This window comes from Arthrobacter sp. 05T442, assembly GCF_056395945.1.
Window position 1 is genome coordinate 1 of record NZ_JBFTKM010000005.1, and the last position, 112,501, is coordinate 112,501.

Sequence of the window (112,501 nt, forward strand, 5' to 3'; positions counted from 1 at the left end):
ACATCACCGCCGGGATCAGGCCCCGCAGCGCCGCCCACCACGCAGAGGGCACGGATTACACCAAGCCGGCGCTGCCGGGACCGTCCGGCGATAATGGCCGGTCCCGGACGGGGCTGGGCCCCGCACCCCTCACTTCATATCGTCTAGGCCCGGCAAACCAGCGGCAGGGCATTCCTGACAGCGGCGCCGAAGCCGCTGCAGGACCAGGCCGAGAAGGCACAGGACGACGCCGGCCGCCCCCACGGACACGAAGCCCGCCGCAGGGCCGACGCCGTCGATGAAGAGCCCCGCGAGCGGCGCACCCAGCGCCACCCCTCCGGTGAGGGCCGATCCGTACCAGCCCATGGCCTCGCCGCGGCGGCTCTCCTCGACAAGTTCCGCGACTTTCTCCGAGGCGGCTGAGAGCACGGGCGCGCACAGCACCCCGGGCAGGAGCGAGAGCAGGCTCAGGGTCCAGGTGTCCGCCGCGAAGGCCATGGGGATAGTGAGGGCGGACATGCCGAGCAGGAGGAGGATCGGCGAGACGGTCCGGTGCATGGCGCCGTAGAGGACACCGCCCACTACCGATGCCGCGCACCAGAAGAGGAAGACGACGCCGATCTCGGCCTGGTGTCCGCCGGTCTGGAGGGCTGCCACGATTCCCACGTCCGTGCCGCTGAGGACCATGCCCGTCCCGGCGGCGACCGCGAAGACCGCGGCGACGCCGGCGGTGAACCAGCTGAAGTTGTGGATGACCTTGTGCCGCAGGCCGGAACCGCGCTGCCGCCGCTCCTCGGCAGCGGCAGCCAGCGGCGCGAACTCGGCCGCGGCCTCCTGCAGGTGGGCCGGCGCGGCGGCGACGACCGCGGCCTCCGCGCATTCGAGCTGCTCTGATTCGAAGCCGGGGTCCGCGATGGCGCTGCGCGTCGGCGGGTTGAACCACATGAGGAACAGACCCGATACAGAGGTGGCCACGCCCACCACGGTCAGGCCCACCACGGAGAAGCCGCCGGTGGCAACGACCGCCCCGACGGCGGGTCCGATCATGAAGACGAGTTCAGTGGAAATGGCGTCGAGGGCGAAGGCGGTACGGCGCTGTTCACCGGAAGCCAGGACCCCCAGCGACTGCCGCACCACGCTAAAGATCGGCAGGGTCAGCAGTCCCCCGACGAATACGAGCGGCAGCAGCAGTTCGTAGGACACATGGGGCACCACCGACCAGATGACGGTCTCGGAGATGACGGACGGTATGAGCGCCTTGCGCAGGCCCACCGTGTCCACGCGCCGGCCACGCCATGGCGCCCCGACAGCAATCCCGATGGTCATGACCGCGGCAGCGGCACCGGCTGCCGCATAACCCTGCCCCAGGGTCAGCACGATGTGCAGCGTCAGCAGCACACCTGCTGCCGAATGAGGTATGCGGGCAACCATGCCGACGAGCAGGAGCCGCCGGATGGGGCGCACGGCCAGCAGCTCCCGGTAAAGCGCGAAGTTCACGGACTACATCCTTCTGCTACTGCTCCCGGCAGCACCGGGTAGCCCGCGCCGGCCGTAAGCTATTGTGCTGCGCGCCGCAGCTTGATCTCGATCGAATCAACCCGCTCGGCAAACATTTCATTCCGGGCCCAGGCATTGTTCAGGGCACCCACGAGGGACTGCACGCCGGCGGCGTCGAGCCCGTCTTCCAGATACAGCAGCACCCGGAGCTCCGGGCCGGCACCTCCGCCGACCAGCTGCCTTCCGTCGGCCGTAGCCGAGGCAACTCCACCGCCTGGATGAATTTCAACACGACGGACGGCCGGAAAGCCAACCGCTGCGGCTCCCAGGGACTCCGCGAGGTCCGGGTCCTCGTACGACGGCGTCCACGGCCGCTGCTGCGCCAGCGCCCAGACGGCCGGCCGGCGCACCACGAACGTGAGGTCCGAGCCGGGGTCCAGTACCAGCAGCTCGGCTCCTTCCGCGACGGCCGAGAGGGCGGCGCGCGCCGCGTACACGGCGACCGGACGGGCCCCGGGGTGCCACGCCTCCAGCGCCGCCGCGGACGTGAAGACCGGCATCGCGGTGCGGCCGTCGGGCGCCTTGAGGGTCACGAGGGACATATCGGCCTGTTTGTCCCCGTGGAGATCCTTCCCGTGCGGCCCGGCCGCACCTTCGCCTTCCTCGGCGAGCCGGGCCACGATCGGCACGAAGACGCGTGCGCCGGCCAGGGCTTCGACAACTCCGGCTTCCGCGCCGCCGGCGGCCAGGGCCGCAATGGCTGCAAGATAGCCGGCGTCGGCCGTACCGTCGTCGTCCTCGAAATTGTGGATCTTCGCGTCGTCGCCCGCCAGGCTGCGTCCCGCCCAGGGCTGGCCGGCCGAGTCGGCCGGGCCGCCGGCGCCCGCCAGGGCCGCAGCGATGTGCCCGGGAAGATGCCGTGCGGGGGCGGCACGGCCGTCCGTACCCGGCTCTGCGCGCACTGTTCCTGAGGCGTCGGTCCCTGCCGGCGTGTGGTCCATGGCTGCGGGCCAGCTAGCGGCGGCCGGCGGCGTCAAGGGCCTCCGGCAGCGTGAAGTTGCCGTTGTAGAGGGCCTTGCCGATGATCGCGCCCTCGACGCCGAGCGGGACGAGGGACCGGAGTACCTTAAGGTCTTCGAGGCTGGAGATGCCGCCGGACGCAACGACCGGCTTGCCGGTCTTCTCCACCATCTGGCGCAGCAACTCGACATTGGGCCCCTGCAGGGTCCCGTCCTTGGTGACGTCGGTGACGACGTAGCGGGCGCAGCCGGCTTCCTCGAGGCGGCCGAGCACCTCCCAGAGGTCTCCGCCTTCCCGGGTCCAGCCGCGGCCTGCGAGGGTGGTGCCGCGGACGTCGAGGCCGACGGCGATCTTGTCGCCGAAACGTTCGATCACACGGGATGTCCAGTCCGGGTTCTCCAGCGCGGCGGTGCCGAGGTTGACGCGGGCGACTCCGAGGTCCAGCGCTTTCTCCAGCGACTCGTCATCGCGGAGGCCGCCGGAGAGCTCCACCTTGATGTCCAGCCGGCCCACTACTTCGCGCAGCAGCTCGGCGTTGGAGCCCCGGCCGAAAGCGGCGTCGAGGTCAACCAGATGGACCCACTCGGCCCCCTGTTGCTGCCAGTTCAGCGCCGCCTCCAGCGGAGTGCCGTAGCTGGTCTCGCTGCCGGCTTCGCCCTGCACCAGGCGCACGGCCTGGCCGTTGACGACGTCGACGGCGGGCAGCAGCTCGAGCACGGGCAGCGGGGTTTCGGTGGTCATAGTGGGATCCTCAACTTCTCAGATGGCGGCAGGTGGTCGGGACTGGTGCAGGGACCGCTAGGAGACGGGCAGCGTCAGGAGGTAGGCGGCCAGCAGCGACATTCCGGCCAGGACGTAGAACACGATCTGGACCCAGCGCGGACTCTTCTGCTGCCGGAAGGACAGTCCCCCGCCGACCAGCAGCCCGGCAAGGCCCATCAGGATCACGGACCACATCTAGGCGACCTGTCCGGGGTCGGTGGAGGCGGCGTCGGCAGTCCTGGGCCGCAGACTGTTGACCCAGTTGCGCAGCAGACGCGCGCCGGCGTCGCCGGACTTCTCCGGGTGGAACTGGGTGGCGCACAGCGGTCCGTTCTCGACGGCCGCGATGAACGGTGCGCCGTGCTCGGACCAGGTCACGAGGGGCGCTGCCATGCGCGGCTGGATCACGTCGAAGTCCCACTGTTGGACGCCGTAGGAGTGCACGAAGTAAAAGCGCTCGTTCTCGACGCCCGCGAAGAGCGTCGAGCCTTCGGGGACGGACACCGTGTTCCAGCCCATGTGGGGGACGACGTCGGCCGGCAGCAGCTCCACCTTGCCGGGCCACTCCCCCATGCCCTCGGCTTCGGTACCGTGTTCGACACCGGCTTCGAACAGGACCTGGAGGCCGACGCAGATGGCAAGTACGGGCCGGCCGCCGGCGACACGGCGTCCGATCATGCGGACAGCGTCAACGGCTTTCAGTTCCCGCATGACGGTTTCGAAGGCACCGACGCCGGGGACCACGAGGCCGTCGGCGTTGAGCACATCCTCCGGCCTGGCGCTCAGGATCACGTGGGCTCCGGCCCGTTCCAGTGCGCGGACGGCCGAGCGGACGTTGCCGGAACCGTAGTCCAGCACCGTGACGGTGGGCTTGCCGTCCGGGGAGGCCGGCCTGGTGCCGGCGGCCGGGTCGATGATGGCACCGTCGCGGAGCACGTTGCCCGTCACAGCGCACCCTTGGTGGACGGGATGCCCTCGACACGGGGATCAGGCTCCACGGCAGCGCGCAGGGCGCGGGCGAAGGCCTTGAACTGGGCTTCCACGATGTGGTGGGGGTCCCGCCCGGCGGTGACGTTCATGTGCAGGCAGATGCCGGCGTGCAGGGTGATCGCCTCGAATACGTGGCGTGTCAGGGAGCCCGTGAAGTGTCCGCCGATCAGGTGGTATTCCTGGCCGGCCGGCTCACCCGCGTGGACCAGGTACGGCCGGCCCGAGACGTCGACGACGGCGTGCGCGAGGGCCTCGTCGAGGGGAACCGTCGCCTCGCCGAACCGCCGGATGCCGGCCTTGTTGCCCAGCGCGGTGCGCAGGACCTCGCCGAAGGTGATGGCGACGTCCTCCACCGTGTGGTGAACGTCGATGTGGGTGTCGCCCGTGGCTTTGACGGTCATGTCGATCAGGGAGTGCTTGCTCAGCGCCGTCAGCATGTGGTCATAGAACGGAACCGAGGTGCTGATGTCCGAAACGCCGGTGCCGTCCAGGTTGATCTCGACCAGGACCGAGGACTCGCTGGTGGTCCGCTCCATTCGTGCGGTCCGGGCCTCGGCAGCGGGTGATCCGGTGTGGCTCATGTGGGTGTGTCCTTTGGAAGAAGGCATGGGTGCTGGGCAGTCTGGCGGGGCACGGGCTCCAGCTTAAGTCTAGGCGTGCAGCGCCGGGTCGCTGGTCAGGATGCGTTCGAGTGCCTCGAGGAACGCTGTGGTTTCCGTCTCAGTGCCCGCAGTGACCCGCAAGTGGCCGGGGATCCCGACGTCGCGGATGAGCACCCCGGCGTCCAGGAGCCCCTGCCAAACCTGGTGCGGGTTCTCGAGGCCGCCAAAGAACACGTAGTTGGAATCCGAGGCTGCCGGTTTGAGCCCCATCCGCTGCAGTTCGGAAACGATCCGGTCCCGCTGGCGCTTGATGTCCTCGACGTCGGCCATGAGCGCCTCCCGGTGGCGCAGCGCAGCCAGGGCGGTTGCCTGGGTGATGGCGGACAGGTGGTACGGCAGCCGGACCAGGCGCAGTGCGTCGGTGACCTCGGGTGCTGCGGCCATGTAGCCCAGCCGCGCGCCCGCGAGGGCGAACGCCTTGCTCATGGTGCGCGAGACGATCAGCCGCTCCCGGCCGGGCAGCAGCGTGAGGGCGCTGGGCGTGCCGTCGTGGGCGAACTCGTGGTACGCCTCATCGACAATCACGATGGTCCGGCTCGCTTCGCCTGCCGCGTAGACCGCCTCCACGACGTCGAGGCCGAGGCCGGTGCCGGTGGGGTTGTTCGGGGAGCACAGGAAGACGATGTTGGGCTGCAGCTCACGTACCTGCCGTGCCGCCGATTCAGCGCTGAGGCCATAGTCCGCCGCGCGCACCCCGATGATGTACTCCGTGTCAGTGCCGGCAGCCAGGAGCGGGTACATCGAGTATGTGGGAGGGAAGCCGAGCGCCGTGCGCCCCGGGCCGCCGAAGGCCTGGAGAATCTGCTGGAGCACCTCGTTGGAGCCGTTGGCCGCCCAGATGTTCTCTGCGCCCAGTCCGTGGCCGAGGTATTCCGCCAGCCCCTCGCGCAGCTCGGTGAACTCGCGGTCCGGATACCGGTTCAGTCCGACCGCCGCTGCGGTGACGGCCTCGGTGATGGCTGCGCGGACGTCGGCCGGGACACCATGGGTGTTCTCGTTGACGTTGAGCAGGATGGGAACGTCCAGCTGGGGCGCGCCGTAGGGGCGCAGACCGCGCAGATTGGTCCGGAGGGGCAGTCGGTTGAGGCGCTCTAACTGGTCAGTCACTTCAACAGTTTAAGTGAGAGGGCGACGGGCGCTGAAACTGTGACGCCTGGGGCCCCGTAGCGACCGGCTGCGGCGGCCGGCCACGGCGCGGCGCGCGGCTTCCGAATGGCTTCACCACAGATCTACAGGACTTCCGCACTGCTTGCGCATAGCTTCACCACTGATCCGCGGGACTTCCTCGCGGCTTGCGCAAGGATCCACGGGACTATTTGGACGGGACGAAGAGCTGCTGGCCCGGCATTACTCGAGCGGCCCCCAGGTTGTTCAGCTGCACGATGTCGGCCACGACATCACGGGGATCACGCTCCGGGGCCACCTCTCCCGCGATGGCCCAGAGGGACTCCCCGGGCTGAACAGTCACGGATACGCTGGGCGTCGGCGAAAGCTCGGAGGCCGACTCGGCCGCCTTCGCCGGAGCGTTGAGGAAACCACTGAAAGACAGGATGAGCGCGGCAAGAAGGATCAGCGGCACGCCGAAGAAGACGAACCTGCCACGCCGGGTCAGACGCAGCGGGGCCTGCTTGGTCCGGGCCCGGGCGGCCTGCACAGGCTCCGCGGATGAAGCGTGCTGGCGGGACGAAGTGGGCCGGCGGGTCGACGTGCCTGCGGGCCGGCCGTACTGGCCGAATGCGTCGCGGCTGAAAGTGTCGTGAAACGCGCTTGATGCTGACATGAACTGAGCCCTCCTGGACCATACGTTGCCGCCCGGCGTACTCCACCTACTCGCCGCCAACCGACTGAACCTTCGAACATAGAACCGAACTTGATGCTTCGCCCGGAAATTTCCGAATCGAACACATATTCGAACTTTGCTTCTTCTGTTTTAGCACTTACTAACGAACGTTGTCGAGACTCGCTAGAACAAATGTTTGAAAAAGCTTTGCGGCTGGCCTACGTTTGAGTCACAGAACAACCACTTCTGCAGTTGATCAGCAGGGTCTGACATTTCAGGCCGGAAGTTCCCGGCAGCTGCAGCCACGGCGGCCGGGCGGATTGGAAAGGCGTTGGCGAACATGGCAGCACAAGCCACCGGCGGCAGGGCCACCCAGCGGGGCCCACAGCCAGCCCGGGCCCCCAAGAGCCTTACCGTCCGGCAGAAGAAGATCCTGGAAACCATCCAGCGGTCCGTGACCGACAACGGCTACCCGCCGTCCATGCGCGAGATCGGCGACACTGTGGGCCTCGCCAGCCTCTCCAGCGTCACCCACCAGCTCTCGCAGCTCGAGAAGCTCGGCTACCTCCGCCGCGACCCCAAGCGTCCGCGGGCCATGGAGGTGCTCATGCCGCTGACCCTGGACGAGGGAAGCACCAGGATTTCGGGCGTGGAGAAATCCAGCAGCCTGCGGGCGGCGGGAGGGCGGTCAGTCTCGGAGCTCGCCAGCGCCACGGACACCGCGATGGTGCCGTTCGTCGGTCGCATCGCCGCCGGCGGACCGATCCTGGCGGACCAGGTGGTCGAGGACGTCATGCCGCTGCCGCGTCAACTGGTGGGCCACGGCGAACTCTTCATGCTCAAAGTCGCCGGTGATTCCATGATCGACGCCGCCATCTGCGACGGTGACTGGGTGGTCGTCCGGCGGCAAAGCGACGCAGTCAACGGGGAGATCGTTGCTGCACTCCTGGATGACGAGGCCACAGTAAAGACCTTCCGCCAGCGGGACGGACACACCTGGCTGCTGCCGCAGAATACCCAGTACGAGCCCATCCTTGGCGATCACGCCGTCATCATGGGCAAGGTCGTCTCGGTGCTGCGGTCGCTCTGACGCACACCGGCCACAGGGCATGAGGGCCCCGTTCGACATCGGACGGGGCCCTTCGAGTTCCTGCCCAGTTACTCGCGGAGCACGGGCCCGCCGGTCCCGGACGGCGCCGGCATCCCGCGGGTGCGCGGAGACAGAAGGAAAGCAACCGGGCGGGAAGGTCGCACTCCCCCGGCTGCGCCCGGCCCTGGGCTCCCGACCAGGCACCGGGCTGCCCGCCAGACCTACGTGGCGGGCTGCCCGGATTCCTTCGAGAGCCGCTCCAGCGCCGCGAGGGCAACCCCGGGGTCGGTGGTCGGCCAGAACGGTGGCAGGGCTGCACGGAGGAAGGCTCCGTAGCGCTCAGTGGAGAGCCGCGAATCCAGCACCGCCACGACACCCTTGTCCGACGTCGAACGGATCAGCCGTCCGGCTCCCTGGGCAAGGCGGATCGCGGCGTGGGTTGCCGAGACGCTCATGAAGCCGTTGCCGCCGGCCTGGGCCACGGCCCGGGACCGGGCGGTCATCAGCGGATCGTCCGGCCGCGGGAACGGGATCCGGTCGATGACGACGAGACGGCACGAGACACCCGGGACGTCAACGCCCTGCCAGAGGGACATGGTGCCAAAAAGGCACGTGTCCGGTTCGTCGGCGAACTGCCGCACGAGCGCCGTCATGGTCGAATCGCCCTGGCACAGGATGTCCATGTCCAGCCGCGGCCGCATGGCCTCTGCGGCTTCCTCCGCGGCGCGCCGGGAGGAGAAGAGGCACAGGGCCCCGCCGCCGGAGGCCTGGATGAGCTTCTCCAGTTCGTCCAGTGTCTCCGGGGAAGTGCCCCGGCCGGGTTTGGGCAGGTGCTTGGCGACATAGAGGATGCCCTGCTTGGGGTATTCGAACGGCGAACCGACGTCGACGCCGGTCCAGCTGGGCGCGCCGGGGCCGACGAGCCCCAGGCCGCCGGCAGCCGGTTCGAACGCGGAGCCGATTGCGAGGGTGGCCGAGGTCAGGATGACGGTGTGGTCCGCGAACAGGCCCTCGCGCAGCCGGCCGGCCACGCTGAGCGGCGCCACGTTGATGAGGGCCGGTGCCGTTTCGTCCGGCTGGGAGTAGCCCTGTGCCGGGTCGAAGGTGCTGTTGCGGGAGAACCACACCACTTCACGGTTCTCGCGGGCAGCCAGGAGGCGTTCGCACAGTTCCAGGATGACCATGAGCCGGGAGCGGGCGAGCTGGCGACCGCCGTCGGCCGTGGTGGCGCTGTCGCCCTTGGAATCGGAGAGCGCGGCGCGGCAGGCGTCGCGGAGCTGGTCCACGCAGTCCAGCTGTTCGGTGTTGAGGCCGTTGGGCATGAGTCCGCTCGGAACCCCCTCAATGGCAAGTTCGAGGTTGGACGCGGCATTGTTGAGCGCATCCACGGTGATGCCGGTGTGCTTGCGGGCCCCGGACGCGGCGACGTGGACCATCGCCACGGAAAGCTGGCCGGACACGGCGCCCGTCACGCGGTCCTGCAGCTCGTGGGCTTCGTCGACCACCACGACGTCGTATTCGGGCAGGACCGCGAGTCCCTCGAAGGCGCTGACGGCCAGCATGGCGTGGTTGGTGACGACGACGTCGGCGTCGGCGGCGTTCTGCCGGGCCAGTTCGCTGAAGCATTCCGCGGCGAGGGGGCATTTCTGCGCGCCGAGGCATTCCATCGACGTGACGGAAACCTGGCGCCAGGCCCGGTCGGTGACTCCGGGCATGAGCTCGTCGCGGTCCCCCGTGGCGGTCTCTTCGGCCCAGTCGCGGAGCCGGACAACTTCCTTGCCGAGTTGCGACGACGGCCCGCTCATGGCCGCGGCGAAGTGCGGGACGCTCGTGTCCTCCCCGAGCGAGAAGAGCTGGCCCTCGGAGGGTTCTTCGGAGGGGAAGCCACCCTCGAGCTTGTGCCGGCAGACATAGTTGGAGCGGCCCTTCACGAGGGCGATCTTGACGGGCCGGTCCAGGGCGGGGGTGATGGTCTTGAGCAGCCGGGGCAGGTCGCGGCCGACGATCTGGGTCTGCAGGGCCAGCGTGGCGGTGGAGACGAGGGTGGGTTTGTCGCTGACCAGGGAATGGGCGATCAGCGGGATCAGGTAGGCAAGGGATTTGCCGGTGCCGGTGCCGGCCTGGACCAGGAGGTGGTCGCCGGTGTCGATGGCGCGTGCCACCTGCCGGGCCATCTCGTGCTGGCCGTCGCGGCTTTGGCCGCCCATGCCGGACACCGCCCGGTCGAGGAGTTCAAGAACGAACTCCTCGCCGGCCGGCTTCTGCTTTCCTGACCCTTGGCGGTTGTCCGCCTCCGCGGCGGGGTCTTCCCCTGCGGCGTCGGCCGTGTCCGCGTCCGTCCCTGTCACTGCCGCCTCAGTCATTGCTGATGAAGGAATCCAGTTCAGCGGCGAGGCCCTCGCGCACCATCACGACGGCACGGGTACCCGTTTCCTCGTGATCGAGGCTCAGGATCTCGGCGTCGGTCTCGTGGAGCTTGTTGAGCAAGTCCCCGCGGCTGTAGGGGATCAGCAGCTCAAGCTTCACGCTGGGCCTCGGGATGCCCTCGCTGATGGCCTTGAGCAGGGCCGGAATGCCTTCACCGGTGCGCGCCGAGACCACCACGTGGCGCGGTTCGCGCTGCTTGAGCCGTTCAAGTACAAACGGATCGGCGGCGTCGGCCTTGTTCAGGACGATGATTTCCGGGACCTTGCGCGCATCCACTTCGCTGAACACTGTCCGAACCGCGGCAATCTGCCCTTCCGGATCCGGGTGGGAGGCATCAACGACGTGCAGGATCAGGTCCGAATCGGCCACCTCTTCCAGAGTGGAGCGGAAGGCCTCCACGAGCTGGGTGGGCAGCGAGCGGACGAAGCCCACGGTGTCGGCAAGGGTGTAGCCCAGCCCGTCAGCGGTCTCGGCCTTGCGGACGGTCGGATCCAGGGTGGCGAACAGGGCGTTCTCCACCAGGACTCCGGCGTCGGTCAGCCGGTTCAGCAGCGAGGACTTGCCCGCGTTGGTGTATCCGGCGATCGCCACCGAGGGAACTGCGTTCCGACGGCGGTTGGCGCGTTTGGTCTCGCGGGCCGGCTTCATCGCGGCGATCTCACGCCGCAGCTTGGCCATCCGGGTGCGGATCCTGCGGCGGTCCAGTTCGATCTTGGTTTCACCGGGACCACGCGAGCCCATGCCTGCACCGGCGCCGCCCACCTGGCCACCGGCCTGGCGTGACATCGACTCGCCCCAGCCGCGCAGGCGAGGTAGCAGGTATTCGAGCTGGGCCAGTTCGACCTGGGCCTTGCCTTCGCGGCTCTTGGCATGCTGGGCGAAGATATCCAGGATCAGGGCTGTCCGGTCAATGACCTTGACCTTGACGATGTCTTCCAGGCCACGCCGCTGGGACGGGGCGAGTTCGGCATCGACGACGACGGTGTCGGCGCCGGTGGACATCACGATGGCTTTGAGTTCCTGTGCCTTGCCGGAGCCGAGGAATGTCCCCGGGTCGGGCTTGGCCCGGCGCTGGACCAGGCCGTCGAGGACTTCCGAGCCGGCCGTTTCCGCGAGGGCCGCGAGTTCACGCAGCGAGTTCTCGGCGTCGGCGAGCGTTCCTTCGCTCCAGAGCCCGGCCAGGACTACGCGCTCCAGGCGCAACTGCCGATATTCGACTTCTGTGACGTCTTCAAGCTCGGTGGACAGGCCGGCGGTGCGGCGCAGGGCGTGCCGTTCCTCGAGATCCTGCTGGTCGCCGTCGTAGCTGGTGTAGACCTCATCCAGGCGGGAAATGGCTTGGGCCTTGCCGAGCACTGTCTTGGGCTCGCCGGCGGTGGCACCGGTGCTCTGGCCTGCCTTCCCGGCAGGGGTGTCCTTGGAGAGGATCCGGTCGATGACAGCCTGGATTTCCGCAGGACTCATGTCCTGGGATGCTGAATCGGGTCCGGTGTTGGGCTGACTGGTCATGGTCTCCTTTAAAGGTTCGGCAGTTTCAGAATAGTGCCCATTGCTGCTCTGTGGTGCGGTATTCGCGCTGGGCTGACGACTGGGGGTCATGCGGGCCTCCTGGGATGCCCGCGGCGGCCGTGCCGGGGGCATGGTGGGCTCCGATACGGAGCGGTTAACTAAGGGGAGGAAGAGGCGGCACGTTGCACCTCGCTGCGGGGAAACAGCCGCGTAGTACCTGACCGCTGAGCCGGCTCCGATAGCGGGCCGGCGGGATGCCGCCGCCCCAAGGCGGGACTCCAAGTGGTCCGGGCGCCACCGGGTGAGAAGAATCACTGCGGAGGCGCGCCGAGCGGAAGGTGACTACCTGCGTCGCTACGGGACGGGACTAAGCCCGTGCCGGCTACTTGGAGTTCAAGAACATGGATTTAAGCCTAGCAGACCGTTCGCGTGATCCCGGCCGGTGGCTCCGCCGGCGAGGCGTGCCTGTTTCGCGTGGAAATTCCCGGCCGCAGCCGGCTGCAGCCGGTTTCCCATACGGCCCGGGGGCCAACTAATCTGGCCCATTATGGAGTCTGCACACTATTTCAGCGCCCAGCCCGCCGGGCCCTTCACCCGCAAGCCGCTTTCTGTGGAGCTTGCCGGTGAGACGCGGCGGCTGCAGACGTCCTCAGGGATCTTCAGCCCGGATGGCATCGACAAGGGGACGGCCGTGCTGCTTGCCGACGTGCCTGCTCCGGCGCCGCAGGGAAACCTGCTCGATATCGGCTGCGGCTGGGGGCCCATTGCCCTGACCATGGCCCTCCGGGCACCTCATTCGCACGTCTATGCCGTGGACGTCAATGAGCGGTGCGTGACGCTCACGAACGAGAACGCGGCCTTACTGGGGCTGGACAACGTCACCGCGAGCACGCCGGAGGCCGTGGACCCGGACGTGCGTTTCGACACCATCTGGTCCAACCCGCCCATCCGGATCGGCAAGGACGAGCTGCACGCCCTGCTCCGGCTGTGGTTGCCGCGGCTGGCTCCGGGTGGATCCGCGTGGCTCGTGGTGCAGAAGAACCTGGGCTCGGACTCGCTGCAGCGGTGGTTGGCCGCAGAACTGGACAGCGGTTTTTCGGTGACCCGGGAGAGCACGTCGAAGTCTTTCCGGATCCTGCGGGTCAGGAAAGCGTCCCGCTAGCGACGATCACGGCGGGGCCGCTGAGCTCGACGTGTTCGCGCCCTTCCGTGCCGAGGAAGAACTTCACGCCCACGACCCCGCCCGGCACGTGGACGTTCCAGGCGTCGGGGGCGCCCTGCCCCGCCCAGTGGCGGATGGCGACGGCGGCGGCGCAGGCACCGGTACCGCAGGACTGGGTTTCCCCCACTCCCCTCTCGTGAACGCGCATCGTAATGGTCCCGACGCCGTCGTGGACCAGTGGCTCGGACGGAACGACGAACTCTACGTTGGTGCCGTGCGGCGGCCTGGGATCAACGTGGGGCGCGGTGAACAGCTCGGTGGCGTCCAGTTCAGCCAGTTCGGCCAGCGCCACCACGGTGTGCGGATTGCCCATGCTGACGGACAGCGCAGGCCGGGCAACCTCCAGCCCCTCGGCGCTGACCAGAGAGTCCATGGCGCGGGCGGTGGCTTCCCCCGGGAAGATGAACTCCCAGGGGCCCATGTCGACGGCATAGCCGGCGGCGGTGCGGACGATCGTCTTTGCCCCGCCGCGGGTGCCGATGGTCAACGACTCCCCGGCCGGCAGATCGACGAGACCCTCCGCGATGAGGAAGTGCACGAACACCCGGACCCCGTTGCCGCACATTTCCGAGAGCGAGCCGTCGCCGTTGCGGTAGTCCATGAACCACTCGGCGTCGGGGTGCCCGGTCAGCAGCGCCTGGCCCTCGGGCAGGAGCCGGGACGGGACCGCCCGGATCAGTCCGTCGCCGCCGATCCCGCGGTGCCGGTCACACAGTGCCACCACTTGCTCGGGCGTAACGGACAGCGAGCCGTTAGGGTCCGCAATCAGCACGAAGTCGTTGCCTGTGCCGTGGCCCTTGGAAAACTTCAGTCCGCTCAGGATTGCGGTGTCGCCGGCAGCGTTGCGGTCAGCGGCCAAGGCAAGGGATTCGTCCATGCTCCAAGGTTACCGGTCAGGCTGCGGTGCCCGGAAAAGCTACGCCCGGAGCACAGCGGCCCGGACTGCTACGCGGTTTCCGGGGCCGGCAGGGCATGGGTCGAAAGAGCCGGTCCGCACAGGGCCGCGGCTCCGGTCACAAGCCCGGGATCCTGCCAGTTGAGCCAGGTGATGCGGGGGTCCGCGCGGAACCAGGTGAGCTGGCGGCGCGCGAACTGCCGGGTCGCAACGATGGTCTCCTCGGCGGCCTGCCCGACGTCCGCTTCGCCGTCGACCACCCTGAGGAACTGGGCGTAACCCAGGGCCCTCGGTGCTGTCCTGCCCCGCCTGAGGCCGGCGGCGTCGAGCCGGCGGACTTCCTCCATAAGGCCCTCGTCCACCATGGCGTGGACACGGCGCGCGAGGCGTTCCCGGAGCAGTTCACGGTCCACTTCCAGCCCGATCTGCACGGCAGGCTGGAAGTACTCGCGGGTGGGCATAAACGAGCTGAAGGGGCGCCCGGTCAGTTCGAAAACCTCCAGCGCCCGGATGACCCGACGGACGTCGCCGAGCCTGCCGGCGGAGACGGGGTCGACCGCCTGCAGCCGGTCCCGCAGTGGCGCGGGCCCCGACGCTTCAAGCTCGGTTTCGAGGCGGCCGCGGATGTCCGGGTCCGTACCCGGAAACTCCAGGATGTCGAGGGCGGCGCGGACGTAGAGGCCGGAGCCCCCGGCGAGGATGGCCCGTTTGCCCCGGCTGTGGATGTCTGCGATCAGGGCCCTGGCCTGCTGCTGGAAGTCCGAGACGCTCGCTTCCTCGGTCACCTCCAGGATGTCGAGGAGGTGGTGCGGCACTCCCCTGCGTTCCGCCATAGTGATCTTGGCGGTGCCGATGTCCATTCCGCGGTAGAACTGCATGGAGTCCGCGTTGATGACTTCGCCGTCGAGTTCGAGGGCAAGCGAGACGGCGAGCCCGGACTTGCCTGAACCGGTCGGGCCGACGACGGCGATGACGGGCGGATCGGCCCGCTCGACGGCAGCCGGAAACGACGGCGGGGTCTGCGAGCGGACGTCTGCGGACGCCGCCCTGCCCGGCACCCCAGCGGTCCCGGAGGTCCTGGCTTGCGGTCCTGCCATGGGCTAGCGGCCGCGGACCGGCAGCGCAGGCATGCCCAGGGAGACCCCTGTCTTGCCCGCGGCGGCGCCCGGTACCGGGGCCCCGCAGGAATCCGCCTGCGAACGGTCCCAGGCATCCCCTGCGCGGGACCGCCGCAGGCTGTAGTCCTCCGCCGACGCCGGATCGGCGACGAGGTGGAACGCGGCAGCCTCAGTAATCGTGACTGTCACGAGGTCCCCCGGGCGGGGCACTTGGGCACCCGCAGGAACGGAGAAGTGGACCAGCCTCTGGTCGCGGGACCGGCCGGAAAGCCGGTGCGTCTCCTCCGCTTTGCGGCCCGGCTGGGCGGTGACCATGACTTCGACGCGGCGGCCCAGCTGGCGGCTGTTTTCCTCGGCAGCGATCCGGTCCTGCAGGGCGGTAAGGCGTTCGAAGCGCTCCTGCACCACGGCTTTGGGGAGCTGGTCGGGCAGTTCGGCGGCAGGTGTGCCGGGACGCTTGGAGTACTGGAAGGTGAAGGCTGTGGCGAAGCGGGATTTCTCCACCACGTCCAGGGTCGCCTGGAAGTCCTCCTCGGTCTCGCCGGGGAAGCCGACGATGATGTCGGTGGAGATCGCCGCGTGCGGGATCTTGTCCCGGACTTTTTCGAGGATGCCGAGGAACTTAGTGGAGCGGTAGGACCGCTTCATGTCCTTGAGGACTTTGTCCGATCCGGACTGCAGGGGCATGTGCAGCTGGGGCATGACGTTGGGCGTCTCCGCCATGGCGTCGATGACGTCGTCCGTGAAGGCGGCGGGGTGGGGGCTGGTGAAGCGCACGCGCTCCAGGCCCGGGATGTTCCCGCAGGCCCGCAGCAGCTTGGAGAACGCCTGCCGGTCGCCGAATTCGACCCCGTAGGAGTTCACGTTCTGGCCCAGCAGTGTCACTTCGATGGCGCCGTCGTCGACGAGGGCCTGGATCTCGGCCAGGATGTCACCCGGGCGTCTGTCCTTCTCCTTGCCGCGCAGGGCGGGCACGATGCAGAAGGTGCAGGTGTTGTTGCAGCCGACCGAAATGGACACCCAGCCGGAATAGACCGAGTCGCGTTTTGTCGGCAGGGTGGAAGGGAAGACGTCCAGCGACTCGAGGATCTCCAGCTGCGCCTCGTTGTTGTGGCGTGCCCGGTCGAGGAGGGCCGGCAGGGCCCCGACGTTGTGGGTGCCAAAGACCGCGTCGACCCAGGGCGCCTTTTTCAGGATGGCCTCGCGGTCTTTCTGCGCCAGGCAGCCGCCGACTGCGATCTGCATCCCCGGGTTGGCGGCCTTCACCGGGGCCAGGATGCCAAGGTTGCCGTAGAGCTTGTTGTCGGCGTTCTCCCGCACGGCGCAGGTATTGAAGACCACGACGTCGGCGAGTTCGCCTGAGGCGGGGACATAGCCCGCGGCCTCGAGCATCCCAGCCATGCGTTCGGAATCATGCACGTTCATCTGGCAGCCGAAAGTGCGCACCTGGTAGGTGCGGGACTGCGGCGCATCAGGGACCGGCACCGTCTCAGGCGCCGAAGCGCTGACTGCTGAGGGAGTGTTGCCGGCTGCTGGGGAGGGGATGGTCAAACTCACCTGTTAAGGGTACCGGGTTTAGGGGTACGCGCTCTGCACCGTAACCCTGGGGGCTTGCTGCCCGGGCTGGTTCAGTCGTCCGGTTCCGCGCGTCCGGCGGCGGCAGCGAGCACCTCGCCCACGATCCGGAAGGCCTGCGAGGGCTGGTACCCCTTGCGTGCGAGCATCGACGCCAGCCGCCGCGTCGTCTTGTCCCGTTCGCCACGGTCATCGGAGCCGGTGAAGCCCCTGAGCTTGCGCTCTACCAGTTCGCGGGCAGCCGCCTCCTCGTCCTCGTCACTGAGCTGCTCCAAGGCCTCGGACGCGGTATCAGGATCGATGCCCTTGTCCGCCAGCTCACGCCGCAGGGCGCCCCTGGCTAGCTTGCGGGTCTGGGACCGGCTGCGTACCCACATGTCCGCGAATTCGGCGTCGTCGATGAGGTTCACCTCTTCGAAGCGGTCCAGCACGGCCTCGGCAACGTCGTCGGGGACGTTGCGCTCGGACAGCTTGCGCGAAAGCTGCAACCGGCTCTTCGGGGACTGTGTCAGCTGGCGCAACACGATGGCCCGGGCCACCGCAGCAGGGTCGGCGTCGGGGTCCGGCTCCGCGCGCCGTGACCGGGAGCCCGCCCCGGCCGGCGCTGAGTCGCCATGGTCGGAGTCATCCGCGAACCCGGCGCCGTCAGGACCGGCGCCGGCGTCGCTCTTACCGACGCCGGTGCCGGGGTTCCGCTGCCGGAAACCTCCCGCTTTCCGCGGCCTCCCGCGGGAGGCCGCGGCGTGGGAGGGCGCGCCGTTAGAAGCCGTCAACGGCCTTCAGCTTCGGAGATGCCTCTTTTTCAGCCGGGGCCTTCACACCCACGCCGAGCTTTTCCTTGATGAGGCGCTCGAGTTCGGCAGCCAGCTCAGGGTTGTCGCGCAGGAAGCGGCGGGAATTCTCCATGCCCTGGCCCAGCTGGTCGCCGTCGTAGGTGAACCACGAACCGGACTTCTTGATCAGGCCGTGCTCGACACCCATGTCGATGATGCCGCCCTCGCGGGAAATGCCCTGGCCGTAGATGATGTCGAATTCGGCGATCTTGAAGGGCGGGGCCATCTTGTTCTTGACGATCTTGGCCTTGGTGCGGTTGCCGACGGAGTCCGCCCCCTCCTTGAGCGTCTGGATGCGGCGGACGTCGATGCGGATGGATGCATAGAACTTCAAGGCCTTACCACCGGTGGTGGTTTCCGGAGAGCCGAAGAAGACGCCGATCTTTTCGCGGAGCTGGTTGATGAAGATGGCGGTGGTCTTGGTCTGGCTCAGGCGGCCGGTGATCTTACGCAGGGCCTGGCTCATGAGGCGGGCCTGGAGGCCGACGTGGCTGTCGCCCATGTCGCCTTCGATTTCAGCGCGGGGAACAAGGGCGGCGACGGAGTCGATCACGATGACGTCGAGGGACCCCGAGCCGATCAGCATGTCCATGATCTCCAGCGCCTGCTCACCGGTGTCCGGCTGAGAAACCAGCAGGGCATCGGTGTCGACACCGAGTTTGGCCGCGTATTCGGGATCGAGGGCGTGCTCAGCGTCGATGAAGGCGGCGATGCCGCCCAGCCGCTGGGCGTTGGCTACTGCGTGCAGGGCCACGGTGGTCTTACCGGAGGATTCCGGACCGTAGATTTCAACGACGCGTCCGCGGGGCAGGCCGCCAATTCCAAGGGCCACATCCAACGCGATGGAGCCGGTCGGAATGACCTCGATGGGCGCACGGACTTCATCGCCCAGGCGCATGACCGAGCCCTTGCCGAACTGCTTGTCAATCTGGGCAAGCGCTGCTTCGAGCGCCTTTTCACGATCCGGGGCTGCGGCCATGGTTCACACCTCTAATGTTTACTCGCTGTGGAGCGGCCGTTGCGGCCGTTTATCTGTCATCACTGACGCTAATGGCACCCACCGACAAAGTTGCCGGCTGGCATCGCGCATGTGGAAAACGCTCTGAAAAAAGCATAGCCCTACCCGAACAGATATTCGAACAACAGGGCGGCGTGTCAGGTTTCATCGTCCGCCGGCTGCGGGCTGCCCCGGGCTTCAGGCTGCCGCCGGTCAGCGGGGTTTGACGTCGCGGCCCAGTCGACGCTCGGGCGGGACATCCTGGACGTCGCACAGGGCAAGCCAGACCTGGCGCGGCGGCACGCCGGCACCCAGCGCCTGGTCCGCCGTGCGTCCGCCCACCCCCGCCAGCACCAGCGAACTGCTGAGTACGCGGGAGTATCCGGCTCCGAACTCGTCGTCCATGAGCCGCCAAAAGTCACTGATTCGCACCGGTAAAGTCTCTCACGTGCCGGGACTCTAGAATGGTTGCCATGAGCAACTCAGCCGAGGACACCGGAATCTCCGGGAGTGCCGAGGACCCCGCAGAAGCAGCACTAACCGCCGTCGAGCACCAGATCAGCGTGCTCTGGCGCCGCGGCCGTTCCGTCTCCCACCAGCTCTCGCGGGAGGTCCATCCCGACATGGAACCTGCCGCGTACGGACTCCTGAGCGTGATCCGCCGCCAGGGGCCCATCCGGCTCACTGAGCTGGCCTCGTGCATCGGCGTCGGCAAGCCCTCCGTGAGCCGGCAGATCGCTTTTCTTGAAAACCTTGGCCTGGTGTCCAAGGAGGCCGATCCGCTCGACGGGCGTGCGCAGTCAATCCGCCTCACGCCCGAGGGCGAGGAAAAGATGCACCAAGTGCAGGACGCCCGGCGTGAGGTCTTCCGCGAACGGCTGGGGGAATGGCCGGTCGAGGAACTGCAGACCCTTGCCACGTACATCGCGAAGCTTAACGCGACATACGAGCGGGACGGCTTCCCCAAGGAAGAGTCCCGGTAGGCCGCGGTTCCCCAGGGAAGCGACCCGGAAGAAACGGGGCCGACGACAGCGCCACAAACGAAAAGTGCCCCCGGCGTGTCGCCGGGGGCTCTTTCATTGATGTAGCTGGTCCGGGCTAGCGTGCTCCGGAAAGGAGCCCCTTGGCCAACTCGTCGTTCAGGTCGGAGTTGAGCTCACGGTCCAGGTCACGGCCGTAGCGCTGCGCGAACTCCTGCGGGACGGTGTCCGGAACTGCTACGCCCTCAGCGACGGCGACGCGGTCACTGACTTCGCGGAGCATGCTGGAGAGCGGAACATCGAGGGCCGAGCAGATCGAGGAAAGCAGCTCCGAGGAGGCTTCTTTCTGGCCGCGTTCCACTTCGCTCAGGTAGCCCAGGGAAACGCGGGCACTGTGCGAGACTTCGCGGAGGGTACGGCCTTGGCGCTGGCGGACATCGCGGAGTACATCACCGATTTCGTGACGAAGTACAACCATCTTGCGCTCCTTCTGTTCGCTCTTTGCCTGATCGGCGAGGCCCACATCCTTCCAGCGGACAACGCCGTTCACGGATACGGGCTGCTTTACCATCTGTATCGCCTTGCTCCCTCGTACGTCGAGTCCGCCCTTAGCGGCGGACTATTAATGCTTTCATCCTAGGCGCCCCCATATTCGGAGGCGACACAATGTAACAACTATTCGGAATCAACTTTTGTTCCCAGCAACTTTACGCCGGGTAGCCTTTGGAAGATAGGGCTTCGAGCAGGCGCTCCAGGGCCGCGCCGCAGGCCAGGGCACGGATTTCCGGCCGGCTCCCCTCGAAGGCATACGCGTACGACGTCGCGCCCTCCGCCGTGGCGACGCCGACGAAGACCGTCCCGACGGGCTTGCCGTCGTGCGGCTCGGGGCCTGCCACCCCGGTGGTGGACACGCCGATGTCGGCGCCGCAGATCCGGCGTGCGCCCTCCGCCATGGCCGCCGCGACCTGTCCGTCCACGGATCCGACGGCGTCAAGGAGTTCGCGGGGCACGCCGAGAACGTCCGCCTTGACCGAGTTCGAGTAGGACACCACGCCGCCTTGGAGCATTCCCGAGGCGCCGGGAGTGTCTGCCAGCACGGCCGCCACCATGCCGGCCGTGAGGGACTCGGCCGTGGCAGCGGTCAGCCCGCGCTCAAGGGCACCGGTTACAGCCTGCCCGGAAATGCGGTGAAGATTCGGATGGAGAGTCGGATGCAGATTGGTCATGGCTTGCCTTCCCCTACCTGTTGTTTCTGTGCCCGGATGCCGCTGGCCCGCAGCTTCAGCGCCTCAATGACGTATTCGCCGCCGGTCCAGACAGTAATGGCCAGCGCTGCCATCATGACCGCGAAGGCCAGGACGCCGAGCCACGGGGCAAGGGACCCCAGCGGGATGACGTACAGGAAAATGGCGGCCGTCTGCACGACGGTCTTGAGTTTCCCGCCCCGCGACGCCGGGATCACGCCGTAGCGGATGACGAAGAAGCGCAGTGCGGTGATGCCCCATTCGCGGACCAGGATCAGGATGGTGACCCACCACGGGAGTTCATCCAGCACCGAGAGCATGACCAGGGCGGAACCGATGAGGAGCTTGTCCGCGATCGGGTCGGCGATCTTGCCGAAGTCGGTGACGAGTCCGCGGCTGCGGGCGATGTCGCCGTCGAGCTTGTCCGTGTAGATGGCAACCGCAAAAACTGCGGCAGCCAGCCAGCGCCAGAGCCCGTTCCCGGGGTGCAGCCCGGGGGCGTCGGCAATGAGGAACCAGACGAAGAAGGGCACCAGCACGATCCGCAGCATCGTCAGGATGTTCGGGAGGTTCCAGATCCGCGGTGCGGAACCGGCGCTGTCGGCTTCGGCGCTATTCACCCTCCTAGGCTACCGTCCGGTGAGGGACCAGGCGTCCTCGGAGCCGTCGTCGTCCTCACCTGAGGCGCCGCCGGGGCCGTCCCCGCCGTCGAAGTACTCCACGTTCTGGCCGCGCCGGTCCAGGTCCGCGGCCACAAGGTCCTCGGCATAGCCGCCCTGGGCGATGTTCGCGTTGGCATTCTCGCTCAGCGCTGCGGTCTGGGAATCGGCGACGGCGGGCGCCTCGAGGCCCTTCATGGCGGCCAGGACGGCGGCGAGGTCGTCAGGCTTGACCAGCACGTCGCGGGCCTTGGATCCCTCGGACGGGCCCACCACTCCCCGGGACTCGAGCAGGTCCATGAGGCGGCCGGCCTTCGCGAAACCGACGCGGAGCTTGCGCTGGAGCATCGACGTGGAGCCGAACTGGGTCGTCACCACAAGCTCGGTGGCCTGCAGGAGGACCTCGAGGTCGTCCCCGATGTCATCGTCGATCTGCTTCTTCTGCGCCTCGGGGGCGACATCGTCGCGGTACACGGCCTTGAGCTGGCCCTTGACGTGCTCGACCACCTTGTGGATTTCGGACTCCGTGACCCACGCCCCCTGGACACGCATGGCCTTGGAGGCGCCCATGGGCAGGAACAGGGCGTCGCCCTGTCCGATGAGCTTTTCGGCGCCCGGCTGGTCCAGGACCACGCGGGAGTCCGTGACAGAGGAGGTCGCGAACGCCATGCGGGAGGGCACGTTGGCCTTGATGAGGCCGGTGACGACGTCGACGGAGGGCCGCTGGGTCGCGAGGACCAGGTGGATGCCGGCCGCGCGGGCCAGCTGGGTGATGCGGACGATGGAATCCTCGACGTCACGCGGGGCCACCATCATGAGGTCGGCGAGTTCGTCCACGATCACGAGCAGGTACGGGTACGGCCGGATGACCCGCTTGGACCCCTCCGGCGGGTGGACCTTGCCGCCCCGCACCGCCTTGTTGAAGTCGTCAATGTGCTTGAAGCCGTAGTTGGCGAGGTCGTCGTAGCGGGCGTCCATTTCCCGGACGACCCACTGGAGCGCTTCGGCGGCCTTCTTCGGGTTGGTGATGATCGGCGTGATGAGGTGCGGGACGCCTTCGTAGGCCGTCAGTTCCACCCGTTTGGGGTCCACCATGACCATGCGGACCTCGTCCGGGGTGGCCCGCATCAGGATGGAGGTGATCATGGCATTCACGAAGGCCGACTTGCCGGCGCCCGTTGCCCCGGCCACCAAGAGGTGCGGCATCTTGGCCAGGTTGGCCACGACGTAGCCGCCCTCGACGTCCTTGCCGACGCCGATCACCATGGGGTGCTCCGTCCGCCGGGCGTTCTGGCTGCGCAGCACGTCCCCGAGGGACACCGTTTCGCGGTCCGTGTTGGGGATCTCGATGCCGATTGCAGACCGCCCGGGGATGGGGCTCAGGATGCGTACATCCGAGCTGGCGACGGCATAGGAAATATTTTTCGACAGCGCCGTGACGCGTTCGACCTTGGTGCCGGGCGACAGCTCGATCTCGTAGCGGGTGACAGTCGGGCCACGGCTGAAGCCGGTAACCTGCGCTTCGACGTTGAACTGGTTGAGGGTCTCGGTCAGGGAGGCTACGATCGCGTCGTTCGCCTCGGTGCGCTCCTTGGGAATGGAGCCTGGCGTCAGCACGTCCGAGGACGGCAGGGTGTAGGTGACGTCGCCGGCCAGCGAGAGCTGTTCGGTGCGTTGCGGAATCGGCGTGGGCAGCGGTGCCGGGGTGACGGGCTTCGAGGGCACCTGGGCGGCTGCCGCCACGGCGGCAGGGTTCAGGGAGCCGGCGGCCACCATGCCGGGGGTCACGAGCGGGATGGCCTCGGTGGCGTTCTCCCCCGCGGACGCCGCCACGGAACCTGCAGCTGATCCTGCAGCGCCGGCCGCCCCGAGGCCTTGCGCTGCCTTGATTTTTTCGACGGCGATCTCGGCCGGGGTGGGCCGGCGCACACCGGGGGCGACGGACTTGGCGCCCTTCGCGGGCGGGCCCGCTTCGTCGTCGTCGTCGATGACCGCATGCTCGAACGCTTCGTCGCCGACGTAGCCTTCGAGGGCGGCGTCGGCGACAGGGTCCTTGCCGAAGAGGCGGCGGCGCTTCTTCTTCGGGGCCGGGGCATCGTTTTCGTACAGGTAGCTGCGGTCGTGGCGGTCGTCGTCGTCGGCGTCGTGGTCTTGAAGATCGATGCCCATAAGGTGCTCGTACACGTCACGCAACCGGCCGGGGACGGCACCGAACGGGGTCGCCGTGACGATCAGCAGGGACGTGAACGCGAGGAGGCTGTACAGGGCCACCGGGACCACGGGGTGGATGGCCGCGAGAGGCGCGGCGGCGAGGTAGCCGAGCATGCCGCCGGCGCGGCGCAGGCCGTCGAAACCGTCCGCCACGGTCGGCTGGCCCCCGATGATGTGGGCCAGGCCGGAGCCGGCGAAGGCCATGATGAGGAAGCCGATGCCGATCCGGTTGTTGCCCCGGCTGTCCGCAGGCTGGCGGAACAGCCGGAAGGCGCAGACAAACAGCATGAGCGGCAGCAGCAGCGACATCCAGCCGAAGGTGCCGTTGACGATTCCGAACACGATGTCCGGGAACCATCCCTTGAACCCCCACCAGGCGAAGGTGGCAACGAACACGCCGAGCGCCAGGTTGAAGAGGGCGGCGCCGTCGCGGCGGTCCTCGGGCGCGAGGGCACTGACGTCGTGGCCGATCCGCCGGATTCCGGCGCCGACCACGTGGGCGATGCCCAGCCAGGCACCGGCCAGCACCCGCACCAGCCATGGCTGGCGGGCCTCAACGACGGCCAGCTGCCGGGTGCGGGCGGTGCCCGCAGCTCCCCGCGGGCGGCTCGTTTTGGATGCAGCAGTGCCGGAGCTCCGGCCTGGAGAGCTGCCTGATTTGCCGCTTGAGTTTCCTCTAGGCGCGGAAGAGGTGCGTGTCGCCATACCCGCCACGGTACCTGAAGCCGGGCCGGAAACCCCGAATTTCCGGGGCTCCGTGAACCATGTTGCATCCGCCGGCACACAAAAACGGCCCTCCCTGCCTGTCCGCAACCCGCGGGTTGCGGACAGGCCGGGAAGGCCGTCGCCGTGCGAAGCGAAGCGGTTACGCCTCCAGGACCACCGGGATGATCAGGGGCTTGCGGCGAAGCTTGCGGTTGACCCAGGTGCCGACGACACGGCGGACAACCTGCTGCAGCTGGTGCGTGGTGTGGTCCGAGCGGTTGAGCACGGCTTCTTCCAGGGCGGCGTTGATCTTCGGGATGATCTCGTCGAACACGGAGTCGTCCTCGGCCACGCCGCGGGCGTGGATCTCGGGCCCGGAGACGACCTTGCCGGTGGCGCGGTGGATCACAGTGATGATGGAGATGAAGCCTTCATCGCCGAGCGTCTGGCGGTCCTTGAGGTCCGCTTCCGTGACTTCGCCGACGCTGGAGCCATCGACATAGACGAAGCCGACCTCGACCTGGCCGACGATGTCTGCCTGGTGGTCCCGGAGGTCAATGACGGTGCCGTTGTCCGCGAGGAGGATGCTTTCCTCGGGGACACCGGAGTCCAGGGCGATCTTGCCGTTGGCGATCAGGTGGCGGGTTTCACCGTGCACCGGCATCGCGTTGAGCGGCTCCAGGATGTTGTAGCAGTACAGCAGCTCGCCGGCGGCGGCGTGACCGGAGACGTGCACCTTGGCGTTGCCCTTGTGGATGACGTCGGCGCCGAGCTTGAGCAGGCCGTTGATGATGCGGAACACGGCGTTCTCGTTGCCCGGGATCAGGCTCGAGGCGAGGATGACGGTGTCGCCCTGGCCGACGACGACTCGGTGGTCACCGTTGGCCATGCGGGACAGGGCTGCCATCGGCTCGCCCTGGGAACCGGTGGACATCAGCACCACGCGGTTGTCCGGGAGGTTGTCGATGTTCTTGATGTCGACCAGGATGCCCGGGGGCACGTCGAGGTAGCCGAGCTTCTCGGCGATGGCCATGTTCCGGACCATGGAGCGGCCGACGAAGGCCACCTTGCGGTTGTGGTTGGCGGCGGCGTCAAGGACCTGCTGGACGCGGTGCACGTGCGAGGAGAAGGACGCGACGATCAGGCGCTTGGAGGCCTGGCCGAAGAGCCGGTCCAGGGTGGGGCCGATTTCCTTCTCGGCGGTGGTGAAGCCCGGCACGTCGGCGTTGGTGGAGTCCGACATGAACAGGTCCACGCCTTCCTCCCCCAGCTTGGCGAAGTGGCGGAGGTCCGTGATCCGGCCGTCGAGCGGCAGCTGGTCCATCTTGAAGTCGCCGGTGTGCAGGACGGTGCCGCCGGAGGTGCGGAGGAACACGGCCAGTGCGTCAGGAATCGAGTGGTTGACGGCCACGAATTCGCACTCGAACGGGCCGAACTTCTGCACCTGGCCCTCGGTGACGGTCTGGGTGACCGGCTTGACCCGGTGTTCCAGCAGCTTCGCCTCGATAAGGGCCAGCGTCAGCCGGGAGCCCACCAGGGGAATGTCGGCGCGCAAGCGCAGCAGGTACGGGATGGCACCGATATGGTCCTCGTGGCCGTGGGTCAGGACGACGGCGACGATGTCCTGGAGGCGGTTCTTGATGTAGGAGAAATCGGGCAGGATCAGGTCGACGCCGGGCTGGGTCTCCTCCGGGAAGAGGACGCCGCAGTCGACGATGAGCAGCTTGCCGTCGATTTCGAAAACAGTCATGTTGCGGCCGATCTCCCCCAGTCCACCGAGCGGAACGATCCGCAGGGTGTCCTTGAGCAGTTTCGGCGGCGTGACAAGGCCGGGAAGGGCGGTTTGGGTCATAATGCACTACTTTCCAGGCGGTTGCCGGACTGGTCTTTACTCGTCAGTTGGAACACCTGATCAGGAAAAGACCATTCCGGCTTCCGCCAAGTCCTCGCGGATGGTTTCGATCCCAGCTTCGTCCGGCTCCACGAGGGGCAAACGGACAACCGAGTTGGGCAGGATTCCCTGCCACTTCAGAACTTGCTTCGCAGCAACAGCACCCTGGATATGGGTCATCACTGCACGGACCACGGGGTCCAGTTCGAAATGTATGGTGCGGGCGGTGGCGAAGTCGCCCGCAAGTGCGGCGTCGATCATGGCGCGGAACCGCCGCGACGCGACGTGAGCGGAGACGCTGACCAGGCCGACGGCGCCGGCGGCCATCCATGGAAGGGTCAGCCCGTCGTCGCCGGAATAGACGTCGAGATCCGTGTTGGCCAGCACCCGGGTGACGGCGGCAAAGTCGGCCTTGGCGTCCTTGAGCGCAACAATGTTCGGGTGGTCCGCCAGCCGGATCATGGTTTCGGGCAGGATCGGCACGCAGGACCGGCCGGGGATGTCGTAGACCATGACGGGCAGATCGGCGGCGTCGGCGATGGCTTCAATGTGGGCCTGGATGCCGGCCTGGCTCGGCTTGTTGTAGTACGGAGTCACGATCAGTTGGCCGTGGGCGCCGGCCTTGGCGGCACGCTTGGCCATCTCGATCGAGTGCGAGGTGTGGTTGGTGCCGGTACCGGCAATAACCTTCGCACGGTCACCGACAGCCTCGACGATGACGCGGAAAAGCTTCTCTTTTTCGTCGTCTTCCAGGGTGGAGGTTTCCCCCGTGGTGCCGGAAATAACGAGGGCGTCGTTGCCGTCGTCGACGAGCCTGGTGGCCAGTTCCGCGGACTGCTTGTAGTCGACTTCACCGTCGGTGGTGAAAGGCGTGACCATGGCGGTCACGAGGGTCCCGAACGTGTAAGAGCGAATATCAGAGTCAGCCATATGAAAAACGTTACCTTGTCTGCGGCAGGTTAGAGCAATGGCGGTGACGTGATGCACGTCAAACGCGGCCGCCCTGGTGTCACTTTACGGGCGTCCGGCAGCGGTCCAACGCGCCGTGCTGCAGGGTCGCCGTCAGCACCTCGGTCCCGGTCGAGGCGGCCTGGCGGATGACGAGCCCGTCCGGGCCCCAGAAGCCGCTCAGCCCGCAGGACGGCCCCAGCGGGGTGGTGCCGCCCAGGTTTGCCAGCACGCCGAACATCCGGTTGTCCATGGCGCGGGCTCCGAGGTGCAGGGCCAGCCGCTGGTCTTCCCCGGCCGTGTAGAGGGCCGAGACGGCGTAGATGTCCGCGCCGGCTTCCGCGGCCGCGCCTGCATGGCCGGGGTGGGCCGCATCGACGCAGATGGCCAGGGCGATCTTCCAGCCGTCAAGATCCAGGACAGCCGGAGCCGTGCCGGCCGTGAACAGTTCTCGTTCCTGCCCGTGCAGCCTCGTTTTGAAGCTCGGTTCGACGTCGCCGGACGGGTGCACCGCGAGCGAGGCCAGGCGGGGCGTTCCGTCGTCATCCCTGAACGCGGCACCGACGACAGCCGTGATGCCGCTACGCCGGCAAATTTCCCGGATGCCGTCCAGCCGCGGATCGTCGTGGACCACCCACTGGAAAGGAGCCGCGAGCACGTCCAGCCGATAGCCCATGAGTGAGAGTTCCGGGAAAATCACCAGACGGGCTCCGTGCGATTCAGCGTCTTCAATCAGGCGGACATGCTCGGGCACATTGGCGGTGAGGCCGCCGTCGAGCGCCTCGTATTGGATGGCGGAGAGCGTCAACGGGCTTATCACCCTGCCATCCTAAGCAGATGACGCAGAGGGGGAATCCCCGGCTGAGGGTGCCGAGCAGTAGCGGGCGACCGCGGCTTCCCGCAGGCCCTCGGCCCAGCCGGCGAGCCGCTGGGCCGCACGGACGTAGTGGAACACTTCGGTTGGCGTCAGCGCGTCGAGGTCGGTCTCGGCGAGCCGGCGCGCAAGTTCGGCCCCGGGCGGCTGCACCGCGAGCGCTGTCCCTTCCTTTTGCCACTGGACGTCTTCGGCCGGTCCGCCGGAAACCAGCTGACGGAAAAGGAAATCAACGACGCCCGGGCTCATGGCCTTGAGGACGCCGGGTCCGCCGGGGCCCGTCTGGCCATTCCCGGCAAGAGCCGGGTCCTTGAGGGTGCCCCGGACCGCGTTCCTGTCGGCACCCCTGTCGCCACTCCTGTCGCCACCACTGGCGGCGTCCCTGGCGTCCCTGGCAGCGTCCCTGACGGCCGAGCCCCGGGCTGCGGGTTCTGATGTGTTGTCCATGGACTCATGGTATTCGAACATATATTCGAATACAAGGTGTGCCCGGGTGATGTGAATATCACCCGGCGGCCGGCACCGGGGACGGCCGCCGCCCGTGCCGGTCATGAGACGATCGGACGATGACCCCGCGCGGAATGGCTACTGCTTCCCGGACCGCCAAAGGCCAATCAGCCGGCGTGCGGCTGGCCGGTATCGACGCCGCCCGCGGGCTGGCGCTGCTGGCGATGATGGCAACCCATGTCCTGCCCACCTTCGCGTCGGATGCGCAGCTCACCCCCACATGGGTCGGGCTCACGTTTTCCGGCCGCGCCTCGGCTCTGTTCGCCGTGCTGGCCGGCGTCGGTTTGGCGTTGTCGACGGGAAAGCAGCGGCCATTGGAAGGCGCGGCCCTCTGGGCGGCCCGCCGCGGCGTTGCCTGCCGCGCCCTGGTGGTGGGCGCCGTCGGACTCTGCCTGGGCGGACTGGAAGTCAACATCGCCATCATTTTGGTCCATTACGCGGTGCTGTTCCTCTGCATCCTGCCGTTCCTCGGACTCGGCATGAAGCGGCTGCTTGTACTCGCGGGCGCCTGGGTCTTCCTCACCCCCGTCCTGGCCTACCTGCTGCGGCCCTGGCTCCTGTCCCCCACGCCTCCCCTGCAGCTGGGACACAATCCCGGCTGGGAGGATCTGTCCACTCCGGGCCGGCTCCTGGGCGACCTCTTCCTGACCGGCTACTACCCGGTGTTCCAGTGGATCGCGTATCTGCTGGTCGGCCTCGCCCTCGGCCGGCTGGCATTGTCGAAGGCCGGCGTGGCGGTCCTGCTGCTGGCAGGAGGCACGGTCGTGGCAATACTCGCCAAGTGGCTGGGCGTTGTCATGATGGAGGACTGGGGCGGCCGGGCTGCGCTCCAGTCACGGCTGGCTGACCCCGGGTACCCGCTCGATAGCCTCTTGCAGGTCAATCTCGCGGGCATCCAGCAGTCCGGCTCCTTGTGGTGGCTGGCGACCAGTTCGCCGCACGCCGGCACGACGCTGGACCTCGTGCACACGTCCGGGGCCGCGGCCGCCGTCATCGGGGCATGCCTCTTGCTGGGCCGCCTCGGCGAATGGGTCGAGCTCGATCTGCTGCTCCCGCTGCGGGGCATCGGGGCCATGACCTTGAGCCTCTACGCTGCCCATATCTGTGTCATGGCCGCCCTCCACGGGCAGCCGCTGCCGCCGGGCTGGATGGTGGAGGGCGTGTACTGGGCCCAGGCCGCCGTCATGCTGGCGGTCGGCGGGATCTTTGCGGCGCTGGCCTGGCGCGGCCCGTTGGAGTGGGCGGCGCATGCCGCCAACCGGCTCGGTCGGTACCAGCCCGCCCGCCTCCGCTAAGTCACAGGCGAAGTCACGGTCAAGACACGGGTCGTAGACGCGTCAGGCGTTCGACGCCCCGGCGCGGAACAGCCGCACGGCGTCGCGCATGGAGGCCCGGGCCCGCTTGCGGTCGCCGGCGGCGTCGTAGGCGCAGCTGAGCCGGAACCAGGAACGCCAGTCCTCCGGGGCCGCTTGGGCCTCGGCACGGTACTTCTGGAATTCCAGGTCTGCGGCCTCGCGGATGATGCGCCCGGCCGGCGTGCGCGGCAGTGTGTCCTCGGGCAGGCCGCCTTCGGCTTCGAGGATTTTCGCGAGCCGCTCCGTGCGGGCACCGAACAGAAGCTCCCGGACCAGGGCCCAGGCCCCGATGGCCGGCAGGATGAGGTAGGCCACGCCGATGGCCTTGGCCACGAGGTTGGCGTCGGACATCAGGAGCACCGAGCGCTGGAAGGACACCACCAGGTAGAAGACGAGCAGCAATGTGACCGCGCCGACCCAGATCTTGGTGCGGTTGGATTTCAGGGTGGTCAGCACATTTGCCACGGCGTTCAGAGTCCCAGGTCCAGGTAGCCGTCGAGGCCCACCGTGAGGCCCGGCTTGGCGCTGACGTTGCGGACGCCGAGCAGCACGCCGGGCATGAAAGAGGCGCGGTCGAAGGAGTCGTGCCGGAAGGTCAGCTGCTCCCCCGGGCCGCCCAGCAAGACCTCCTGGTGCGCGACGAGGCCGCGGAGCCGGACGCTGTGGACCCGGACGCCGTCGACGTCGCAGCCCCGCGCGCCGGCGCGCTCCGTGGTGGTGGCGTCCGGGCTGGCGGCCACCCCGGCAGCGGCACGCTCGGCCGCAATCAGCTGGGCCGTGCGCACAGCCGTCCCGGAGGGGGCGTCCACCTTGTCCGGGTGGTGCAGTTCGATGACTTCAACCGACTCAAAGTACTTGGAGGCCTTGGCCGCGAACGCGGTCGCCAGGACGGAGCCGAGGGCGAAGTTGGGGGCGACCAGGACACCGACGCCTGGCTGCGTGGCGAGGAGCGCCTCGAGCCCGGCCAGGCGGTCCGTGTCCCAGCCGGTAGTGCCGACGACGGCGTGCATGCCGTGCTCGACGGCGAAGCGGACGTTTCCTTCGGTGCTTTCGGGGACGGACAGGTCCACCACGACCCGTGCGCCGGCGTCGACGAGGGTGTCCAGGGGGTCGTTGCGGCCAAGTGCCGCGACGAGCTTCAGGTCGGGTGCGGCTTCCACGGCTTTGACGGCCTCGGCGCCCATGCGCCCGTTGGCGCCCAGGACGGCGACGGCGAGTTGTTCGGTCATGGCATCAACCCTACCGCCGGGGCCGTCGCGTTCCTGAACCGGCGGATTGGGTTACAGACCCGACGGGCCGACAGGCTACCCGCCGGCGCCGACCCATTCGACTGTGCCGTCGGCGAAGAATTGTTCCTTCCAGACCGGAACCTGTTCCTTGATCCGGTCCACGAGCTCGGCGCACACCGCGAAGGCCTGCCCCCGGTGCGCGGCCGAGACAGCGCAGACCAGGGCCGGGTCGCCGATGTCCAGCATGCCGATCCGGTGGGCTGCCCAGATCCGCACCGGCTGGGCCGGGCCATCCGCCCCCGCGGCCGAGTGCTCGGCGGCCAGCTGCGCTACGACGTCGGCCATCACCTGGTGCGCCGTCGGGTGCGCGCTGTAGCTGAGCCGCTCAACAGGCTTGCCGCCGTCGTGGTTCCGGACCACGCCGCTGAAACTCACCACGGCGCCGGCGGTGTCCGACTCGACCGCCGCGATGGCCTGGTCCACGGAGATGGGCTCGGCGCTGAGGACGGCGTGCACGACTTCGAATCCTGATTTAGTGCCCATGGCTGCCTTCCAGCTGGTCGCAGAGGTGTCCGAGGATGGGATCCAGCACGCCCAGGCCGTCCATGACGCCCTGGGGGGACCCGGGAAGATTGATGATGAACGTTTGTCCGGCGGCGCCGGCGTGGCCCCGGCTGAGCATGGCCATAGGCGTCTTGGCCGTGCCGGCGCGTCGGATGCCCTCCATGAGGCCCGGAATTTCGCGGTCCAGAAGGGGAAGGGTCTGTTCCGGCGTGGCGTCGGTGGGGCTGAGGCCCGTGCCGCCGCTCGTGATGATGACGGCGGGCTGCTGGGTCAGGAGCGCCCGGATTGCGGCGCCGACGCTCTCGCCGTCGGGAACCACCAGCGCGGGAAACGGTTCGAAGCCGTGTTCGGTGAGCCAGTCGATGATGACGGGGCCGGTGAGGTCGTCATAGACGCCGGAAGCCGCCCTGGTGGAGGCGATCACGACGCCGGCCTTCCGGCCTGTGGCGTCGCCGTGGCGGTGGGGTTCGGGCATGCTCACAGTGTCCAGTCCCCGCTCTTGCCGCCGCTTTTGGCCAGCACCTTGATGTCGGTCAGGACCGCGTGCTTGTCCACGGCCTTGATCATGTCGTACACGCTCAACGCCGCAATCGACGCCGCGGTGAGTGCTTCCATTTCGACCCCGGTGACGCCGCGGGTCTTGACGGTGGCGAAGACGGTGACCGATTCGGCGTCGAGCTCGAAGTCGACCGTGACCTTCGTGATCGGCAGGGGGTGGCACAACGGGATGAGGTCGGGGGTCTTCTTGGCGGCCATGATGCCGGCCACGCGGGCGACGGCCAGGGCATCGCCTTTGGGCAGGCCGCCCGAGCCAAGGAGGACCAGGACCTCCCGGGTGCTGCGGACGGTCGCGGTGGCCGTCGCCTCCCGGGTCGTTTCCGCCTTGTTGGACACATCCACCATCTGCGCGGAACCATCCTGGCGCAAATGGGTCAGGACTGGCGGGGCCGTTGCCGCGGTTGCTGTCTCGGCGTTCTCTGCTTCGTTCACAGTATCCATACTTCCACTTCGGCGCCCGCGGCGAGCGCCGCTGTTCCGTCAGGCACGTGGACCAGGGCGTTGGAGCGCGCCAGCGCATGGACCAGGTGGGAGCCTGCGCCGCCTTCGAGCCGTACCGTCCCCTCGGACGTCAATGTGCCGCGCCGGACCTGGTGCTTGGCTTGCGGAGACGTCAGCGGCCCGTCCAGCCGGGCCCGTACCACGGTCCGCGGCGCCGGCGACCCGAACAGCTCCGAAAGCACCGGGCGCAGGAACATCTCGAAGGAAACCAGGCAGCTCACCGGGTTACCGGGAAACCCGAGGACCGGAACGCCGTCGAACCTGCCGATTCCCTGCGGGCCGCCGGGCTGCATTGCTACGGCCCCGAAGTCGACGTCGTGTCCGGCCATGGCCTGCCGGACGACCTCGTAGGCGCCCTTGCTGACACCGCCGGTGGTGACGATGAGGTCCACGGCCGGGGCATGCCTGCGCAGCAAGGCTGCAAGCTCCTCGGGCCGGTCGGTGGAGATGCCGGTCCTTGTCACCTGCAGTCCGGCCTGGCGCATCGATGACTCGAGCAGTGTGCCGTTGGAATCGTAGATCTTGCCGGTACCCAGCGGGCTTCCCGGTTCGACGACCTCGTCGCCGGTCGTGACCAGCAGGATCCGGAGGGCGGCATGGACGGGAACCTCGGTGAACCCCAGGGCGGCCAGCAGGCCCAATTGCCCCGGGCCCAGGAACGTTCCGGCGGCGAGCGCCAGCTCCCCCGCGCGGATGTCGCTTCCGGCGTCGCGGACAAAACTTCCCGCCGCGGCGGCAGGCAGCCTGACGGTGGCCGGTTCACCCGGCTCGGGGAAGGCGTCGGGGACTGCTTGCTCAATGGGCACGACGGCGTCGGCTCCCGGCGGCATCATCGCACCGGTCATGATGGGGGCGGCGGTGCGGGGTTCGAGGTCCGGCGGTGCGGCACCGGCGGGGACGGGCGCGACGACGCTGAGCTCCGTGCCGCCGTCGGGTACGTCCGCGCTGCGGATCGCGAAGCCGTCCATCTGGGAGTTCGCGAACGGGGGCAGGTCCAGCGGGGCCAGGATGTCGGCCGCGAGCCCGCGGCCCAGGGCATCCAGGAGCGGGAGCCGCTCGATCCGCTCCGGGGTGCGGAGCGGGGCCAGGAGGGCAAGCACCTTCCCGCGGTGGGCTTCGACGGTGACGTGCCGTGTCGGGGTGCGGTGCATGAGGCGGTGACCTTTGGCTCGGCTGGCTACTTCACGTCAACTGTAACCGTGTGAAAGCCGGTGGCTCCGCTGGGTGCCACCGGGGCGCGGTCTTCCACTTGCGGGACGCCGTCGAGGTCCGTGGCGCGGACCTGGATTTCGTATTTTCCCGCGGTCAGCGGCAGTGCCAGCTTCCACTGATACCAGGTGTCCTTCGAGATGCCGGGCGCCAGCTCGGCGTCCTGCCAGGCGCCGCGGTTGACCCGCAGTTCCACCTTCCCGATGCCCGTGTGCTGGGACCAGGCGACGCCGCCGAACGCCACCGTCCCGGCCGTCACGCTGCGGCCGGCCCCGGGCACGTCGATTCGGGAGGACGTCTTGATGGGTCCGCGTTCGGACCAGCCCCGTGGTGTCCAGTAGCCGGCGTCATCGGCGAAGCGCGTCACCTTCAGCTCCGTCACCCACTTGGTCGCCGAGACATAGCCGTAGAGTCCGGGCACGATCAGCCGGACGGGAAACCCGTGCTCGAGCGGCAGCGGCTCGCCGTTCATGCCCACCACGAGCAGGGCGTCGCGGCTGTCCGTGAGGGCCTCCAGCGGTGTGCCCGCTGTGAAGCCGTCCGTGCTGCGGGACAGGACCATGTCCGCCCCGGGCTTTGGACCAGCCATGGCCAGGAGTTCCCGGACCGGCCAGCCGAGCCAGCGGGCGTTGCCGATCAGGTCCCCGCCCACCTCGTTGGAGACGCAGGCGATGGTCATATGCCGTTCCGTCATCGGTTTGGCGAGCAGGGCGGGGAAGTCGAGCTCCACTTCCCGTTCCACAAGGCCCGTCACTTTGAGTGTCCACTGATCCGGATCCACGAGCGGCACGCGCAGCGCGGTGTCGATCCGGTAGAAGTCCTTGTTGGGGGTGACGAGCGGGCCAAGGCCGTCCAGCCGGATCTCGGCCCCCGCCGGGACCGGCGGCGCGGGCGAGGCCGCCGCGGGGAGCGCCAGTTTGCTCCGTACCTCACTGACGACGGCGGCTGCCCCCCTGAGCGTTGAGGCGAACACCCCGGCCACGGCCGCGGCCGCCGCCGTTCCGCCGAGCGCCTGCAGAAAGCGGCGCCGGCCGGGTTCGGACGGGGCTTGGGGCTCCGCCGGTTGGGGCTGGACCGTCAGGAGCTGCCACTCCCCCAGCCGCCGTATCAACCAGCGCAACAGTGTCATGCCCACAAGCGCGACAAGCACGGGGACGGGGATGGCATTTGCAGTCAGCTCGGCCCGGGTCAGCACGGCCACGAGGCCCACAGCGCCGAACACGGCAATGACCGCCACTCCCGCGAAGCGGCGGCGGACTTCGAGGGCTCCGGACAGGGCCGCCAGCGCGGCGATGACCAGCGCCATGCCGCCCAGCAGCGCCAGCTTGTCCGCCGTGCCGAAAACCGAGATCACCCATTCCTTGACGCCGGGCGGGACTGCGTCGATCACGGCGCCCCCGACGGCAGTGACGGGCGATACGGCCGGGCTGACCAGTCCCGCGGCGAGTTCACCCAGCACCACCGCGGCACCGACAGCGACGAGTCCGGCAGCTGCGGCCCACCAGGTCGCGCCCCGGTTGTCGCTGGCGGCCTTTACCGGTGGAATCTGGGTTGTGTTCACGCTTCCAGCATAGGTTCGGGACCGGGTTCCGGCACGGCTCCCTGGGCCGGGCCGGACCGGGAGCGGGCCGGGGGATGCCGGGGGGAACAGGCCGAGTGGCCGTTTCCCGCGGACCGGCGGGGATCCCTGCCTCGACAGGCGTGATGCTTGCCCTGAACTGGCGTAGCCTGACTTTATGACAGTTCAACTGGGCATGCCCCAGCCTCGTGGACAGGGTGACCCTGGTGCGGCCGCCTCCGGGACACCAGAGCTGACCGGGCGCCCGGCCGGCATGCCTGCCGGGCTCGTGGACCGCTACGGCCGCCGCGCCACGGACATGCGGCTCTCCCTCACCGACAAGTGCAATCTGCGTTGCACCTATTGCATGCCGGCCGAGGGCCTGGAGTGGCTGGCCAAGCAGGCGGTCATGTCCGCGGAGGAGATCGTCCGGATCGTGCGGATCGGCGTCGACACGCTCGGCGTGCGGGAACTGCGGCTGACCGGCGGAGAGCCCCTGGTGCGGGCGGACCTGCTGCAGATCATCGCCGCGCTCCGCCAGGCCCACCCCGACCTGCCGATCTCGATGACCACCAACGCCGTCGGCCTGGACAAGAAGGCCGCCGGACTCAAAGCCGCGGGACTGACCAGAATCAACGTCTCGCTGGACTCCCTGCATGAAGAAACCTTTGCCAAGCTGACCCGCCGGCCCTTCCTGGACAAGGTCCTGGCCGGTGTGGACGCGGCCTGGGCTGCCGGCCTGGGCCCCGTCAAACTCAACGCTGTACTCATGCGCGGGATCAACGACGCCGAGTCCCCGGCCCTCCTGGCCTGGGCCCTGGACCGCGGGTATGAGCTGCGTTTCATCGAGCAGATGCCGCTCGACGCCGACCACGGCTGGACCCGCCGGAACATGATCACCGCCGCGGAGATCCGCGAGCTGCTCTCCACGGACTATGTCCTCAGTTCCGATCCCCGGGCCCGCGACGGCGCCCCGGCGGAACGCTTCGAGGTCCGTGCCCGGATCCCCGGCACCGGCGAGGCCACCGGGCCGGTGCTGGGCACCGTGGGCATCATCGCCTCCGTCACGGAGCCGTTCTGCTCGGACTGCCGCCGCACCCGCATCACGGCCGAGGGGAAGATCATGAGCTGCCTGTTCTCCCGCGAGGAAGTGGACCTGCTCGGGCTCCTGCGCGAAGGCGCCAGCGACGAACAGCTCGCCGAACGCTGGCAGGACGCCATGTGGATCAAGCCCAAGGCGCACGGCATGGACCACGTCGGCCTGGACGCCCCGGACTTCGTCCAGCCGGACCGCAGCATGAGCGCTATCGGAGGCTGATTTCCCGTGCACGTACGTTATTTCGCTGCGGCGCGCGCTGCCGCGGGCGTGGAAGAAGAACACTTCGATCTCCCCGACGGCGCCACCGTCGCCTCGGCGCTGGCGGCCATGCTCGCAGTGGAACGCCCGGAGCCGCCGGCGGGAACACCGCCGCTCGCCCGCATCCTCTCCAGGTCCAGCTTTCTGCTCAACGAGGTGGCGGTGCGGCATCACTCAGTCGCCCTGAAGACGGACGACGTCGTGGATGTCCTGCCGCCGTTCGCCGGCGGCTGAGCACCTGTCCGGCAGCGGGCGTCCTAACTCAGGCGCGGACTGCGCCGCCCTCGGGGAGGCGCCGGCAGACCGACCTCATGAAGGGGGTGAACTCGACCGCCTGGCCGAGCCGGAGGCCGGCCGCGTGCGTCAGCACGCCGTCGTCCACCCGAAAAGTGTGCCTGGAGGTGCCCCGGTCGCTGCGCCGCTCCATGGTGAGGGTGCCGTCCTGCCAGCTGGCACGCGCGGGCGCTTCCGGGGGCAGGCCCATGCTGTTGACGTGGTACCAGAGGGTGTCCGGATGGTCGGGGTCCATGGTGAAGACGCCGTGGCCCTCGGAGCGGGTGCCGTCGGCCTCCGTGTGCCGGTAGCTGTGGGTGACGGCCAGCCCGGCGGCTGCCCGGGCGAAAGTCAGCTCGGCGTCGGCAGCACGCGCCGGGCCCCAGGGAGTGGCCTCCCAGTGCGTGGTTCCGGTCCAATGACCCAGGAGCGCCTCAAGCGCCTCGTGTGCGCTGCCCGCCAGTGGCCGGTCCATGGTTCCTCCCGAGTGACCCCGCCCCCATCATCACGCGGGGCACCGGCCATGTAAAGGTGCGCCGGCCGGTCACAGGGGGTGCCGGCGGCCTCAAGGCACGGGGGAAGCTCAGAGCCCGAAGGTCTCGGTTTCCTCGAACGGGCCGACCACCGTGACGGTCCGCGGTGCGGCCGCAAGCTCGCGGGCCAGAACCTGGACCTCGGCCGAGGTCACGGCCTTGATCAGCCGCAGCGTCTCGTCGATGTCCTGATACTCGCCGGAGACCAGCTCCGCGCGGCCCAGCCTGGACATCCGGGACCCCGTGTCCTCGAGCGCCAGCACGATTCCGCCGCAGAGCTGTCCGACGGCCTTGCGGAGCTCGTCGTCGGAAATGCCGCCCTCGGCCAGCTTGTCCAGTTCCGCGCCGAGGAGGTCAACAACCTGCCGGACTTTCGACGGCGTGCAGCCGGCGTACATGCCGAAGTAGCCCGCATCAGCGTAGGAGGAGGCGAAGGAGTAGGTCGAGTAGACGAGACCGCGCTTCTCGCGGACCTCCTGGAACAGCCGCGAGGACATGCCCCCGCCGAGGACCGCGTTGAGCACGCTCATGACGAAGCGGCGGTCATCCGTAGCGACCAGCGAGGGGCAACCCATGATGATGTTGGCCTGTTCCACCGGCCGCTTGACCACGTGAAGACCGGCCGTGCCTGTGATGTCGGCACGTTCGGTGGGGCGGCGCTGCACCGGCGTCGCGGCCGGGTCAAGGCTCCAGCCGGCCGCGTGGAGGGCGTCCACCACGAGGGAGCAGACGACGTCGTGGTCCAGTCCGCCGGCGGCGGTGATGACGAGCTCATCCGGCCGGTAGTAGCGGCGGTAGTGGTCCCAGACGGAGTCCCGGGCGACAGCGCGGATGGCATCCGGCGTGCCGCCGATCGGACGTCCCAGCGGGTGGGTGCCCAGCACTGCGGCCACGAAGTGCTCATGCGCGACGTCGGTGGGATCGTCGCTGTCCATCGCGATCTCCTCGAGGATGACATCGCGCTCCTGCTCCATCTCCTGCGAATCCAGGACGGCGCCGGTGATCATGTCCGCGATGACGTCGATCGCCATCGGCAGGTCGGTGTCGAGCACGCGGGCGAAGTAGCAGGTGCTTTCCTTCGCGGTGGCGGCGTTGGATTCCCCGCCGACCTCGTCGAAGGCCGAGGCGATCTCCAAAGCCGTGCGGCGCTTCGTGCCTTTGAACAAGAGGTGCTCCAGGAAATGCGTGGAGCCGTGCTGGCCGGGGGCCTCGTCGCGGGAGCCGACTCCGACCCAGAAGCCGATGGTGGCCGACCGCTGGCCGGGCATCGCCTCGGTCAGCACACGGACGCCGCCGGGCAGCACCGAGCGGCGCACCACCGGACCGCCGTCGGCGCCGTGGATCAGGGTGTCAGCGTGCTGGTTCTGCTCTAGCGGCAGGGGGACGACAGTCATCAAGGCCTTTCAGGGAAAACGTGCCAAATCTGCCTGCAATCGTACCAGCGGGTTAACGCCAGCGGGGCCGGTGGAGTGATCCACCGGCCCCGCTGCTTGGTTCAGGAAACGCTACTCTGCGGACTCCACGGAGACCTCAGCGTTGTCGGCGTCCCCGGAGCCTGCCTCGTCAGCCACGACGGGCGACAGGGAGAGCTTGCCGCGGTCATCGATCTTGGTGATTTCCACCTGGATCTTCTGGCCCACGGAGACGACGTCCTCGACGTTGTCAACGCGCTTGCCGCCGGCGATCTTGCGCAGCTCGGAGATGTGCAGCAGACCGTCCTTGCCCGGGGTCAGGGAAACAAAGGCGCCGAAGGTCGTGGTCTTGACGACCGTGCCCAGGTAGCGCTCGCCGATTTCCGGGATCTGCGGGTTGGCGATGGCGTTGATCGCGGACCGTGCTGCGTCGGCAGACGGGCCGTTCGTCGCGCCGATGTAGACAGTGCCGTCGTCCTCGATCGAGATGTCGGCTCCGGTGTCTTCCTGGATCTGGTTGATCATCTTGCCCTTCGGGCCGATGACCTCGCCGATCTTGTCTACCGGGATCTTGACCGCGATGACGCGCGGCGCGAACTCGGAGAGCTCGTCCGGGGTGTCGATCGCGGAGTTCAGTACATCCAGGATGTGCAGGCGGGCTTCGCGGGCCTGCTTCAGGGCGGCTGCCAGGACCGAGGCCGGGATGCCGTCGAGCTTGGTGTCCAGCTGGATGGCCGTGACGAACTCGGCGGTACCGGCAACCTTGAAGTCCATGTCGCCGAAGGCATCTTCGGCGCCGAGGATGTCGGTCAGCGCGGCGTAGCGGGTCTGGCCGTCAACCTGGTCGGAGACCAGGCCCATGGCGATACCGGCAACGGCGGCCTTCAGCGGCACACCTGCATTGAGCAGGGACAGCGTGGAGGCGCAGACGGAACCCATCGACGTCGAACCGTTGGAGCTGAGAGCCTCAGACACCTGGCGGATGGCGTAGGGGAATTCCTCGCGGGAGGGCAGCACCGGCATGATGGCGCGCTCTGCGAGGGCACCGTGGCCAATTTCGCGGCGCTTCGGGGAACCGACGCGGCCGGTCTCGCCTGTGGAGTACGGCGGGAAGTTGTAGTTGTGCATGTAGCGCTTGCGCGTCACGGGAGACAGCGAGTCGATCTGCTGTTCCATCTTGAGCATGTTCAGCGTGGTGACACCCATGATCTGGGTCTCGCCGCGCTCGAAGATGGCCGAGCCGTGGACGCGGGGCAGGACCTCAACCTCGGCGGTGAGCTGGCGGATGTCCGTCAGGCCGCGGCCGTCGATGCGGATCTGGTCCGTGAGGATGCGCTGGCGCACGACGTGCTTGGTGACGGAGCGGAAGGCTGCGGACAGCTCCTTTTCGCGGCCTTCGAACTGGCCGGCCAGGGAAGAGGTGACCTCGTCCTTGAGCTCGTCGGACGCTGTGTCGCGTTCCTGCTTGTCGGCGATCTGGAAGACAGCGGCCAGCTTCTCGGCCGCAGCGGACTCGACAGCGGCGTAGACATCGTTCTGGTAGTCCAGGAAGACGGGGAACTCGACGGTCGGCTTGGCGGCGCGGGCCGCTAGGTCGGACTGGGCTTCGCAAAGGGCCTTGATGAACGGCTTGGCAGCTTCGAGGCCTTCGGAGACAACCTCTTCGGTCGGGGCGGTGGCGCCCTGTTCCTTGATGAGGTTCCAGGAGTTGTCGGTGGCTTCGGCTTCAACCATCATGATGGCGACGTCGTCATTCTTAACGCGGCCGGCAACGACCATGTTGAAGACGGCGTTCTCAAGCTGGGAGTGCTTCGGGAACGCAACCCACTGCGAGCCGTGCTCGTCGGCGACGAGGGCAACGCGGACGCCGCCGATCGGGCCGGAGAACGGCAGGCCGGAGAGCTGGGTGGACATCGAGGACGCGTTGATCGCGACGACGTCGTAGAGCTCGTCCGGGTTGATGGAGAGCACGGTGACGACGATCTGGACCTCGTTGCGCAGGCCCTTGACGAAGGCGGGGCGCAGCGGGCGGTCCATCAGGCGGCAGGCCAGGATGGCTTCCGTGGAGGGGCGGCCTTCGCGGCGGAAGAATGAGCCCGGGATGCGGCCGGCGGCGTACATGCGCTCTTCGACGTCGACGGTCAGCGGGAAGAAGTCGAAACCTTCACGCGGGTGCTTGCCGGCGGTGGTAGCGGACAGCAGCGCGGTCTCTTCGTCGATGTAGACCATCGCTGCGCCGGCTGCCTGCTTGGCAAGGCGGCCGGTTTCAAAGCGGATTACACGCTTGCCGAAGCGGCCATTGTCAATGACTGCTTCTGAGAACTGGATTTCGGGACCCTCCATAGAGAGTCACCTCCGTTTCATGGTTCACGGAGCCCAGCCGCATCAACCCAGTCCAGCATCTGTCGACTGGACTGCACTGCACCCGGTCATCGATCGAGACCCACGGGCTAAGGCTTCACTCTTTGAAGCCGTTCCCGGAAGTCACTACCGAAGACCGCGAATGCGTGATGCGGTTGATCCTCCTGTTGAGTTTTTGTTTGAAGAAGGCGGCCCTTTCCGTTCCGGAAGGGCCGCCCCTTAAAGCTGACTAGCGGCGCAGGCCGAGACGCTCGATGAGCTTACGGTAGCGGGTGATGTCAGTGTTCTTGAGGTAGGTCAGCATGCGCTTGCGACGACCGACCATGGCCAGCAGACCGCGCTGGGTGTGGTAATCGTGCTTGTGCACCTTCATGTGCTCAGTGAGATCCTTGATCCGCTGAGTCAGGACTGCAACCTGGACCTCCGGCGAACCGGTGTCGCCCTCGGACGTTGCGAAATCCTGAATGATGGACGTCTTTACAGCGGCTTCAAGTGCCACAATAACTCCTAGAGATGTGCCGTGAGGCCCGAATCAGTAACTCACTGCCGGGGTTGCTGCGCCGGAGATCCTCCTCCGAAGAGAGGGTTGCCCGTACACAACAAGAGCCAGCCGCCACGGACTGCAGCCGGATCCAACGTTTAGTTTACCGGCTTGCCGCCAATGTTGTCGAAACCGCCGGCCGCTTCGCCCTCCAGCCGTTCCCGGATGGCTGCGACGCCGCGGTACAGCTCGGTGAAAGACGTGCTCAGCGGCGACAGCCCGATCCGGATGCCCTGCGGCGCCCTGAAATCGGGGATGACGTCCTGCTCCCACAGGGCTGCGGTCATTTCCCGGAAGGCGGGGTGGTCCACGGTGATGTGGCTGCCACGCAGTTCGGGGTCCCGCGGCGTCCCGAGGGTGACGCCCGCCGGGGCGAGCCACGCGTCGTGCAGCTCGACGGCGAACGCCGTCAGCAGCCGCGACTTCTCCCGGACCGCGGCCATGCCGGTTTCTTCCAGCAGGTCCAGGGTGCCGCGCATGGCGAGCATGCCGAAGATCGCCGGGGTTCCGCTCAGGAAGCCGCGGATACCGGACGCCGGTTCGTAGCCCGGGCCCATCTCGAAGGCGTCCTTGCGGCCCATCCAGCCCCAGATCGGCTGCTGCAGCCCGGGCAGGTGCCGGGCGTTGACGTAGGCGAACGCGGGCGAGCCCGGGCCCCCGTTCAGGTACTTGTAGGTGCAGCCGGCGGCGAAGTCGGCGTCCGCCGCGTCCAGGGCGATCTCCACGGAACCGGCGGAGTGGCACAGGTCCCACACGACGAGCGCTCCGGCGTCGTGCACGGCGGCCGTGATCCCGGGCAGGTCGGCAAGGAAGCCGGAGCGGTAGGCGATCTGGCTCAGGACGACGACGGCGGTGGCGGCCCCTGTTGCGGCCCGCACCTGCTCGACGGTCACGCCGGAGGCGGGATCGGCGTCGATCCAGCGCAGCGTCAGGTTCTCCTCGCGCGCGATGCCCTCGATGAGGTAGCGGTCCGTGGGGAAATTGTCCGTGTCCAGCACGATTTCGGTGCGGGCCGGGTCAGTGACGGCGGCCAACGCGGCCCGGATCAGCTTATAAAGCACCACCGTGGTGGAGTCGGCGATGATGGTCTGTCCCGGGGCGGCGCCGAGGACAACACGGCCCAATTGGTCACCGATGGCCTGCGGCAGTTCCAGCCATTCCTCGTCCCAGCCGCGGATCAGCCGGCCGCCCCAGCTCTCCTGGATGAAGGTGCCTACGTCCGTGACCGTGCGCTTGAGCGGGCGGCCCAGGGAGTTGCCATCAAGGTAGGACAGCGCCGTGTCGGTGCCGATGAAGTGATTGCGGTACGCGGCGAGCGGGTCGGTGGCGTCGAGGTCCTGGGCCTGCTGCCACAAGAGGTCCGTTGCCAGGGTGCCGGCGCCGATGCTCACTGGCCGATCTCCGTGCGCACGGCGAAGAGTTCAGGGAAGAACGTCAGCTCGAGGGCCTTCTGCAGGAACGCGGCGCCGCTGGAACCGCCGGTGCCGGACTTCATGCCGATGGTGCGCTGGACGGTCCGCAGGTGCCGGAAGCGCCAAAGCTGGAAATTGTCTTCAAGGTCCACGAGTTCCTCGCAGGCCTCGTAGGCGCCCCAGTTGTCGGCGGCGTTTTCATAGATGTACTTGAACACCGGGACGAGCTCGGCGCAGAACTCGTGCGCGTTGGACACGTCGCGTTCCAGCAGGGAGGTGGGGATGTCGAAGCCCTGGCGGTTGAGGTAGGCCAGGAAGTCGTCGTAGATGCTCGGCGCTTCGAGGAGCTGGCTCAGCATCCCGTGGGCCTCGGGATCGGCTTCGAACACCGGCAGCATCTTGGCGTTCTTGTTGCCCAGGAGGAACTCGACCGCGCGGTACTGGCTGGACTGGAACCCGGACGAGTTGCCCAGGAAGCCACGGAACTGGGAGTACTCGGTGGGGGTGAGCGTGGCCAGCACGGACCACTGCTCGGTGAGCGTCTTCTGGATGTGCTTGACCCGGGCGATTGCCTTCAGGGCCGAGCCCAGGTCGTCGGAGCGCAGCCAGGCCGCAGCGCTCCGGAGCTCGTGCAGCACCAGCTTCAGCCACAGCTCCGTAGTCTGGTGCTGGATGATGAACAGCATTTCGTCGTGGTGCTCGGGGGTGCTGACGGGCTGCTGTGCGCTGAGCAGGGTGGGCAACTGCAGGTAGGACGCATAGCTCATCCGGGAACTAAAGTCGCGGACAATCTCCCTGTCCAGCTCCCTCGTGTTTTTTTCAATGGTCACGTCTCTTGCCTTCCTTGCCAAGTGGCTGTGAATTAACGCGCGGACCGGCCGGTGTCGGCGGCCCGATCCCGCCTGGCGGCCCGGTGCCCGGAGCCGGGCCGGAAATCAGTGCGCAAACAGGATGTCGTGGGCCTGGACGACGTCCAGGCGCATCTGGTCTACCAATGCTTCAGGGCCACGGTACGCCACCATGCCGCGCAGCCTCGAGACAAACTCCACCACTACTGTCTGGCCGTACAGATCGAAGTCGTCCGGGGATTCTTCCGGACGGTCGATCACATGGGCCTCCACCTGGCGGCTGACGCCATCGAACGTGGGGTTGGACCCGACGGAGATAGCGGCGGGCCAGCGGGTGCCGGCCTGGTCCACGAGCCAGCCGGCGTAGATGCCGTCCGCGGGAATGTAGCCGCTCGCCGCGGACGAAAGGTTGGCTGTGGGGAAGCCCAGGTCGCGGCCGCGGGCGGCGCCGTGCACGACTTCGCCGCGCATCCGATGCGGGCGGCCCAGGACGGCGGCAGCCGTGGCGACGTCGCCCGCCCGCAAAGCCTCGCGCACCCAGGTGGACGAGCAGCGGCGGTCAGCGCCGGCGTCGTCGTGGATGGGGAAGCCCTCGGACCCGAACTCGCTGATGACCAGGACTTCGAAGCCGAGTTTCTCCCCCAGGTCCTTCATCGTGGACAGGTCGCCGGAATTGCCGCGACCGAAGCGGGCGTCGTGGCCGATCACCACATGGCTGGCTTTGAGGCTGCCGACCAGGACCGTGGCGACGAACTCTTCCGGGGTGAGACTGGCGAGTTCCAGGGAGTACTTCATCACCAGAACGGCGTCGAGTCCGAGTTCACCGAGGGCCACCAGTTTGTCCTCCAGCCCCATGATCAGTTCAGGGGCGGATTCCGGGCGGTGGACCTGCGCGGGGTGGGGGTCGAAAGTGATCGCGACGGCGCGGGCGTGGTTTTGGCGGGCCGTGCGGATGAGCTGCGAGAGCACCTGCTGGTGCCCGCGGTGCACGCCGTCGAAGTTGCCGAATGTGACAACGGAAGGACCAAAGTCCGCCGGGACTTCGGACGGATCGTTCCAGATGTGGACCATCAACCTCGCCTTTTGCTACCTGCCATGAGCTCTCCCGGAGCAGCGGTGGCGGCTCCGGAACTCTCTTAGATTACCTGCAAACACCTGCGGTCCCCGACGGCCGGGGCCGGCCGCCCGGTCTCTGTTGCGCGCGCTGGTAGGGTCATTCCATCGATGCCGGACACCGGCCACGCGCAATGGTGGGGGACATTATCTTGGGACACATCCGCATTTCACAACGCCTTGCCGCTGCGTGCCTGGTTCTCGCGGCGGGAGTGCCATTGAGCGGTTGCGGCGGCCAGGCAGCCGCAGCAACGGTTACCGCGGGGGCCTCGGGTGCCGCATCGCCGGGGCCGGTTTCCGCGCCGGCCACTGTCGTCGGCGGCTATGAGGGCTGGTGGAACGCCACGCCCGCTTCGGGCGACACGGCGGGGCTGCCCCAGGAAAATGTAGCGGTCAACACCCGGACGAACACCGTGGTGGATGCCTTCAACCGGAAGATCAACGAGGCCGGCCGCCCGACGCAGCTCGCCGATGTTCCGTACACGGTTGTCCCTGATCCCGCATGGCCGCCGGATTCCGTGATCATCATCGATACCGCGACGAACAAGGTCATCGAGAGCTTCCGCGTGGACGTCAACGGGAATCCACTGCGCTAGCCTGCTTCGGCTCCCCGGCCGCGATTGTCAGTCACGTCACGGAGCGAGCCAAGCGGTGAATACGCCAGTGCAGCAGGACCGCGGCCAGGATCAGCGGGAGGTGGATCGCCGGCAGGTTCCGCGCGAACCACTTCGGCAGGTAGATGTCCGTCACCGAGCCCGTGCTGTCGCCGAGGCCCCTGGCCACTGCGGTCAGCGGGCAATGGAATCCGTTGGCCGCGAACACCAGCGTCTCGCCCGCAACAACGCCGGCAGCAAGTCCGGTCCGTCGGTCGCTTCGGCCCCGGACTCCGGTGTACAGGACGTAGAGCATGCAGGCCTCGATCGTGAACCAGGCGGCCGTGTGAAATGACTTCACGGCGCGAAGCAGAATTGGGCGCTCGGTCATGGCATCCACAGTAGGCGAAGCCTGCAGCAGCGGGTTCAGAGGCTTTTGGCCCGTCCGGTGCCCGGCGTCAGCCCGGCGTTAGCCCGTCCCAGTGCCCAGGGTCTGGACCGTACCGCCGCCTGCGGTTATTTTCAGTAGGTGCGCAAGCTGATGGTGTCTGCCGTGGTCGGGCTGCTGGTGTGCGTCCTGACGACGGCCTGCGGCTTGCTGCCTCAACCGCGATCCGAAGCGTGCGTCGACTGGATCCACTTTGAGACACCCCAGGACCAGTTCAAAGAAGCCTCACTGGTGGTCGTGGGGACCCCCGTAGGCAGGGACGGCGAAACCAGCATTTACGGGTACCAGGTCCAAATCCACCTCGTGGACATCGAATCGGTCTACAAGGGCAATCCGGAACCCGGGCCGCTCCGCGTCGCGTCGATGCCTCTGACCTGCACCGGGGGCATTTCCTATCCGGAAGGCGACCCCCTGGACGGGCATCGGCGGATGTTGATCTATGCCACCAGGCAGAACGGCTACTGGTTCACCATGACGCCGGCCCAGGGCGCTGTTTCCTTTGAGCAGGACGAGAAACTCCCGTTCCGCATCGGCTAAGGCCCCCCTTGCTGCCTATGCGGCCCACCATCATTCCAAGCGGAAGTAGCGGTTCCTCCGTGGCACCTGGCGCGGGTCCACGTGCGGCGGCGGGATGAACCACGGAAGGCCGCTTCGCATCTGGATAGTCCACCGTTCCTTGTGGATCAGATGGTGGTGATAGGAGCAGAGAAGAGTCCCGTTGCCCGCGCCCGTCGTCCCGCCGCGGGACCAGTAGTTGATGTGGTGGGCTTCGCACCACGGCGCAGGCATGGTGCACTGCGGAAAAGCGCAGCCCTGGTCCCGCGCTGTGATGGCCTTGCGGATATGCGGTGGGAACACCCTCGAGGCGCGGCCGATATCCAGGACCCGGCCCTCCCCACCGAGAAGAACGGGAATGACATCCGCATCACAGGCGATCTTCCGGACCGTCGAGGCAGTAACCGGGCCTGTGAACATCAGGGTCCCGGTGTTGGACGCGCCGGCGCCCGGCCCGTTGCCCCGTCCTCCTAGCCGTTCGAAGAGATCCCGGTGGTCGATGGTGACCATGACCTGCGGGCGGAGCCCGCCTGCGGCGGGCAGTCCGCCCGCAGCAAGGGCTGCCTTGCAGGCACCAACCAGGCCGTCAAGGAGTCTTTGTGGCCGCGACCGCTGGTCGAGCCCCTCCGCAGCGGCTTCGCCGTCGCTCGTGGCATCCGCGCCGTCGCTGCCGTTCGCGGGGCCCGCCTGAGGACCCGCTGCCGGGCCGGTGCGCGGATTAGTGCCAATGTTCATGACGGTGGCAAGGTGCTCGAACTGGTCCGTCGTGGCGAAGATCTCCACATGCTGCAGGCCTCGCCGGGGCCGCCGGACGAAGGCGCCCTGGCGCCGGCGCAGTTCTGTCTCATCAGGTTCGGCGCCATCCTGGTCCAGGGCATCGCTCCAGCGGCGGGCGACCCGGGTGAGGAAGTCTTGATCGTTCTCTGCAGCCGTAACGGTCAGTGCGTGCTCCATGCGGGCCGCCGTTTCCGGCGGACATACACTGCGGACCCGGTCCAGTGCCAGCGTGATGATCGTCGCGGCCCGCGAGGCAACCGTTCCGGCAGCCACTGCTGCGGCGAGCTCTTCCCGAACCTCGGGCAGCAACTGGCCCGCGATGCCGGTGCGGGGCAGCACGTCGGCGGCGAGGGACAGCCGGCGACGGGCCTCCGAAACACTGATCCGCAGCCGTGCCCGCAGGAACTCGGCGGGGCTCCGGTACCCGTCGTCCAGACACTCCGACACCGCTCCGGGCCCGTCCGCCGGGGCCGGCGGAATGGCTTCGTCTGTATTCCAACCGGTTAGCCATCCTGCTGGCGCGCCGGGTCCGGCTCCGCTCCCGGCCGATTGTGCCGCTGCCCGGCTCCGGGTGCGGGCGACCGCCCCGGCCGCAACGAGCTGCAGGTAGTCGGCCATGCGGGACAGCTGCTCCGCGCGGTCGGCGAAGTCCGATGCTTCTTTCACTCCATACAGCGCGGTATCAGTCATTGCCGTCCGGGTTGCAGAGCGCAGCAGTGCAAGCGCCCTATCCAGAGCACAGTCCACCTCATCCGTCACGTGTGGAACGGGAGTCGGCCGGGGCATTCCAGGAAGGATCCCGGCGCCAGACCGGGTGGCCTGTACCGGGACGAAATCTCCGTTGGATTCCATGCCTCCACGCTAGCGAGGGGCTATGACAGAAATGATGGTATTGGCTCTGTTGCGGTGTGGCTTTGGCTATGTGCTCTGATGGAACCAATCATGGTCGTGCGTCTGAGGAAGTTGGAAAATTGTTTGCAGAGTCGGTCTGCGTGGCCCGGGATGGTTTCCGTCGATGACCGTGCCCACACTGGTCCTGCATGGGGAGGACGACCTGATGACTCCGGCAGGGAACGCCCGGCTAATCGCTGACCGGATTCCAGATGCACGGCTGCATGTTTATCCCCGAAGCAGGCATGGATTCTTCGAGGAACTCTCGGCCCAGGTCACCCCGGCAGTGATCGAATTCTTCAAGGAATCTTCCACGGACATGTCCGCAACCTCGCCCGCCGGGTCACATTTCGGCCCTCGCTAGCACGGTGCGTGGGAAACTAAGGGCATGGACAGCACTGTTGCCCCGACATCCAGCCCGGCTGGCCCCCAGGCCGCGCGGCCCGGCGAAGCTCCAGCAGGACCCTTGTCGGGCGAGCCACGCAGGCCTTTCGGACCCCGTGATCCCGGCGACGCCTGGGTCGAGGGCGACCGCGGCCGGTTCTGGGGACGGTTCGGTTCGGCTGGCCTCCTCGTCCACGACGCCGCCAAAGGCGTCCTCCTCCAGCACCGCGCCCTCTGGAGCGACCAGGGCGGAACCTGGGGCCTCCCCGGCGGGGCGCTGCATCAGGGCGAAGAGCCGGTCAATGGGGCGCTCCGGGAGGCCCGCGAAGAAGCGGCCGTTCCGCCGGAGAACGTGCGCGTCCTGTTCACGTCGGTCTTCGACGTCGGCTACTGGCGCTACACCACCGTGGCCGTTGAAGCCGTTGAACCGTTTGATGCTTCCATCAGCGATCCGGAGAGCCTCGAACTCGCGTGGATCCCGGTTGAGCGGGTCAGCGAGAAGGAGCTGCATCCCGGCTTCGCCGCGGCGTGGCCGGAGCTGCGCCGCCGGCTTGCAATGCATCGGGAACCAGGCCGCTGAGCCTCCCGACAGAGGCCGGGCCGGGCCTCAACGCCGAACGCGTTGCCGCCGCTCCGGCGCGTGGTCGCCAGGTGCGACTCCGCCTAGCTGTACTAGCCCTGCCGTGCCGCAGGCCGGCGGCGGTACAGCCAGATAAGCCCCAGGACGGGCAGCAGGAGCGGAATGAAGCCGTAGCCGCGGCCAAACAGGGACCAGACGGTCTCGTGCGGGAAGTTCACCGAGTCGAACAGGCTCAGCGCCCCCACCACAAGCACGCCGACAAGCTCCACCAGCACGGAGGTCACGGAGACTTTGAACCAGGTCCGGCCGGGCTTGGCGAGCGACACCGTGGCGACGATATACACGACGGCGGCAAAGGCCGACAGCAGGTACGCCAAGGGCGCCTCGGAGAACTTGGTCAAGATCTGGTAGCCCGCCCGGGCCGTGGCCGAAATTGCGAACACGGCGTACACGGCGATCAGCAACCGGCCGGGGCCGGTGTTGCGCGTGTCGGTCGACGCCGGGCCGGCGGTCGCGGGGCCCGCCGCGGCGTTCGTACCGGTGTCCTGCGAGGGTCTTGCACTCACGTTCTCTGCCTCTTCCATGTCAGTACCAGATCTGGTTCATGCGGGCGGCCATCACCAGGGCAGTGACGCCGACTGCAGCCAGGACAAAATTGCTCCAACGGGTGCGCTCCAGGATGGACCAGTACACGGCGCCGACCGGGAGCATCAGGGCCGTCAGCATGTAACCCCAGAACTCCCACGGCTCCCCCGCAATCCGCTCCCCGCCAGCAACCCGGACGATCGAACCGACCAGGTACACCAGAAGGGACAGCTCGATGGCGGCCACCGACAAGATGGTCGCGTCGTTGGGTGCCTTCTTCAGGATGGCGGCCGCGGCACACACGACGGTCGAGAGCAGCCCGACCACCAGGATGATGTAGAAATAGGCGTCCAAGACTAGTCGGCCTGCTGTTCCGGGAGCTGTTCCGCGGCGGCCGCCTTGGCACGCTTCTCGTTATCCGGCGCGAAGACGAGGACGGGCTTGGCATAGCTTCCCTTGTCCGCCAGCAGCGCCACGAGCGTGCCGTCCGGCGCGAAGGCGGCGGCGGGCTTATCCGCCGTCGCAGCGTCGGGGGTGCCGGCGGCGGCCCCGGCGGCAATCCTGCGGCCGAACGAGATCTCGGTGGTTTCCTCATCGCTGAGTTCGCGGTTCGGCATCAGCGCCCGGGCGGCCTGGGACATTTCCAGGACATCCAGCTCGTCAGCCAGCTGCTCCAGGGTGTGCGCCTGGTCAAGGGTGTAGGGACCCACTTGGGTCCTGCGCAGCGCCGTCAGGTGGCCGCCGACGCCGAGGGCCTTGCCCAGGTCACGGGCCAAGGCCCGGATGTAGGTACCGGACGAGCACTCAACGGTCACGTCCACCTCCAGCGCCTCGCCGCCGCGCACCCGGCGGACCTCATGGACTTCGAACCGGTGGATCGTGACAGGACGGGCGGCCAGCTTGACCTCTTCGCCGGACCGGACGCGCGCGTAGGCGCGCTCGCCGTTGACCTTGATGGCACTGACGCTGCTCGGCACCTGTTCGATCTCCCCCGTGAGGGCGGCGACGCCGGCACGGACGGCATCCTCGGTAACGGCGGCGGCGCTGTGGGTGGCAATGATCTCTCCCTCGGCGTCGTCCGTCACGGTGGACTCACCGAGGCGGATGGTGGCGGTGTAGGTCTTGGACGTCCCGACGATGTACGTCAGGAGGCGGGTGGCCTTGTTGATGCCTACCACCAGCACGCCGGTGGCCATCGGGTCCAGGGTCCCGGCGTGGCCGACCTTTCGGGTACCGGCGAGCCGCCGCATCCGTCCAACCACATCGTGGCTGGTCCAGCCTTGCGGCTTGTCCACTATTACCAGTCCAGAAAGCACGCTCCCCAGTATATCTGCGCGGGACCGGCCCCCGGTGACGGTGCCCCAACCCCCGCTTCCGGGGACCCGCTCCCCGCCGCCGGGGGCACGGCGGCGGTTAGGATGGCAGACATGCCCGAGCTAGCCGCACATGTCCGTGACGTCCCGATCAACCAGATCCGCGAGATCACCGAAGCCGCCTGGGGCACGCCCGGCGCGATCGTGCTGAGCATCGGGGAGCCAGGTTTCCCTGTCCCCCGGCATATCCTCGACGCCGGGATGGCCTGCCTGGACCGCGACGAGACCAACTACACGCCCAACGCCGGCATCCCCGCCCTCCGCGAGGCCTTTGCCGCCCGGTTCCGCGAGCACAACGCGACGCCGGTCGGCGCGGACCGGGTGTACGTCGTCGACGGCGCCCAGCAGGGCCTGCACTTCGCGATGAGCCTGCTGCTCTCCCCCGGCGACGAAATCCTCATTCCCAACCCGGGATACCCAACCTTCGCGATGACGAGCAGCCTCCTCCACGCCGTCCCTGTGGAGTATCCGCTCTACCCGGAGCATGACTTCCAGCCCCGGATCGAGGACATCGAGGCACTCGTCACGCCACGGACCAAGGTGCTGATCCTCAATTCGCCGTCCAACCCGCTGGGCGCCGTCCTGGGCGGGGAACTCACCCGACGCCTGGTCGGGCTCGCCCAACGTCACGATCTGTGGATCATCTCGGACGAATGCTACGAGGCGTTCACCTATGACGTCCCGCATGTCAGCCCGGCCCGGTTCGACAGCACCGTCCCGGGCGAGGCCCGTGTGTTCACCTCACTGACCCTCTCCAAGACCTACGGGCTGACGGGACTGCGCATCGGCGCGCTGATCTGCCCGCCGGGGCTGGAGCAGAAGATGAACAATGTGATGGAGTCGATCGTTTCCTGCGTCGCCTCGCCGTCGCAGTATGCGGCGCTGGCCGCGCTGACAGGTCCGCAGGACTATGTCAGCCATGCCCACGCCCACTACCGGACGAACCGGGATGCAGCGTCCGAAGTGCTGCGGTCCCGCGGAATCCCGTACCTGACAGCGCAGGGGGCGTTCTACCTATGGGCCGATGTTTCCCATGTCACCGGCGGCGACGTCCGTGCCTGGACCCGGCGTTTCCTGGCGGACTCGGGGGTGTCCTTCGCCCCGGGCACGGCGTTCGGCTCCATTGGCGAAGGGTGGATCCGGATTGCCCTCTGCGGGAGCCAGGCCGAACTCGTTGAGGGCCTCGGCCGCCTTCCCGCAAGGCAGGCCTGACGGGGCATCCTCTGTGGAGTCCGCCTGACGGGCCCTCCCCTGACGGGTCCATAGCCCCTACCGCCGCAACGTGGCAGCGCCTAGCCTGAATCCAGGGCGCTTTCCGCCCGCATCGTTTTTGGGAGCGAGTTCCGTCGGGGAGGTACGCATGTGGTGGCAGGACCTGCTGTGGGGTATCTGGAACGGGCTGACGGCTTGGATTGTGTTCATCGTGCACGTCTTTGGGCAGTGGCACGAGTTCCCGTTCTACAACACCGGCCGTGCCGGGAACTGGTACGACTTCGGTTTCCTGCTGGGGATGGGTTCGCCCCTGCTCGGCGGCCTGGGCGCCAGGGGACGGTCCAGGCGACGTTGACGCGGGTCAGAAGACGCGAGGCCCGCGACAGTTCCCCGGAGCATTCCCGCGAACCTCAAAGCATGATCTCTTCCTCCGGCGTCAATGCGGCCGCGGGCGCCCTGGTGAAGGACATCCTGACGATGAAGTGCCCTTCTGCGCAGTTCCGCGCAATGATCGCGCCTGCTTCCCCGGCCAATTTGACTCCGAACTGGAGTTCCAAGTGCTCCGGGCCAAGCTCCTTCATCACCTCGGCGGCCGCGTTGGCCGCGGGCCTCACGGCGGAGAGCGCATCTTCGAGCCGGCGCCCGGCGTCGAGGATCCCCTGTTCGTTACGGGACGGGCGCTCCACGCCGAAGCTGTTGTCCTCGACCTCCACCAGCACCGTCCCGGACCCGACTTCGTACCGCAGTATCTCGGTCATTGCTTTCTCCATTCCAGCGTGCTGCAGATCCGAAGCCTGCAGGCACGGACGGTCACGTGAGGTTGGCGGACAGTGCTCCATCGAGCCAGCTGCGGAGCGCAGCCGCGGGCGGCGCTCCGGCCTGGCGGGCCACCACCGAGCCGTTCCTGATGACGAGCAAGGTTGGAATGGCCTGGACATCAAAGCGGCGGGCGAGGCCCGGCGACTTGTCGACGTCGACTTTGACGAGCTTGACGTGCCCGGCCCGTTCCTGCGCCAGCTTGTCCAGAACCGGACTGACCATGCGGCACGGCCCGCACCACGCCGCCCAGAAGTCGATCAGCGCCGGCACCGCGGACTGCTCGGCCACAACCGGGAAGTCCGCGTCGCCGGCCTCCACAATCCAAGGCAGGTCCTGGCGGCAACTGCCGCAGCGCGGGTGGCCTGCGGCCGCCGTCGGAATCCGGTTGGTCTTCCCGCAATGGGGGCATGTGATCAGTCTGGAGTCCACGGCCCACCGGCGTTTTCCCGCGTACGCACCGTCATGGTTCCATCGGACGCCATCAGCCACGAGGAGCGTAGAGTCAAAGGTCCCGCGGCCGGCCGACGGACAGGGCACGACGGCATGCGCGGTATCCGTCGACTCCCCCGCCGCGGAAACATAATCAGCCGGGAGCAGGAAATGGCCGGACCCATTGCGGGGTCCGGCCATTTCGCGATTCGGTACTACTTGTTGCTGTCCTCGTCGATGTCGTTCTCGCCGGCGAGATCCAGGTCCTCTTCGTCGAAGTCGTCCTCATCCAGCTCCACGTCCTCGGGAGTGTCGCTCTTGTAGGGGTCGGCATCCCCGGCGTGCTTGGCACTGGCGGCCAGGGCGGCCACCTCGGCGTCGCGCTTCTTCGCTGCCCTGAGGAGTTCTTCAAGGTTGGAGGCATTGACCGGGATCTGGTCCGCCACGAACTCGAGGGTGGGGGTCAGCCGCACAGTGATGTTGCGGCCGACTTCCTGCCGGAGGACGCCCTTAGCCTTCTCCAGCCCCTTGGCAGCCTCGGCCTGGACCAACTGGTCGCCGAACACCGTGTAATAGACGGTGGCGTGCTGCAGGTCATTGGTCACGCGCGCGTCGGTCACCGTAATGCCCTCAAGCCGGGGATCCTTCACCCTCCGGCCCAGCGCCTCGGCAACAACAACCTTAATCCGCTGCGCCAACTTGGCAGCCCGTGCGGGATCAGCCATTTCCACTCCTAAAAATTTGGATGTACGACGGCGCCTGTTAGGCGGGGTCGCTCGTTTCAGTTTTCTGCCACGCACTACGGTGAGTCAACGACGGACTCCCGTTGGAATTTTTCCGGCGGCCTGGGAGTGGCATCGGGCCTGCCGAAGCTGGGCGGCAATGGATCGCAGATCCATTGCCGCCCAGCGTAGGGGCGGGGCCGCCGGAAAAATTCCGGCGGCCCCGCCGGGAAACAACACCTTAGACGCGCGGCTTTTCGCGCATTTCGAAGGTCTCGATGATGTCACCTTCGGTGATGTCGTTGAACGAGCCAAGACCGATACCACACTCGAAGTCCGTGCGGACCTCGGTGGCGTCGTCCTTGAAGCGCTTGAGCGTCTCAACGGTGAGGTTGTCACCGATGATCTTGCCGTCGCGGGTAATGCGGGCCTTCGCGTTGCGCCGGATGACACCGGAGCGCACGATCGAGCCTGCAATGTTGCCGAACTTGGAGGAACGGAACACTTCGCGGACCTCGGCGGTGCCAAGCTGGACCTCTTCGTACTCCGGCTTGAGCATGCCCTTGAGGGCCATCTCGATGTCATCGATTGCTGCGTAGATGACGGAGTAGAAGCGCATGTCCACGCCTTCGCGGTCTGCCAGTTCGGCAACACGCTCGGCGGGCTTGACGTTGAAGCCGATGATGACGGCACTGTCGACCGTTGCCAGGTTGACGTCGTTCTGCGTGATCGCACCGACACCGCGGTGGATGATGCGCAGCTGGACGCCTTCGCCGACGTCGATCTTGAGCAGCGCGTCTTCGAGGGCTTCCACGGCACCGGACACGTCACCCTTGAGGATGAGGTTGAGGGTGTCGATCTTGCCTTCGGCGACTGCCTGGTCGAAGTCTTCCAGGCTGATGCGCTTGCGGCGCTTGGCCAGGGCGGCGTTGCGGTCGGCGGTTTCACGCTTCTCGGCGATCTGGCGGGCGGTGCGCTCGTCAGCAGTCACGAAGAAGGTGTCACCGGCACGCGGCACGTTGGACAGACCCAGGACCTGCACGGGGCGGGAGGGACCGGCCTCGGTCAGGACGCTGCCGTCGTCGTCGAACATCGCACGGACACGGCCGTGGGCCGTGCCTGCCACGATGGTGTCGCCGACGTGGAGGGTACCGGACTGCACCAGGACGGTGGCCACGGAACCGCGGCCCTTGTCGAGGTTGGCTTCAATCGCGATACCGCGGGCGTCCTTGTTCGGGTTGGCGCGCATGTCCAGGGCAGCGTCTGCGGTCAGCAGGACAGCCTCGAGCAGCTCGTCAATGTTGAGGTTCTGGCGGGCAGAGACCTCAACGAACATGGTGTCGCCACCGTACTCTTCCGGAACCAGTCCGTACTCGGTCAGCTGGCCGCGGACCTTGTCCGGGTTGGCGCCTTCCTTGTCGATCTTGTTCACGGCCACGACGATCGGCACGTTGGCCGCCTGGGCGTGGTTGAGGGCTTCAACGGTCTGGGGCATGACGCCGTCGTCCGCTGCGACCACGAGGATGGCGATGTCGGTGACCTTCGCACCACGGGCACGCATGGCGGTGAACGCCTCGTGGCCCGGAGTATCGATGAAGGTGATCTTGCGATCGATGCCCTCGTGCTCATGGGTGACCTGGTAGGCACCGATGTGCTGCGTGATGCCGCCGTGCTCGCCCGCCATAACGTCGGACTTGCGGATGGCATCGAGCAGGCGGGTCTTACCGTGGTCAACGTGACCCATGACGGTGACGACCGGAGGACGGGCCTCGAGGTCTTCGTCGCCTTCGGCTTCCAGTTCGGCCTCGAAGTCGATGTCGAAGCCGGAGAGCAGCTCGCGCTCCTCGTCCTCGGGCGAAACGACCTGGAGCTTGTAGCCAAGCTCCTCGCCCAGCAGGGCGAACGTCTCTTCATCCAGCGACTGCGTGGCGGTAGCCATTTCGCCGAGGTGGAAGAGAACGGTCACCAGTGCGGCGGGGTTCGCCTCGATCTTGTCGGCAAAGTCCGTGATGGACGAGCCGCGGCGAAGCCGGACTACGGTGTTGCCGTCGCCGCGGGGCACACTTACGCCACCCAGCGACGGAGCACTCATCTGCTCGAGTTCCTGGCGCTTGGCACGCTTCGACTTGCGCTGCTTGCCACGGCCTGCGCCGCCCTTACCAAAGGCACCCTGGGTGCCACCGCGACCGCGGCCACCCTTGCCGAAGCCACCGCCGGCCGGAGCGCCGCCACCGGCACCGGGAGCACCGGTACCTGGAGCGCCACCCGGACGGCCGGGACCACGGGCCCCGCCGCCGGGACGGCCTGCACCAGCCGGTGCGGGACGCTCGGTGCGGTTAGGCATCATGCCGGGAGTCGGACGGTTTCCGCCGGCTCCGGCCGGACGGCCAGCGCCTGCTGCGCCCGCCGGACGCGGAGCACCCGGGCGTGCACCCGGAGCGCCGCCGGTGCGGGGAGCACCGGGACGGGGACCGCCAGCGCCTGCTGCGGGACGGGGGCCGCCGGGGCGTTCGCCCTCGGTGCGGCTTCCACCCGGACGCGGCATGCCCTGGGAAGGAGCGAACGGGTTGTTACCCGGCCGCGAAGGACGTTCGTTGTCGCCGCCGCGGCCCCGGGGCATGCCCTGGGACGTGGCGAACGGGTTGTTGCCGGGTCGGGGGCCGCCCGGACGCGGTGCCGAGCCGCCCTGGCGTGCCGGAGCAGCCGGGGCTTCAGCCTTGGGTGCCGGGCGTGCGCCGGGCTTGACGCCCGTCGAGGGGGAAGCCGCAGCCTGGGCAGCGGGGGCTGCGGGAGCGGCAGCCGGAGCGGCCTCCTGTACAGCGGGTGCTGCGGCAACGGGAGCCGGAGCGGGAGCTTCAGCCTTGGGTTCCGTAGCCGCCGGCGCTGCGGGCGCAGCCGGACCCGGCGCGGGCGCCGGCCGGCTCGCTGAAGGGCTGGCGGGCGCCTTGGGGGCGGACGCGGGCGCTTCGGACTTCGGCGCTGCCGGTGCACCGGGGAAGGCGTTGCGGAGTTTCCTCACAACGGGGGCCTCAATAGTTGAAGAGGCGGAGCGAACGAATTCGCCCAGTTCCTGCAGTTTGGTTACTGCATCTTTGGAAGTAATACCGAGCTCTTTAGCAAGCTCATGTACGCGGACCTTGGCCACATTTCTCCTGTCTCGGTCCGCACCGAGCCAGGCACGAACCGTCTACTTCTTACTGCGGGCCTCCGCCGCGAGTGCAGCTGGAAGGCCCATTGCAGAGCGCAACAAAGTTGTCATCGTTGCGCACTCATCGCTGGGAACTCATCGGGTTTCCATCAGTTTTCTGACCCGCTTTCAGGTTGGACGGTTGTTGCCGCGGCCACCGGAGTGTCCACGGCTTTCGTGCCGGCCGTTATCCGGCGTTCCACGTCGGCGGTTCCGGCTGCGCCGTTGAGGGCGCGGCCGAATGCTCGACGTTTGACCGCCAGTGCCAGGCACTTCTCGCTGGGGTGCAGCCATGCTCCCCGGCCAGCCATCCGGCGTCGTTCATCGACCACGACCGCGGATGAACCGCTGCCGTCGGCGACGAGCCGGAGTAACTCAGACCGCGAGCCTTTTTGCCTGCATCCGATACAGGTACGCTGAGGCTGATTCCCGAGGTGTTGCACGTGTGCCACTTACGAGTATCTTCCTGCCAGTACATATCTGCCGGCCCGGGCATCCGGCCACCGCCGGGCGAAGCGTCGAAATGCAACACCTTCGCCGAACGAATCTCCGGACGCGCCAAGGACACGCGGATACCGGCCGTTAGGCGCGGTCATGTCTATTCTAGCCCCTCGGGCGGCCGGGTCCCGAATCTGGGGGACGCGGCCGCCGAGGAGCGGGGTGGAGCTGTGGCCTATTTATCGCGGGCGACGGCCGTGTCGGAGACGATGTCGATCCGCCAGCCCGTGAGCTTTGCGGCGAGACGCGCGTTCTGGCCCTCCTTGCCGATGGCAAGGGAAAGCTGGTAATCGGGAACGACTACCCGTGCGGAGCGGGTCGCTTCGTCGGTGATGGTGACCGAATTCACGCGCGACGGCGAGAGGGCGCTTGCGATGAACGCCGCCGGATCCTCGCTGTAGTCCACGATGTCGATCTTCTCGTCGTTGAGTTCGGTCATGACGGCGCGCACACGCGACCCCATTTCACCAATGCAGGCACCCTTGGCGTTCACGCCGGGAGTGTTCGCCTTGACCGCGATCTTGGTGCGGTGTCCGGCTTCCCTCGCCAGGGCCACGATCTCCACCGAACGGTCGGCGATCTCGGGGACTTCGAGTTCGAAGAGCTTCCGGACCAGCCCGGGGTGGGAGCGGGACAACGTGATGGAGGGACCCTTGGTGCCGCGGTGGACGTCGATCACGAAGGCGCGCAGCCGGTTGCCGTGGATGTACTTTTCTCCCGGAACCTGTTCGGGCGGGGGCAGCAACGCCTCCACCGTGCCCAGGTTGACCTGGATCATGTGCGGGTTGTTGCCCTGCTGGATGGTTCCCGCGACGAGCTCGCCTTCGCGGCCCTTGAACTGGCCCAGCACGTTGTCGTCCTCGGCGTCGCGCAAGCGCTGCAGGATGATCTGCCGTGCGGTGCTGGCGGCGATCCGCCCGAAGCCCGCGGGGGTGTCCTCGAACTCGCCGATCGGGGCGCCGTCGTCGTCGATCTCGGTCGCCCAGATGGTCACGTGGCCGCTCTTGCGGTCCAGTTCGGCGCGGGCCTTCTCGAAGGCACCCGGCGTCTTGTGGTACGCCACCAGCAGAGCCTGCTCGATGGTCGGAATCAGGAGATCCAGCGGGATTTCACGCTCACGCTCCAGGAGTCTCAGTGCGCTCATGTCAATATCCATTAGGCCTCCTCAGAAGGTCCATTGTGTTCGTTCTCCAGACCGGCCTCTTCAAGGTGGCTGAACTCTATCTCGACTTTTCCGCTGCGGATCCTGTCGAAAGGAAGCGTGACGGGCTCGCCCTGCTTGGGCTTCATGCCCTTCTTGACGGCAATTTCCGGGACCAGGGTGACGCCTTCATCATCCACTGACTGGATTCTGCCGGTGACGTTCTCGCCCTGGATCACTTTGACGGTGACCATCCGTCCGCGGGCGCGGTGCCAGTGCCGCTCTTCGGTGAGGGGCCGTCCGACGCCGGGCGAGGAGACCTCCAGCTCGTACGGACGGGAGTCGGTGCTCGGATCGTTGTCGAGGATGTCGGAGAGGGTCTTGGAGATCTCGGCAATGACGTCGAGACCGACGCCTCCGCTCTCTTCCTGCGGCAGGTCCACCACCACGTGGACCACACGGTTGGCGCCGGCGATGTGGATCGAAACGTCTTCCAGGTAGAGCCGGTTTGCCAGGACTGCGGGCTCCAGGAGGGCGTACAGACGCTCGGCCTCCACATTGTGAGCGGGTGCGGTTTCAGCCTTACCCGTCCCGGTCCGGTCTGTTGAAGTCGTGGCTTCTGCGTTGGTCATGATGCCGGCCGCCTCCCGCTAGATGATGTTGTGTGTACTAGCCTAGCCATTTTCCGGGCGCCATGGTGCACTTCAGTTCCCGGCGGGCATGACAACATGGTCTGTTGTGAAAGACGACACCAGGGAAAAGCGATGGCAGGGCCGCCTTCCCCGGTTCCATCCCCGGATCGCCCTCCTGGCCTGTATCGGTCTGGTGGTGGTCACCCTGGGTGCGGCATTGACGCCCGCGACCCCCCCGAAACCCGCGGAACCTCCCTTTGCCGAGCAGGCGCGGGCGGCCGCACTGACTGAGGCGCTGCGGCTGGTTTCCGCCGGCGAACAGCTCGGACAGGCGGGGCAGGGCGGTGCGGCCGGCACGCCGGCGGACCCTTCCCCGGGCTCTGCGCAGCCGGCCATTGCGCAGACTGTGACTTTGCTGACAACCCAGGCGCGGGCGCTCCTGGCACCGGGTGCCGGCCCCAATGACGCGTCCGTCCCGACGCCGGGCACAGCGACAGCCCTGCCACGCCCCACGACTCGGCCGACCCCTGCGGTCCCGGCGGCCTCGGCTGCCGGACTGGTGGCCGCCCTCGCAGAAAGCGGTTCTGAGCGACTGGCTGCCGCCGCAGTGGCCGACGGCGGTATGGCCCGGCTGCTGGCAGCCGTCGGGACCGCGCAGCTTCTCCAGGCCTCCGCCCTGGCGACAGCCACCGGGACCGCGGCTCCGCCGCCGCCCGCTGTGGCCGCCCCGCAACTGGCCGGCGCCTGCTCGTCCGGGTCCGCGGCCGGGTCGCCCACCCCCTCGGCCTCCCCCTCGCCCGAAGGCAGCACGCAGTCCGGGACCGCCTCGCTGCAGGCGGCTCTGGCGGCGACCGTCCGGGCCGAATCCGAGACGGTGTACGGCTACCAGGTGGCCCTTCCCCGCCTGGACGGCGCCGCGTCGAAGTCCGCGTCCGAGCAGCTGGCGCGCCACGAAGCCCTGCTCAGCAGCGCCGAATCCCTGAGCCGGATGCACTGCTCCCCCGTTCCACCGCGGGACGCAGGTTACGCGCTGGACAAGTCATTCCTGGCCTCGCCCGCCGACGGCCTCGGTGGCCTTGAGACCGCCACATTGCCGGTCTACGGCGACCTCGTGGCCCTGAGCGAGGGCGAGACCCGCCGGTGGGCCATCGCCGCACTGTTCGACGCCGGGCGGCGGGCTGTGTTCTGGGGCCGGAATCCGGGCGCCCTTCCGGGCGTGGCGGCAGACCCGGCGTCGTTCCCGCCACTGCCGCCTGACAGCCCGGCCCCGGCAGCGACCCCTGCAGGTTCAGGCGCCTGATCCGCCCCGGGAACGAAGCCTCGGCTTACCTTGCTTAGCCTTGTAATACTGGCCAGCCGCAGGCCCCAGTGATTTGCTGTACCCATGGACACCACAGATGCCGGCACACTGCACGCCAACGAGCCCCACAAGAACGACATCGCCCAGCGCTTGAACTGGCTGCGGGCAGGCGTGCTCGGAGCCAACGACGGAATCGTGTCCGTGGCCGCCATCGTGGTCGGCGTCGCCGGTGTCACCACGGATTCGGGGCCTATCCTGATTGCCGGCGCGGCCGGTGTAGTCGGTGGCGCCATCTCCATGGCGCTGGGCGAATACGTTTCCGTGAGCAGCCAGAAGGACAGCCAGCACGCCCTGATCGAAAAAGAGCGCAGGGAGCTGCTGGAGCAGCCCGAAGAAGAACTGGACGAACTCACCGCCATCTACCAGGCCAAGGGACTCACCGCGGCGACCGCCCGGACCGTGGCCACGGAACTCACCGCCCATGACGCCCTGGCCGCGCACCTCTCAGCAGAACTTCACATCGACGAGACGGACATCGTCAGCCCCTGGCACGCCGCCTTCGCCTCTGCGATCGCCTTCCTGATCGGTGCCATCCTGCCGATGCTGGCCATCCTGCTGCCGCCGGAAAACATCCGCGTCCCATTAACCTTCGTGGCCGTCCTGGTGGCCTTGGCGGTCACCGGCGCGCTGGGCGCCTGGATCGGCGGCGGCGGAAAGCTCAAGGCGGCCGCCCGCGTGGTGGTCGGCGGGGCGCTTGCCCTGGCAGCCACCTTCATCATCGGCCACCTGCTGGGCGCCAGCGGCGTCGTCTAGAGCACTACGTTTGAGCCGATGAGCCAGACTGCAGACATCCCCATTCCGCCTGACCTCACCCGCTGGTACAGCCGCACCGCTGGCGGGCGTGCATGGCTTGAGTCCCTTCCGCGGCTGGTCGGAGCATGCCTGATCCGATGGCAGCTGGAACCGGACCTCAATCCCGGGACATTACCGTGGCACGGCCACGGCGCAATGGTCTTCCCGGTGCGCCGCATGCACGACGACGGCGGCGAACCCCGCAGCGGCGGAGACCCCGCTGTCCTGAAGCTCGCCTATCCGCACGATGAAGCGGTCCGGGAACGGCACGCGCTCGCGCTGTGGGCCGGCCACGGCGCCGTCCGGCTCCTCGCCGCCGATCCCGCTTCGTGCGCGATGCTGCTGGAGCGCCTGGAGGCCGCCAGTTCGCTCTCGGACGCCCCCATGGAGACCGCAGTGCCGGTGTGGGGTGGCCTCGTCCGCCGGCTCAGCCTGGTCCCGGACCTGGCACCGGGCGGGAGGCCGGAGTGGCGGGAGTTCGACCACGTCGCGGCCCGCGCCGAGCAGTGGAGCGATGAACTGCCGGAGACGTGGGAACAACTCGGCCGCCCTTTCCCGCGCTGGCTGCTGGAGGCGGCGCTCGAAGTCTGCCAGACCCGCGGCGCCGTCGGCCGGAGGGCGGGGAAGGACGTGCTGGTCCACACGGACCTGCATTACCTGAACATCCTGGCCCGGCCGGGCACGGCCGCGCGCGCCGGGCTGGAACCAGCCTCGATCGCGGACTTCGCCGCCATCGACCCCCAGCCCATGATCGGCGAGGCCGAATTCGCGGTCGCCCCGCTGCTGTGGAACCGCATTGGGGAGCTGTCACGCCTGGATCCCGGGACCGGCCTCCTGGAGCGCTGCCGGGACTTCAGCGCCGCGGCAGGCCTCGATGCCGAAACCGCCCGGCAGTGGGCCCTGGCGCGCGAGGTGGAGAACGCCCTCGGGTACGCCTCTTGCAGGCCTCACGAAGGGGACCTGGCCCGTTCGCTCTGGGTGGCGAGCACGCTGGCAGGACGCACCCTTCCGGGCTTGCCCGCACCCCACGATCTGCCCGAGCCGGGGATGGCTTCGGCGGAACGGGCGGCGGACCCGTGCTAGTCCTGAGGACTTTCGACTCTTCCCCGCCCCGGGGCACATGGCGATCGTGGGAGGCATGCACGAGCCCCACCTCGAGTCTTCCGACGCCGTTGCCGGCAGGCGGCCGGGCAGGAACAATGACGATCCTTTCCTCCGGTACGCCGGGCGCTTCGACCGGCCGATCGCGGACGTGAGAGACAGGCTCCGGGCCTCCGGGGCAGTCCCCGCCGAGGTCGCCCGTTCGCTTGGGCTGCCCGCTGCCGCGGTCGAAGGCCCGGCGTCGTTCTTCGCCGATTTCTCCGCGCCCCGGGGCCGCCGGCACATCCGGGTGTGCGGGGCCGCGGCCTGCTTCGCCGCGACCGGGGGCGGGCATGTGGCGGAGGTGGGGGCGGCACTGGGTGTGGAGGCCGGGAGCCGGAGCGCGGACGGAGCCGTGTCCGTCCAGGAGGTGCGGTGCCTTGGCTACTGCTTTGCCGGCCCGGCGGCGCTCGACGGCGCGGAGGCCTGCGCCGGGGCCGATCTGGCCGCTCAACTGCAAGGATTGTCCCCGCGGCACGCCCCGCCTATCCCGGTCCACAGCGTCGGCCAGGTCCCTGTGGTGACGGCCGGGCTGCTGGGCGCGTCACAGCCGTGGTCGGTGTGGCCGGACGTCGTCGCGTCGGGCACGTCCGGGGATGTCCTCCGGCAGGTCGAATCCGCCCGGCTGAGGGGCCGGGGCGGGGCAGGGTTCCGGGCCGGGGCGAAGTGGCGGGCCGCGCTTGTCCACCCGGCACCCCGGGTGGTGGTGGCCAACGGCGCTGAGGGTGACCCCGGGTCCTATGCGGACCGCCTGCTGATGGAGCGGGACCCGCACCGCGTGCTCGAGGGCCTCGCCCTGGCCTGCTTCGCCATCCGCGCGGAGGCCGGCGTCGTGTTTGTCCGCTCAGAGTACCCGCACGCCTTCGCCCGGATGCAGGAGGCGGCCGTGGAGGCGCGGGAGGCCGGTCATCTCGGCACAGACATACGCGGCAGCGGCTTCACCCTGGAGATAGACGTGGTTGAAGGTGCCGGGTCGTACGTCTCAGGCGAGGAATCCGCGCTGTTGAACGGGCTCGAAGGGCTGCGCGGGGTGGTCCGGCCCCGGCCGCCGTACCCCACCGAGCGCGGACTCCACGGCCGGCCCACGGTGGTCAACAACGTGGAAACGCTCGCGGCGATCCCCTGGATCATCCAGCATGGTGGGCCGGCGTACGCGGCGATGGGAACCGCGGATGAGGCCGGCACCGTGGTTGCCTGCCTGTCCGAGAGATTCCTCCGCCCCGGCACGTACGAAGTGGAGATCGGCACCCCCCTCAGAGTGCTCGTGGAGGACCTTGGCGGCGGCCTGCGGGACGGGGCGGTCCTGCGGGCCCTTCAAATCGGCGGCCCCCTGGGCGGCTTCCTCGGCCCCGAAGACCTCGACATTCCGTTCAGCGACGCCGGCTTGTCCGGACATGGCGCAGCCCTCGGCCACGCCGGCATCGTTGCCTTCGACGACAGGCTAACCGGCCGGGACGTGCTGCGGAATCTGTGGGACTTTGCGGCGGCGGAGAGCTGCGGCCAGTGCTCCCCGTGCAGGGTCGGCGCATGGCGCGGCCGTGCTCTTTCGGACCTGCCCGACGGCCCCGACGTCCGGGGCGAACGCGCCCAGGTGCTGCGCAGCATGGCGGCGGGCAGCCTGTGCGCTTTCGGCCGCCGGGTGCCGGCCGCGGTGCGCAGCCTGGCCCGCGTCTACGGTTTGGCGGGGTGGCAGTCGTGAGGCTCGTGATAGACGGCCGTGAGGTCGAAGTTCCCGCCGGCGCGACGGTGCTCGATGCCGTCGGTGCGGCCGGCCTGGCCCTCCCGACGTTGTGCCATGACAACCGGCTCACCACTGTGGCCTCGTGCAGGACGTGCCTGGTGGACATCACCGGACGGGGTCCGGCGGCAGCCTGCAGCACCCCGGCGGAGGAAGGACTGCGTGTTTCGGTCGACGCATCACGGGAGCTGCGGCGCGACGCCTTGCAGGCCATCGTCGCAGCCCTGCCGCCCCGGGCTCTGGACGTTCCCGCCGACCGCAGCGAACTGGTCCGGCACTGCGCTGACTACGGAGTCACCGCCCTCCCCGGCTCCCCCGCCCCGCCCGAACGCGGGCTCGACCACTCGCACCCTTACGTCAAGCTGGACCGCGACTTGTGCATAGCCTGCGGCCGGTGCGTCCGCGCCTGCGCGGAGGTCCAGGGCACATTCGCCCTGACGCTCGTGGGCCGCGGGGCCGGCACGGTGGTCGCGCCGGGCACCGGCGGCCCGTGGGCGGAGTCCGACTGTGTCTCGTGCGGAGCGTGCGTGGATACCTGCCCCACGGGTGCGCTGTCCGAGCACGGGCTGCTGAATCTGCTGCCCATCGAGCGCCGGACCCTGACCACGTGCGGATACTGCGGGGTCGGCTGCAGCCTGGAAGTTTCCACCCGGGACAACGGGATCATGACCGTGCGCCCCGCGGCTGACGGATCGGTCAATCGCGGCCACGCCTGCGTCAAGGGACGCTTCGCGCATGGGTTCCTCGGTTCGGCCGACCGACTCAACACCCCGCTGATCCGCAGGGACGGAATCCTGACACCCGCGACGTGGGACGAGGCAACGGGCTACGTGGCCGCCAGGCTGAACGATATCCGGGCCGCCGACCCGGACGGCTTCGCTGTGATCTCCTCGGCCCGGGCGACGAATGAGGAGAATTACCTCGCCCAGAAGTTCGCCCGGGCGGTCATTGGGACGAACAACGTGGACAATTGCGCCCGGCTCTGCCACGCACCCTCGGCGGCCGGCCTGGCCGCCACGTTTGGCCTCGGTGGCGGAACGAATCCTTTCGATGACCTTGACCGGTGCGACGCCGTCCTCCTGGTCGGAGCCAACCCGACGGCGGCCCACCCCGTGGTCGGTTCCCGCATTTTCCAGCGGGTCATGGACGGCGCCCGCCTGGTGGTCGTGGATCCCCGCCGCACGTCCCTGGCCAGGCACGCCGACGTCCACCTTCGGCCGCAGCCGGGAACCAACGTGGCCGTCTTCAACGGACTCGCGCACATCCTCGTCCGTGAAGGGCTCGTCGATACGGACTTCCTCGAGGCGCACACCAGCGGCCACGAGGCCCTGCACGGATTGCTGGCCGACTACCCTCCTGAACGCGTGGCCGAAATCTCCGGCGTGGCCCCGGAGGACCTCGTCCGTGCGGCCCGGATCTACGGCCGGGCGCAGTCGCCGGCGATCTTCTACGGACTCGGGGTGACCGAACACCTGCACGGCACGGACGGAGTCCGGACCTTGTCCAATCTGGCGCTCCTCCGCGGCGCCGTGGGGCCGGGAGCCGGGGGCGGGGTGAACCCGCTTCGCGGTCAAAACAACGTCCAGGGCGCGTCGGACATGGGGGCCCTGCCCGATCTGCTGCCCGGCTACCAGAAAGTGACGGACCCGGCCGTGCGGTCCCGGTTCGCCGAGGCCTGGCAGGCCTCGCTGCCCGCTGGTCCGGGCCTTCGGATCCCGCAAATGTTTGCCTCCGCCCGGAGCGGGGCATTGAAGGCGCTGTGGGTGATCGGGGAGGACGTGCTGGCCACCGACCCGGACAGCACGTCGGTGCGGGCGGCCCTGGCTGCGTGCCCGCTCGTGATCTGCAACGATCTGTTCCTCTCCGAGACCGCTGCCGCGGCGGACGTCGTCTTTCCGGTGGCCGCGTGGCTGGAGAAGGAGGGCACGTTCGTCAACTTCGACCGGCGCTTCCAGCGGGTCCGGGCGGCGGTCGCGCCGCCGTCCGGTGCCCGCCCGGACTTCGCGGTGCTGCATGCCGTCGCTGCCCGGATGGGGGCACAGCTCGGATGTGCCACGCCGGCGGATGCAATGGCCGAATGCGCCGCAGTGGCGCCGCTCTTTGCAGGAATTTCCCACCGCCGGCTGGACCACGAAGGCCCGCTGCACTGGCCGTGCGAGTCTGCCGAATCGCCCGGAACGCCGCGGCTGTACGGGGATCGTTTCGCGACGCCGGACGGTCTGGCGCACCTCGCCGCCAGGCCCTACCTGCCGCCGGGCGAGCAGAGCGACGAGGCGTTCCCGTACCTGCTCATCACCGGCCGCAGGGCAGAGCACTACAACTCCGGCAGCATGACCCGGCGCACCGGGAACCTGCGCCTTCTCCCGGAGGAAACGGTCGACGTCGAACCCGGCGACGCGGCGGGTCTGGGCTTTCACGACGGCGACCGTGTCGAGCTCTCCAGCCGGCATGGCACGGCGGTGCTTCGCGTCCGGGTCACCGACGACGTCGAACCGGGCCAGGTGTTCGCGGGCTTCCATTTCCCCGGCGCTGCCGTCAACAACCTCACCTCCCCCGTGGAGGACGAGGTCACCGGCTGTCCGGAATACAAGCTGACCGCGGTCCGCCTGTCCGCGTGCCCCTGACGCGTGGGCGCCGGCAAGACGCAAGCGCGCCGGGGCGCTTCCCCTGTGATGCCTTCCGGGCCTCAGCCCCGCACCGCGGCCAGGGCGTCCCGGACCGCGCCGACGGCGACTGCCACGTCATCGTCGTCCGTGCTCCAGTTGCTGACCGAAATCCGAAGGATGTCGCGGTCCTGCCAGTGTGAGCCTGACATCCATACCCGGCCGTCGCCGATGATCCTTTCCGTCACGGCCCGCGTCAGGGCGTCGTCGCCGAAGGCGAGCGACACCTGGGTGTAGTCCACGTCGTTGAGCACCTCGACGCCGTCCAGGGTGGAGAGCTGCTCCGCCAGTTGCGAGGCCCGCCGGACCAGTTGACGGACCTGGGCCGTGATGCCCTCCCTGCCAAGCGATTTCATCGCCGCCCATACCGGCACCCCGCGCGCCCGCCGTGAGAGCTCCGGGACCTTTTCGTGCGGATCACCCGCTTTGTCCCCGGCTTCGATCAGGTAACTGGTGTGCACCCCCCTAGCCGAGCGCAGTGCCTGGGCATCCCGGACCACTGCGATGCCGGAGTCGTAGGGGACGTTGAGGGTCTTGTGCGCGTCCGTCCCCCAGGAGTCAGCCAGGCTGAGCCCGGCGGTGAGGGCCGAGAGTTCCGGGACGGCTGCCGCCCAGAGCCCGAAGGCACCGTCAACGTGCACCCAGGCGCCGTGCGCCCTGGCGACGGCGATCGCCTCGGCGAACGGATCGAATGCGCCCGAATGCAGGTTGCCGGCCTGCAGGCACACGAGCGCCGGGGCCGGACCTGGTCCGTCCGCTAAGCCCAGCGCGAGGTCCAGCGCGCAGTCCAGCTCCGCCGGGATGATGCGCCCCTGCCGGTCGGCCGGGACCGCCGCGGGCCGGCCCAGTCCCAGGTACCGCAGGGCGAGGTCCACCGAATCGTGCCGTTCCTGGCCCACGAAGCAGTGGATGCGGGGCGCGCCGGACAGGCCGTCGCGGTCGAGATCCCAGCCGGCGTCGGACATGAGGCGCCAGCGCGCTGCTGCGAGTCCGGCGAAGTTTGCCATTGTCGCGCCGGTGGTGAATCCGACGTCGGACTCTGCCGGGAGTCCGAGCAGTTCAAGAAGCCACTGTCCGGCTGCTTCTTCGATGGCCGCCGCGGCAGGGGACGCGTAGCGGAGCACCGCGTTCTGGTCCCACGCGCTGACCAGCCAGTCGGCTGCGAGGGCTGCCGGCAGGGTGCCCCCGATGACCCACCCGAAGAAACGGCCCGATGGCATGGCCATCAGGCCGGGCTCCGCTTTGGCCGCGAGATAGTCCACCACCTCCGCGGCAGGCATCCCCCCGCCGGGAAGTGGACCGCCGAAGTCCGCGGCAAGCTCCGCCGCTGTGACCTGCGGCCCTATATGGCGCGTTCCCTGGCTCTCGAGCCACCGGCGTGCGTGTCCGGCCGCTGCCTCCAGGGCATCCCCGTAAAGTTCCTCACCTGCTGACATAGCTGCATGCTACGCCGGCGGCTTCGAGACCGGGAGCCCCTGCCGTCTTCGGGATCGCTAGGCGAAGTTGTCCTGCCAGACGTCGGAGCCGAGCTTGAGGATGAGCGCCCCCACAACCACCAGGAACACGATCCGGATGAAGCGGCTGCCCTGCTTGACGGCTGTCCGGGCACCCAGGTAGCCGCCGGCCATGTTGGCCAGCCCGAGCATGAGTCCGAGCCCCCAAAGCAACGAGCCGTGCGGCAGGAAGAACAGCAGGGCGCCGGCGTTCGTGGCCATGTTGACGATCTTGGCTTTGGCGCTGGCCTCGAGGAAGGCGTAGCCCATGGCGGAGACGAGGGCGATGATCAGGAACGAGCCCGTTCCCGGACCGATCAGGCCGTCATAGAAACCGATCACGGCACCAATGAGGCAGGCGACCACATAGTGGCGATGGCCGTCATGGCGCAGCTTGGTCAGCTCACCGACGTTGGGCCGGAAGGCCGTGAACAGCGCGACGGCAACCAGCGCCGCAACGATGATCGGTTTGAACACACTCGACGGCAGGGTGGCCGCTATCACCGCCCCGCCGAAGCTGCCGGCCAGGGCAATCACCGCCATGGGCACGGCGGTGCGCAGATCCGGTCGGACGCGGCCGTAGTAGGTTACCCCGCTGGTCGTGGTGCCGAAGATGGACCCCATCTTGTTGGTGGCCAGCGCCTGCACCGGGCTGATGCCCGGCACCAGGAGCATCGCGGGGAGCTGGATCAGTCCCCCGCCGCCGACGACTGCGTCCACCCAGCCGGCCGCGAAGCCGGCCACCACGATGAGGATGACGGTGCTGAGCTGGATCGACTCCAGTCCGGAAATCACGTCTGGGATGGGTAGCGGGTCAGCTGTTGCGGACGGCGTTGACTACGTAGTCAACAGCCTTCTCCACAGCCACGTTCTCGGCATTCCCGCTGCGGCGGTCCTTGATCTCCACGACGCCGTCCACCAGCCCGCGCCCGACGGCGAGGATGGTGGGCACTCCGACGAGCTCAGCGTCGCCGAACTTCACGCCCGGGGAAACCTTGGGGCGGTCGTCGTAGATAACCTCGAGGCCGGCGGCTTCGAGTTCCAGGGACAGCTTCTCCGCTGCGGCGAAGATCTCCTCGCCGCGGCCGACGGCCACGACGTGGACATCTGCAGGGGCGACGGCGCGCGGCCAGACGAGGCCCCTGTCGTCGTGGTTGGACTCGGCCAGGGCAGCCACGGCACGGGTCACGCCCACCCCGTAGGAGCCCATCGTGACGACGACCTGCTTGCCGTTCTGGTCCAGGACCTTCAAGTCCAGGGCTTCCGCGTACTTGCGGCCGAGCTGGAAGATGTGGCCCATTTCGATGCCGCGGGCCGTTTCCAGCGGGCCGGAACCGTCAGGGGCCTCGTCGCCGGCGCGCACCTCGGTGCACTCGATGACGCCGTCCCAGCCAAAGTCGCGGCCCGCGACGAGCCCAAAGACGTGCTTGCCGGCCACGTTGGCGCCCGTGATCCAGGTGGTGCCGCTGACCACGCGGGGATCGACGAGGTAGAGCAGTTTGGCGGCGCCCTCGGTGCCCAGCAAGGGCGCGTCGAGGGACAGACCGGGTCCGAGGTAGCCCTTGACGATGAGGGGGTGCTTCTTCAGGTCGTCCTCGCCGGCGGCTTCGAGGGTGATCTCGCCGGCCATCGGGAGGAAGGATCCGATGTTCGCTTCGACCCTCTTGAGGTCCACGGCACGGTCACCGGGCAGGCCGATGACGACGATCTGGCGTTCGCCGGTCGGCAGCGTCACGGCGAGCACGACGTTTTTCAAAGTGTCGGCGGCGGTCCAGGCACCTCCGGCGGCCCCGGCACGGGGAACGATGGCATTGGCGGCGTCGACAAGGGTGTCAATGGTCGGCGTGTCCGGGGTATCGCGGACCTCCGCGGCCGGGGCATTGCTGAAGTCAATGTCCGCGGGCACGACCGTTGTGACGGCCTCGACGTTGGCCGCGTAGCCGCCGGCGGAGCGCACGAACGTGTCCTCGCCGATCTCGGTGGGGTGCAGGAATTCCTCGCTCTTGGACCCGCCCATGGCGCCTGCGGTGGCTTTCACCGGAAGGACCTCAAGGCCGAGGCGTTCGAAGATCTTCAGGTAGGCCCCGCGGTGCGCCGCGTAGCTGGCGTCCAGCCCGGCGTCGTCGACGTCGAAGGAGTAGGAATCCTTCATGATGAACTCGCGGCCGCGCAGCAGGCCGGCCCGGGGACGGGCCTCATCGCGGTACTTGTTCTGGATCTGGTAAATGCTCAGCGGCAGGTCCTTGTAGGAGGAGTACAGGTCCTTGACCAGCAGCGTGAACATTTCCTCGTGGGTCGGCGCCAGGAGGTAGTCGTTGCCCTTGCGGTCCTTGAGCCGGAAGATGCCCTCGCCGTACTCGGTCCAGCGGTTGGTGGCCTCGTAGGGTTCCTTGGGCAGCAGGGCCGGGAAGTGCACTTCCTGCGCCCCGATGGCGGACATTTCCTCGCGTATGACCTGCTCCACCTTGCGCAGCACGCTCAGCCCCAGCGGCAGCCACGTGTAGATGCCCGGAGCGGCGCGCCGGATGTATCCGGCCCGGACCAGGAGCCGGTGGCTGGCCACCTCGGCATCGGCAGGATCTTCACGGAGGGTGCGCAGGAACAGCTTGGAGAGTCGAAGGACCACAGGTGGGGTATCCGTTTCTGGGGAAGTGCGGGCAAAACTGGGAAAACCGGCAAGAACCGGGGAAAACGTCCAGGTACTAATCTACCGCCAAGAATCCGCCTTCCGACCGCCGGGGCGGAGCCCGGACCCTCCCCTGGCCGCCCGTCCGGACCTTTCCCGGATGCAGAAGAGCCACGCCATGGCGGGTGGAAGCCCCTGGCCGTTTCCGGCTGGTCATCCTGTCATGGCGTGGCTCTGCGGCCCCCAGTACCGCCGGATCTCCGGCTGTGAGCTACTTGGTGGTGCCATAACGGGCGTGTCCAGCCCTGGAGAATTTCCGGGACCGCACGCGCCCACGCGACACGGCTAGGAAGAATCTATGTGACGCGCGCCCCGGAAACAAGAGTTCGCATCCGGTTACTTTTCCGCCGCAGTCAGAAAAGGACCGTGGCGAACGTGCCCACCTGGTGGAACCCCACCCGTTCGTAGGTGGCCCGGGCCTTGGCGTTGAAGCCGTTGACGTAGAGGCTCGTGACGGGGGCAAGGGTCTGGGCCTGGACCACGACGGCGGCCATATAGCCTGCGCTGAGTCCCAGGCCGCGGAATTCGGGGTTCATCCAGACGCCCTGGATCTGTGTGACCTCCGGTGTCACGGCCCCGAGTTCGGCCTTGAAGACGACCTCGCCGGCCTGGTTCAGGTGCACGAGCGAGTGTCCCTGGCGGATCAGTGCCTTCACGCGGCGGCTGTAGTATTCCCTCCCGCCAAGGTAGGGCGAGTAGCCGACTTCTTCCTCGAACATCGCAGCACATGCAGGCAGGATCTTGTCGAAGTCCGCGAGGTCGCCAAACCCCAAGGCCGCGTTCGGCCGGACTGCGGGCGGCCCCGTGATGGTCATCAGTGGCTGGTCGTCGCGGACTTCGTGCGCCGTCTGGCCGAGCTGTTCCTGCGCGGCGTAGATGGCCATCACCGTTTCCGCAGGGCCGAAGACCGAGGCGTAGCGGCGCCCCGACCGGTGGGCAGCCATGGCAACGAGCCCCGCGAATTCCGGGTCCAGTTGCACCGGGACCAGGTTCGCGCCGGCCCAGCACGCACCGATGAGGGCGCCGCCGTCGAACACGCCGAGGATGTTGGCGCCCCCGGTCGTCGGGGACGCCGTCCCGGCGGTCTCCAGATGGGACAGGATGAAGACATTGGCGACGGCGTCCTGCCCGGCCAGTGCCAGCAACTGTGCGGTGTCCGAGCTCCCCAGAACACGGACTGTGACGCCGGAAGCGGCGCCGTCCCTACGAGACGCTAACCACGGGGCTACCCTTGACAGCATCTTCGCCATCGGCCTCCCCCATCTCTTCAGCGATACGCATGGCCTCTTCGATCAGTGTCTCAACAATCTGGTCCTCGGGGACAGTCTTGATGACCTCGCCCCGCACGAAGATCTGGCCCTTGCCGTTGCCGGACGCCACGCCGAGGTCCGCTTCACGGGCCTCGCCCGGGCCGTTCACGACGCAGCCCATGACCGCGACCCGCAGGGGGATCTCCATGCCTTCGAGTCCCGCGGTGACCTGCTCGGCGAGCGTGTAGACGTCCACCTGGGCGCGGCCGCAGGACGGGCAGGAGACAATCTCCAGCTTGCGCGGGCGCAGGTTGAGCGACTGCAGGATCTGGTTGCCCACCTTGATTTCCTCCACCGGCGGCGCGGAGAGGGAGACGCGGATGGTGTCGCCGATGCCGCGGGAGAGCAGGGCGCCGAACGCCGTGGCGGACTTGATGGTGCCCTGGAACGCCGGTCCGGCCTCAGTGACGCCGAGGTGCAGCGGCCAGTCGCCCTTTTCTGCCAGCATCTCGTACGCGGCGACCATGATGACCGGGTCATTATGCTTGACCGAGATCTTGAAGTCGTGGAAGCCGTGTTCCTCAAACAGGGACGCTTCCCAGACGGCGGATTCCACCAGCGCTTCCGGGGTGGCCTTGCCGTATTTCTTCAGGATGCCGGGCTCAAGCGAACCGGCGTTGACGCCGATCCGGATCGAAGTGCCGTGGTCCTTGGCCGCGCGGGCGATTTCCTTGACCTGGTCATCGAACTTGCGGATGTTGCCGGGGTTCACGCGCACAGCGGCGCAGCCCGCCTCGATGGCGGCGAAGACGTACTTCGGCTGGAAGTGAATGTCCGCAATCACGGGGATTTGGGACTTCCTGGCAATGATCGGCAGCGCCGCCGCGTCGTCAGCAGACGGGCAGGCTACGCGAACGATGTCGCAGCCGGAGGCCGTGAGTTCGGCGATCTGCTGCAGGGTGGCGTTGATGTCGGTGGTGGGCGTCGTGGTCATCGACTGGACGCTGATCGGGGAATCGGAGCCGACGCCGACGGAACCCACCTTGATCTGCCGCGTTTTCCTGCGGGGGGCAAGGACGGGCGGCGGCGCTGACGGCATTCCCAGGCTGACCGAGGTCACATGGACTCCTAATATCGAAGTATCGAAGGTCTGTAAGGGGGTAAAGGCTACGCGGCGTGCTCGGCCAGGAGGCCGGTCACGGGTGCCCACACGGTGGTGCGTGTGCCGGAAATCGCGCCGGCTGCCGCGAACGGGTCCTGCTTGAGGAGCTCGTTCAGGGCCGTCTCATCGGCTGCCTTGAAGATCAGGAGGGCGCCGGCGCCGTCCCCATAGGGGCCGCTGGCGAGCAGCGCGCCGTCCTGGGCAAGTCCCGCAGTCCATTCGCGGTGCGCAGGGCGGCTGGCGTCGCGGGCCTCGGAAGATTCGGCGTCGTAAACGTACTCCACAGCAAAAACAGTCATACGGATACACTATCTCCCTGCCTGCCCGGTTCCCATCCGGGCCACGTTGGAGCGCTCAGCCGGGGAAGAGAACCTTGGCCAGCCCCGCGATACCTGCTGCCCACAGCATCGACGCGAGAGTTCCGATGATGAACCGTTCGGCCGCCACCGGTGTGGCCTTCAGTTCGGCGAAACGGCCAAGACCCTTGATGGCCACCACGTAGGCAATGGCCACGGGCTGTCCGGCGAGGATGGCGAAGCAGACCGCCAGCCGCTCGAGGACACCGATGATCGCGCCGCCCCGCAGGATGCGTGCACTGGCAGCGTCGGTCGACTCAGCCGCCGGCTCCGGCCGGGCTTCCGACGGCGGGTCCGCCTGCGATACGGTTTGCGGGGACCCGGGGTCAACGGTGACGTCGGCCGAGGGGTCCTCCGCGGCGTCAACGACGGCAGCGTCGGCAGCGTCGGCCCTGTCGTCGATGGTCCGGGCCAGCCGGAAGACCAGGGCCGTGACCGGCCAGCCGGCAAAGCCGGCGATGAGCAGTGCCAGGGTGATCCAGAGGACGTTCACCTGTTTCCTTCCGCGCTGTTGACCCGGGGGCGCGGGGTGCCGGCGCCGCGATTGCCAGCATCCGCATCCGCCAAACCGTCCGTGCCCGTGACCAGGCCGTGGGCCAGTGCCAGCAGCATTTCCGCAGCCGGCCTTGCCGCCCATTCTTCCTGCCAGCCCGACCGCAGCAGCGCACGGCTCACCGACTGCTCCGTGATTCCGAGTTTCCGGGCCGCGATTTTCTGCGTCCCGTGCGTGCCGGAGTGGCCGTGCTGCACCGAGCGCAGCTCATCGACCACCTTCCATTGCGCCGCGGTCCGGTCCTGGACCAGCCGTCCGATCAGCCGGAGCACGGCCTCGGCATTGGCACATGCCCTGCTTCCCGCCGATCCTTCGCCCGGTCCGCGCGCAGGGCCGTCCTCCGCCGTTGGGGCAGAGGGCGGCGCCCCTGCCCGTCCCGGACCGCCGGCAATCACGGAGAGCGGCACATGCGCGGCGGCGGACTTGGCCCGGTCCACGGCCAGCCGGGCAGCCACGAAGGCGGGCCCGGAACCTTCCCGGGGGCTGGCCGGCAGCGGCTCGTCTACGGCTCCCACACCGATCCCGACGTACCAGCGGCCGCTGCGCAGGGCGTGCAGGGCGATTTCGACCACTTCGTCCGGGCGTTCAACCACGCCTTGGACCTCGTCGCCGACGGAGCGCTCGAAGCGGCCGGCGGTGGAGAGCGTAGCCAGGTCGGAGAGCAGGCCGGGAACGCGGTCGACGTCGGAAGTGCTGCCGCGCTGGTCGATGGTCATGACGTACATAGGTCAACCCTAGGAGGTCTATTTTGATAAATCAATCGTTTTCAACTGATTAGTGAAAGTCAGCCGAAATAAGCTAATAACGATGAATCAGTGCTATCCGGTTGGACCGCCTTGCTGGGGGCATCTGGCCGTCCGGGCATACCCGGCGCCGTCCGGGGGCACTTTGACACGAAACGCCGGGCGCCGTCGCAGATTTCGACGCCGGTCCGCGGCAAAAGTGCCCCCGGACCGCGGGGATAAGCGCCCGGTCAGCCACCCCCTCGGGCCAACGAACGGAAGCCCGGACCAAGGGCCGGGGGCTCAGCCGAAGAGGTTGACGGGTTTGACGATGTCCGCGTAGATCAGCAGCGCGCTCATGCCCATCAGCAGCACAGCCACGACGTAGGTCACCGGGAGCATCTTGGCGATGTCGAAGGCACCTGGATCGGGGCGGCCGAACAGCTTGGCAATCCGGCGCCGGGCCCCCTCATACAGCGCTCCGGCCACATGGCCGCCGTCGAGCGGCAGCAGCGGTACGAGGTTGAAGACGGCCAGGGCGAAGTTGAGGCCGGCCAGCAGTCCCACCAGGGCGGCAAACCGCGACTGCAGCGGAACGTCCTCCATGGCGGCGACCTCACCGGCCACGCGGCCGACGCCCACCACGCTGATGGGGCCGTTGGGGTCCCGGGGCTCCTCGCTGAACGCCGCTTTCGCCACACCCGATACGCGGGCGGGCAGGTTCACGATCACGCCGGCCACCTGCTTGATGTTTTCCCCTGCCATCGGCAGCACCGCCGACGCCGGCTGCGGGACGAGGGCCGTCTGGGCGCCGATGCCCAGGAACCCGACGTCCTGGTACTGGAGCTTTCCGCCGGAATCCTTGGTCTGGCGGCCGTCGGCACCAATCACCGGACGCGAGGAAAGTACCGGGGTGACAGTGCCGGTGACGGAAGCGCCGTCGCGCGTCACCGTAATGCTGACTTGCTTGCCCGCCGACGCACGGATCCAGCCGGTGAGTTCGTCCCAGCTGGTGACGGCCTTGCCGTCAAAGGAGGTGATGACGTCGTTCGGCTTCAGCCCGGCGGCGGCCGCGGGGGTGAGCTTGCAGTCCGCGGAATTCGGGTCAACGGTCTCCCCCGCCTTGACCTGGCACTTGGAGACATCGGCGATGGTGGTGGTCTGCGCCGCAACGCCGAACCCCATGAGCAGCACGGCCGTCAGCACAACGCCGATCAGCACGTTCATGGCCGGCCCGCCCAGCATGATGATGACTTTCTTCCAGACCGCCAGCCGGTAGAAAACACGGTTCCCGTCCTCGGGGCCGACTTCCTCGTGGGCCAGGGACCGGGCGTCGGAGGCGAGGGACTGGAACATGCCGGTGCTGGACGGCCGGACCGTCCCGTCCTCTTTGTTCGGCGGGTACATGCCGATCATGGAGACGTAGCCGCCCAGCGGGATGGCCTTGAAGCCGTATTCGGTCTCGCCCCGGCGCGTGGACCAGAGGGTCGGTCCGAAGCCGATCATGTACTTGGTCACCCGGACCTTGAAGAGCTTGGCCGGCAGCAGGTGCCCCACCTCATGCAGGGCTATGGACACGGCGATGCCGATCGCCACGAAGACGACACCGAGAATAAAGAGGAGGACGGGGCTCATGCGTTGATCTGCTGCTTCCTAGACGCTCTTGACGGCTAAACGTTCGTGGGTGCGGGCGCGTGCCCACCGTTCAGCATCCAGCACGGACTCCACCGTCAGCCCGGAGGATCCTGTGTGTTCGCTGAGTACGGCTTCGATCGTATCCACGATGTCCATGAAGCGGATGCGGCCGGCGTGGAACGCCATCACGGCCTCCTCGTTGGCGGCGTTGAAGACGGCCGGGTAGGTGCTCCCCCGTTGTGCGGCAGCCTTCGCGAGGCCGACGGCGGGGAACGCCACGGTGTCCAGCGGCTCGAAGGTCCAGCTGGTGGCCTTGCTCCAGTCGCAGGCTTGGGCGGCCTGGGGCACGCGGTCGGGCCAGCCGAGGCCCAGGGCGATGGGGAGGCGCATGTCCGGCGGGGAGGCCTGGGCGATCGTGGAGCCGTCGACGAACTGGACCATCGAGTGGACCACCGACTGCGGGTGGACGACGACGTCGATCCTCTCCAGCGGGATGTCAAAGAGCAGGTGGGCCTCAATGACTTCCAGGCCCTTGTTCACCAGGCTGGCGGAGTTCGTGGTGACCATAAGGCCCATGTCCCAGGTGGGGTGCGCGAGTGCGTCCTGCGGCGAGACGTCGTGCAGCTCTTCGCGGGTCTTGCCGCGGAACGGGCCGCCGGAGGCGGTCAGGACCAGCCGGTCCACCTCTGCGGGCGTGCCGGAGCGCAGGCACTGGGCAATCGCGGAGTGTTCTGAATCCACCGGGACGATCTGGCCCTCGCGGGCCGCGGCCTTGACCAGCGCGCCGCCCACGATCAGGGATTCCTTGTTGGCCAGGGCCAGGGTGGCCCCGGATTTGAGGGCGGCCAGGGTCGGGGCCAGGCCGATGGAGCCGGTGATGCCGTTGAGCACGACGTCGGCCTCGATTTCCGCGATGCGCGTCGACGCGTCCGGGCCGGCCACGATTTCCGGGCGGTAGCCGATCAGCCCGGCCGCGCGGGCCGCGTCGTCAATCAGCCCGTGGAGGGCGGAGGCATCCCCGGTGGCGACGCCGACCGCCTGGGCGCGGGTGTGCACGGCCTGCCGCGCCAGGAGTTCGAGGTTGCCGCCGCCGGCGCTCAGTGCCACGACCTCAAAAAGGTGCGGGGCGCCGTCGACGACGTCCATCGCCTGCGTGCCGATGGAACCGGTGGACCCGAGGAGGACGATCTTGCGCGGCTGCATGGCTTAAGTATCCCGCACGGCTTGGGTGAGGTGAGTTCTCGCGGACCGCCGCAGCACGTTGACGCCCCCGCCGGCAGGCGTAACGTGGGGATCGTGGAGTGGACGGCCTGGTTTGACGCGCCGGAGTACGAGTTCGCCCGGCAGGTGCTGCAGCGCGGCGTCGCCTTGCTCTACTTCGTGGCGTTCCTGTCCTCGCTCAACCAGTTCCCCGCCCTGCTCGGCGAGCGCGGGCTGCTTCCGGTGCCGGATTTCCTCGAAGGCTTCAGCCGCCTGCGCCGGCCCTCCCTGTTCCGGTGGCGCTACTCGGACCGTCTCCTCCGGGGCGTGTGCTGGGCCGGGCTTGGCATCGCCGCGGCCCTTGTCGCGGGACTCCCCCAGCTCGGGCCGCCGTGGGTCCCGCTGCTTGCCTCCCTGGCCCTGTGGCTGCTGTACATGTCGATCGTCAACGTGGGACAGACGTTCTACGGCTTCGGCTGGGAAATGCTGCTGCTCGAAGCGGGTTTCACGGTTGCCTTCCTCGGCTCCGACCAGACTCCCCCGCCGCGGACCATCCTGATCCTGCTGGCGTGGCTGGTGTTCCGCCTGGAATTCGGCGCCGGCATGATCAAGATCCGGGGCGGCCGCGAATGGCGGGACCTGACGGCGCTGTACTACCACCATGAGACGCAGCCGATGCCCGGGCCGCTGAGCCGGCAGGCCCATCTGCTGCCGAAGTCCTTCCACCGCCTGGAGGTCCTGGGCAACCATTTCGCCCAGCTGGTGGTGCCGTTCTTCCTCTTTGCCCCGCAGCCGCTGGCCGGCGCCGCGGCGGGGATCATCATCTTCACCCAGCTCTGGCTCGTGGCCAGCGGGAACTTTGCCTGGCTCAACTGGATGGCGATCCTGCTGGCCTTTGCGGCAGTCAGTGACCCGGTGGCGCACGCGGTGCTGCCGGCCGTCCCCGTGGCCGGGGACGGCCAGGGTGCGCAGTCCCCTTTGTGGTGGCTGGCAGTGGTCCTGGCCGCCACCGTGTTGCTGGTGGTGCTCAGCTACCGCCCGGTCGAGAACCTGCTCTCCCACTATCAGCTGATGAACGCCAGCTTCAACCGCTGGCAGTTGGTCAACGCCTACGGCGCCTTCGGCACGGTCACGAAGAGGCGGATCGAGATCGTGGTGGAGGGCACCCTGTCGGCGGACCCGGACGACGACTCGGCCTGGCGCGAGTACCGTTTCCGGGGAAAGCCCGGGGATCTCCGCCGCATCCCGCGCCAATGGGCCCCCTACCACCTGCGGCTCGACTGGCTGATGTGGTTCCTGCCGCTGCGCACCGTACACGTGGCATGGTTCTACGCCTTCCTGGCCAAGCTGCTGGAGGCGGACCGGCCCACGCTGCGGCTGTTGCGCGATGATCCGTTCGACGGCGAGCGCCCCCGCTGGGTGCGGGTCCGCAGCTACCTCTACCGATTCTCCACCAGGGCCGAGTTCCGAGAGACGGGCCAGCGGTGGATCCGGATCCTGCTGCAGGAGTCGATCCCGCCGTCATCCTTGCGTCCGCCAGGCTGACGGCATCCTTGCCGCCGGCGGGCTGACGGCGGCGTGGCGCTTAGCGGCCCGCGCGGCGGAGGGTGGACCCGGCGTGCTTCAGGATGGGTCCGTCGATCATCCTGCCCCTGAACTGGAAGACCCCCGACCCGGCCGCGGCTGCCGCGTCGAGGAGTTCGGCGGCAGCGGCAAGCTCGGCGTCGGAGGGCGCATAGGCGTCCCGGACCACGGCCACCTGGTTCGGGTGGATGCAGGCCTTGGAGGCGAAACCGGACGCGACGGCGTCGCGGGCCTCCAGTGCCAGCCCGTCAAGGTCCGGGATGTTGACGTAGACGGAGTCGATGGCCTCCTTGCCGAAGGCGCCGGCGGCCAGCAGCACGGTGGAGCGGGCATGCAGCGCGACCGCGCGGTAGTCGCCGTTCCCGGTCCGGCTGGAGGTTCCGCCGAGGGACGCAAGCAGGTCCTCGGCGCCCCACATGAGGCCGACGACGTTCGGTTCGGCGGCGATGGCCGCGGCGTTCAGGATCCCCGCAGCCGTCTCGCAGAGGGCAATCACGGCGTAGCCCTCCAGTTCCCGGAGCTGGGCTGCGCTTTCGGCCTTTGCGAGCATGAGGTGGCGGTACGGGGTGTGCTTGAGGCAGTGGAGGTCCTTCTCGAACTCGTCCGTGCCCGCCGGGTTGACCCTGATGATCGTGCGGCTGGGATCCAGTTCCGGGACGTCCCCGGTGGCGCCGAGCTGCGCGAGGATGGCGCCGCGGGCACGCTGTTTGTCGGCCGGGGCGACGGCGTCCTCCAGGTCGATGATCACGGCGTCGGAACGCTCGGCGGCCTTCTGGTAACGCTCGGGGCGGTCGGCGGGACAAAACAGCAGGGCAGGACCCATCAGGAAACTCATGTGTCTATTCTCCCCTTTTGCGCTGTTTCTTTCTGCGCTTCAGTGTGCGCCTTGCGGGTCCACATCAGGCAGCTGCGCGTGGCGAGGGCCACGACGTCACCGTGCTGGTTCCTGCCGGTGTGCTTCATGGTCACCACGCCCTGGCCCGGGCGGGAGGCGGAGAGCCGCTTACCGGTGATGACCGTCTCGGTATACAGGGTGTCCCCGTGGTAGAGCGGGTGCGGGAAGGACACATCCGTCAGGCCGAGCTGGGCGATAATGGTGCCCTGCGTCAGCTGGGGCACGGACTGGCCCACCACGGTGGCCAGCGTGAACATCGAGTTCATGAGCCGCTGCCCGAACGGCTGGCCCGCGCTCCAGGCCGCATCGAGGTGCAGCGCCTGGGTGTTCATGGTCATGGTGGTGAAGAGGACATTGTCCGTCTCCGTCACGGTCCGGCCGGGCCGGTGGGCGTAGACGGCGTCCTCGTCGAGTTCGTCGAAGTAGAGGCCGCGCTGCTCGATGACGCGGGGTTCGGCGGCGTGCCCGGGGTTCGTTGTCATACGGTGAGTTCCTGGTCTTCTTCGAAGAGTTCCGCGCCGGTTGCCGCGGCGACGTCCTCGGCCGTCACGTTGGGGGCAAGTTCGCGCAGAACCAGCCGGGACTTACCGCCTTCGGCCACGATGTCGATCACGGCGAGGTCCGTGATGATCCGGTCCACGCAGCCTTTGCCCGTCAGCGGCAGCGTGCAGTGTTCCACGATCTTCGGCCTGCCGTTCCGGTCCACGTGCTCCATCATCACGATCACCTTCTTGGCACCGAAGACGAGGTCCATCGCACCGCCCATGCCCTTGACCATCTTGCCCGGGATCATCCAGTTGGCCAGGTCGCCGTTGGCGGCGACCTCCATGGCGCCGAGCACGGCGACATCCACGTGGCCGCCACGGATCATGCCGAAGGATGCCGCGGAGTCGAAGAACGCGGCGCCCTTGTTGACGGTGACGGTTTCCTTGCCGGCGTTGATCAGGTCCGGATCGACCTGATCCTCGCGAGGGTAGGGCCCGACGCCCAGGATGCCGTTCTCCGAATGCAGCACCACCTCGATGCCGGCCGGAATGTAGTTGGGGATCAGCGTGGGCATGCCGATCCCCAGGTTGACGTACTGGCCGTTGTGCAGTTCCCGTGCCACGCGGGCGGCCAGTTCGTTCCGCGTCCAGCCCTTCGTGTCAGGGCTGACGCCCTCGGGGTGTTCGACGGCGGACCGGCGGTATTCGTGCCGGACGGCTTCGGGACGCGGCGGCGCGCCCTGCGGGCTGTTCGTTTCCACGGCTATGCTCCTGCCTGTTCGCCGGCCGGAACTCCGGTGCCGGACGCGGACACTGTGATGGTCCGCTTTTCGATGCGTTTCTCGCCCTGCGGGGCGAGGACGACCCGCTGGACGAAGATGCCGGGGACGTGGACATGTTCCGGATCCAGTTCGCCCGGTTCCACGAGTTCCTCGATCTCTGCAATGGTGATCTTCCCGGCCATTGCGCACAGCGGGTTGAAGTTCATCGCGGTGGCGTGGAACACGAGGTTTCCGTGGCGGTCACCCTTCCAGGCGTGGACCAGCCCGAAGTCCGGTGTCAGGGACTCCTCGAGGACGTAGTCTGCACCCTTGAAGGTGCGGACTTCCTTCGGCGCGGAGGCGATCGCGATGTTGCCCGCAGCGTCGTACTTCTGCGGCAGGCCGCCGTCGGAGACCTGGGTGCCGACGCCGGCCGGCGTGAAGAACGCCGGGATGCCCGCCCCGCCGGCACGCAGCTTTTCCGCCAGCGTGCCCTGCGGGGTGAGGACCACCTCGAGTTCGCCGGCGAGGTACTGCCGGGCGAACTCCTTGTTCTCCCCCACGTAGGAGCTGATCGTGCGCCGGATCCTGCCGTCCTTCAGCAGGATCCCCAGGCCCCAGTCGTCGACGCCGCAGTTGTTGCTGACGGTTTCCAGGTCCTTGGTACCGTGCGCGTGCAGGGCATCGATCAGGGCCACGGGAATGCCGCAAAGCCCGAACCCCCCGACGGCGAGGGAGGCGCCGTCGGGAATGTCCGCCACCGCCTCGGCAGCGCTGGCAACAACCTTGTTAATCATCGTCGATCCTTCCGGCCGGCTACAGTCCCAGTTCGCGGGCGATCAGCATCAGCTGGACCTCCGTGGTGCCCTCGCCCACTTCAAGGATCTTGGAGTCGCGGTAGTGGCGCGCCACGGTGAAATCGTTGATGAAGCCATAGCCGCCGAACACCTGGGTGGCGTCCCGCGCGTTGTCCATGGCTGCCTCGCCTGCGACCATCTTAGCGATGGCCGCTTCGGTCTTGAACGGCTTGCCGGCGAGCATCCTGGCGGCCGCGTCGTAGTACGCCAGGCGGGCTGTGTGGGCGCGGGCCTGCATGCGGGCGATCTTGAACGCGATGGCCTGGTACTTGCCGATGTTCTGCCCGAACGCGCTGCGTTCCTTGGCGTATTTCACCGACTGGTCAACGCACCCCTGGGCCGCGCCGACCGCCAGGGCTGCGATCGCGATGCGGCCCTCATCAAGGATGGAGAGGAAGTTGGCGTAGCCGCGGCCCCGGGTGCCGAGCAGGTTGGCTTCGGGGACGTGGACGTTGTCCAGGGTCAGGGGGTGGGTGTCCGAGGCATTCCAGCCGACCTTATTGTAGGCCTTCTCCGCCTTGAAGCCCGGAGTGTTGGTTGGCACCAGGATGGTGGAGATTTCCTTCTTGATGCTGCCGTCCGGGCGTTCCTGCTGGCCGGTCACGGCCGTGACCGTGACAAGGCGGGTGATGTCCGTGCCGGAGTTGGTGATGAACTCCTTGTTGCCGTTGATGATCCACTCCCCGCCCTCAACCCGGGCCGTGGTCTTGGTGCCGCTGGCGTCCGAGCCCGCTTCCGGCTCCGTTAGGCCAAAGCCGGCGAGCGCCTTGCCGGAAGCCAGCAGAGGCAGCCACTCCTGCTTCTGGGCCTCGTTGCCGAAACGGTGGATCGGCATGGCGCCGAGCGAGACGCCGGCTTCGAGGGTGATGGCGACGGACTGGTCCACACGGCCCAGTTGTTCGAGCGCGAGCGCCAAGGCGAAGTAGTCTCCGCCCATGCCGCCGAACTCTTCCGGGAACGGCAGTCCGAAGAGGCCCATGTCCGCCATCTGCGAGACGACTTCGTAAGGGAAACTGTGTTCAGCATCGTGCTTGGCCGAGACCGGTGCCACCACTTGATCGGCGAATTCGCGGACGGTGTCGCTGAGCTCCTGGTATTCCTCGCTGAGTTCAAAACTTGCCATGGGGATGACTCCTTTGTCTGTGCTGCGTCTGTTGTCTGTCGCTGAAGCTGGGTTGTTAGTCCGCCGCGCCCATGGCGATGACGGCTTCCTCGATGGTGTCCTCGGCCTTGGACGGTTCCGCGGCGTGGATCGTGGCGAGTACCTGGTCCGCCTTCACGAGGTCCCCGGAGGTGATGCTGATGTGGACGGTGCCGTCCAGGGGCGCCAGAAGCTGGTGCTCCATCTTCATGGCCTCCACGGAAAGCAGCACCTGGCCGGCCTCCACGGTGTCGCCGTTGCTGACGGAGACGGACACCACGGTGCCGGGCATCGGCGAGCGCACCGCCGGATCAGCGGCGCCTTCCTCGCGTTCCATGGCGGCGAGCACCCGGGCCAGCCTCGACTCGCGGCTGAGTACCTCGAGGCGGCATGACCAGCCTTCGTTGCCCAGGAAGAGCCCGGCGGGTTCGCCCGGCGTCGGGATGTCCCGGCCCGGTGCGGCGGGATCGGCATGGACCGGGGCAAACGCGTAGCTCTTCAACTCCCCGTCCAGGGTGACCTCGGCGCGGTGATCGCGGGAGAAGTCCGCGGAGGCGCTCCGCCACGGGCCGCCGTCCATCGAAACGGCCGTGCCGCCTGCTGCCGCGCTGCGCAGCGCCACCGTGGCAACGCCGCCGTCGGACGTTCCCAGCCTGATTCGGCGCGGTGCGTGCTCGCCGGGCCGCCAGCCGTCCTTGCGTTGCCACGGCCCCGGCGCGGGACTGAGCCCGTCCTGCTCCCCTTCCCGGGCTGCCGCGAACAGTGCGGCAGCCACGAGCTCGAAGTCGGCCACCCGGCGGAAGGTAAAGTCCGGCATCTTGCGTTCGATCAGGCCAGTGTCGAGGCGTCCGGCGCGGACGTCGGCGTCGTTGATCAGGAGGCGGAGGTATTCGACGTTGGTGTCAACGCCCAGGGCGGTGTACCCGGCGAGCGCCTCATCGAGCGTGTCCAGGGCCGCGGTGCGGTCGTGGCCCCACGCGATGACCTTGGCGATCATGGGATCGTAGCTGGAGGAGATCTCAAGGCCCTCGACCAGGGCAGAGTCCACCCGGACGCGGCCGGCTGAGTCAGCGGGCACTTCGTCCAGCAACACGACCCTTCCGGTCGAGGGCAGGAAGTTCTTCTCCGGAACTTCGGCATACACCCGGGCCTCCACCGAGTGCCCGGTGAGCACGACGTCGTCCTGGGTCACGGTGAGTTCCTCGCCGGCGGCGATCCGCACCTGCCATTCGACGAGGTCGACGCCGGTGACCATCTCGGTGACGGGGTGTTCGACCTGCAGGCGGGTGTTCATTTCCATGAAGAAGAACTCGTCCGGCGCAGTGTCCGAGACCAGGAACTCCACGGTGCCGGCGCCGCTGTAGTTGACGCTGCGGGCGGCGTTGCAGGCGGCCTCGCCGATCCGCGCACGGACGCTCTCGCCGTCGGGCAGGGATTCCAGCAGCGGGGACGGCGCTTCCTCGATGACCTTCTGGTGGCGGCGCTGCAGCGAGCATTCGCGTTCGCCGAGGTGGATGACGTTGCCGTGGTTGTCGGCCAGGACCTGGACCTCGATGTGCCGCGGGGTGAGGACGAGGCGCTCGAGGAAGAGGGTGTCGTCGCCGAAGGCACTCGCGGCGACGCGGCGGGCGGTGGCCAGGGTGGCCTCCAGCTCCTCCGGGCGGTCCACGACGTGCATGCCCTTGCCGCCGCCCCCGGCCGAGGGCTTGATCAGCAGCGGGAACCCGACGCCGGCCGAGGCCTCGATGAGCTGCGCGTCCGTCATCCCGGGCTCGGCGATGCCCGGGACCACGGGGACCCCGTAGCCGGTGACGTGGTTCTTGGAGCGGATCTTGTCGCCCATGACGTTCAGGGATTCGACGCCGGGACCGATGAACTTGATCCCCGCCTTTTCGAGGGCGCGGGCGAAGTCGACGTTCTCGCTCAGGAAGCCGTAACCCGGGTGCACGGCCTCTGCGCCGGTGTCCTGGCAGGCCTGGATGATGGCGTCGATCTTGAGGTAGCTCTCGGTGGCCGCCGCGGGGCCGATCCGGACGGCGACGTCGGCCTCGCGCACGTGCCGGGCGCCGGCGTCGGCGTCGGAATAGACGGCGACCGAGCGGATGCCCAGCGCCCGCAGGGTGCGGATGACCCGGCACGCGATCTCGCCGCGGTTGGCCACCAGGACGGTGCCGAACAGGGGCGTGCTGCCCTGCGGTTTCGGGGAAGGAATGGTCATTGCTGGCTCACATCCGGAACAGGCCGAAGGAGGACTCCGGCAGCGGGGTGCGGGAGACGACGTCGAGCGCCAGCCCCAGGACGGTGCGGGTATCCGCGGGGTCGATCACACCGTCATCCCACAGGCGGGCGGTGGAGTAGTAGGGGCTGCCCTGGTCCTCGTACTGGGCCTTGATCGGGGCCTTGAACGCTTCCTCGTCCGCGGCGGACCACTCCTCGCCGCGGGCCTCGTACTGGTCCCGCTTCACGGTGGCCAGCACGCTGGAGGCCTGGTTGCCGCCCATGACCGAGATCCGGGAGGCCGGCCACATCCACAGGAAGCGCGGCGAGTATGCCCGTCCGCACATCGAGTAGTTGCCGGCGCCGAAAGACCCGCCGATCACGACCGTGAGCTTGGGGACCCGGGCGGTGGCGACGGCGGTGACCATCTTGGCGCCGTTCTTGGCGATGCCGCCCTGTTCGTAGTCCTTGCCGACCATGAAGCCGGAGAGGTTCTGCAGGAAGATCAGCGGGATACCGCGCTGGTCGCAGAGTTCGATGAAGTGCGCGCCCTTGAGCGAGGACTCGCTGAAGAGCACGCCGTTGTTCGCCACGATGCCTACCGGGTGGCCGTGCAGCTTCGCGAAGCCGGTGACCAGGGTGGCGCCGTAATTTTTTTTGAACTCGTGGTAGCGGCTGCCGTCCACCAGCCGGGCGATCACCTCGCGGACGTCGTACTGGGCGTTGACGTCGGTGGGGACGGCACCGTAGAGCTCCCCCGGATCCGCGAGGGGTTCGACGGCGGTGTCCACGTCCCAGACGGGGGCGGCAGGCCGCGGCAGTGTGGCAACGATGTCGCGGACGATCTGGAGGGCATGCTCATCGTTCTCGGCCAGGTGGTCCGTGACGCCGGAGATCTTCGAGTGCACGTCGCCGCCGCCGAGCTCCTCGGCCGTGACGATCTCGCCGATGGCGGCCTTCACCAGCGGCGGGCCGCCCAGGAAGATGGTGCCCTGGTTGCGGACAATCACGGTCTCATCGCTCATCGCGGGGACGTAGGCGCCGCCGGCGGTGCAGGAGCCCATGACGGACGCGATCTGCGGGATGCGGGCCGCGGACATCCTGGCCTGGTTGAAGAAGATCCGGCCGAAGTGTTCCTTGTCCGGGAAGACCTCGTCCTGCTTGGGCAGGAAGGCCCCTCCCGAGTCCACGAGGTAGATGCAGGGCAGCCGGTTCTCCAGCGCGATTTCCTGCGCCCTGAGGTGCTTCTTCACCGTCATCGGATAGTAGGTGCCGCCCTTGACGGTGGCGTCGTTGGAGATCACGAGGACCTGGCGGCCGTGCACGAGGCCGATGCCGGCAATGACCCCTGCGCCCGGTGAGTCATCGTTGTACATGCCGTTGGCGGCCAGCGGGGCAATTTCGAGGAAGGGGCTGCCGTCGTCCAGCAACTGGTTGATGCGCTCGCGCGGGAGGAGCTTGCCGCGGGCCACGTGGCGTTCCCGCGATTTTTCCGGCCCGCCCAGGGCGGCGGCGGCGAGCCGTTCCTTCAGCTCGCGGGCCAGCCCCAGCTGGGCCTCGCGGTTCGCGGCGAAGGCGGCGCTTGTGGCATCCACCCGGCTGGCGATTGTCTCCATTGACTGCTTCCGTTCCCTGACCTTGGTGCCGGAGCCCGCCCGGCGGGCCGCCCAGCCATTTCGGTTAGTACCGCATAACTGAGATTTAGGTTAGTCTCTATTAACTGTGATGTCCAACACAGGCGCGTCCTCCGCGGGCGCGGCGGCGGAACCGGAAGTGGCGGAATCCGCGGCGTGCAGGAAGCGTCCACGAGGAGATGTGCCGGTGACCGAACCCAGCCCGACCACCCAGTCCGATCCCCAATCGGGCACCCAGGCGGGCACCCAGCGGAGCCAGGCCAAGGAGAACCGGCGGCAGGCCCTTCTGTCCGCCGCCGCCGCCCTCTTCGCCATCGAGGGCTTCAACCGCGTCTCCCTTGAGGACCTCGGTGCCGCCGCGGGCGTGAGCGGCCCGGCGGTCTACCGGCATTTTGCCGGCAAGCAGGCCGTCCTCGGCGCCTTGCTGCTGAGCGCCAGCCAGGACCTGCTCGACGGCGGCCGCAGGGTCGTGGCGGAGTCCGACGGCGCCGCCGTCGCCTTGTCGCACCTGGTGGCGTTCCACGTGGACTTCGCCCTGAGGAACCCCGACGTCATCCGCGTCCAGGACCAGGATTTCAGCAACCTGGCCGGCGAGGACCAGTCCGAGGTCCGCACCCTCCAGCGCAGCTATGTGGAGCTCTGGGTCGACGTCCTGGCCGGGCTGCACGAAGGGACCGAGGCAGCCGAACTGCGGATGCGGGCACACGCTACCTTCGGCCTGATCAACTCCACACCGCACTCGGTGCGCGCCCACGGCCGCAGGCTGGCGATCAAACGTGCCCGCCCGCTGCTGGAGAGCATGGCGCTGGCTGCCCTAATGGCCCCGGCCGCGCCTTCCGCCTGACAGCATCCGTCCTGGCCGTCGGCTGCCCGGTGCCCGGTGCCCGGTGCCCGGTGCCCGGTGCCCGGTGCCCGGGATCATTCTGGGCTCACTCCGGGGGCACTTTGGCGCGGCCACGCCCTCACCTGGGCCGCCGCCGTCGAAAATTATCCTCAAAGTGCCCCGCCACGGGGGCACCCCCACGAGGCGACCACGTAAAACAGCCCGGCCAGGAACGAAGCCACCTCCGGCAGCCGACATCTGTCACCTCCTGGGTACCGGGCGTCTTCCGGCCGGGGCCCGCCGCCCTTACCGCCGCGGCGCACAGCGGGGGCACTTTGGCCCGGACACACCGCAGATCCGGGTGGCCAAGGCCCAATCCCCCTTCAGAGTGACCCCCGACCCCCCGCAATCGCCCCGCGGGATGGCTGCACCCCACCTGTCGAAGAGGAGTCCGGTCATGGACGTGAATCCAGCGAAAGCGACTGCTTCGGCCTCAGCCTCCACTTCCCCGCCACCCGCGGGTGCAGCAGGATCCCTGAACGGTAAGACGGAGCTGAATAAGTATGTCCTGGTCATGCAGTACACCTGTGTTGACGGCGATACCTGGGAAACGGTCGCGCGAATTCGGAATGAAAGCTGAGATCCTCCGAGCTTTCAACAGATCGACGACACTCAAAGCCGGTGCGGTCATTGATTTGCGTGGGAGAGACGTTCCCCAAAAGGGAGCCGGCGGGCGATTTGAGCCCAACCCGGATGGAACCGGGACCTACATCATCGAGGCCGAGGACACGGTCGCAGGACTTAGTAGCCGGTTCGGGCTTCCCGGATACGCAATCCGGGGTGCCAATCTATCAATCCGCGGCCAGGGAGCAGAGCTATTAGTCGCCCCTGGACAGAAAATCACCATCCCGAGCACGCTGTGAGGCGCTTGCCGGCAAGTTGCAAACTGACCTTCTCTACTCTGGAAAGGTGCCGGGGCCTAGCGGAGAAGCCCGAAATTCCGGGCGGCAGATAGCCGAGAACTTCAGACTTAGCCAGGCGGCTGCGCGGCGGAGATGGCAGCCGGCGGCCAGGCTTGCCCCGGCGCCCCTGGCGTCAGGCTCGGTCAGCCCGGCGCCCTGACGCCCGGTCGGTTTGAGGAGGTGGCTGCGTGACATGTGCCGGTAGACATGGGGCTCCTGTTTGCGGATCCCCTCCTGGGACGACCAGGAGGAATCGTTGACCCGTACCCGGCGGTCGGGTGGCTAAAAGGGATGCACACGCTCGGAGAGGCTCCTCTGTGCCCGCTCTTCAACAACCCACTGAACAGCTCCAGGAGCGGGTGGGCTTGAGAAGGAGGAATTGCATATTGGGGATGAATGAGACGTGCAAGTTGGCTGGTGGCGATACTTCCGTCCGGCGCAGTTCTGCTCACGGGCTGCCGCGATCCGAAGGCCAGCGTGCATAACCAGATCCGGCATGACGCCGAAGAGCTGGCACTGGCCGCCGCAGATCTCGCACATCGGGACGGCCTGCTCGTCCGCCGGACCCGGAACGTTTCCGATCCGCCAAATCAGTTTTCGCCGTTCCCAGAGTTTTTTAGGATTCTCGTTACAGTTTGTTGGCTGCCGGACATTAACAGGGCATGAGCTTGCAAACGATGGGGGAACGGGTGGATCTGGAGAGGGAGAAACGGTTCCTGGCCGCTCACACGGCGGCCCACGACCGTATCTACCGCTATTTTCGGCGCAGGACGGACGGCGCCGCCACCGCGGAGGACCTGTGCGCTGAGGTTTTCAGGATTGTCTGGGAGAAGTCCGGACACGCCGATGACCTCTCGGTCATCGTCCTTTTCGGCGTGGCCAGGAACGTGCTCCGAAATCATGACAGGTCTTTATCCCGGTCGGCCGGACTCATCGGAGCTTTGCGCTTCGAGCGCGTCCATGGACCATCCGCCGGGGGATCCGCCGTCCGTGATGGCATCGACCGCCTGTCCCCGAAGGAGCGGGAGGTGTTACTGCTGACGTACCGGGACGGACTCACCGCCGTCGAAGTGTCCCATCTGCTCAACACATCGGCGGCTGCCGTGCGAATGCGCCTGCACCGGGCGCGCAAGGAACTAGGCCGAATACTTCAGCAGCAGACGGTGTCAGAAGGAGCAACAGAATGAGCCAGGACCACTCCGCGGCGGACCTCCTTTCAGCCGCCGATCCTGCGCGCACGATCACCGAGGAGGAACTGATCCGCAGCCGCCGGCGGTCTTTGTCGTTCGTCAATTCTGAGGTCACCCACCCCGCCGTTGGCGGATCCGTCCACGACTTCCACCGCGCGCCGGCCAAACGCCATTGGGGGCGTTTCACTGCTGCCGGGCTTGCGGCAGCGGCGGTCGCGGCGGTCGCGGCCGGCATACTCGTCGCCACGGGTTTCGTCACGGGTCCGGAGAACACGGCTGCGGCGCCGACCGTCGGTGAGGCCACTGTGAGGGCGACACAGGCTGGCCCGGGGAAGTCTTCCCTGGCTGGCCCCACTGTTACCGACTCGTTTGGGAACGTGGATTACTACACCACCGTCTCCGGTGACACGTCTGCGGGAGTGGCTGCATCCTTCGGCGTCTCCGAGGCAAAGCTCGCCGAGTTCAATGGCCTCGACCAAGGCGCACGACTGGTGGCGGGCACGAAGCTGCGACTGATCCCCGCCCCGGGTCCGATCACCGGGGCGAAGGGTGCGGCCGTCGTCGACGCCAGCGGCATCCCCATCAGCTACGTGATTGAACCCAATGACACCCTCGACGGGATCACATACCGGTTCGGGCTCACCGGCGAGCAGTTGGCTGAAGCGAACAAGGTCCCGTACGTGTACGAGAAGGGCAACACCTACTTTGTCCGTGCCGGGAACCACATCCAGCTGCAGAAGAACCCGGTCGACAGCCGGGCCGGCGCGGGAGCAACCGTGAACAATTCATTCGGTCAAGCCATCTTCTACACCACCGTCGACGGCGACTCCTTCGACAGCCTCGGCTACAAATTCCGGTCCACCACGGACCAGCTGCTGCAGTACAACCCCTCCCTCACCACGGACCAGCCCATCCCCGCGGGGACCAGGGTCAGGCTCATGCCCGGGGAGCTCACGATTGACGGTGCCCGGGGCACCTTCACCGCCGACGCCGACGGGATCCCCCTGACCTACACCACGGCCCCCGGGGACACCGAGCGCCAGATATCGTTCCGCTTCAGCGTGACAGACCTGGGATGGGCGAACCGCCCGCTCACCGGCACCGACCGCGTCTGGTACTTATTCACCGACCTACCCGCCGGGGAACTTGCCCCGGGCCAGACCATCAGCGTCGCCCTGAACCAACCCCTCCACAAGTAGAGCAGCATCATCAGGGAAGTCGTCTCAGCAGCCCGCGAAACCCTGCTCACCGGCACCTGACCGCGCCACATAACGCCGCCAAATACACGCCAGCGGGTCGTACGGCAATTGGCCGGCTGCGGAAACGCGGCGGTGTTGATTCGGAAATTGTGAGGACCGGCTTACGGGCCCCGGGACGAAGGACAGCTCATCGTGCTTCGCGATGCCAAAGTGCTGTCCGGATTACTGAGGGTCGCAGAGGTACATGTTGGTGTGCGCGCCGATCTACTCGACACCGAATCGTGACGCCGTCTTGTTCAGTGTCGCTGGAGTGACGTCGACACCGTGCACTGCCGATACCCTTGAGGCGCCGTCGCTAACGCCCCGGAGGAGCGCCCCGCCGCGTCGAGTAGCGTGGCCCCAATTGACCAGCAACGAAAGGAAGTCGTGTCATGCAGTATGTCGTCGTGCAGGTGATCCTCAAGGAGAAACTGTGGGGAACCGGTTCGGGCAACCTGACCTCCCTGGAGAAGGCCCTCAACGATCAGGCCGCGAAAGGCTATCGACTCCACACCATAACCACCGCCAGCAGCGGGAGCAAGGGAATCGGCGGCGGTGACCGCATCCAGGCAACGATGGTGTTCGAGAGCCTGAGATAATCGCACTTCGCAAAACGAGCGGTGGCGTCCGGATGCCCCGACGCCCTCCGACGAGACAGTTCGCTGCCCTAGGTGCCCGGTAAACGATCCTTAACCGGGCAGCTCAGTTGAAAGACGGACCGAAGGCTATGGCATCCAGATCATGGGCAGTTACGGTGGCTCCGTGAGAGACAGTATGCTGCCGATCATATGCGGGACGACAAAGTTCAATGACGCCCTCGACCACTACGAGACGGAAGGCTAGCGCCATGCGGAAACTGATCTACGGCATGAATCTAACCCTGGACGGCTACATCGCCGCGGCCGGCGACGACATCGGCTGGAGCGGGCCGAGCGACGAACTGTTCCAGTGGTGGCTCGACCAGGAGCGGGCCAGCAGCCTGTCGCTGTACGGGCGCAAGTTGTGGGAGACCATGAGCTCCTACTGGCCGACCGGCGACCAGCAGCCCAACGCCACCCCGGGGGAGATCGAGTTCGCGCGGAACTGGCGGGACATGCCGAAGGTGGTGTTCTCCTCGACGATCGACAAGGTCGACTGGAACACCCGTCTGGTCACCGGCGACGCGATCGCCGAGATCACCCGGCTCAAGGCCGGGGACGGCGGCCCGATGAGCGTCGGCGGCGCAACGCTCGCCAGCGCGGCCATGCGGGCCGGACTGATTGACGAATACGCGCTAGCCACCTATCCGGTCCTGGTGGGCGGCGGCACCCCGTTCTTCACCTTGCTGGACAGCTGGGTGAACCTGAACCTGGTGGAGACGCGGACGTTTCCCGGCGGCGTGGTCCTGACCAGGTACGAGACGAGGCGCTGAGCGCGATTCCTCCGCGCGGTCGGGGAAGTACTCCACGACCGCGCGGCCCCACGTCGATGGGCAGCAGGTAGTCCGGAATGTGCCTGCTGCGCCCCCGGCGACCTCAGCCTTAAACGGAAACGGTTGCGCCCCAATATGGCCCACCGGCACATCGAAGTCCGCGAACAGCAAACGCGCCACCTTCAATTGGGACTCGCAGATCACCAGATCCCGCCCGGTAGTGGCGCCGATGATGGTGCTTGAACGACCGCCTTGTGCGTCCCACGCGAGAACACCGGCCTATCCGCCCACGAGCTCCGCCTGCGACTCACCTACCGCGCTACAGCTTTCGTGGCCGGTGTAATGCCGGTGTAATGCCGGTGTAATGCAGTCAGTTGTGAGGCCTTTGGTGTGGACGATCATCGTGTTCGCCCTCGCCCCGGTCATGTTTGGGCTCAGCGTTATGGCGGTAGTTCCCTGGACGCCCATCGATGACACTTTCGTCAATCGAGCGGATGCGGCAGGGGACATGAGCTTGCGGCTTCCGCATCAGACTGGACTGTGGCTCGTCCTCCACGCGCTGGCCTTCGCGGCCTTCCTCATAGCCGTGTTTGCGTTCGTCGCAATGTGGAAATCGAGGCCGGCGCACGCAAACCTCGGGTGCGGCCGCCGGCCGTCCGACCAATTACGCCCACCTACTCAGCAACACGAGCCAGCCCCGTAGCCGAATCCTCGGCGGCACGGTCCGCCAGGCTCCGGTCTATGCCTTCCTTCTGGACCATTCTGAAGTTTCATGACCCCGTGAACCAGAACGCCTGCTTCGTTAGGCCAATGCCGGTGGGTGCAGCAAGACTGTGAATGTGAAGATTGTTCTGATACCGCCTCTGCTCTGCACTCCGCTCGCATACGCCCCGGTGCTCGATACCGTCTGGACGCGCGGGCAGGTCACTTTGGCCGACACCCGCCACGACGACACCATCGCGGCCATGGCCGCACGGATCCTCCGCGAGAACGTCGGCGACATTTCTGTTCTCGGAACAAGCATGGGAGGGTACGTCGCCCTCGAAGTCATCCGACAATCGCCCGATCGTGTCACAGCTCTCGCGCTCGTCAGCACGTCCGCCCGGGCCGACTCCACGGAGCAGATCCAGGCGCGGGCGCGCCAGTCCGCGCTCGTTGAAGACGGGCATTTCGACGCTCTTGTCGACGCCGCCTTCCCTGGCGTCGTCGCAGCAGGCAACGAATCCGACGAGGCACTCCTCGCCACCTGGCGCTCCATGACAACCCCCGTCGGCGCAGAAGCCTTTCTCCGACAGCAGCAGGCAGTCGTGCAGCGCGCCGATCTCCGCGCGATTCTGCCGTCCATCGCCTGCCCGACAGCGATCATCCACGGAGCCCAGGACCGTCTCATCCCTCTCAACGCTGCCGAAGAGATAGCAGAAGCACTGCCCGCGGCCCGGTTCACCGTCGTCGAAGGTGCCGGTCACTTCCTGTTCCACGAGCAGCCCGCCGCCGCACGGGACGCCGTAAGCGCCTGGCTTGAGTCCGCCTCATAGCCCACAGCCCGCACGTTGGTAACGCCACGAGCACACGCGCCGATCCATTAGCGCCGCACGGTGAGGCCCCTTGGTTGGGACGAGTCTTTCCGGTCCCGGTAGGACGGGGCGGATTCAGGCGGTCGTCGCGGGCTGTGCCCGTATCGCATGCCCAAGGATCGCGCTAAGCCAACGAACGCATGTCCCCTGGCCATCCTCAAACGGACGCACGTTTGCGATGCATTCCGCCCTCGCTCGCCGGGTTATGCAATCGAGATGCCCAGGTTCTTGACCGCGCGCCTGTCGTCAGAGAGCCTTGGCGCATGGCAACTCGATATGTTCGAGCCATCGCCGCTGCGGCGGCCGCGATGGCGGTGATGAGCGGATGTGCGGCGCCGGGAGGGCCGACAGTCGATGCCTCGACAAGTCCGGCAACCACCCCCGTCTCAAGTGTCCCTTTCGCCCTCTTCACTCATTGCGGCATCTATGAGGCACGGGTGCAGGACACCTTCTTCCTCGCCGACCAACCGCTGAACGACGGCCACGGAAATCCCCCTGCGGGCTGGGGCAACCCCTACCAATCGGGCACCATCACCGTGGCAGGCTCGCAGGCCGTCTTCCACGACGACAGCGGCCACACTGTGACTTTCCACGAACGCCCCGGTGCCACAAGCTTCCTTCAAACTTGCTCCTGAGGCGTAACTCGAGCGAAATTCTGCGGGCAGCGGATCTCGTGTGCCCGGCTCGCGTCCTCAGAGCGTGGCCGTCACCAGGTAGGTGCGGAGATTGGATTGCTGCCCGGCGTCCCTCGTACCGGCGGCCTGGGTTAGTCGACCGAAGTTTGCTGAGGGCTGTCCGGGCTGGACCACCGCCGACTCGCTCCAGCCGCCGCCGCGAAAAAGTGTCTGGGGGGAATCTGTACAGAAGGGCAGCGGCCGGCCGGCACCCGTGCGCGCGGCCACCAGCGGTGCCATGCCTTCCAACGCCAACAGACCGGTGCCAAAGATATCCGCCAGGAAGGTGGACCCTCCGGCAGACAAAGCTGCGGCGTCGCAGATCAGGGACTCGGCATCGGCATCGGCCAGGTAAAAGAAGAGTCCCTCGGCAACCCAGATCGTTGGTGTGCGTCGGTCAAAGCCTGCATCGAGAAGGGCCGAGGTCCAAGGGCCGGATAGGTCGGCGTGGACGCACCTTCGTTCACAACGGGCCGGTGCGGCGCGCAGGATGGCTTCCTTCTCCGTGAACGCCTCAGCGTGGTCGATCTCGAACACGCTGCAGGAGGCCGGGAGCGGCAGGCGGAAGGCCCGGGTATCCAAACCGGCGCCAAGCAGGACGATCTGCGAGTCCTTCCGGGCGGCGCTGAGGATGCGATCGTCAAAATATCGTGTGCGGACCGGCAGAAACGGATTGTAGTCCGCGGCTTCCAAGGTGGCTTTCCCGCTTTCTCCCGCCAGAAGCCCGGCCCACGGATCGTTGAAAAGCCGGTCCGGACGGGCAGTCTCAAGCGCCCTCGCGGCGGCAATCCAACGGCCCGTGCCTACAACTGCTGCCTGCGCCCGCGGGTCATGATGTGGGGTCATTCCTACACCCTACTGAAGGGCGGTTTGTAGAAATCGGAGGCTCCTTATGGTGGTATTCATTCCGTCTTCTGAAGCGACCCCAAAATTGACGGAGTGCGTGCTGTGCTCCGAGCTTCGGCCTGGGGTCTGCGCCGGATATCTCTTTGAGGGCGGTCGCGAGCATCCAACCGAGGCCCAATGTCCTGACGGCGGTGCCTTCGAGGGCTTCACGGCTCCCGGCCGCGGTCCTGGACATGCATTGTCTTAGCGCCCGGTAAAGGATCGGCTTGCGGGCAGTGGCCTCGCTTCAACGGCTCCCCAAGGTTGTTCAGTGGAGTCCGCGGCTCGCCACTGGAGCTAGTCGGTCCGCCTTGGTAGCTTCAACGCATGGCCATCAAACTTGAGAACGTCGGTATCGCCGTTCGCGACCTCGATGCAACAATCACTTTCTTCACCGACCTCGGGCTCACCCTCGTCGGCCGTGATACGGTCAGCGGCGAGTGGACCGACACTGCCGTCGGGCTTGATGGCAACCACGCCAACATTGCGATGCTCCAGACCCCAGACGGTCAAGGACGACTTGAGCTCTTCGAATACATCCACCCGGAAGCGATCGAGACGAACCCAACTCGTCCCAACGAGATCGGCATGCACCGGGTGGCCTTCTCGGTCGACGACATAGACAAAGCCCTGGAGATAGCTGCGAAGCACGGATGCCGTCCGCTACGCGGCGTGGCGACCTACGGCGACGTCTACAAACTCACGTACGTCCGCGGTCCCAGCGGAATCATCGTGATGCTCGCGGAGAAACTGAATAAAGACTGACACCCGGATCGGCCCACAAAGCTGCCGGCCGTCCCAAAAAGGGACAGCCGGCAGCTTTGGTGAATTGCGGGTCGACTAGACCATCGCCAACGCCATGCCCGGGTCGGCCAGGATGGCGCCGAGGTCCTGCAGGAAGCGCGAGCCCTGCTCGCCGTCGACGAGCCGGTGGTCAAAGGACAGGCTCAGCGTCATGACCTGGCGCAGCGCAACCTCGTCCTGGTACTCCCACGGCATCTTCCGGACCGCGCCCAGGGCAAGGATGGCAGCCTCGCCCGGGTTCAGGATCGGCGTGCCGGCGTCGATGCCGAAGACACCAATGTTGGTGATGGAGATGGTGCCGCCGGACAGATCTGCGGGGCTGGTCTTGCCGGCCCGGGCCGTATCCGTGAGCGCGCTTAGGGCGGTGGACAGTTCGAGGAGGGACATCCGGTCCGCGTCCTTGATGTTCGGAACGGTCAGTCCGCGGGGTGTGGCGGCGGCGATGCCCAGGTTCACGTAGTTGAACTGGACAATCTCCTGACTTGCCTCGTCCCACCGGGTATTGAGGGTGGGGTGGTTCCGCAGCGAGATCAGCACGGCCTTGGACACGAGCGTCAGCGGCGTGAGCTTGTAACCGGCAAACGCGCGGCTGGCCTTGAGCCGGGCCAGCAGCTCCATGGTCGGCGTGACGTCAATGGTCAGAAATTCCGTGACGTGCGGGGCCGTGAAGGCACTGGACACCATCGCGGCGGCCGTGAACTTGCGGACGCCCTTGATCGGCGTGCGCGTCTCGCGGGCACCCGGCGCGGGGGCCAGGCTCTGGGGAGGCACGCCGGCGAGTTCCTGGGCAGCCGCAGGCAGGTCCCCGCCGCCGACGAAGTTCCGGACATCGTCACGGGTGATGAGCCCGCGCTCCCCCGTGCCGGTGACAGCCTCGAGGTCGACGCCGAGATCCTTGGCCAGCTTGCGGACCGGCGGCGTGGACCGCGGACGTTCGACGGCGTGGCTCCCTGCGGGAGCAAGCACCGGCGCAGGCGCAAGCACCGGCGCAGGTTCAACCGCCGGGGCAGGTTCAACCGCCGGGGCGGCCGCCGGCGTCGCCCGGACGGGCTCGACCACCGGGGCAGCCTCACCCGCGGAGGCCACCGGCGAGGCGAAGGTGCGGGTGCGCCTGGCGGGGCGTCCGGAGTTTTCGAGGACTGCGCCGTAGCCGACGAGGTTCGGCTCCCGCTTGGCGGTGCCAGAGTCCCCCGCACCGTCGGCGGCAGCGCCGTCGTCCCCCTCAACTTCGAACGAAACGATCGGCTTCCCCACTTCGACAACCGTGCCCGGCTGCTCGTGCAGGGCCGTGACGACGCCCGCGAACGGCGAAGGAAGCTCGACGACGGCCTTCGCCGTCTCCACCTCCGCGATGATCTGGTTGAGCGCGACGGTATCCCCTACCGCGACCTTCCAGGCGACGATTTCCGATTCAGTGAGACCCTCACCAAGATCCGGGAGCCTGAACTCTTTGATCATGGTGGCGGTCATCCTTCCAGTCCGCTCAGGGAGTTGGGGCGGCCCAGGGCGCGGTCGACGCCGTCCAGGATCCTGTCCAGGCCCGGCAGATGGTGCATTTCAAGTTTTGAGTACGGGTACGGGACGTCGAAGCCGGTGACCCGGACGGGGGCGGCCTCAAGGTGGTAGAAGCAGCGCTCGGTGATGCTGGCTGCGACCTCGGCGCCGATGCCGCCGGACTGGCTGGCCTCGTGCGTGATGACGAGCCGGCCGGTCTTGCGGACTGAGGCTTCCAGGGTCGCGAAGTCCACCGGAGCCAGCGAGCGGAGGTCGATGACCTCGATCGAGACGCCTTCGTCGGCTGCGGCGAGGGCCGCGTCCCGGGCTGTCTTGACGAGCGGTCCGTAGGCCACAAGGGTCACGTCCGTGCCCTCGGTGACCACGCGGGCCTTTTCCATCGACAGGGCGGCTCCGAGGTCAAGCGTCTCATCCACGTCGCCCTTGTCGTGGTAGCGGCGCTTCGGCTCGAAGTAGAGCACCGGATCATCCGAGGCGATGGCCTGCTGGATCATCGTGTAAGCATCCTGCGGGTTGGAGACGCTAATGACGCGCAGCCCGGAGGTGTGGGTGAAGTACGCCTCGGGAGATTCCGAGTGGTGCTCCGGGGAACCGATGCCGCCGCCGAAGGGCACGCGGATGGTGATGGGCATCTTGACGGCGCCCTGGGTCCGGTAGTGCATTTTGGCTACCTGGCTGACGATCTGGTCGAACGCCGGGTAGATGAAGCCGTCGAATTGGATCTCCACAACGGGGCGGTAGCCGCGGTAGGCCAGGCCGACGGCCGTGCCCATGATCCCGGACTCGGCGAGCGGGGTGTCCACGACGCGGTGCTTGCCGAAGTCCTTCTGCAGGCCGTCCGTGACGCGGAAGACGCCGCCGAGGGTTCCGATGTCCTCGCCCATGAGGATCACCTTGGGATCGTTTTCGAGGGACTTGCGCAGGCCCGAATTGATGGCTCGGGCAAAGGTCATCTGCGTCATCAGCGTGCACCTTCTTTAGAAGCGGCTTCTGCGGGATCGCCGAAGGAAGCCAGATAGCGGGAATAGTGGTTCTGCTGGCGGTCAAGCCCGGAATGCGGCGTGCTGTAGACGTTCTTGAAGATATCCATCGGCTGCGGCTCGGGCATGTTGATGGTGCCGGCCCGCATCCTCTTGGCGACCGAGTCGGCCTTGGCGGTGACCGCGGCTTCGACTTCCTCGCTGAGCAGTCCCTTGCGCTCCAGCAGGGACTTCAGCCGCTTGATCGGGTCCTTGGCGGCCCAGTCCTCGAGCTCGTTGGCGTCCCGGTAGCGGGTGGGATCATCCGCCGTCGTGTGCGGGCCCATACGGTAGGTGACGGCCTCGATGAAGGTGGGGCCGCCTCCCCGGCGGGCCCGGTCGGTGGCGATGCGGGTAGCGGCCATGACGGCCAGGACGTCGTTGCCGTCAACGCGCATGCTGGGGATGCCGAAGCCGGCGGCGCGGTCCGCGATCTGGATGTGGGACTGTAGCATGACCGGCTCGGAGATGGCCCAGTGGTTGTTCTGGCAGAAGAACACCACGGGGGACTGGAAGCTCGCGGCGAAGACCAGGGCTTCGTTGACGTCGCCTTCGCTTGTGGCCCCGTCGCCGAAGTAGGCAACGGCGACCGAATCGGCGCCGTCGTTCTGGATGCCCATGGCGTAGCCGGTGGCGTGGAGTGTCTGGGCGCCGATGATGATCTGCTGCGTGGCGACGTTGACGCTGTAGGGGTCCCAGCCGGCCAGGGCGTTGCCCCGCCAGGCCTTGACGATGTCCTCGGGGTTCACTCCGCGGACGTAGGCGACGCCGTTGTCGCGGTAGCTGGGAAAAACGAAATCGTCGTCGCGGAGGGCCCGCGCCGATCCGATCTGGGATGCTTCCTGGCCCAGCAGCGGCGGCCAGAGGGCGAGCTCGCCCTGGCGCTGCAGGGCGGTGGCCTCAGAGTCGATCCGGCGGATCGCAACCATGTCCTCGTAGAGGGAGATGAGCTGGTCATCGCTGACGTCCTGGACCCACTGGTCGAACTCGGGATGGCTAACGCGTTCACCCGCCGGGGTGATGAGCTGGAGGAGGTCCCCGCCCGTGCGCCTGTTTGATTCTGCACTGTTGCCCGGGCCGCCGGCGGCAATGCCGCCCTTGCCCGCGTCGTCGGTAAACACAGTTGTCCGCAACCTTCTGACGTCGTCTGACCGGCGCTCACAGGACTCGTGATCCCGCGGCGCACCAGCCGCCCGGGCGCCGTTGCCCCGGATATTTGTGACCCTACTCACAATGCTCATCGGGTACAACCACCCGTGAAAAAGTTGAGCATTATGCACTGTCGTGGGCGGCGGGACCGTGCTAATCTTGCGCATTATGCAACCCTTGGATGGCACGGACACCCGGCTGCTTTCGGCCATGGCCCACGATCCCCGGCGCACCGTTGTAGCGCTGGCCCAGAAGCTCGGATTGTCGCGGAACACCGTGCAGGCCAGGATGGCCCAGCTGGAGAAGAAGCACGTTTTCATGTCCTTTGAGCGGCGCATCAATCCGGCGTCGCTGGGCTACCCGCTGATGGCCTTCATCTCCGTGCATGTCCAGCAGCAAAAGCTCGGCCAGCTGGCGGTGGAACTGGCCGGCATCCCCGAAATCCTGGAGGGCTACGGCCTGACCGGCTCGGCCGACCTCCTCCTGCGCGTCGTAGCGCTCGACGCCGAGGACCTGTTCCGGATTAACGGCAAGATCCTGGCGTGCGACGGCGTCGACCGGACGGATACTGCCCTGGCCATGGGCGAGCTGATCCCCTTCCGGATCCAGCCATTGCTGGAACGGGGCTCTGTCGAGGGTTAAGGACAGGAGCTCCCGCGCAGCGCGCGGGAGCTCCTGTTCTCGACGGTGGCGCCGGTTTTAAGGGTGGCTCTGTTGTTACGGGTGACGCCAGAGGGCTCGCCCGCACCGGAGGCGCCCGCCCCCCCTTAGTGGTTCGTGGCCTTTTCTGCGCCTACGCCCGTGAGGGAGCGGACTTCCATCTCGGCCTGCTTGGTGGTGTCTTCCTTCCGTTTGTCCAGCACGGTCCCGAGCCAGCCCAGGAAGAAGGCGAGCGGGATGGAGGCGATTCCGGGGTTGCTCAGCGGGAAGATCGCGAAGTTGGCGCCCGGGATCATCGAGGTCTTGGTGCCCGAGACCACCGGGGACAAAGCGATGAGGATGATGGCCGCGGCGAGGCCACCGTACATGCTCCACACGGCGCCCTGGGTGGTGAACCGGCGCCAGAACAGCGAGTACACAATCGTGGGGAGGTTGGCGGAGGCCGCCACTGCGAAGGCGAGCGCCACGAGGAAGGCAACGTTCTGGCCGTTGGCGAAAATTCCGCCGGCGATGGCGAGCAGCCCGATCACGACAACCGTGCGGCGTGCCACCTTGACCTCGGTAGCGGCGTCTGCTTTGCCCTTGGCGATGACGTTGGCGTAGATGTCATGTGCGAAGGACGCCGCCGCGGTGATCGTGAGGCCCGCGACAACCGCCAGGATCGTGGCGAACGCCACGGCCGAGATGAAGCCGAGCAGCAGCGGTCCGCCGAGGTGGAAGGCCAGCAGCGGCGCAGCCGAGTTGACGCCGCCCGGAGCCGCCTTGATCGTGTCTGCACCCACCAGCGCAGCGGCGCCGTAGCCCAGGACCAGGGTGAACAGGTAGAAGATGCCGATCAGCCAGATGGACCACACCACGGATTTGCGGGCTTCCTTGGCGGTCGGCACCGTGTAGAAGCGCATCAGCACGTGCGGGAGGGCAGCGGTGCCCAGGACAAGCGCCAGGCCCAAAGACATGAAGTCCAGCTTGGAGGTCTCGGTCTTGCCGTACTGCAGGCCCGGGTTCAGCATGTTCGGGTTCTTCGAGGTCTCCACCGCACCGCCGAGCAGGTCGGAGAGGTTGAAGCCGTAGATTGCCAGGACCCAGAAGGTCATGACGGCGGCGCCGGCAATGAGCAGCATGGCTTTGATGATCTGGACCCAGGTGGTGCCCTTCATGCCGCCGATCAGCACGTACATGATCATGAGGGCCCCGACGACGACGATCACGAGTGCCTGGCCGCCCCAGTCACTGATTCCGAGCAGCAGGGAGATCAGGCTGCCGGCTCCGGCCATTTGCGCCAGGAGGTAGAAGAAGCAGACGGCCAGCGTCGAAATGGCGGCCGCGATCCGCACGGGGCGCTGCTTAAGCCGGAACGAGAGGACGTCGGCCATGGTGAACTTGCCGGTGTTGCGCAGCAGTTCGGCCACGAGCAGCAGCGCCACGAGCCAGGCGACGAGGAATCCGATGGAGTACATGAAGCCGTCATAGCCGTTGATGGCGATAGCGCCAGTGATCCCCAGGAACGAGGCCGCGGAAAGGTAGTCGCCGGCGATGGCGGTGCCGTTTTGCGGGCCCGTGAAGGACCGGCCGGCAGCATAATAGTCCGCAGCGGTCTTGTTGTTGCGGCTGGCCCTGATGACGATGACCATGGTGATCGCGACGAACAGGGCGAAGATGCCCATGTTCAGCGCGGTGGTGTCTTTGAGATCCGCAACGTTGACTGCGGGAACCATGAAGGTCATTGCGCTGCTCCGCTCACTCGGTTGCCGTGCTGGTCGAACTCGTGGCCTTCGATTCCATGACGGATCTCGGCGGCGATCGGGTCAAGTTTCCGGTTGGAGTAGCTGACGTACCAGCCCGTGATGGCGAACGTGGACACGAACTGCAGCAGGCCCAGGATCAGCCCGACGTTGACGTTGCCCCAGACCTTGGTGGACATGAACCCGACCGCATAGTCGGCCAGCAGGACGTAGGCGAAATACCAGAGCAGGAATGCAATGGCCATGGGAAAGACAAAGCTGCGGTGACGTTTGCGAAGTTCCTGGAACCGCTCCGTCGACTGGACTTCCTTGAAGTCCACGGCCGCCGCAGCGTCCGTCTCGTGGGCGTCGTGACCCATCGTTCCTCCTCATTGAGTGGTGAGCCCACACCGGCTGCCTGGTCTGCTGGAAACAGCACTTCGGCCAATGCGACTGCACCCACTGTGCAACGTGACGTGGATTACATTCCAGAACCGAGGCGCCGTGCGTCGCTCAACGGTCGGGATGCTGCGCCAAACGGCGCCTGGCAGGCACCGGCGGTACGCTGGCACCATGCCGGACTCTCCCCTGTTTACCGCCGCCGCCGTGGCAGTGATCGCCATGGCGATCGCCGTCGTCGTCGCCGTGGGGCTCAAGGTCCTCCGCTCGTTCCGGGACCTGGGCACGGACGCCGAGCGGGCGACGTACAAGACGCTGCACGCGGCTTCTCGGGCCGGGCAGTACCTGCGGACCGGCCTGAACCCTGCCGGCGCGGCCAAGGCCAGCCGGCAGTTGCGCAGCCTGCTGGGCTGCGACGCGCTGGCCATCACGGACACGACGGGTGTGCTGGCGTGGGACGGCGCCGGCGAGGAGCTCAAGCCGGCACTGATGGGGCTCGCCGCCAAGGTGCTTGACGACGGCCATATCGCCGTCATTCCAGCCGGCGAACTTGCGCTGCTGGCCGACGGGGACGCCTCCGGGGCCTTGACCACTGACGTGGAGCGCGCCGTCGTGATTGCCCCGATCCGGGCCGGGACACGGGTGGTGGGGGTCGTGGCGGCATTCGCCCCGTCCGCCGGCGCGGGACTCGTCCGGGCCACGGGCGAAGTGGCCGACTGGGTGGCCACGCAGGTGGAACTTGCCGAACTGGACGCCTCGCGCACCCTCCTGATGGAGGCCGAAGTGCGTGCGCTCCGGGCCCAGATCAGCCCGCACTTCATCTACAACTCGCTCAACGCGATCGCGTCCTTCATCAACACCGACCCGGTGCGCGCGCGGGAACTCGTCGTCGAATTCGCCGACTTCACCCGCTATTCCTTCCGCCGCCACGGCGATTTCACCACCTTGGCCGAGGAACTGCGCTGCATCGACCGCTACCTGCTGCTGGAGCGGGCCAGGTTTGGGGACCGCGTGCAGGTGAGCCTGCGGATCGCCCCCGAGGTCCTCAGCACCGTGATCCCGTTCTTGAGCCTGCAGCCGCTCGTGGAGAACGCGGTGCGGCACGGGCTCGAGGCCAAGGAAGGCCCCGGCCATATTTCGATCACGGCCAACGACTCGGGGGCGTATGCCGAGGTGACGATCGAGGACGACGGCGTGGGCATGGATCCGGAACAGCTGCGGTCCGTCCTCGCCGGGCACAGCGACGGCGACCATGTCGGGCTGCGCAATGTCGACGCCCGCCTGCGGCAGGTCTACGGCGAGGAGAGTGGGCTCGTCATCGAGACGGCTCCCGGGGAGGGGACGCTGATCACGATGCGCGTGCCCAAGTCACAGCCCCGTCACGACGCCTGAGCAGGTCAAAATGCCTGCGGCAGTAGTCTGGAACCATGATTAACGTCCTCGTCGCCGACGACGAGCTCCCCGCCGTTGAGGAACTGGCCTTCCTGCTCGGCAAGGATGAGCGGATCGGCACCATCCACCGCGCTTCCTCGGGCGCCGAGGCCCTGCGGGCCCTGGAGGCCGAGGACGTCGACGCCGTCTTCCTCGACATCCACATGCCCGCCCTGTCCGGGCTGGACATCGCCCGGGTCATCTCCCGCATCGCCCATCCGCCCGCGGTTGTCTTCGTCACCGCGGACGAGGACTGCGCCCTGGAGGCCTTCGAGCTCGCCGCCGTGGACTACCTGCTCAAACCCGTGCGCGCCGACCGGCTGGCCAAATCCATCGGCCGCATCAGCGAACTCCTCAAGGACGGGGCCCCTGCGCCGGAGATGATCACCGTGGACCTGGGCGGCACCACCAGGATGATCCGGCGCGAGGACGTCACGTACGTCCAGGCGCAGGGCGACTACGCCAGGCTGCACACGACGGACTCCAGCTACCTCATCAGGGTGCCGCTGGCCGACCTCGAACAACAATGGGCCGACGCCGGCTTCATCCGCATCCACCGCTCCTACCTCATCGCGCTGAACCACGTCAGCCACATGAAGCTCGCTGCGGCACGGCCAAGCGTCACGGTGGCCGGGGCCGAACTGCCCATCAGCCGCCGGCATCTGCCCTCCGTGCGGGACAAGCTGGAGGCGACCCGGATCCGGCCGCAGGCATGACCCGGGTCCGCGTCACTGCGCCTCGCGGCACGGCACAGGGAAGCGCTGTACAAGGCGGCACTGGCCAAGGCGGCACTGGGCCGCGCGCCGCGCAGCCGGCCTCCGATGCCCGCGAAGCCGCGGAGGAATCCGATGCCGGGCAGGTGTTCGTCCGCTCCCTGATCCGCTCGCAGCTTCGGCTGGGCCTCGTCGTCGCCGGGGGTTTCCTGCTGATCCTGCTCGCCTTCCCGCTCATGCTCGGACTGGTCCCGGGGCTGGCGGGATCCACGATTGCGGGGCTGCCTTTCGACTGGGTCCTCCTGGGCGCGGGGATCTATCCCGTGATCGGACTCAGCGCCTGGCTGTACGTCCGGACCGCTACGCGGAACGAGGCACGCTACCGCGACCTCGCCGGGGACAAGTGATCGTGCCGTGAACCCCGTCCTCAGCATCGCGGCGTTCGCCGCCGTCTCACTGGCGACTGCTGTCATCGGCTTCTACGGGCTGCGGGTCTCGCGCACCACCGGTGACTTCTACGTGGCCTCACGCACTGTCAGGCCCTGGTGGAACGCCTCGGCAATCGGCGGCGAGTACCTCTCTGCCGCGAGCTTCCTCGGCGTCGCGGGGCTCATCGTGCTCTCCGGCACCGACGCCCTCTGGTATCCCGTGGGCTACACCGCCGGATACCTGATGCTGCTGTTGTTCGTGGCCGCTCCCCTGCGGCGCTCCGGCGCGTACACCATTCCCGACTTCACCGAAGCGCGCCTCGATTCACGCGCCGTCCGCCGCGTCACCAGCCTCGTGGTGGTCCTGGTCGGCTGGCTCTACATTGTCCCGCAGCTCCACGGTGCGGCCCTTGCCATCCGGATCACCACCGGCCTGCCGGCGTGGGTGGGGCAGGTGGCGGTGGTCGCCGTCGTCTGCGTGACCGTGGTGGCGGGCGGGATGCGGTCCATCACCTTTGTCCAGGCGTTCCAGTATTGGCTGAAGCTGACGGCACTTGCCGTGCCGATCCTGGTCATCCTCTTCGTGCTGGCCGGGAACGGTTCGCCGGCGGTGGCGCCGGCCGCCGCGAATCCCACGGCCCTGGCGCCCGGCAGCCCCTACCAGACCATTTCGCTGCTCGTCGCGTTGCTCTTCGGCACGCTCGGGTTGCCGCATGTGCTGGTGCGCTTCTACACGAACCCGGACGGACAGTCGGCGCGCCGGACCACACTGATTGTCCTGGGCCTGCTCTCCGTCTTCTACCTGTTCCCGACGGCGTACGGGCTCACCGGGCGCGTGTTCGCGCCGGGCCTGGCCCAGAGCGGCCAGGCCGACGCGCTCGTGCTGCTGCTGCCGGGCCGGATGGTCGGCGGCCCGGCCGGGGACCTGCTGTCCGCCCTTGTCGTAGCCGGAGCGTTCGCAGCCTTCCTGTCCACGACCTCGGGGCTGGTGGTCTCCCTGGCGGGCGTGATCAGCCAGGATGTGCTCGGCGGCAGCGTACGCGGTTTCCGGCTGGCTGCGCTGATCTCGGCGGTCGTGCCACTGGGAATCGCCTCGATGACGGAGTCCTTGGCGCTGGCCGGAAGCGTAGGGCTCGTATTTGCGTTCACCGCATCCACGATCTGTCCCGTGCTGCTGCTGGGCATCTGGTGGCGGGGGCTGACGGATGCGGGCGCGATCGCGGGCATGGTGACCGGCGGGGTGCTTTGCGGCGGGGCGATGGTGGCGGGCTCGGTCCTGGCCGGCGACGGGACGCCGTCGTGGCTGGCCGAACCGGCCGCGTGGACGGTTCCCGCGGCATTCGCCGTCATGGTCCTGGTGTCCCGTGCGACGAAGGACCGGGTGCCGCGGGCGATCACCCGTCTCATGACCAGGCTCCACACGCCGGAACGGCCGCTGGCGACCGAGCGGTAGTACTTGTGGCCGTCAGTCGATGGCGGCCATAAGTTCGACGACGCGCTCCAGGAAGGCATCCACCTGGCTTTCCTCGTAGCCGTCCCGGCCCACAGCGGAGCGGAAGACCGCGCGGCGGACGTTGTCCACGCTCAACGGCTGATCGTGTTCGAGGTAGCCGATCAGTTCGTGGCAGAGGTCGTCCACGTCCGTGGTGTTGTAGCTGCGGGCCTTCGGCTTGGCCGGACGCCGGAAACGCTGGCCGTCCGGACGGTGCAGCCGTCCCCGGAGCAGCCCGGCCAGCCTGCCGATTTCCCGGAGCCAGGCTTCCTCGCCCCGCTCGGCGACCAGTTCGTCGCGTTCCCGCCGGGCAAGGGCGTCCTCGAGCCGGTCCAGGGCCGCGTCGACGCCGGCCGCGGCATAGCCGCCCTTCACCGGGTCGAAGGAAACGACCCGGACGTCGGCGCTCTTGACGGGCCGCCCGGCCGCCTTGGGGGATTCGAACGACACCCGTGCGCGCTGCAGGAACTCGTCGACCTGCTTGGCGTTGTAGCCATATTGGTTCCGCTGTACGCGGTCAAAAGACGCAGGAATCTGCCGTTGAATGTCCACTGTAACTATGTTTCCTTCGATGCCGTTCGGCTGGTTTGCCCGGCGCCATTCTAGGGGCCGGAAGTACGGGTCCGGGAGGCGCCTACGCCCCAGCGACGGCCGCGAAGAGGATAAAGGCCACAGGCGAAGCGAACACGATCGAGTCCAGCCGGTCCATCACTCCCCCGTGTCCGGGCAGGATGCTGCTCATGTCCTTAATGCCGAGCTCGCGCTTGACCATGGATTCGGCAAGGTCCCCCGCAGTGGCCGCAGCCACCATGCCCACAGCGAGCACGACGCCGACCCACCACGGCTTGTCCAGCACGAAGATGGTCGCCAGCACGCCGATGACCATGGCTCCGGCGATCGAACCGCCGAAGCCCTCCCAGGTCTTCTTGGGGCTGATCTTGGGGGCCATCGGATGCTTCCCCAGGAAAGCCCCGACAAGATAGCCGAATGTGTCGTTGGAGACGACCAGGAGCAGCAGGGTCGCGATTTGCCAGGCGCCGGGCGGCACCACGCCGTCGGGCCACAGACCCATCGGCGTCACGCCTCCGGCTGTGTGCAGCGGCAGGACGGCGAAACTGATCAGGAACGGGACCCAGGCCAGGGAAAAGACGCCGGCGAAAATGCTGCGCGCGGATCCGGCGGCACCCTCAAGGGAACGCCACAGCAGCACCGCAACGCTGCTGAGCAGCATGGCGAACAGCAGGCTTTCGGGGCCGCCAAAGTAGGCCGCCAGGGGCATCGCGACCGTGCCGGTCATGACCGGCACGATCGGAAGCCTGGTGCCTGAGGCCTCCAACGCCCGGAAAACCTCCCAGACGCCGAAAATAGCGAACGCGGTGACAATGAGCACAAAGCCCAGCGGGAGGAAGAGCAGGCCGCCCAGGACGGCCAAAAGCATGCCAAGCCCCACGGCCGTGGCGGCGGGAAGGTTCCTGCCGGCCTTCGGTGTCGGATTCTTCCGCTCTTTCCCCCGGAACCGGACGCGGGGTCCGGGAGCCTCCTGTTCTGCCCCCATCAGACCTCGAGCAGCTCGGCTTCCTTGCGTTTGAGCAGCTCGTCGATTCCGTCAACGTGCGCCTTGGTCAGGGCGTCCAGGTCCTTTTCGCCGCGCGTGCCCTCGTCTTCGCCGGCCTCGCCGTCCTTGACCAGCTTGTCCAGGGTTTCCTTGGCCTTGCGGCGGATGTTGCGGATGGAGACCTTGGCGTCCTCGCCCTTGGACTTGACGATCTTGACGTATTCCTTGCGCCGCTCGCTGGTCAGCTCCGGGATGGTGATCCGGATGACGTTGCCGTCGTTGGAGGGGTTGGCGCCCACCTCGGAATCACTCAGGGCGCGCTCGATGTCACGCAGCGCCGTCTTGTCGTACGGGGTGATGAGGATGGTGCGGGCATCCGGCACCGCGAAGGAGGCCAGCTGCTGCAGCGGCGTCGGGGTCCCGTAGTACTCGACGACGACCTTGTTGTACAGGCCCGGCGTCGCGCGGCCCGTACGGATCGAGGCGAAGTCTTCCTTGGCTACCTCGACCGCCTTGTCCATCTTGTCCCCGGCTTCGAGCAAGGTTTCTTCGATCACGGTCTCTCCTCAGAAATTGGTGCGTCCCGCCGGGCGGGACGCGGCACGGTCTTCGTTCCGTCTGTGTATCCCGCGTGGTCACCGGTCATTCGGTGGCGGAACTGTCCTGAAAACATCCTAGCCGTTGCTAGGGGGTGACAACGGTACCCAGGTCTTCACCGAGGATGGCGCGGGTGACGTTGCCTTCACCTTCCATGCCGAAGACGACCATGGTGAGGTTGTTGTCCTTGCACATGGTCATGGCGGTCTGGTCCATCACGCGGATGTCGCGGCGGAGGGCATCGTCGTAGCTGAGGTGGTGGAGCTTCTCGGCGGTGGGGTCCTTCTTGGGGTCGGCGGTGTAAACGCCGTCTACGCCGCTCTTGGCCATCAGGACGACGTCGGCGTGGACTTCCATTGCCCGCTGGGCCGCCACGGTGTCCGTGGAAAAGTACGGCAGGCCTGCCCCGGCGCCGAAGATGACGACGCGGCCCTTCTCCATGTGGCGGATGGCCCGGCGCGGAATGTACGCTTCGGCGACCTGGCCCATGGTGATGGCGCTTTGCACCCGTGTTTCCACCCCGGCCTGTTCCAGGAAGTCCTGGAGCGCGAGGCAGTTCATCACGGTGCCGAGCATGCCCATGTAGTCCGCGCGGGAGCGGTCCATGCCGCTCTGGGACAGTTCGGCGCCGCGGAAGAAGTTACCGCCGCCGACGACGATGGCGACCTCGACGTCGGGCACTGCGGCGGCGATTTGCTTGGCAACCCCGCGGACGGTATCCGGGTCAACGCCCAGCTTTCCGCCGCCGAAGACCTCGCCGGAAAGCTTCAACAGAACCCGGCGCCGGGTCTTCTTTGGCTGGGCTGAAGTGGTGACGGTTTCCATGGTGCCTTCCCGTTGGTGAACTCTGAGCTAGGTTATCGTGCCGGGGGCCAAAGGCGTCATTCCGCCCGGCCTGCGGTGCCCGGGAGGCAGATGCATGTCCCGGATGCATGCAAAAGGGGCGGCCACCGCAGTGACCACCCCCTCAGCATGTCTGACTGGTGTCTGGCTAGGAGCCGACGCGGAAACGCGCGAACGCGGTTCCCTTGACGCCGGCCTCTGTGAGGACCTGCGCGACGGACTTCTTGGCATCCTTGGCGAATGCCTGGTCAACGAGGACCTCGCCCTTGTAGAAGCCGGTAACGCGGCCTTCCACGATCTTGGTCATCGCAGCTTCGGGCTTGCCCTCGGCCTTGGCGGTTTCCTCGGCGATGCGGCGCTCGGAATCGACCAGCTCGGCCGGAACGTCCTCACGGGTGAGGTAGTTCGGGGACATCGCGGCGATGTGGACGGCTACGTCGTGGGCTGCGGTGTCAGCTGCTTCGCCTTCGCCGTCAACGGCGAACAGAACGCCGACCTGTGCCGGGAGGTCCTTGGAGGTCTTGTGCAGGTAAGCGTCGACCGTTGCGCCCTCGATGCGGGAGATACGGCGGACAACAACCTTCTCACCCAAAACGGCGCCCTCTTCGACGACGACCTCGGACAGCGGCTTCCCGTCGACCTCGGTGGCCAGCAGGGCCTCGAGGTCGGCAGCGCCGGACTCAACAGCCACGGCGAGGACCTTGTCGGCGAGCTGGATGAACTTGTCAGCCTTCGCGACGAAGTCGGTCTCGCAGTTGACTTCGATCATCACGCCGACGCCGTCCGCGACCTTGGCAGCAACCAGGCCTTCGGCGGTCGAGCGGCCTTCGCGCTTGGTAGCGCCCTTCAGGCCCTTGATGCGGATAATTTCGATGGCCTTCTCGGCGTCACCGTTGGCTTCGTCAAGAGCCTTCTTGACATCCATCATGCCGGCGCCGGTGCGCTCGCGCAGAGCCTTGATATCAGCGGCAGTGTAGTTCGCCATGTGAACCCCTCTGTCTAGAAATTTTATGTGGTGTACGGACCGACAGGACGGCTGCTCACCCAGTGAGCGGCCATCCTGTCAGTA

The 112,501-nt window shown here is 67.6% G+C and carries 109 protein-coding genes; 31 read left to right on the top strand and 78 right to left on the bottom strand.

What is annotated here, in order from left to right:
- Nucleotides 1–129: 129 nt before the first annotated feature.
- From AC1DES_RS07155 to AC1DES_RS07190, 8 genes are all read right to left on the bottom strand, one after another.
- Nucleotides 130–1,476 (bottom strand): MFS transporter, encoded by a 1,347-nt coding sequence (locus AC1DES_RS07155; RefSeq protein ID WP_476895007.1) that lies wholly within the window; start codon nt 1,474–1,476, stop codon nt 130–132.
- A gap of 59 nt (nt 1,477–1,535) precedes the next feature.
- Nucleotides 1,536–2,477 (bottom strand): SseB family protein, encoded by a 942-nt coding sequence (locus AC1DES_RS07160; protein ID WP_476895008.1) that lies wholly within the window; start codon nt 2,475–2,477, stop codon nt 1,536–1,538.
- Nucleotides 2,478–2,490: 13 nt separating this feature from the next.
- Nucleotides 2,491–3,237, bottom strand: a complete 747-nt coding sequence (gene priA / locus AC1DES_RS07165; RefSeq protein WP_476895009.1) for a bifunctional 1-(5-phosphoribosyl)-5-((5-phosphoribosylamino)methylideneamino)imidazole-4-carboxamide isomerase/phosphoribosylanthranilate isomerase PriA — start codon at nt 3,235–3,237, stop codon at nt 2,491–2,493.
- A gap of 57 nt (nt 3,238–3,294) precedes the next feature.
- Nucleotides 3,295–3,453 carry a hypothetical protein gene (locus AC1DES_RS07170; protein ID WP_476895010.1) on the bottom strand — a complete coding sequence of 53 codons (159 nt, stop codon included), beginning with the start codon at nt 3,451–3,453 and terminating at the stop codon, nt 3,295–3,297.
- Nucleotides 3,454–4,206 (bottom strand): imidazole glycerol phosphate synthase subunit HisH, encoded by a 753-nt coding sequence (gene hisH / locus AC1DES_RS07175; protein ID WP_476895011.1) that lies wholly within the window; start codon nt 4,204–4,206, stop codon nt 3,454–3,456.
- Nucleotides 4,203–4,829, bottom strand: coding sequence for an imidazoleglycerol-phosphate dehydratase HisB (hisB, locus tag AC1DES_RS07180; RefSeq protein ID WP_476895012.1), 627 nt, complete (start codon nt 4,827–4,829; stop codon nt 4,203–4,205). The genes hisH and hisB overlap by 4 nt, the downstream gene beginning before the upstream one ends.
- A gap of 69 nt (nt 4,830–4,898) precedes the next feature.
- Complete coding sequence (locus AC1DES_RS07185) at nt 4,899–6,017, bottom strand: histidinol-phosphate transaminase (RefSeq protein WP_476895013.1); 1,119 nt, start codon at nt 6,015–6,017, stop codon at nt 4,899–4,901.
- A 205-nt stretch (nt 6,018–6,222) separates the two neighbouring features.
- Entirely contained in the window at nt 6,223–6,690 is a 468-nt protein-coding gene (locus AC1DES_RS07190; protein ID WP_476895014.1) for a LysM peptidoglycan-binding domain-containing protein, read from the bottom strand.
- A gap of 340 nt (nt 6,691–7,030) precedes the next feature.
- On the opposite strand from AC1DES_RS07190, the gene lexA reads away from it, so the two are divergent.
- The gene (gene lexA / locus AC1DES_RS07195; RefSeq protein WP_476895015.1) at nt 7,031–7,780 is read left to right on the top strand and encodes a transcriptional repressor LexA; all 750 of its coding nucleotides are present in this window, start codon (nt 7,031–7,033) and stop codon (nt 7,778–7,780) included.
- Between the two features lie 221 nt (nt 7,781–8,001).
- On the opposite strand, the gene AC1DES_RS07200 is transcribed toward lexA, so the two are convergent.
- Both AC1DES_RS07200 and hflX read right to left on the bottom strand, forming a co-directional pair.
- Nucleotides 8,002–10,143: an ATP-dependent DNA helicase gene (locus AC1DES_RS07200; RefSeq protein WP_476895016.1), complete on the bottom strand. Its 2,142-nt coding sequence runs from the start codon at nt 10,141–10,143 to the stop codon at nt 8,002–8,004.
- Nucleotides 10,136–11,716 (bottom strand): GTPase HflX, encoded by a 1,581-nt coding sequence (hflX, locus tag AC1DES_RS07205; protein ID WP_476895017.1) that lies wholly within the window; start codon nt 11,714–11,716, stop codon nt 10,136–10,138. Before hflX ends, AC1DES_RS07200 begins: the two co-directional genes overlap by 8 nt.
- 547 nt (nt 11,717–12,263) lie before the next feature.
- Here hflX and AC1DES_RS07210 point away from each other — a divergent pair.
- Complete coding sequence (locus AC1DES_RS07210) at nt 12,264–12,878, top strand: class I SAM-dependent methyltransferase (RefSeq protein WP_476895018.1); 615 nt, start codon at nt 12,264–12,266, stop codon at nt 12,876–12,878.
- Here the strand turns inward: AC1DES_RS07210 and dapF are convergent.
- The 6 genes from dapF to AC1DES_RS07240 all read right to left on the bottom strand — a co-directional run bounded on the left by dapF (nt 12,859) and on the right by AC1DES_RS07240 (nt 18,788).
- Nucleotides 12,859–13,815, bottom strand: coding sequence for a diaminopimelate epimerase (gene dapF / locus AC1DES_RS07215; protein WP_476895019.1), 957 nt, complete (start codon nt 13,813–13,815; stop codon nt 12,859–12,861). The two genes, AC1DES_RS07210 and dapF, sit on opposite strands and share 20 nt — an antisense overlap.
- Nucleotides 13,816–13,883: 68 nt before the next feature.
- Nucleotides 13,884–14,930, bottom strand: coding sequence for a tRNA (adenosine(37)-N6)-dimethylallyltransferase MiaA (gene miaA, locus AC1DES_RS07220; RefSeq protein WP_476895020.1), 1,047 nt, complete (start codon nt 14,928–14,930; stop codon nt 13,884–13,886).
- A 3-nt stretch (nt 14,931–14,933) separates the two neighbouring features.
- A complete protein-coding gene (miaB, locus tag AC1DES_RS07225; RefSeq protein WP_476895021.1) occupies nt 14,934–16,508 on the bottom strand; it encodes a tRNA (N6-isopentenyl adenosine(37)-C2)-methylthiotransferase MiaB in 1,575 nt (524 codons plus the stop codon).
- 71 nt (nt 16,509–16,579) lie between these two features.
- Nucleotides 16,580–17,065: a regulatory protein RecX gene (locus AC1DES_RS07230; protein WP_476895180.1), complete on the bottom strand. Its 486-nt coding sequence runs from the start codon at nt 17,063–17,065 to the stop codon at nt 16,580–16,582.
- Nucleotides 17,066–17,285: 220 nt separating this feature from the next.
- Nucleotides 17,286–18,338 (bottom strand): recombinase RecA, encoded by a 1,053-nt coding sequence (recA, locus tag AC1DES_RS07235; RefSeq protein WP_476895022.1) that lies wholly within the window; start codon nt 18,336–18,338, stop codon nt 17,286–17,288.
- 231 nt (nt 18,339–18,569) lie between these two features.
- Nucleotides 18,570–18,788: a DUF3046 domain-containing protein gene (locus AC1DES_RS07240; RefSeq protein ID WP_476895023.1), complete on the bottom strand. Its 219-nt coding sequence runs from the start codon at nt 18,786–18,788 to the stop codon at nt 18,570–18,572.
- Between the two features lie 41 nt (nt 18,789–18,829).
- Here AC1DES_RS07240 and AC1DES_RS07245 point away from each other — a divergent pair, with 41 nt between their 5' ends.
- Nucleotides 18,830–19,339, top strand: a complete 510-nt coding sequence (locus AC1DES_RS07245; RefSeq protein WP_476895024.1) for a MarR family winged helix-turn-helix transcriptional regulator — start codon at nt 18,830–18,832, stop codon at nt 19,337–19,339.
- Nucleotides 19,340–19,454: 115 nt separating this feature from the next.
- Here AC1DES_RS07245 and AC1DES_RS07250 read toward each other — a convergent pair whose 3' ends face one another.
- From AC1DES_RS07250 to AC1DES_RS07285, 8 genes are all read right to left on the bottom strand, one after another.
- Complete coding sequence (locus tag AC1DES_RS07250) at nt 19,455–19,907, bottom strand: helix-turn-helix domain-containing protein (RefSeq protein WP_066434909.1); 453 nt, start codon at nt 19,905–19,907, stop codon at nt 19,455–19,457.
- Nucleotides 19,908–20,043: 136 nt separating this feature from the next.
- On the bottom strand, nt 20,044–20,562 hold the full coding sequence (locus AC1DES_RS07255; protein ID WP_476895025.1) for a CinA family protein: 519 nt from the start codon (nt 20,560–20,562) through the stop codon (nt 20,044–20,046).
- Nucleotides 20,559–21,200: a CDP-diacylglycerol--glycerol-3-phosphate 3-phosphatidyltransferase gene (pgsA, locus tag AC1DES_RS07260; protein ID WP_476895026.1), complete on the bottom strand. Its 642-nt coding sequence runs from the start codon at nt 21,198–21,200 to the stop codon at nt 20,559–20,561. Before pgsA ends, AC1DES_RS07255 begins: the two co-directional genes overlap by 4 nt.
- A gap of 9 nt (nt 21,201–21,209) precedes the next feature.
- Nucleotides 21,210–24,155, bottom strand: coding sequence for an FtsK/SpoIIIE family DNA translocase (locus AC1DES_RS07265; RefSeq protein ID WP_476895027.1), 2,946 nt, complete (start codon nt 24,153–24,155; stop codon nt 21,210–21,212).
- 160 nt (nt 24,156–24,315) lie between these two features.
- Nucleotides 24,316–26,007, bottom strand: coding sequence for a ribonuclease J (locus AC1DES_RS07270; protein ID WP_476895028.1), 1,692 nt, complete (start codon nt 26,005–26,007; stop codon nt 24,316–24,318).
- Nucleotides 26,008–26,067: 60 nt separating this feature from the next.
- On the bottom strand, nt 26,068–26,976 hold the full coding sequence (gene dapA, locus AC1DES_RS07275; protein ID WP_476895029.1) for a 4-hydroxy-tetrahydrodipicolinate synthase: 909 nt from the start codon (nt 26,974–26,976) through the stop codon (nt 26,068–26,070).
- Nucleotides 26,977–27,055: 79 nt separating this feature from the next.
- A complete protein-coding gene (locus AC1DES_RS07280) occupies nt 27,056–27,814 on the bottom strand; it encodes a carbon-nitrogen hydrolase family protein (protein ID WP_476895030.1) in 759 nt (252 codons plus the stop codon).
- A gap of 9 nt (nt 27,815–27,823) precedes the next feature.
- The gene (locus tag AC1DES_RS07285; RefSeq protein WP_476895031.1) at nt 27,824–28,315 is read right to left on the bottom strand and encodes a hypothetical protein; all 492 of its coding nucleotides are present in this window, start codon (nt 28,313–28,315) and stop codon (nt 27,824–27,826) included.
- Between the two features lie 119 nt (nt 28,316–28,434).
- Here AC1DES_RS07285 and AC1DES_RS07290 point away from each other — a divergent pair, with 119 nt between their 5' ends.
- Entirely contained in the window at nt 28,435–29,670 is a 1,236-nt protein-coding gene (locus AC1DES_RS07290) for a heparan-alpha-glucosaminide N-acetyltransferase domain-containing protein (RefSeq protein WP_476895032.1), read from the top strand.
- A gap of 42 nt (nt 29,671–29,712) precedes the next feature.
- On the opposite strand, the gene AC1DES_RS07295 is transcribed toward AC1DES_RS07290, so the two are convergent.
- The 7 genes from AC1DES_RS07295 to AC1DES_RS07325 form a co-directional block, all read right to left on the bottom strand.
- The gene (locus tag AC1DES_RS07295; protein ID WP_476895033.1) at nt 29,713–30,195 is read right to left on the bottom strand and encodes a hypothetical protein; all 483 of its coding nucleotides are present in this window, start codon (nt 30,193–30,195) and stop codon (nt 29,713–29,715) included.
- 5 nt (nt 30,196–30,200) lie between these two features.
- A complete protein-coding gene (gene dapB / locus AC1DES_RS07300) occupies nt 30,201–30,959 on the bottom strand; it encodes a 4-hydroxy-tetrahydrodipicolinate reductase (protein ID WP_476895034.1) in 759 nt (252 codons plus the stop codon).
- A 75-nt stretch (nt 30,960–31,034) separates the two neighbouring features.
- The gene (locus AC1DES_RS07305; protein ID WP_476895035.1) at nt 31,035–31,502 is read right to left on the bottom strand and encodes a molybdenum cofactor biosynthesis protein MoaE; all 468 of its coding nucleotides are present in this window, start codon (nt 31,500–31,502) and stop codon (nt 31,035–31,037) included.
- Nucleotides 31,492–31,998, bottom strand: coding sequence for a MogA/MoaB family molybdenum cofactor biosynthesis protein (locus tag AC1DES_RS07310; protein ID WP_476895036.1), 507 nt, complete (start codon nt 31,996–31,998; stop codon nt 31,492–31,494). The genes AC1DES_RS07305 and AC1DES_RS07310 overlap by 11 nt, the downstream gene beginning before the upstream one ends.
- 2 nt (nt 31,999–32,000) lie before the next feature.
- Entirely contained in the window at nt 32,001–32,522 is a 522-nt protein-coding gene (gene moaC, locus AC1DES_RS07315) for a cyclic pyranopterin monophosphate synthase MoaC (protein ID WP_476895037.1), read from the bottom strand.
- On the bottom strand, nt 32,510–33,733 hold the full coding sequence (locus tag AC1DES_RS07320) for a molybdopterin molybdotransferase MoeA (protein WP_476895038.1): 1,224 nt from the start codon (nt 33,731–33,733) through the stop codon (nt 32,510–32,512). The genes moaC and AC1DES_RS07320 overlap by 13 nt, the downstream gene beginning before the upstream one ends.
- Nucleotides 33,734–33,759: 26 nt before the next feature.
- Complete coding sequence (locus tag AC1DES_RS07325) at nt 33,760–35,352, bottom strand: molybdopterin-dependent oxidoreductase (RefSeq protein WP_476895039.1); 1,593 nt, start codon at nt 35,350–35,352, stop codon at nt 33,760–33,762.
- A 175-nt stretch (nt 35,353–35,527) separates the two neighbouring features.
- Here AC1DES_RS07325 and moaA point away from each other — a divergent pair, with 175 nt between their 5' ends.
- Complete coding sequence (gene moaA, locus AC1DES_RS07330) at nt 35,528–36,667, top strand: GTP 3',8-cyclase MoaA (protein WP_476895040.1); 1,140 nt, start codon at nt 35,528–35,530, stop codon at nt 36,665–36,667.
- Nucleotides 36,668–36,673: 6 nt separating this feature from the next.
- On the top strand, nt 36,674–36,940 hold the full coding sequence (locus tag AC1DES_RS07335) for a MoaD/ThiS family protein (protein WP_476895041.1): 267 nt from the start codon (nt 36,674–36,676) through the stop codon (nt 36,938–36,940).
- A gap of 28 nt (nt 36,941–36,968) precedes the next feature.
- On the opposite strand, the gene AC1DES_RS07340 is transcribed toward AC1DES_RS07335, so the two are convergent.
- From AC1DES_RS07340 to AC1DES_RS07370, 7 genes are all read right to left on the bottom strand, one after another.
- Nucleotides 36,969–37,454 carry a DUF1579 domain-containing protein gene (locus tag AC1DES_RS07340; protein ID WP_476895042.1) on the bottom strand — a complete coding sequence of 162 codons (486 nt, stop codon included), beginning with the start codon at nt 37,452–37,454 and terminating at the stop codon, nt 36,969–36,971.
- A gap of 108 nt (nt 37,455–37,562) precedes the next feature.
- A complete protein-coding gene (locus AC1DES_RS07345; protein WP_476895043.1) occupies nt 37,563–38,906 on the bottom strand; it encodes a M16 family metallopeptidase in 1,344 nt (447 codons plus the stop codon).
- 111 nt (nt 38,907–39,017) lie between these two features.
- Nucleotides 39,018–41,267 (bottom strand): polyribonucleotide nucleotidyltransferase, encoded by a 2,250-nt coding sequence (locus tag AC1DES_RS07350; RefSeq protein WP_476895044.1) that lies wholly within the window; start codon nt 41,265–41,267, stop codon nt 39,018–39,020.
- A 247-nt stretch (nt 41,268–41,514) separates the two neighbouring features.
- Entirely contained in the window at nt 41,515–41,784 is a 270-nt protein-coding gene (rpsO, locus tag AC1DES_RS07355) for a 30S ribosomal protein S15 (protein ID WP_024366600.1), read from the bottom strand.
- A 140-nt stretch (nt 41,785–41,924) separates the two neighbouring features.
- Nucleotides 41,925–43,217 (bottom strand): kynureninase, encoded by a 1,293-nt coding sequence (locus AC1DES_RS07360; RefSeq protein ID WP_476895045.1) that lies wholly within the window; start codon nt 43,215–43,217, stop codon nt 41,925–41,927.
- Entirely contained in the window at nt 43,214–44,068 is an 855-nt protein-coding gene (gene kynA, locus AC1DES_RS07365) for a tryptophan 2,3-dioxygenase (protein ID WP_476895046.1), read from the bottom strand. The genes AC1DES_RS07360 and kynA overlap by 4 nt, the downstream gene beginning before the upstream one ends.
- A 105-nt stretch (nt 44,069–44,173) precedes the next feature.
- Nucleotides 44,174–45,157, bottom strand: coding sequence for a bifunctional riboflavin kinase/FAD synthetase (locus tag AC1DES_RS07370; protein ID WP_476895047.1), 984 nt, complete (start codon nt 45,155–45,157; stop codon nt 44,174–44,176).
- Between the two features lie 194 nt (nt 45,158–45,351).
- Here AC1DES_RS07370 and AC1DES_RS07375 point away from each other — a divergent pair, with 194 nt between their 5' ends.
- The gene (locus AC1DES_RS07375; protein ID WP_476895048.1) at nt 45,352–45,795 is read left to right on the top strand and encodes a hypothetical protein; all 444 of its coding nucleotides are present in this window, start codon (nt 45,352–45,354) and stop codon (nt 45,793–45,795) included.
- A 31-nt stretch (nt 45,796–45,826) separates the two neighbouring features.
- Here the strand turns inward: AC1DES_RS07375 and AC1DES_RS07380 are convergent, their stop codons facing one another.
- Nucleotides 45,827–46,183 (bottom strand): hypothetical protein, encoded by a 357-nt coding sequence (locus tag AC1DES_RS07380; RefSeq protein WP_476895049.1) that lies wholly within the window; start codon nt 46,181–46,183, stop codon nt 45,827–45,829.
- Between the two features lie 138 nt (nt 46,184–46,321).
- Between AC1DES_RS07380 and AC1DES_RS07385 the strand changes: the two genes are divergently transcribed.
- Nucleotides 46,322–46,777, top strand: a complete 456-nt coding sequence (locus AC1DES_RS07385) for a hypothetical protein (protein WP_476895050.1) — start codon at nt 46,322–46,324, stop codon at nt 46,775–46,777.
- 30 nt (nt 46,778–46,807) lie between these two features.
- Here AC1DES_RS07385 and AC1DES_RS07390 read toward each other — a convergent pair whose 3' ends face one another.
- Complete coding sequence (locus AC1DES_RS07390; RefSeq protein WP_476895051.1) at nt 46,808–48,262, bottom strand: HNH endonuclease signature motif containing protein; 1,455 nt, start codon at nt 48,260–48,262, stop codon at nt 46,808–46,810.
- A gap of 325 nt (nt 48,263–48,587) precedes the next feature.
- Between AC1DES_RS07390 and AC1DES_RS07395 the strand changes: the two genes are divergently transcribed.
- Together AC1DES_RS07395 and AC1DES_RS07400 are read left to right on the top strand one after the other, a co-directional pair.
- Entirely contained in the window at nt 48,588–48,827 is a 240-nt protein-coding gene (locus tag AC1DES_RS07395) for an alpha/beta fold hydrolase (RefSeq protein WP_476895052.1), read from the top strand.
- A gap of 24 nt (nt 48,828–48,851) precedes the next feature.
- Complete coding sequence (locus AC1DES_RS07400; RefSeq protein ID WP_476895053.1) at nt 48,852–49,427, top strand: NUDIX domain-containing protein; 576 nt, start codon at nt 48,852–48,854, stop codon at nt 49,425–49,427.
- Between the two features lie 92 nt (nt 49,428–49,519).
- Here AC1DES_RS07400 and AC1DES_RS07405 read toward each other — a convergent pair whose 3' ends face one another.
- Genes AC1DES_RS07405 through truB form a run of 3 tightly spaced genes read right to left on the bottom strand, consistent with a single transcriptional unit; the run spans nt 49,520 to nt 51,328 of the window.
- Complete coding sequence (locus AC1DES_RS07405; protein WP_476895054.1) at nt 49,520–50,011, bottom strand: hypothetical protein; 492 nt, start codon at nt 50,009–50,011, stop codon at nt 49,520–49,522.
- A gap of 1 nt (nt 50,012) precedes the next feature.
- Nucleotides 50,013–50,366: a hypothetical protein gene (locus AC1DES_RS07410; protein WP_476895055.1), complete on the bottom strand. Its 354-nt coding sequence runs from the start codon at nt 50,364–50,366 to the stop codon at nt 50,013–50,015.
- A gap of 2 nt (nt 50,367–50,368) precedes the next feature.
- Entirely contained in the window at nt 50,369–51,328 is a 960-nt protein-coding gene (truB, locus tag AC1DES_RS07415; protein ID WP_476895056.1) for a tRNA pseudouridine(55) synthase TruB, read from the bottom strand.
- Nucleotides 51,329–51,439: 111 nt separating this feature from the next.
- Here truB and AC1DES_RS07420 point away from each other — a divergent pair, with 111 nt between their 5' ends.
- Both AC1DES_RS07420 and AC1DES_RS07425 read left to right on the top strand, forming a co-directional pair.
- On the top strand, nt 51,440–52,597 hold the full coding sequence (locus tag AC1DES_RS07420; protein WP_476895057.1) for a pyridoxal phosphate-dependent aminotransferase: 1,158 nt from the start codon (nt 51,440–51,442) through the stop codon (nt 52,595–52,597).
- A 148-nt stretch (nt 52,598–52,745) separates the two neighbouring features.
- Complete coding sequence (locus AC1DES_RS07425) at nt 52,746–52,952, top strand: hypothetical protein (RefSeq protein ID WP_476895058.1); 207 nt, start codon at nt 52,746–52,748, stop codon at nt 52,950–52,952.
- A gap of 55 nt (nt 52,953–53,007) precedes the next feature.
- On the opposite strand, the gene AC1DES_RS07430 is transcribed toward AC1DES_RS07425, so the two are convergent.
- From AC1DES_RS07430 to AC1DES_RS07460, 7 genes are all read right to left on the bottom strand, one after another.
- Complete coding sequence (locus AC1DES_RS07430) at nt 53,008–53,355, bottom strand: CU044_2847 family protein (protein WP_476895059.1); 348 nt, start codon at nt 53,353–53,355, stop codon at nt 53,008–53,010.
- A gap of 52 nt (nt 53,356–53,407) precedes the next feature.
- Nucleotides 53,408–53,845, bottom strand: a complete 438-nt coding sequence (gene trxA / locus AC1DES_RS07435; RefSeq protein ID WP_476895060.1) for a thioredoxin — start codon at nt 53,843–53,845, stop codon at nt 53,408–53,410.
- Nucleotides 53,846–54,060: 215 nt separating this feature from the next.
- Nucleotides 54,061–54,570, bottom strand: coding sequence for a 30S ribosome-binding factor RbfA (gene rbfA / locus AC1DES_RS07440; RefSeq protein ID WP_476895061.1), 510 nt, complete (start codon nt 54,568–54,570; stop codon nt 54,061–54,063).
- A gap of 238 nt (nt 54,571–54,808) precedes the next feature.
- A complete protein-coding gene (infB, locus tag AC1DES_RS07445) occupies nt 54,809–57,712 on the bottom strand; it encodes a translation initiation factor IF-2 (protein ID WP_476895062.1) in 2,904 nt (967 codons plus the stop codon).
- 152 nt (nt 57,713–57,864) lie between these two features.
- Entirely contained in the window at nt 57,865–58,206 is a 342-nt protein-coding gene (locus AC1DES_RS07450; RefSeq protein ID WP_476895063.1) for a YlxR family protein, read from the bottom strand.
- A gap of 221 nt (nt 58,207–58,427) precedes the next feature.
- Nucleotides 58,428–59,408 (bottom strand): transcription termination factor NusA, encoded by a 981-nt coding sequence (gene nusA, locus AC1DES_RS07455; protein ID WP_476895064.1) that lies wholly within the window; start codon nt 59,406–59,408, stop codon nt 58,428–58,430.
- Complete coding sequence (locus tag AC1DES_RS07460) at nt 59,408–60,025, bottom strand: ribosome maturation factor RimP (protein WP_476895065.1); 618 nt, start codon at nt 60,023–60,025, stop codon at nt 59,408–59,410. The genes nusA and AC1DES_RS07460 overlap by 1 nt, the downstream gene beginning before the upstream one ends.
- An 88-nt stretch (nt 60,026–60,113) precedes the next feature.
- On the opposite strand from AC1DES_RS07460, the gene AC1DES_RS07465 reads away from it, so the two are divergent.
- From AC1DES_RS07465 to fdhF, 5 genes are all read left to right on the top strand, one after another.
- Nucleotides 60,114–61,325 carry a DUF4439 domain-containing protein gene (locus AC1DES_RS07465; protein ID WP_476895066.1) on the top strand — a complete coding sequence of 404 codons (1,212 nt, stop codon included), beginning with the start codon at nt 60,114–60,116 and terminating at the stop codon, nt 61,323–61,325.
- Nucleotides 61,326–61,409: 84 nt separating this feature from the next.
- On the top strand, nt 61,410–62,138 hold the full coding sequence (locus tag AC1DES_RS07470; RefSeq protein WP_476895067.1) for a VIT1/CCC1 transporter family protein: 729 nt from the start codon (nt 61,410–61,412) through the stop codon (nt 62,136–62,138).
- 18 nt (nt 62,139–62,156) lie between these two features.
- On the top strand, nt 62,157–63,260 hold the full coding sequence (locus AC1DES_RS07475) for an aminoglycoside phosphotransferase family protein (protein ID WP_476895068.1): 1,104 nt from the start codon (nt 62,157–62,159) through the stop codon (nt 63,258–63,260).
- 55 nt (nt 63,261–63,315) lie between these two features.
- Entirely contained in the window at nt 63,316–65,016 is a 1,701-nt protein-coding gene (locus AC1DES_RS07480; RefSeq protein WP_476895069.1) for an NAD(P)H-dependent oxidoreductase subunit E, read from the top strand.
- Nucleotides 65,013–67,679: a formate dehydrogenase subunit alpha gene (gene fdhF / locus AC1DES_RS07485; protein ID WP_476895070.1), complete on the top strand. Its 2,667-nt coding sequence runs from the start codon at nt 65,013–65,015 to the stop codon at nt 67,677–67,679. Before AC1DES_RS07480 ends, fdhF begins: the two co-directional genes overlap by 4 nt.
- 62 nt (nt 67,680–67,741) lie before the next feature.
- On the opposite strand, the gene AC1DES_RS07490 is transcribed toward fdhF, so the two are convergent.
- The 10 genes from AC1DES_RS07490 to dxr all read right to left on the bottom strand — a co-directional run bounded on the left by AC1DES_RS07490 (nt 67,742) and on the right by dxr (nt 78,778).
- Nucleotides 67,742–69,154: a pyridoxal phosphate-dependent decarboxylase family protein gene (locus AC1DES_RS07490; RefSeq protein WP_476895071.1), complete on the bottom strand. Its 1,413-nt coding sequence runs from the start codon at nt 69,152–69,154 to the stop codon at nt 67,742–67,744.
- 57 nt (nt 69,155–69,211) lie between these two features.
- Nucleotides 69,212–70,006 carry a sulfite exporter TauE/SafE family protein gene (locus AC1DES_RS07495; RefSeq protein ID WP_476895072.1) on the bottom strand — a complete coding sequence of 265 codons (795 nt, stop codon included), beginning with the start codon at nt 70,004–70,006 and terminating at the stop codon, nt 69,212–69,214.
- 19 nt (nt 70,007–70,025) lie between these two features.
- A complete protein-coding gene (locus tag AC1DES_RS07500) occupies nt 70,026–71,837 on the bottom strand; it encodes a proline--tRNA ligase (protein ID WP_476895073.1) in 1,812 nt (603 codons plus the stop codon).
- 413 nt (nt 71,838–72,250) lie between these two features.
- Nucleotides 72,251–73,138 carry a GNAT family N-acetyltransferase gene (locus AC1DES_RS07505; protein WP_476895181.1) on the bottom strand — a complete coding sequence of 296 codons (888 nt, stop codon included), beginning with the start codon at nt 73,136–73,138 and terminating at the stop codon, nt 72,251–72,253.
- Nucleotides 73,101–74,267, bottom strand: coding sequence for a flavodoxin-dependent (E)-4-hydroxy-3-methylbut-2-enyl-diphosphate synthase (gene ispG / locus AC1DES_RS07510; protein WP_476895074.1), 1,167 nt, complete (start codon nt 74,265–74,267; stop codon nt 73,101–73,103). The genes AC1DES_RS07505 and ispG overlap by 38 nt, the downstream gene beginning before the upstream one ends.
- A gap of 47 nt (nt 74,268–74,314) precedes the next feature.
- On the bottom strand, nt 74,315–74,608 hold the full coding sequence (locus AC1DES_RS07515; RefSeq protein ID WP_476895075.1) for a YciI family protein: 294 nt from the start codon (nt 74,606–74,608) through the stop codon (nt 74,315–74,317).
- A gap of 55 nt (nt 74,609–74,663) precedes the next feature.
- The gene (locus tag AC1DES_RS07520) at nt 74,664–75,158 is read right to left on the bottom strand and encodes a hypothetical protein (RefSeq protein ID WP_476895076.1); all 495 of its coding nucleotides are present in this window, start codon (nt 75,156–75,158) and stop codon (nt 74,664–74,666) included.
- Nucleotides 75,155–75,943 carry a MarR family transcriptional regulator gene (locus tag AC1DES_RS07525; protein WP_476895077.1) on the bottom strand — a complete coding sequence of 263 codons (789 nt, stop codon included), beginning with the start codon at nt 75,941–75,943 and terminating at the stop codon, nt 75,155–75,157. Before AC1DES_RS07525 ends, AC1DES_RS07520 begins: the two co-directional genes overlap by 4 nt.
- Before the next feature lie 300 nt (nt 75,944–76,243).
- The gene (locus AC1DES_RS07530) at nt 76,244–77,575 is read right to left on the bottom strand and encodes a M50 family metallopeptidase (protein WP_476895078.1); all 1,332 of its coding nucleotides are present in this window, start codon (nt 77,573–77,575) and stop codon (nt 76,244–76,246) included.
- A gap of 18 nt (nt 77,576–77,593) precedes the next feature.
- Nucleotides 77,594–78,778, bottom strand: a complete 1,185-nt coding sequence (dxr, locus tag AC1DES_RS07535; protein ID WP_476895079.1) for a 1-deoxy-D-xylulose-5-phosphate reductoisomerase — start codon at nt 78,776–78,778, stop codon at nt 77,594–77,596.
- A gap of 93 nt (nt 78,779–78,871) precedes the next feature.
- Between dxr and AC1DES_RS07540 the strand changes: the two genes are divergently transcribed.
- Nucleotides 78,872–80,320 carry a lipase maturation factor family protein gene (locus AC1DES_RS07540; protein ID WP_476895080.1) on the top strand — a complete coding sequence of 483 codons (1,449 nt, stop codon included), beginning with the start codon at nt 78,872–78,874 and terminating at the stop codon, nt 80,318–80,320.
- Nucleotides 80,321–80,360: 40 nt separating this feature from the next.
- Here the strand turns inward: AC1DES_RS07540 and AC1DES_RS07545 are convergent, their stop codons facing one another.
- The 7 genes from AC1DES_RS07545 to AC1DES_RS07575 are packed head-to-tail and all read right to left on the bottom strand — an operon-like array spanning nt 80,361 to nt 88,331.
- Complete coding sequence (locus AC1DES_RS07545) at nt 80,361–81,194, bottom strand: HpcH/HpaI aldolase/citrate lyase family protein (RefSeq protein ID WP_476895081.1); 834 nt, start codon at nt 81,192–81,194, stop codon at nt 80,361–80,363.
- Nucleotides 81,191–81,736, bottom strand: a complete 546-nt coding sequence (locus tag AC1DES_RS07550; RefSeq protein ID WP_476895082.1) for a MaoC family dehydratase — start codon at nt 81,734–81,736, stop codon at nt 81,191–81,193. The genes AC1DES_RS07545 and AC1DES_RS07550 overlap by 4 nt, the downstream gene beginning before the upstream one ends.
- Entirely contained in the window at nt 81,733–82,500 is a 768-nt protein-coding gene (locus tag AC1DES_RS07555) for a CoA transferase subunit B (protein ID WP_476895083.1), read from the bottom strand. Before AC1DES_RS07555 ends, AC1DES_RS07550 begins: the two co-directional genes overlap by 4 nt.
- A 2-nt stretch (nt 82,501–82,502) precedes the next feature.
- Entirely contained in the window at nt 82,503–83,297 is a 795-nt protein-coding gene (locus AC1DES_RS07560) for a CoA transferase subunit A (RefSeq protein WP_476895084.1), read from the bottom strand.
- Nucleotides 83,298–83,316: 19 nt separating this feature from the next.
- The gene (locus AC1DES_RS07565; RefSeq protein WP_476895085.1) at nt 83,317–84,480 is read right to left on the bottom strand and encodes an acyl-CoA dehydrogenase family protein; all 1,164 of its coding nucleotides are present in this window, start codon (nt 84,478–84,480) and stop codon (nt 83,317–83,319) included.
- Between the two features lie 55 nt (nt 84,481–84,535).
- The gene (locus AC1DES_RS07570) at nt 84,536–86,716 is read right to left on the bottom strand and encodes an acetyl/propionyl/methylcrotonyl-CoA carboxylase subunit alpha (RefSeq protein ID WP_476895086.1); all 2,181 of its coding nucleotides are present in this window, start codon (nt 86,714–86,716) and stop codon (nt 84,536–84,538) included.
- Between the two features lie 7 nt (nt 86,717–86,723).
- Nucleotides 86,724–88,331 (bottom strand): carboxyl transferase domain-containing protein, encoded by a 1,608-nt coding sequence (locus AC1DES_RS07575; RefSeq protein ID WP_476895087.1) that lies wholly within the window; start codon nt 88,329–88,331, stop codon nt 86,724–86,726.
- Between the two features lie 205 nt (nt 88,332–88,536).
- On the opposite strand from AC1DES_RS07575, the gene AC1DES_RS07580 reads away from it, so the two are divergent.
- The 7 genes from AC1DES_RS07580 to AC1DES_RS07610 all read left to right on the top strand — a co-directional run bounded on the left by AC1DES_RS07580 (nt 88,537) and on the right by AC1DES_RS07610 (nt 96,182).
- Nucleotides 88,537–89,193, top strand: a complete 657-nt coding sequence (locus AC1DES_RS07580) for an SACE_7040 family transcriptional regulator (protein WP_476895088.1) — start codon at nt 88,537–88,539, stop codon at nt 89,191–89,193.
- Nucleotides 89,194–90,796: 1,603 nt separating this feature from the next.
- Nucleotides 90,797–91,321 (top strand): RNA polymerase sigma factor, encoded by a 525-nt coding sequence (locus AC1DES_RS07585; RefSeq protein ID WP_476895089.1) that lies wholly within the window; start codon nt 90,797–90,799, stop codon nt 91,319–91,321.
- On the top strand, nt 91,318–92,523 hold the full coding sequence (locus AC1DES_RS07590) for a LysM peptidoglycan-binding domain-containing protein (RefSeq protein ID WP_476895090.1): 1,206 nt from the start codon (nt 91,318–91,320) through the stop codon (nt 92,521–92,523). The genes AC1DES_RS07585 and AC1DES_RS07590 overlap by 4 nt, the downstream gene beginning before the upstream one ends.
- 431 nt (nt 92,524–92,954) lie before the next feature.
- The gene (locus AC1DES_RS07595) at nt 92,955–93,161 is read left to right on the top strand and encodes a DUF4177 domain-containing protein (RefSeq protein WP_476895091.1); all 207 of its coding nucleotides are present in this window, start codon (nt 92,955–92,957) and stop codon (nt 93,159–93,161) included.
- A 248-nt stretch (nt 93,162–93,409) separates the two neighbouring features.
- Nucleotides 93,410–93,973, top strand: coding sequence for a dihydrofolate reductase family protein (locus AC1DES_RS07600; protein WP_476895092.1), 564 nt, complete (start codon nt 93,410–93,412; stop codon nt 93,971–93,973).
- Between the two features lie 839 nt (nt 93,974–94,812).
- Nucleotides 94,813–95,508, top strand: a complete 696-nt coding sequence (locus AC1DES_RS07605) for an alpha/beta fold hydrolase (RefSeq protein ID WP_476895093.1) — start codon at nt 94,813–94,815, stop codon at nt 95,506–95,508.
- A gap of 302 nt (nt 95,509–95,810) precedes the next feature.
- Nucleotides 95,811–96,182 (top strand): hypothetical protein, encoded by a 372-nt coding sequence (locus tag AC1DES_RS07610; protein WP_476895094.1) that lies wholly within the window; start codon nt 95,811–95,813, stop codon nt 96,180–96,182.
- Between the two features lie 57 nt (nt 96,183–96,239).
- On the opposite strand, the gene AC1DES_RS07615 is transcribed toward AC1DES_RS07610, so the two are convergent.
- Complete coding sequence (locus AC1DES_RS07615) at nt 96,240–97,067, bottom strand: class I SAM-dependent methyltransferase (protein WP_476895095.1); 828 nt, start codon at nt 97,065–97,067, stop codon at nt 96,240–96,242.
- Between the two features lie 366 nt (nt 97,068–97,433).
- On the opposite strand from AC1DES_RS07615, the gene AC1DES_RS07620 reads away from it, so the two are divergent.
- Nucleotides 97,434–97,871, top strand: a complete 438-nt coding sequence (locus AC1DES_RS07620) for a VOC family protein (protein ID WP_476895096.1) — start codon at nt 97,434–97,436, stop codon at nt 97,869–97,871.
- A 75-nt stretch (nt 97,872–97,946) separates the two neighbouring features.
- On the opposite strand, the gene AC1DES_RS07625 is transcribed toward AC1DES_RS07620, so the two are convergent.
- The 3 genes from AC1DES_RS07625 to pdhA are packed head-to-tail and all read right to left on the bottom strand — an operon-like array spanning nt 97,947 to nt 101,565.
- Nucleotides 97,947–99,380, bottom strand: coding sequence for a dihydrolipoamide acetyltransferase family protein (locus AC1DES_RS07625; protein WP_476895097.1), 1,434 nt, complete (start codon nt 99,378–99,380; stop codon nt 97,947–97,949).
- Complete coding sequence (locus tag AC1DES_RS07630) at nt 99,377–100,387, bottom strand: alpha-ketoacid dehydrogenase subunit beta (protein ID WP_476895098.1); 1,011 nt, start codon at nt 100,385–100,387, stop codon at nt 99,377–99,379. Before AC1DES_RS07630 ends, AC1DES_RS07625 begins: the two co-directional genes overlap by 4 nt.
- Nucleotides 100,387–101,565 (bottom strand): pyruvate dehydrogenase (acetyl-transferring) E1 component subunit alpha, encoded by a 1,179-nt coding sequence (gene pdhA / locus AC1DES_RS07635; RefSeq protein WP_476895099.1) that lies wholly within the window; start codon nt 101,563–101,565, stop codon nt 100,387–100,389. Before pdhA ends, AC1DES_RS07630 begins: the two co-directional genes overlap by 1 nt.
- Nucleotides 101,566–101,761: 196 nt before the next feature.
- On the opposite strand from pdhA, the gene AC1DES_RS07640 reads away from it, so the two are divergent.
- The gene (locus AC1DES_RS07640) at nt 101,762–102,235 is read left to right on the top strand and encodes an Lrp/AsnC family transcriptional regulator (protein ID WP_476895100.1); all 474 of its coding nucleotides are present in this window, start codon (nt 101,762–101,764) and stop codon (nt 102,233–102,235) included.
- A gap of 125 nt (nt 102,236–102,360) precedes the next feature.
- Here the strand turns inward: AC1DES_RS07640 and AC1DES_RS07645 are convergent, their stop codons facing one another.
- Together AC1DES_RS07645 and AC1DES_RS07650 are read right to left on the bottom strand one after the other, a co-directional pair.
- A complete protein-coding gene (locus tag AC1DES_RS07645; protein ID WP_476895101.1) occupies nt 102,361–103,977 on the bottom strand; it encodes a solute symporter family protein in 1,617 nt (538 codons plus the stop codon).
- On the bottom strand, nt 103,974–104,354 hold the full coding sequence (locus AC1DES_RS07650; RefSeq protein ID WP_476895102.1) for a DUF485 domain-containing protein: 381 nt from the start codon (nt 104,352–104,354) through the stop codon (nt 103,974–103,976). The genes AC1DES_RS07645 and AC1DES_RS07650 overlap by 4 nt, the downstream gene beginning before the upstream one ends.
- Nucleotides 104,355–104,547: 193 nt before the next feature.
- On the opposite strand from AC1DES_RS07650, the gene AC1DES_RS07655 reads away from it, so the two are divergent.
- The 4 genes from AC1DES_RS07655 to AC1DES_RS07670 are packed head-to-tail and all read left to right on the top strand — an operon-like array spanning nt 104,548 to nt 108,398.
- Nucleotides 104,548–105,765, top strand: coding sequence for a histidine kinase (locus tag AC1DES_RS07655; protein ID WP_476895103.1), 1,218 nt, complete (start codon nt 104,548–104,550; stop codon nt 105,763–105,765).
- A gap of 35 nt (nt 105,766–105,800) precedes the next feature.
- Nucleotides 105,801–106,520 carry a LytR/AlgR family response regulator transcription factor gene (locus AC1DES_RS07660; RefSeq protein ID WP_476895104.1) on the top strand — a complete coding sequence of 240 codons (720 nt, stop codon included), beginning with the start codon at nt 105,801–105,803 and terminating at the stop codon, nt 106,518–106,520.
- Nucleotides 106,517–106,924: a DUF485 domain-containing protein gene (locus tag AC1DES_RS07665; protein WP_476895105.1), complete on the top strand. Its 408-nt coding sequence runs from the start codon at nt 106,517–106,519 to the stop codon at nt 106,922–106,924. Before AC1DES_RS07660 ends, AC1DES_RS07665 begins: the two co-directional genes overlap by 4 nt.
- A gap of 7 nt (nt 106,925–106,931) precedes the next feature.
- Entirely contained in the window at nt 106,932–108,398 is a 1,467-nt protein-coding gene (locus AC1DES_RS07670; protein ID WP_476895106.1) for a sodium/solute symporter, read from the top strand.
- Between the two features lie 12 nt (nt 108,399–108,410).
- On the opposite strand, the gene AC1DES_RS07675 is transcribed toward AC1DES_RS07670, so the two are convergent.
- The 5 genes from AC1DES_RS07675 to tsf form a co-directional block, all read right to left on the bottom strand.
- On the bottom strand, nt 108,411–108,989 hold the full coding sequence (locus tag AC1DES_RS07675; RefSeq protein WP_476895107.1) for a DivIVA domain-containing protein: 579 nt from the start codon (nt 108,987–108,989) through the stop codon (nt 108,411–108,413).
- 82 nt (nt 108,990–109,071) lie between these two features.
- Nucleotides 109,072–109,992, bottom strand: coding sequence for a phosphatidate cytidylyltransferase (locus tag AC1DES_RS07680; protein WP_476895108.1), 921 nt, complete (start codon nt 109,990–109,992; stop codon nt 109,072–109,074).
- Nucleotides 109,992–110,549 (bottom strand): ribosome recycling factor, encoded by a 558-nt coding sequence (frr, locus tag AC1DES_RS07685; RefSeq protein WP_476895109.1) that lies wholly within the window; start codon nt 110,547–110,549, stop codon nt 109,992–109,994. The genes AC1DES_RS07680 and frr overlap by 1 nt, the downstream gene beginning before the upstream one ends.
- Nucleotides 110,550–110,676: 127 nt before the next feature.
- Complete coding sequence (gene pyrH, locus AC1DES_RS07690) at nt 110,677–111,414, bottom strand: UMP kinase (RefSeq protein ID WP_476895110.1); 738 nt, start codon at nt 111,412–111,414, stop codon at nt 110,677–110,679.
- A gap of 166 nt (nt 111,415–111,580) precedes the next feature.
- On the bottom strand, nt 111,581–112,417 hold the full coding sequence (gene tsf, locus AC1DES_RS07695; protein ID WP_476895111.1) for a translation elongation factor Ts: 837 nt from the start codon (nt 112,415–112,417) through the stop codon (nt 111,581–111,583).
- Between the last annotated feature and the right edge of the window lie 84 nt (nt 112,418–112,501).

Excerpts from the sequence above, each read along its gene's own strand:
- AC1DES_RS07160 (WP_476895008.1), bottom strand. The coding sequence starts at position 2,477 with ATGGACCACACGCCGGCAGGGACCGACGCCTCAGGAACAGTGCGCGCA.
- priA (WP_476895009.1), bottom strand. The coding sequence starts at position 3,237 with ATGACCACCGAAACCCCGCTGCCCGTGCTCGAGCTGCTGCCCGCCGTC.
- AC1DES_RS07170 (WP_476895010.1), bottom strand. The coding sequence starts at position 3,453 with ATGTGGTCCGTGATCCTGATGGGCCTTGCCGGGCTGCTGGTCGGCGGG.
- hisB (WP_476895012.1), bottom strand. The coding sequence starts at position 4,829 with ATGAGCCACACCGGATCACCCGCTGCCGAGGCCCGGACCGCACGAATG.
- AC1DES_RS07190 (WP_476895014.1), bottom strand. The coding sequence starts at position 6,690 with ATGTCAGCATCAAGCGCGTTTCACGACACTTTCAGCCGCGACGCATTC.
- lexA (WP_476895015.1), top strand. The coding sequence starts at position 7,031 with ATGGCAGCACAAGCCACCGGCGGCAGGGCCACCCAGCGGGGCCCACAG.
- AC1DES_RS07200 (WP_476895016.1), bottom strand. The coding sequence starts at position 10,143 with ATGACTGAGGCGGCAGTGACAGGGACGGACGCGGACACGGCCGACGCC.
- hflX (WP_476895017.1), bottom strand. The coding sequence starts at position 11,716 with ATGACCAGTCAGCCCAACACCGGACCCGATTCAGCATCCCAGGACATG.
- AC1DES_RS07210 (WP_476895018.1), top strand. The coding sequence starts at position 12,264 with ATGGAGTCTGCACACTATTTCAGCGCCCAGCCCGCCGGGCCCTTCACC.
- dapF (WP_476895019.1), bottom strand. The coding sequence starts at position 13,815 with ATGGACGAATCCCTTGCCTTGGCCGCTGACCGCAACGCTGCCGGCGAC.
- miaA (WP_476895020.1), bottom strand. The coding sequence starts at position 14,930 with ATGGCAGGACCGCAAGCCAGGACCTCCGGGACCGCTGGGGTGCCGGGC.
- recA (WP_476895022.1), bottom strand. The coding sequence starts at position 18,338 with ATGGCCGCAGCCCCGGATCGTGAAAAGGCGCTCGAAGCAGCGCTTGCC.
- AC1DES_RS07245 (WP_476895024.1), top strand. The coding sequence starts at position 18,830 with ATGAGCAACTCAGCCGAGGACACCGGAATCTCCGGGAGTGCCGAGGAC.
- AC1DES_RS07250 (WP_066434909.1), bottom strand. The coding sequence starts at position 19,907 with ATGGTAAAGCAGCCCGTATCCGTGAACGGCGTTGTCCGCTGGAAGGAT.
- AC1DES_RS07255 (WP_476895025.1), bottom strand. The coding sequence starts at position 20,562 with ATGACCAATCTGCATCCGACTCTCCATCCGAATCTTCACCGCATTTCC.
- AC1DES_RS07265 (WP_476895027.1), bottom strand. The coding sequence starts at position 24,155 with ATGGCGACACGCACCTCTTCCGCGCCTAGAGGAAACTCAAGCGGCAAA.
- AC1DES_RS07270 (WP_476895028.1), bottom strand. The coding sequence starts at position 26,007 with ATGACCCAAACCGCCCTTCCCGGCCTTGTCACGCCGCCGAAACTGCTC.
- dapA (WP_476895029.1), bottom strand. The coding sequence starts at position 26,976 with ATGGCTGACTCTGATATTCGCTCTTACACGTTCGGGACCCTCGTGACC.
- AC1DES_RS07285 (WP_476895031.1), bottom strand. The coding sequence starts at position 28,315 with ATGGACAACACATCAGAACCCGCAGCCCGGGGCTCGGCCGTCAGGGAC.
- AC1DES_RS07290 (WP_476895032.1), top strand. The coding sequence starts at position 28,435 with ATGACCCCGCGCGGAATGGCTACTGCTTCCCGGACCGCCAAAGGCCAA.
- dapB (WP_476895034.1), bottom strand. The coding sequence starts at position 30,959 with ATGACCGAACAACTCGCCGTCGCCGTCCTGGGCGCCAACGGGCGCATG.
- AC1DES_RS07305 (WP_476895035.1), bottom strand. The coding sequence starts at position 31,502 with ATGGGCACTAAATCAGGATTCGAAGTCGTGCACGCCGTCCTCAGCGCC.
- AC1DES_RS07310 (WP_476895036.1), bottom strand. The coding sequence starts at position 31,998 with ATGCCCGAACCCCACCGCCACGGCGACGCCACAGGCCGGAAGGCCGGC.
- moaC (WP_476895037.1), bottom strand. The coding sequence starts at position 32,522 with ATGGATACTGTGAACGAAGCAGAGAACGCCGAGACAGCAACCGCGGCA.
- AC1DES_RS07320 (WP_476895038.1), bottom strand. The coding sequence starts at position 33,733 with ATGCACCGCACCCCGACACGGCACGTCACCGTCGAAGCCCACCGCGGG.
- moaA (WP_476895040.1), top strand. The coding sequence starts at position 35,528 with ATGACAGTTCAACTGGGCATGCCCCAGCCTCGTGGACAGGGTGACCCT.
- AC1DES_RS07340 (WP_476895042.1), bottom strand. The coding sequence starts at position 37,454 with ATGGACCGGCCACTGGCGGGCAGCGCACACGAGGCGCTTGAGGCGCTC.
- AC1DES_RS07345 (WP_476895043.1), bottom strand. The coding sequence starts at position 38,906 with ATGACTGTCGTCCCCCTGCCGCTAGAGCAGAACCAGCACGCTGACACC.
- AC1DES_RS07350 (WP_476895044.1), bottom strand. The coding sequence starts at position 41,267 with ATGGAGGGTCCCGAAATCCAGTTCTCAGAAGCAGTCATTGACAATGGC.
- AC1DES_RS07370 (WP_476895047.1), bottom strand. The coding sequence starts at position 45,157 with ATGGTCCACATCTGGAACGATCCGTCCGAAGTCCCGGCGGACTTTGGT.
- AC1DES_RS07380 (WP_476895049.1), bottom strand. The coding sequence starts at position 46,183 with ATGACCGAGCGCCCAATTCTGCTTCGCGCCGTGAAGTCATTTCACACG.
- AC1DES_RS07390 (WP_476895051.1), bottom strand. The coding sequence starts at position 48,262 with ATGACTGATACCGCGCTGTATGGAGTGAAAGAAGCATCGGACTTCGCC.
- AC1DES_RS07395 (WP_476895052.1), top strand. The coding sequence starts at position 48,588 with ATGACCGTGCCCACACTGGTCCTGCATGGGGAGGACGACCTGATGACT.
- AC1DES_RS07400 (WP_476895053.1), top strand. The coding sequence starts at position 48,852 with ATGGACAGCACTGTTGCCCCGACATCCAGCCCGGCTGGCCCCCAGGCC.
- AC1DES_RS07405 (WP_476895054.1), bottom strand. The coding sequence starts at position 50,011 with ATGGAAGAGGCAGAGAACGTGAGTGCAAGACCCTCGCAGGACACCGGT.
- AC1DES_RS07420 (WP_476895057.1), top strand. The coding sequence starts at position 51,440 with ATGCCCGAGCTAGCCGCACATGTCCGTGACGTCCCGATCAACCAGATC.
- AC1DES_RS07425 (WP_476895058.1), top strand. The coding sequence starts at position 52,746 with ATGTGGTGGCAGGACCTGCTGTGGGGTATCTGGAACGGGCTGACGGCT.
- AC1DES_RS07430 (WP_476895059.1), bottom strand. The coding sequence starts at position 53,355 with ATGACCGAGATACTGCGGTACGAAGTCGGGTCCGGGACGGTGCTGGTG.
- rbfA (WP_476895061.1), bottom strand. The coding sequence starts at position 54,570 with ATGGCTGATCCCGCACGGGCTGCCAAGTTGGCGCAGCGGATTAAGGTT.
- nusA (WP_476895064.1), bottom strand. The coding sequence starts at position 59,408 with ATGGATATTGACATGAGCGCACTGAGACTCCTGGAGCGTGAGCGTGAA.
- AC1DES_RS07460 (WP_476895065.1), bottom strand. The coding sequence starts at position 60,025 with ATGACCAACGCAGAAGCCACGACTTCAACAGACCGGACCGGGACGGGT.
- AC1DES_RS07465 (WP_476895066.1), top strand. The coding sequence starts at position 60,114 with ATGACAACATGGTCTGTTGTGAAAGACGACACCAGGGAAAAGCGATGG.
- AC1DES_RS07470 (WP_476895067.1), top strand. The coding sequence starts at position 61,410 with ATGGACACCACAGATGCCGGCACACTGCACGCCAACGAGCCCCACAAG.
- AC1DES_RS07475 (WP_476895068.1), top strand. The coding sequence starts at position 62,157 with ATGAGCCAGACTGCAGACATCCCCATTCCGCCTGACCTCACCCGCTGG.
- AC1DES_RS07480 (WP_476895069.1), top strand. The coding sequence starts at position 63,316 with ATGCACGAGCCCCACCTCGAGTCTTCCGACGCCGTTGCCGGCAGGCGG.
- AC1DES_RS07490 (WP_476895071.1), bottom strand. The coding sequence starts at position 69,154 with ATGTCAGCAGGTGAGGAACTTTACGGGGATGCCCTGGAGGCAGCGGCC.
- AC1DES_RS07505 (WP_476895181.1), bottom strand. The coding sequence starts at position 73,138 with ATGCTGTCAAGGGTAGCCCCGTGGTTAGCGTCTCGTAGGGACGGCGCC.
- AC1DES_RS07515 (WP_476895075.1), bottom strand. The coding sequence starts at position 74,608 with ATGACTGTTTTTGCTGTGGAGTACGTTTACGACGCCGAATCTTCCGAG.
- AC1DES_RS07525 (WP_476895077.1), bottom strand. The coding sequence starts at position 75,943 with ATGTACGTCATGACCATCGACCAGCGCGGCAGCACTTCCGACGTCGAC.
- AC1DES_RS07530 (WP_476895078.1), bottom strand. The coding sequence starts at position 77,575 with ATGAGCCCCGTCCTCCTCTTTATTCTCGGTGTCGTCTTCGTGGCGATC.
- dxr (WP_476895079.1), bottom strand. The coding sequence starts at position 78,778 with ATGCAGCCGCGCAAGATCGTCCTCCTCGGGTCCACCGGTTCCATCGGC.
- AC1DES_RS07545 (WP_476895081.1), bottom strand. The coding sequence starts at position 81,194 with ATGAGTTTCCTGATGGGTCCTGCCCTGCTGTTTTGTCCCGCCGACCGC.
- AC1DES_RS07550 (WP_476895082.1), bottom strand. The coding sequence starts at position 81,736 with ATGACAACGAACCCCGGGCACGCCGCCGAACCCCGCGTCATCGAGCAG.
- AC1DES_RS07560 (WP_476895084.1), bottom strand. The coding sequence starts at position 83,297 with ATGATTAACAAGGTTGTTGCCAGCGCTGCCGAGGCGGTGGCGGACATT.
- AC1DES_RS07565 (WP_476895085.1), bottom strand. The coding sequence starts at position 84,480 with ATGGCAAGTTTTGAACTCAGCGAGGAATACCAGGAGCTCAGCGACACC.
- AC1DES_RS07570 (WP_476895086.1), bottom strand. The coding sequence starts at position 86,716 with ATGACCATTCCTTCCCCGAAACCGCAGGGCAGCACGCCCCTGTTCGGC.
- AC1DES_RS07575 (WP_476895087.1), bottom strand. The coding sequence starts at position 88,331 with ATGGAGACAATCGCCAGCCGGGTGGATGCCACAAGCGCCGCCTTCGCC.
- AC1DES_RS07585 (WP_476895089.1), top strand. The coding sequence starts at position 90,797 with ATGAGCTTGCAAACGATGGGGGAACGGGTGGATCTGGAGAGGGAGAAA.
- AC1DES_RS07590 (WP_476895090.1), top strand. The coding sequence starts at position 91,318 with ATGAGCCAGGACCACTCCGCGGCGGACCTCCTTTCAGCCGCCGATCCT.
- AC1DES_RS07595 (WP_476895091.1), top strand. The coding sequence starts at position 92,955 with ATGCAGTATGTCGTCGTGCAGGTGATCCTCAAGGAGAAACTGTGGGGA.
- AC1DES_RS07600 (WP_476895092.1), top strand. The coding sequence starts at position 93,410 with ATGCGGAAACTGATCTACGGCATGAATCTAACCCTGGACGGCTACATC.
- AC1DES_RS07610 (WP_476895094.1), top strand. The coding sequence starts at position 95,811 with ATGGCAACTCGATATGTTCGAGCCATCGCCGCTGCGGCGGCCGCGATG.
- AC1DES_RS07615 (WP_476895095.1), bottom strand. The coding sequence starts at position 97,067 with ATGACCCCACATCATGACCCGCGGGCGCAGGCAGCAGTTGTAGGCACG.
- AC1DES_RS07620 (WP_476895096.1), top strand. The coding sequence starts at position 97,434 with ATGGCCATCAAACTTGAGAACGTCGGTATCGCCGTTCGCGACCTCGAT.
- AC1DES_RS07625 (WP_476895097.1), bottom strand. The coding sequence starts at position 99,380 with ATGACCGCCACCATGATCAAAGAGTTCAGGCTCCCGGATCTTGGTGAG.
- AC1DES_RS07630 (WP_476895098.1), bottom strand. The coding sequence starts at position 100,387 with ATGACGCAGATGACCTTTGCCCGAGCCATCAATTCGGGCCTGCGCAAG.
- AC1DES_RS07640 (WP_476895100.1), top strand. The coding sequence starts at position 101,762 with ATGCAACCCTTGGATGGCACGGACACCCGGCTGCTTTCGGCCATGGCC.
- AC1DES_RS07645 (WP_476895101.1), bottom strand. The coding sequence starts at position 103,977 with ATGACCTTCATGGTTCCCGCAGTCAACGTTGCGGATCTCAAAGACACC.
- AC1DES_RS07650 (WP_476895102.1), bottom strand. The coding sequence starts at position 104,354 with ATGGGTCACGACGCCCACGAGACGGACGCTGCGGCGGCCGTGGACTTC.
- AC1DES_RS07655 (WP_476895103.1), top strand. The coding sequence starts at position 104,548 with ATGCCGGACTCTCCCCTGTTTACCGCCGCCGCCGTGGCAGTGATCGCC.
- AC1DES_RS07660 (WP_476895104.1), top strand. The coding sequence starts at position 105,801 with ATGATTAACGTCCTCGTCGCCGACGACGAGCTCCCCGCCGTTGAGGAA.
- AC1DES_RS07665 (WP_476895105.1), top strand. The coding sequence starts at position 106,517 with ATGACCCGGGTCCGCGTCACTGCGCCTCGCGGCACGGCACAGGGAAGC.
- AC1DES_RS07680 (WP_476895108.1), bottom strand. The coding sequence starts at position 109,992 with ATGGGGGCAGAACAGGAGGCTCCCGGACCCCGCGTCCGGTTCCGGGGG.
- pyrH (WP_476895110.1), bottom strand. The coding sequence starts at position 111,414 with ATGGAAACCGTCACCACTTCAGCCCAGCCAAAGAAGACCCGGCGCCGG.
- tsf (WP_476895111.1), bottom strand. The coding sequence starts at position 112,417 with ATGGCGAACTACACTGCCGCTGATATCAAGGCTCTGCGCGAGCGCACC.